Origin of the sequence: Ancylobacter vacuolatus (genome assembly GCF_030813595.1) — a bacterium.
Classification (GTDB): domain Bacteria; phylum Pseudomonadota; class Alphaproteobacteria; order Rhizobiales; family Xanthobacteraceae; genus Ancylobacter; species Ancylobacter vacuolatus.
On record NZ_JAUSUH010000001.1, the window covers coordinates 168,855 to 282,998 of the forward strand.

Genomic DNA, 114,144 nt, shown 5'->3' on the forward strand with positions numbered 1-114,144 from the left:
GTTCGCCGCGCCGTCGCCGACGCCAAGGATCTCGGCATCGAGGCGTTGACTCTCTACAGCTTTTCCAGCGAAAACTGGTCACGTCCGGAGCGTGAGATCGGCGAGCTGATGGGGCTGCTCAAGCGCTTCATTCGCTCCGACCTCAAGGATCTTCACGCCAAGAATGTGCGCCTGCGTATCATCGGCGAAGGTCATCCCACCGATGGCGAAGTTCAGGCGATGTTCGACGAGGCGCAGGCGCTCACCCGGGACAATACCGGGGTGCGGCTGACGGTGGCGTTCAATTATGGCTCGCGCGGCGAGATCGCCCGTGCGGCGCAGGCGCTCGCGCGGCAGGTAGCGGCAGGCGAGATTTGCGCTGAGGACATCACCACTGAGCGCTTTTCTGAGGCGCTCGACACGGCGGGGCTGCCGCCGCTCGATCTGATGATCCGCACCAGCGGCGAGCAGCGTCTGTCGAATTTCCTGCTTTGGCAGGCCGCCTATGCCGAGCTGGTGTTCCTGCCGGTCTTCTGGCCGGACTTCAATCGGAGCTGGCTGGAGCAAGCGCTTGGTGAGTACCGCCGGCGCGAGCGCCGCTTCGGCGGCGTCGACGCCGGGGAAAGCTGAGCCGTTGCGTATTGGAGAGGATTTCCTGCCGCGCCTGGGCTCGGCGCTGGTGCTCGGGCCGTTCGTCATACTGGTGGCGGTGGTCGGCGGCTGGGCGTTCAGTACCCTTCTTGCGCTTGCCGCCGTCATACTGCTTTGGGAATGGCTGCGAATGATCGGGGCCAAACCGCGCACGCCGCTGCTGGTCATTGGCAGCGCGGCGCTGGTGGCGGCGATTCTGCTGCTCGCCATCCGCCCGCCTCCGGCTGCTATCGGCATCGTGGTTTTGGGGGCAATTACCGCAGCCCTCGTGGCTCGCTCCAATCGGGAGCGGCGGACCTGGGCGCCGTTCGGGGTGATCTATGCCGGCGGGCTGGCGCTGCCCACCCTCATCCTGCGCGATGATGGTTCATTCGGGCTGGTGAGCCTGGTGTGGCTTCTGGCCGTGGTCTGGTCGACCGACATCGCCGCCTATTTCTGCGGCCGCCTCATTGGCGGTCCTAAGCTCTGGCCGCGCGTCAGCCCCAACAAGACCTGGGCCGGCTCGCTCGGCGGGGCGTTCTTCGGGATGCTGGCGGGCATGGCCACACTGTCTTTGGCCGGTGTCGAGACCGCCTTGCTGGCGGCGCCGGTGGCGCTGCTGGCCAGCTTTGCCAGTCAGGGCGGCGACCTGTTCGAATCGGCGATGAAGCGACGTTTCCAGGTGAAGGATTCCAGCCGCCTGATTCCCGGCCATGGCGGGCTGATGGACCGGCTCGACGGTTTTATCGCGGCGGCGGCGCTGGCGCTGCTGATCGGCTTGATACGGGCCCCCGACGCGCCGGCCCGCGGGTTTCTGCTGTGGTGATCCCCGCCGATGCCGCCCGGTCAGCCGCGCCGTGCGTGCATCGCCGAATTTCAGGTATCGCGCCGCATTTTGCTCACCTTCGCCTTAAACGCTGCTTATGGAACAAGAGGCGCGCCCGTCGGCGTGCGTGTCTGGGAAATCGCTGATGGAACTTCTTGCCTCGATGGGCGGCAATGCGAGCTGGCTGCTCGGCTATGTCGTGCCGTTCCTGTTCGTGCTGACGATCGTCGTGTTCTTCCACGAACTGGGCCATTTCTGGGTGGCGCGGCGGGCCGGGGTGAAGGTGGTGGCGTTCTCGATCGGCTTCGGCCCCGAGATCGTCGGCTTCAATGACCGGCATGGCACCCGCTGGAAGCTCTCGGCAATTCCCCTCGGCGGCTACGTCAAGTTCCTCGGCGACGAGAACGCGGCGAGCGCGCCCGACCGCGGCGCCATCGCCCATATGAGCGAGAGCGACCGCCGCGAGAGTTTCTTCCACAAATCTGTCGGCGCCCGGGCGGCGATCGTGGCGGCGGGGCCGATCGCCAATTTCATCCTGGCGATCGTCATCTTTGCCGGCTTGTTCATGACGGTGGGCCGGCAGGTGACGACCCCACAGGTCGACGCGGTGCAGGCCGGCAGCGCCGCCGAGCGCGCCGGCTTCCAGCCCAGCGACGTGATCCTCGCCATCAATGGCGATCCCATCGATTCGTTCGGCGACATGCAGCGCATCGTCAGCGCCAATGCCGGCGAGGCGCTCGCCATCGAGGTCGAGCGCGGCGGGCAGCGACTCACCCTTGAGGCCACCCCGGACCTGCGCGAAGTCACCGACACTTTCGGTAATGTCCATCGCATCGGTGTGCTCGGTATCTCCCGCGACACCGGGGGAGGGCAGGTCCGCACCGAGCGATTCGGCCCGATCGAGGCCGTGACCCAGGCGACGACCGAAGTGTGGTTCATCGTCGACCGTACGTTCAGCTATCTCGGCGGTGTTGTGACGGGGCGCGAGCGGGCCGACCAGCTGGGTGGGCCGATCCGGATCGCCCAGGTGTCCGGGCAGGTCGCGACCTTCGGAATCGCCGCTTTGCTGCAACTTGCCGCCGTTCTGTCGGTGTCGATCGGACTTCTTAACCTCTTTCCGGTACCGCTTCTGGATGGCGGACATCTGCTTTTCTATGGCATCGAGGCGCTGCGCGGCCGACCGCTCAGCGAACGGGCCCAGGAGGTGGGTTTCCGCATCGGTCTGGCGCTTGTCCTGATGCTGATGCTGTTTGCGACGTGGAACGATATTCTCAACATATCAAAATCTTGAGCTGGATTCAGGACGGCGTTGCCGAGGCGCCACGCCGTCCGGAAAAGGCACTGAAAGCGGCAGGTCCGGTTTGCAGGCTCTGGAAAAGTCTGTATCAAACGGAGTGCAGGGTGAGGAGTGTCGCCGGGTGTGCGCCTAGAGGTGTGCAGTCGGACGTCTCCCAGAACAACGGTAAGGTTGCGCACCAAATGGCTCGTTCCCGGTTCGTGAGTAGATTGGCCTCGGTTGTCGGCTTTGCCCTTCTGGTGGCGGTCGGCAGTGTGTCGGGTGCCGTCATGGCGCCTGGAGTGGCCATGGCTCAGTCGGCGAATTCAATTGTGGTCGAGGGGAATCAGCGCGTCGATGCCGATACCATCCGCTCCTATTTCCAGCCCGCTCCCGGCCAGTCGCTGACACCCGCCAAGATCGACGAGGCGCTCAAGTCGCTTTACGCCACGGGCCTTTTCTCCGACGTCACGATCAGCAACCGCGGTGGGCGGATGGTCGTTACTGTCGTCGAGAATCAGGTGATCAACCGCGTTGCCTTCGAGGGCAACAAGAAGGTCAAGGACGACCAGCTGGCGCTGGAGGTTCAGTCCAAGGCTCGCAGCCCGCTCTCCAAGACGACGGTGCAGGCCGACACGCAGCGCATCATCGACGTCTATCATCGCGCTGGTCGCTACGACGTGCGCGTCGAGCCGAAGATCATCGAGCGGGGCCAGGGTCGTGTCGATCTGGTGTTCGAGATCACCGAAGGCGACAAGCTGGGTGTGGCCGAGATCAAGTTTGTCGGCAACAAGGCCTATTCGGAATACAAGCTGAAGGAAGAGGTCACGACCACGGAGACCAACTGGCTCTCCTGGCTGAAGAACACCGACATTTATGACGTCGACCGCATCAATACCGACCAGGAACTGCTGCGCCGCTTTTACCTGAAGCATGGCTATGCCGATTTCCGCATCATCTCGGTGACGGCCGATCTCGACCGGGCGCGCGACGGCTTCATCCTGACCTATGTGATTGAGGAAGGCCCGCAGTATCGCATCGGCACGGTCGATGTGGTCAGTGGGATCAAGGATGTCTCGATCAACGATCTGCGTGGCGCCCTGCGCGTCGCGCCCGGCCAGGTCTACAATGCCGAGCTGGTGGAGAAGTCGGTCGAGAACGCCACGATCGAAGTCTCGAAGTCGGGCTATGCCTTCGCTCAGATCCGTCCGCGCGGCGACCGCAATGTCGAAGCGCGCACCATCTCGCTGGTCTTCGCTGTCGAGGAAGGCCCGCGCGTCTATGTCGAGCGCATCGAGATCCGCGGCAATGTCCGTACCCGCGACTGGGTTATCCGCCGCGAGTTCGATTTCGCCGAAGGTGATGCCTATAACCGCGTGATGGTGGACCGCGCCGAGCGTCGCCTGCGCAATCTCGGTTACTTCAAGGAAGTGAAGATCACCAACGAGCCGGGCACCGCGCCCGACCGCATCATCCTTGTGGTGACGGTTGAGGATCAGCCCACCGGTGAGTTCTCGGTCTCGGGCGGCTATTCGACCTCGGACGGCTTCATCGGCGAAGTGGCGATCTCGGAGAAGAACTTCCTCGGGCGCGGGCAGTATGTCCGCCTCGCCGGCCAGCTCGGCGAGAACGTGCAGGGCGCCGATTTCAGCTTCACCGAGCCCTATTTCCTCGATTATCGCATCGCCGCCGGCTTCGACCTGTTCTGGAAGACGACCAATGCCACCAGCTACAGCCAGTACGACACGGAGTCGGCAGGCGGCACACTGCGTATCGCCCTGCCGTTGACCGACGAGCTGACGCTGGGCCTGCGCTACATGCTGTCGCAGAAGGAAATCTCAGTCAGCATCACGGACGAGGTCTACAACAACATTTCGTGGGCCCTGCTCGAGATCAACAATGAGTCAATTGTTACCTCGGCGGTCGGCTACACCCTGTCCTACAACATGCTGGACGATAACCGTAACCCGTCCAACGGCTACCTGATCGAACTGAAGCAGGACTTCGCCGGTCTCGGCGGCGACACGACCTATGTCCGCACCACCTTCGACACCCGTTTCTACACCCCGATCGTCGGCGACTTCGTGCTGCTGCTGCGTGGCCAGGTCGGCAATGTGGCCGGGTGGGGTAATGAGGACCTGCGGATCACGGACAATTTCTTCAAGGGTCCTGACCTCGTTCGCGGCTTCGCGCCGAACGGCATCGGTCCGCGCGATCTGGCCTCGGGCGCCTATGGCCAGGACATGGATGCGCTCGGTGGCACGATGTACTGGGGTACCTCGGCGGAAGTTCAGTTTCCGCTCTCCTTCCTGCCCAAGGATTTCGGCCTGAAGGCGGCGGTGTTTGCCGATGCCGGATCGCTCTGGGACTATCAGGGCAACACCACCTTCCCGAACATTCCGAACTGGGACAAGAACTTGGTGGATTGCAGTGCGATTGCCGGCTCTTCGACAAAGGGCCTTCAGAATGTCTGCGTCGCCGACAGCGACAGCATCCGGTCCTCGGTCGGTGTCAGCTTGATCTGGCAGTCGCCCTTCGGTCCGCTGCGCTTCGACTATGCCTGGGCTCTGTCGAAGGAATGGTATGACGAGGTGCAGCAGTTCCGCTTCAGCGGCGGCACCCGCTTCTGATAAGCTCCACCCCATTATGCAGCACGGCGGTCCGGTCATCCGGGCCGCTTGTGCGTTTGGGTAACGGCACGGCAGTCGACAGGCGGCGATGAACGATCCCTTCTTCCATTTGGCGCCGGTGCCGCTGACGCTGGCCGAGATTGCCGCGCTTCTCGGTACGTCGGCGAGCGAGGCTGTCGCCGGCGCGCCGTCGGTGCGGATTTCCGGCGTGGCCTCGCTCGAGGAGGCCGGCCCCGCCGATCTCGCCTTCATGGACGGCGCCCGCCATGTGCCGGCGCTGCGCGACACCCGTGCCGGCGCGTGCCTCGTCACTGATCGCTTTGCCGAACATGTGCCGGAAGGCACGGTGGCGCTCTGCGTTGCCAAGCCGCACGCGGCCTTTGTCACGGTTGCCCGCCAGCTCCATGCGGCAAGCCTGCGCCCGGGTTCGATGTTCGGCCATGTCGGCATCGCCGCCGGGGCCGTGGTGCATCCGCAGGCGCGGATCGAAGCGGAGGTGACGGTTGACCCGGGCGTTGTGATTGGTGCCGGGGCTGAAATCGGCAGCGGAACTGTGGTCGCCGCCGGTGCGGTGATCGGGCCGGGCGTTCGCATCGGGCGTCATTGCTCGATCGGCGCCGGGGTAACTCTGCAGCACGCGCTGCTCGGCGACCGGGTCATCGTCCATCCGGGCGCGCGGATCGGGCAGGACGGTTTCGGCTATGTCGGCAGCGCCCGGGGCCACGCCAAGATTCCGCAGCTCGCCCGGGTGATCCTGCAGGACGATGTGGAGATCGGCGCCTCGACGACGATTGACCGCGGCGGGCTGCGCGACACGGTGATCGGCGAGGGCACCAAGATCGACAATCTGGTGCAGATCGCGCACAACGTGGTCATCGGTCGCCACTGCATCATCGTCTCGCAGACCGGCATCGCCGGCAGCGCGACGCTAGGGGATTTCGTGATGTTGGGCGGGCAGGTCGGGGTCATCGGACATGTCCGCGTCGGCGACGGCGCGCGTATCGCCGCCACCAGCAATGTGAAGGATGACGTGCCGCCCGGTGCCGAATGGGGCGGTTCGCCGGCGAAGCCGATGCGCGACTGGTTCCGCGAGGTGATGGCGCTGCAGCGGCTAGGGCGTGGCGAGGGAACAAGTTCTGGCCAGCGCGGCGTCGCCGGCGAACAACAGGGACAGTAGGGGATGGACGTGCAGGAGCAAGCCGCAGTTGAACCCACGGCGCTGGGTGCCGCCGATATTCAGCGTATCCTGGCGACGCTTCCCCACCGCTATCCATTCCTCATGGTCGACCGCATCGTCGGCATTGAAGGTGACAGGAAGGCGGTGGGGATCAAGAACGTCTCGGCCAATGAGCCGCATTTCCAGGGCCATTTCCCGGACAATCCGGTCATGCCCGGCGTACTCATCCTTGAGGGCATGGCGCAGACCGCCGGCACCATCTGCCTGCTGGACCGGCCTGAGGATGGTGCGCCCTCGCTGGTCTATTTCATGACCATCGACAAGGCCAAGTTCCGTAAGCCGGTGCTGCCGGGCGACGTGCTTGAGTATCACATGACCCAGATGACCAAGCGGCGGAACATGTGGTGGTTCCGTGGTGAGGCCAAGGTGGACGGGCAGATCGTCGCCGAGGCGGAAGTGGGCGCGATGATCGCCCGCGGGGAACGTAAATGAACGAAGCCGAGGCGAAGATCGACCCGCTGGCGCGTGTCGAGGCGGGTGCCGTTCTGGGCGCCGGCGTCGAGATCGGGCCGTTCTGCACCGTGGGGCCGCACGTGGTGCTGGGAGCCGGAGTCAAGCTGATCTCGCATGTCGCGATAGGCGGGCACACCACCATCGGCGAGGGTTCGACGATCTATCCCTTCGCCTCGCTCGGCTTCGCGCCGCAGTCACTCGGCTACAAGGGCGAGCCGACGCGGCTGGTGATCGGCCGCAACTGCACCGTCCGCGAGCATGCGACGATGAACACCGGCACCGCTGGCGGGCACCAGGAGACGGTTGTCGGCGACAATTGCCTGTTCATGGTGAACAGCCATGTGGCGCATGACTGCATCGTCGGCAACAATGTCATCTTCGCCAACAACGCGACGCTGGCCGGCCATGTGAGCGTGGGAAACAACGTCTTCCTCGGCGGCATGGCGGCGGTACATCAGTTCGTCCGCATCGGCGACAATGCGATTGTCGGCGGCCTGTGCGGGCTGCAGCACGATCTCATTCCGTTCGGCGCCATGATCTATGGCCGCAGCGGACTCGGTGGGCTGAACATTATCGGCATGAAGCGCCGTGGCCTCGGCCGGCCGCAGATCCACGCGCTGCGCGCGGCCTATCGCGAGCTGTTCTATTCCGGCGGCACGCTGGGCGAGCGCGCCGCGCGCGTGGCTGAGCGCTATGCCGACGACGCCAACGTCATGCATGTCGTCGATTTCGTACGCAATGGCGGCAAGCGCCGCCTGACCGTGCCCGAGGATACGGCCGACCATGTCGCCGAACCCGACGCCGCCTGAGGCGCCGTCCTCGACGGGGGATTCCACCGAAGGCCCACTGGCCATCATCTGCGGCGGTGGGGCCTTTCCCCTCGCTGTGGCCGAGGGCGCGCGGCGGGCCGGGCGGCAGGTTGTCCTGTTCCCGGTGCGTGGCTTTGCCGATGCTTCCTTCGAGGCTTGGCCGCATGCCTGGATCTCGCTCGGCCGCTTCGGTTTCCTCAAGAGCGAGCTGCGCCGCCGGGGCTGCCGTGACGTCGTCTTCATCGGCAATGTGCTGCGCCCGCGTATTCGCGATCTCCGGCTCGACTGGGCGACGCTGCGGCTGCTGCCGCGTGCCGTTGCCCTGCTGCGCGGCGGCGATGACTATCTGCTCACCGGCCTTGGCCGGCTGATGGAGGAATCGGGCTTCCGCCTCGTTGGCGCGCATGAGGCGGCGCCGGAAATCCTTATGCCCGCCGGACAGCTCGGCACTGTGGCGCCCGATGCCGCCGCGCGCGAGGATATCGCCCGCGGTCGCGCTGCGCTGGCGGTGATGGGCCCGCTCGACATCGGCCAGGGGCTGGTAGTGATGAACCGTCATGTCGTCGCGGTGGAGGCGGCCGAGGGTACCGATCTCATGCTCGCCCGTGTCGCCGAGCTGCGGGGCAATGGCCGCATCAAGATGCCGGCGCGTTGCGGGGTGCTGGTCAAGCGCCCGAAGGAGGGGCAGGATCTGCGAATTGATCTTCCCTCCTTCGGCGTCCGCACGGTGGAAGGGGCGGCCCGGGCCGGGTTGGCGGGCATCGCGCTGGAGGCCGGCGGCGTCATCGTCGCCGATAGCGCCGCGCTGATCCGGCTTGCCGACCGGGAGGGCCTGTTCATCCTCGGCGTCGAGCGCGAGGGGACGCAGGGGGCATGAGCGACCCGGCTCCGCTCGACATATTCATCGTCGCCGGCGAGGAATCGGGCGATGTGCTGGGTGCCGGGTTGATGGCGGAGCTGAAGGTGCTCCATGCCGGCGGGGTGCGCTTTCGCGGCGTCGGCGGCGCCCGCATGCAGGCGCAGGGGCTGGTGCCGCTCTTCCCCATGGAAGACATCACCGCGATGGGCTTTGCACAGGTGATCGGCGGCCTGCCGCGCATCCTGCGGCGCATGAGCGAGACGGCACAGGCGATCATCGCCCAGCTGCCGGATATAGTGGTGATGGTTGACGCGCCCGATTTCACCCATCGCGTCGCCCGCAAGGTGCGGGCGCGCCTGCCGAAGCTGCCGATCGTCAAATATGTCGCCCCCACCGTCTGGGTGTGGCGGCCGGGGCGCGCCAAGGCTATGGCGCCGGACTTCGACCGGGTGCTGGCGCTGCTACCCTTCGAGCCCGAGGCAATGCACACGCTGGGCGGGCCGCTGACCACCTATGTCGGCCACCCCTTGCTGGGTGAACTGGCCACGCTCCGGCCGTCTGCCGAAGAGGCGGCCCGGCGCGCGGCGGCGCCGCCGGTTCTGCTGGTGCTGCCCGGCAGCCGGCGGGCGGAACTGGCGCGCCTCGGGGCCACCTTTGGCGAGGTGCTGGCGCGGCTCACGGCCGAGGTGCCGGATGTCGAGCTGGTGCTGCCGACCCTGCCGGGCCGGCGGGCGCAGGTGGAAGAGATGGTCGGGTCCTGGCCGGTCAAGCCCCGCATTATTGTCGAGGATGAGGAGAAGCGGGCCGCCTTCCGGGTGGCGCGGGCGGCGCTCGCCGCTTCCGGCACGGTGACGCTGGAACTGGCGCTCGCCGGTGTCCCGACCGTGGCGGCCTATCGGGTGCCATGGCTGGAAGGGCGCATCGCGCCCTTCTTCATCCGGGTGAAGACGGCGATCCTGCCCAATCTCATCCTCGATGAGCCGGCCATGCCGGAATATCTGCAATGGCACATCGACCCTCCCGCGATGGCGGAGCAACTGGCGCGGCTGATCGCTGGAGGGGCGGAGCGGGAGGCACAGCTTTCCGCCTTCGCTCGGCTCGACGCGGTCATGGGCGAGGGCGGCGATCCGCCGAGCCGACGGGCGGCGCGGGCGGTGCTGGAGACGCTGGCACAGCGCCGCGCCGTGAACTGAGCCCGAGCGATCACTCGCAACAAAAAACCCCGCCTTCCAATTCGGAGGACGGGGTTTCGAGTTTCAGACCATCAGCATGCAGTCATCGCGGGCATCGCGATCACTTGCGGCGGGCGATCGGCACGTAGTCGCGCTGGGTGGCGCCGGTGTAGAGCTGGCGCGGACGACCGATGCGCTGGCTCGGATCCTCGATCATTTCCTTCCACTGGCCGATCCAGCCCACGGTGCGGGCGAGGGCGAACAGCACGGTGAACATGGAGGTGGGGAAGCCAAGGGCGCGCAGCGTGATGCCCGAATAGAAGTCGATATTCGGGTACAGCTTGCGCTCGACGAAATACTCGTCCTGCAGCGCGATGCGCTCCAGCTCGATGGCGATGTCGAGCAGCGGGTCGTCCTTAATGCCGAGCTCGCCCAGCACTTCGTGGCAGGTGCGCTGCATGATCTTGGCGCGCGGATCGTAGTTCTTGTAGACGCGATGGCCAAAGCCCATCAGGCGGAACGGGTCGTTCTTGTCCTTGGCGCGGTTGATGAATTCCGGAATGCGGTCCACCGAGCCGATCTCGCCGAGCATCTTCAGCGCGGCCTCGTTGGCGCCGCCGTGGGCGGGGCCCCACAGGCAGGCAATGCCGGCGGCGATACAGGCGAAGGGATTGGCACCCGACGAGCCGGCGAGGCGAACGGTCGAGGTCGAGGCATTCTGCTCGTGGTCGGCGTGCAGGATGAAGATGCGGTCAATGGCGCGCGAGAGGATCGGGTTGACCTTGTATTCCTCGCAGGGCACCGAGAAGCACATGCGCAGGAAGTTCGAGGCGTAGTCGAGATCGTTCTTCGGGTACACGAAGGGCTGGCCGATCGAGTATTTATAGGCCATCGCCGCCAGCGTCGGGATCTTCGCGATCATCCGGATCGAGGCGATCATGCGCTGCTGCGGATCGGAGATGTCGGTGCTGTCGTGGTAGAAGGCCGACAGCGCCCCAACGGAGGCCACCAGCACCGACATCGGGTGCGCGTCGCGACGGAAGCCGTGGAAGAAGCGGCTCATCTGCTCATGCACCATGGTGTGGCGCGTGACGCGGTAGTCGAAATCGGCCTTCTGGGCGGCGGTCGGCAGTTCCCCGTAGAGCAGTAGGTAGCAGGTTTCGAGGAAGTCGCTTTCGGCCAGCTGTTCGATCGGGTAGCCGCGATAGAGCAGGACGCCCTCGTCGCCGTCGATATAGGTGATCTGGCTTTCGCAGGAAGCGGTGGAGGTGAAGCCGGGATCGTAGGTGAACTTGCCAGTCTGGCTGTAGAGCTTGGCGATGTCGATGACATCCGGCCCTATCGTGCCGTTCAGGATAGGAAGCTCCCAGCTTTCATCGCCAATGGTGAGCGTGGCGGATTTTGGCGCGTTGCTTTGGCTGGCGTCCATGCGGGGTCTCCCTGAACCTTGAGAACCGGATCTGAAACGGATCGCGTCTTTTGCGGGGGCCGCGCCTGCCTTGCGGCAATGTGCAGCGGAGACAGGGGATGTCCCACGGCGGCCCATGGACAAAGTCGTAGCGGTTTCGATCCGCCCTCGCAAGCGCAGCGAAACCGCTCCCGCATTGCGGCCGAGCCCCGGGGGCGCGCGTTTTCGGGCGCCCCCCGATCGCGGCGGAAAGCGGCGTCAGGCTGACGTCGCGGCACCTGTCTGGTCGGCAATGCGGGCGAGCGATTCCTCCCGGCCGAGCACCGCGAGAACGTCGAAGATGCCGGGCGAGGTGGTCTTGCCGGTCACGGCCGCGCGCAGCGGCTGGGCCAGCATGCCCAGCTTCACGCCTTGCGCTTCCGCCACTGCACGTACTGCCGCCTCGGTCTCCGCCGCGTTCCATTCGCTCACGCAAGCGAGCTGTCCGGCAGCGGCCGCCAGCAGCCGGCGGGCGTCCTCGGTGAGCAGGGCATGCGCCTTTTCTTCCAGGGGAAGCGGGCGCATCCGCCAGATATAGGCTGAGCTTTCAATGAGTTCGAGCAGCGTCTTGGCGCGCTCCTTAAGCCCCGGCATGGCGGTGAGCAGCTGGGCGCGACGCTCTGGCGTCAGCGCGGCGGCGATCGTGCCGCCGTCGGGAATATGCGGAAGCAGCGCGTCGATGGCCTCGATCAGCTCGGCGTCGGGGGTCGAGCGGATATACAGGCCGTTGATGTTCTCCAGCTTGGCGAAGTCGAAGCGTGCCGCCGAGCGGCCGACCCGGTCGAGGTCGAACAGGCGGGTCATCTCCTCGGTCGAGAAGATTTCCTGATCGCCATGGCTCCAGCCGAGGCGCACGAGGTAGTTGCGCAGTGCGGCAGGCAGGTAGCCCATGGCGCGATAGGCATCGACGCCGAGCGCGCCGTGGCGCTTGGAGAGCTTGGCGCCGTCCGGCCCGTGGATCAGCGGGATGTGCGCCATCTTCGGCACCCCCCAGCCTAGCGCATGGTAGATCTGCGTCTGGCGCGCAGCATTGGTGAGGTGATCGTCGCCCCGGATGATGTGGGTGACGTTCATGTCGTGGTCGTCTACTACCACCGAGAGCATATAGGTCGGGGTACCATCGGAGCGCAGCAGGACGAGGTCGTCGAGGTCCTTGTTGGGAATCACCACCCGGCCCTGCACGAGGTCCTCGATGACGGTCTCGCCCTCGGTCGGCGCCTTCAGGCGGAACACCGGCTTGCGGTCGGCCGGCGCCTCCGCCGGGTCGCGGTCGCGCCAGCGCCCATCATAGCGCGGCGGGCGCCCTTCCTTGCGGGCGGTCTCGCGCATCTCCTCAAGCTCCGCCGCGCTGGCGTAGCAGGGATAGGCGCGGCCGGCCGCGATCATCTGCTCCACCGCCTGGCGGTGCCGTTCGGCCCGGGCGAACTGGTAGATCACATCGCCGGACCAGTCGATGCCGAGCCATTTCAGCCCGTCGATGATGGCGTCGATCGCCTCCGGGGTGGAGCGCTGGCGGTCGGTGTCCTCGATGCGGAGCAGCATCGTGCCGCCCTTGGCGCGGGCATAGAGCCAATTGAACAGCGCGGTGCGGGCGCCGCCAATGTGCAGGAAGCCGGTGGGCGAGGGGGCGAAGCGGGTAACGACGGTCTCGGACATATCTCTTCCGTCTGCGCCGGAGGGACGGCGGCGAAGCATGGCGGGCGCGGAGCGTGCGTGTACCATAGGTGTGCGACGCGGGAAAAGCGGGCCTTCCGTCAGGTGCGGTTCGCCTCGGCCGCCGAGTCTCGGTACCACGCAGAAGGGCAGGGCAGAAACACGCGCGCAAGGGGCATCGGGGGATGCATGTGCCGCCGCATCAGGGACCGAGAGACGCGCCGCGCCAGCGCGCGCGGGCGGCCGTGGTCGGCGAGGGGCAGGCGAGGCGGCACCCGACCCACTGGCGCCTGCCGGGCCTGTCTTTGGCGGGACTCTGGCAGGGCGTGGCGACGGCGCTGGAGCGCGAGCTCGACGACCGGCGCGGCTTCCTGTTCCTGCCGATCGGTTTTGCCGCCGGGGCCGCACTGTATTTCGCCGCGCCGCAGGAGCCGCTGCCCTATGCCGGCTTTGTGCCGGCCCTCGCTTTTGCCGGGCTTGCCGTGCTGGCGCGGGCGAGGCCTTTCGCCTTCCACCTTATGGCGCTTCTCGCCGTGCTCGCCGCCGGTTTCGCGGTGGCGGCGCTGCAGGTGCAGCTCATGGCGCATCCGGTGCTGGGCCGGACGCTGAATGCGGTCGAGGTGCGCGGCTATGTCGAGGCGGCGGAACTGCGGCCGCGCGGCAGCCGCATCACGCTTGCCGTCACCGGCATGGAGCGCGCCGGGGTGGAGATGCCGCAGCGGGTGCGCGTCACCCTCGCCGGCCGGCAGCCCCCGGCAGTGGGCAGCCATGTGACGCTGCGCGCTACGTTCGGGCCCCCGCCCGGGCCGTCCTACCCCGGCGGCTTCGATTTCGGGCGGGCGATCTGGCTGGATGGCATCGGGGCCACCGGCTATGCGCTCGGCCGGCCGCAGCTGAGCCCGGCCTCCACGCCGCCGCCGCCGGGGCTGGCGCTGACCACCTGGCTCGACGGCACGCGGCGCGCCATAGCGGCACGCATCCGCGCGGCGCTGCCGGGGGAGGAGGGGGGCGTTGCTATCGCCCTCGTCACCGGGCTGCGCGACGCGGTGCCGGAATCGATTGAGGAGAGCATGCGGATCTCCGGTCTCTCGCACGTGCTGTCGATCTCCGGCCTGCACATGGCGCTGGTGGCGAGCTCCGTGTTCTTCCTGGCGCGGGCGCTGCTGGCGCTGGTGCCGGACCTTGCGCTCTACCGGCCGATCAAGGCCTGGGCGGCGCTGCCCGCCATGCTGTCGGCCAGTTTCTACCTCCTGCTCTCCGGCGCCGAAGTGCCGACCCAGCGCGCCTATGTGATGACGTTGCTGGTGCTGGCCGGGATCGTGCTCGGCCGGCCGGCGCTGACCGTGCGGACGCTGGCTGTGGCGGCGCTGGTGCTGCTGGCACTATCGCCCCGGGCAGTGCTCGATCCCGGGGCACAGATGTCGTTCGCCGCCACGCTCGGGCTGATTGGGGCCTATGAGCGCTTCGCCTTCCTCATCACCCAGCCCTCGGCGAAGGCGGGGCGCTGGCTCGGGCTGCCGGGACGCTATATCGCGGCGCTGGTGCTGGCGTCGCTGGCGGCGGGCCTGACGACGGCGCCCTATGCCGCCTATCACTTCCAGCGCCTGGCGCCGCTGAGCCTGGTGGCCAATCTCGGCGCTATGCCGGTGGTGTCGTTCGTGGTCATGCCGGCGGGGCTCGCCGGCTCGATCCTGATGCCGTTTGGCTGGGACGACCCGGCCTGGCGACTGATGGGCTGGGGCCTCGCCCGCATGAGCGACATTTCCGACCTGGTCGCGGCGCTGCCCGGCGCCGATCGCGGCGTGCCGGCCATGCCCATGGCGAGCCTGGTGCTGTTCAGCCTCGGATTGATGGTGCTGTGCCTCGCCCGCACGAGGCTGGTCCTTCTCGCGCCGCTGCTGGCGCTCGCTGGCTTCGTCATGGCGGCGACGGCGCCGCGCCCCGACCTGCTGGTCGATGCCGAGGCGCGCACGGTGGCGGTGCGCGGCGGGGATGGCGCTCTCGCCTTCATGGGCGACCGCGATGCAGGGGTGGGCGGGCGCTTCGCGGTCGAGCAATGGCTGAGCGCGGATGGGCAGCGGCCGCGATTCGGCACGGGGGACCTCACCAAAGCTGCGGCCTGCGATCGGCTCGGCTGCACGCTTCCCCTGCCCGATGGGCGGCTCGTGGTGGTGTCGCGCGACCGGGATTCGCTGGAAGATGATTGCCGCCTGGCGGCAGTGCTGGTGACACCCTTCGCGCCGCCTCTCGACTGCGCGGCGACTGTGATCTATCGCGACGCCCGCACGGCTATCGGCGGGGTGGCCGGCACCCTGATGCCGGATGGCAGCCTTGCTCTCGCCAGCGCTCGCCCGGCTCAGGGAACGCGGCCCTGGGAACCGAAAGCCCCGCGCCCGCCACCTTCCGGAGCAGAGCGAGCCGGAGGTGCCCGCGCCTCGCCTGGGAGCAAAATCGCATCAAAGCCGGCCGCTGCGCCGGCGCCAACAACCTCCGGCCCCGCCGAGGCGACCGGCGCGCCACCCTTGTCCTCGCCCGAGACGGCGCCGCCTGCCGACGACGATCCTCAGTAGCGCCGGAAGAGCCCGACCAGCTTGCCTTGGATGCGGACCCGGTCCGGGCCGAAAATGCGCGTCTCATAGGCCGGGTTGGCGGCCTCAAGCGCCACCGAGGCGCCCTTGCGGCGCAGGCGCTTCAGCGTGGCTTCCTCGTCATCGATCAGCGCGACGACGATTTCGCCCGTGCTGGCGGCGTCGCATTTGCGGATGAGCGCCAGATCGCCATCGAGAATGCCGGCCTCGATCATCGAATCGCCGCGGACTTCCAGCGCGTAATGCTCGCCGCCCGACAGCATTTCCGGCGGCATGCCGATGGTGTGGTCGCGCGACTGGATGGCGGAAATCGGCGTGCCGGCGGCTATGCGGCCCATGACCGGGATCGATACGACGCGGCGGTCGCCATCATCGTCCGAGGAGGGGCGCACCTTGCCGAGATTGCCCTCGATGACATTGGGGGAGAAGCTGCGGACAGGCTTCGTGGGCTGCGCGTCCTCCGGCAGGCGGACCACTTCCAGCGCGCGCGCCCGGTTTGGCAGGCGGCGGATGAAACCGCGCTCTTCCAGTGCCGTGATCAGCCGGTGAATGCCCGACTTCGAGCGCAGGTCGAGCGCCTCCTTCATTTCCTCGAAAGAAGGCGGCACGCCGTCCTGCTGGAGGCGTTCATTGATGAACAGGAGCAGCTCATGCTGTTTGCGGGTGAGCATCAAGAGAACCCCGTCTGCCGGCCGATGCCGAAACGAAACAAATCACGAACAAAGACTAGCCGTTCTTATTGTGTTCCACAATGGGTAAAGGGAGCCTAAACGGCGGCTGGCCCGCCACAATCACGCTGGCAGTGGCGAATGGTGTGCGCCTGGAGCGGTGGGCGGGCGGCCAAGGCGGCGCAATTTGCCGCCGTTGCGGCAGGCCAGCCAGATCACAGAGCGCGGTCAAAGCGTCTGGGCGTATTGCTCATAGGCGTCGTGGACGATCGCGATATGGTGGCGCATGGCTGTGGCGGCGCCGTCGCGATCGCCGCGCAGGATGGCGGTGGTCACCCGGTCATGTTCGGCATGCGAGAGCGCCAGCCGCCCCAGCGCGCGGAACTGGGCTCGGCGGAAAGGCGAGAGCCGGCGTCGCGTGCCCAGCGTCAGCTCGATCAGATAGTCATTGTGGCTGCCGGCATAGATCGAGGTGTGGAATTGCTCATTGGCCTCGCGATAGGCCGCAAAGTCGCCCAGTCGCATCAGCTCGCCCATGCCGGCATGCAGACGCTCCAGCTGCTGGCGCTCCGGCGGCGTCATATTGAGCGCACTAATTCCGGCGCAGAGCGCTTCCAGCTCGGCCATCACCTCGAACATGTTCTGCAGCCGGGCGACGCTCGGGCGCGCCACCACGGCGCCGCGATGCGGGCGGGCATCCACCAGGCCCGAGGCGGCCAGCTCGCGCAGCGCCTCGCGCACGGGTGTGCGCGACACGCCGAAGCGGGCGGCGAGCGCGGTCTCGTCCAGTGCCGTGCCGGGCGGAAGCGTGCCGCGGGTGATCTCGTCGGCCAACTGCAGGCGCAGCTCCTCGGCCCGCGTCACGCGCAAAGGTCGCGCGCCATTGGTGCGGGTGCCGGTGGTTGGCCGATCAAGGGGCAGGCGGACGGGTAGCACCGACATGGGCAAACACACGACAGATAGGCGCGCCCGAATGCCGGGCAGCGGCTCGCATCTTTAGCCGTCGCAACGGGCTTCACCAAGAGCTCAGAGAGGATCGTCGATCACGCTGACATGGGCGGCGGCGACCTTCCAGCCCTCCGGCGTCCGCATCCAGGTCTGCATCTGCCGGCCGACGCGCCCCGCTGCGCGCCGAAACAGGGTGGAGGCTACTGCCATGTCGCGGCCATAGGTGGTGATGACCGTGCCTTCCAATGTGCGCTCCAGCCCGGCGGGCGCGCGCGCGGCGCGAAAGGCACGGATCGCCTCGATGCCATAGAGGTTCTCGCCGCCGCCATAGCGGATGGTGCGGGCATCGTCCCAGAACAGCGCGTCGAGTTCGGCGACATCATTGCCGACCAGCGCCCGCTCATAGCGCTCGAAGGCGGCGCGGACCTCGGCCACCACTTCGGGAAGATCGATGTCCATGCGCGGCCCCTGATTTGCTGGCGAAGGCCTGAGCACACAGGCGCGCGGTGGCGGCGTCAATCCTCCAGCCGCAGAATCTCGCACATCTCGCCAGCCTCGGCCGCCGGGGCGTGCGGGCGGCGGACGAGCAGAACGTCGGCGCGGGCGAGGTTGTGCAGCATGGAACTGTCCTGCACCTGCAGCGCCCGCACCAGCGGCACCCCCTCGGCATGGCCGACGATTTCCGCCCGCTGGAAATCCATACGCTGCTCGTTCGCCTTCACATCGACCGCGAGGCGGGCGAGCTCCAGTTCGGGACGGGCCGGCACTGCCAGTCCCTGCAGCGCCTTGATGAGCGGCACCAGGAACAGCAGCGCGCAGACATGCGCCGAAACGGGGTTACCGGGAAGCCCGAGAACCTGCGTGTGCGTCGCGGCGGAGCGGCCGAACATCAGCGGCTTGCCGGGACGCAGCGCGATCTTGTGGACCGCGAGCGCGACACCCTGGGCGGTTAGCGCGGGGGCGATCAGGTCATGGTCGCCGACCGAAGCGCCGCCCGTGGTCACCAGCACGTCGAAGCCGCCATCGAGCGCGGCGCGCACGCCCGCCTGCGTCGCCTCCATCGTGTCGGGCAGAATGCCGAGATCCGTCACCTCGGCCCCGGCGGCGAGGGCCAGCGCAGCGACCGAATAGAGATTGGAGACGATGACCTGATGCGGGCTTGCCCCCGCGCCCGGGCGCACCAGCTCGTCGCCGGTGGAGAGCAGGGCGACGCGCGGGCGGCTCACCACGCTTACCGTGTCGACATCGCCGGCCGCGACCAGCGCGAGGTCGCGGGCCCGAAGCCGGTGGCCCGGCGCCAGCAGCGTCTCGCCGGCGGCGAAGTCGCCACCCGCGCGGCGGATATGGCGGCCTTGGGTCGCCGCCTCGGTGAGAGTGATGGCGGTGCCGTCGCGGAGCGTGTCTTCCTGGATGATGATGGCGTCGGCGCCCTCCGGCAGCACGGCGCCGGTGAAGATCCGGACCGTGGTGCCGGGCTCGACGCGGCCGGCAAAGGGACGACCGGCGGCGGATTCGCCAATGAGTTCAAGGGTGGTGGGCACGCTCGATGCGTCCTGCGCCCGGACGGCGTAGCCATCCATGGCGGAAACGTCGGCGCCTGGCGTGGTGCGGCGGGCGATGACCGGTGCGGCCAGCACGCGGCCGGCGGCTTCCGCCAGTGCGACCGGTTCGGCACTGAGCGGGGCGGCGGTGGAGAGCAGGAGGGCCAGCGCCTCCTCGACCGGCATCAGCGCCATGGCTTTCTCCTCAGTCCGCCCGCCAATGCCCTGATCGGCCACCATTTTTTTCGAGCAGCCGCACGTTGCCGATCCGCATGCCGCGATCGACCGCCTTCGCCATGTCGTAAATGGTGAGGCAGGCGACGGTGACGGCTGTCAGGGCTTCCATCTCGACGCCAGTCTGGCCGCTGGTGCGGACAGTGGCGTGGACGATGAGGCCAGTGAGAGCAGGGTCGGGCGTGATGTCGACCGCGACTTTCGACAGCAGCAGCGCATGGCAGAGCGGGATCAGATCATGGGTGCGCTTGGCCGCCATGATGCCGGCGAGCCGGGCGGTGCCGATCACATCGCCCTTCTTGGCGTTGCCTGAGAGGATGAGATCGAGCGTCTCCGGCCGCATCGTCACCTCGCCTGCGGCCACCGCCACGCGATCGGTGATCGCCTTATCGGCCACATCCACCATGTTGGCGGCGCCGGCGGCGTCGAGATGGGTCAGGCGGGGTTCCTCGCTCATCGCTCAGCCGGCCGCGCGGGCGGGGACGGAAGGGGCGAGCAGGGCGCGCGTCGCTGCCGCCACGTCAGGCTGGCGCATCAGGCTCTCGCCGACGAGGATGCAGTTGATGTTGACCGGCGCGAGGCGGGCGATGTCTTCCGGCGTGAAGATGCCGCTCTCGCCGACGATGATGCGGTCCGATGGGATGCGCGGGGCGAGCCGCTCGGAGGTCTCCAGCGTCACCTCGAAAGTGCGCAGATTGCGATTGTTGATGCCGACGAGTTTCGCCGGCAGCTTCAAGGCGCGGTCGAGCTCGGCATCGTCATGCACCTCCACCAGCGCGTCCATGCCGAGGCCGTGGGCGGTCTCGACCAGATCCAGCGCCAGCGCGTCGTCGACGGAGGCCATGATGACGAGAATGCAGTCGGCGCTCCAGGCGCGCGCCTCGAACACCTGATAGGTGTCGTAAAGGAAATCCTTGCGCAGGGCCGGCAGCGAGCAGGCGGACCGGGCGGCGACGAGGAATTCCGGCGCGCCCTGGAAGGAGGGGCGGTCGGTGAGCACGGACAGGCACGCCGCGCCGCCGGCCTCATAGGCCCGCGCTAGCGAAGGCGGGTCGAAATCGGCGCGGATCAGTCCCTTGGAGGGGCTGGCCTTCTTGATCTCGGCGATCAGCGCGGTGGTGCCGGCGGCGATCTTCGTCTCGATCGCTTTGAGGAAGCCGCGCGCCGGCGGCTGCGCCTCGGCGCTCGCACGAACGCCGGCCAAAGGCCGCTCGCGCTTGGCGGTGGCGATCTCCTCGCGCTTATAGGCGCCGATCTTTTCCAGAATGTCGGCCATGCCGCGCTCCTATTCCGCCGCCGCAACCGCGGAGGCCGCGACCAGCCGGTCGAGCGCCGCCGCCGCATGGCCGCCCGTCAGGCTGGCGCGGGCCAGCTCCAGCCCGGCGCCGAGCTCGTCCACCTTGCCAGCCACCACAAGCGCGGCGGCGGCGTTGAGCAAGGCGACATCGGCATAGGCACTCGGCTCGCCATTGAGCACGGCGCGCAGCGCCAGCGCATTGGCGGCGCCGTCGCCGCCCTTCAGCGCTTCCGGCGTGGCGCGGGTGAGGCCAAACGTCTCCGGCGCGATCTCGAAGCTGCGAATGGTGCCGTCCTTCAGTTCGGCGACATGGGTCGGGCCTGTCGTGGTGATCTCGTCGAGACCGTCGGAACCGTGGACCACCCAGGCGCGGTTGGAACCGAGCGTGCGCAGCACCTCGGCGATGGGCTCGACCCAGCCGCGGGCAAACACGCCGACCATCTGCCGGGTGACGCCGGCCGGGTTCGACAACGGGCCGATGAGGTTGAAGATGGTGCGCGTGCCCATCTCCACCCGGGTCGGGCCGACGTGCTTCATCGCCGGGTGGTGGGCGGGGGCGAACATGAAGCCGATGCCGGCCTCGCTGATGCACCGGGAGATCGCGGCGGGCGACAGGTCGATGGTGACGCCCAGCGCCATCAGCACGTCGGCGGCGCCGGACTTGGAGGAGAGCGCGCGGTTGCCGTGCTTGGCCACCGGCACGCCCGCGCCGGCGACGATGAAGGCGGCGCAGGTGGAGATGTTGTAGGAGCCGGAGGCATCGCCCCCGGTGCCGACCACGTCCACCGCGTCGGCCGGCGCCTCCACCCGCAGCATCTTGGCGCGCATGGTGGAAACGGCGCCAGCGATCTCGTCGATCGCCTCGCCGCGCACCCTGAGCGCCATGAGGATGGCGCCGATCTGCGAGGGCGTCGCCTCGCCCGACATCATCACGTCGAAGGCGGCGGCGGCTTCCGCCCGCGTCAGCGTGGTGCCGGTCGCCAGCTTGCCGATGATGGGCTTGAGGTTGTCCATATGGCCCTGCGTCCCCGCCTGTTGTGCCGCGCTCACGCCGCCCGCGTCCGGCCGGGGCCGGCATTCCAGGCGCGCGCGAGATCGAGGAAGTTCTTGAGGATGGTCCGGCCGTGCTCGGAGGCGATGCTTTCCGGGTGGAACTGCACCCCGTGCACGGGCAGATGCTTGTGGGAGAGGCCCATGATCAGCCCATCCTCGGTCTGGGCGGTCACGGTCAGCGCGTCGGGCAGCGTGTCGCGCTTCACCACCAGCGAGTGGTAGCGGGTCGCGCGCAGCGTGCCGTTGATGCCGTGGAACACGCCCTCATTGCTGTGGCTGATGTCCGAGAGCTTGCCGTGGATGGGCTGCGGTGCGCGCACCACATCACCGCCGAACACCTGGCCGATGGCCTGGTGGCCGAGGCACACGCCGAAGACAGGCACGCCCTCCTTTGCCGCGCGCTCGATCAGCGCGCAGGAAATGCCGGCCTCGTTCGGGGTCGCCGGCCCGGGCGAGATGACGATGGCCTCGGGCTTGAGCGCCATGGCCTCGTCGACGGTGAGGGTGTCGTTGCGGCGCACATCCACCTCGGCGCCGAGGCCACCAATATAGTGGACCAGGTTCCAGGTGAAGCTGTCGTAATTGTCGATGAGCAGGATCATCGTGCGTCCATCCGCCGGCCTGATGCGGCTGTGAAAAGGTCTAGGGGGTGTTCCGGCGCGGGGTCAAGCCGCGCCGTCCGGCGATCGTCTCTATCGCCAGCCCCGCCATCGCCGGTGACGCACGCGCGCTGTCATCGCCTCACTGCCCCCGTCCGGCCCGGGCGGCGAAGCGCACGGCTTCCTCGCCGGCGCGGAACAGCGCCTTGGCCTTGTTGACGCATTCCTGCAATTCGCTCTCGGGCACGGAATCATAGACGATGCCGGCACCCGCCTGCACATACATCCGCCCGTCCTTCACCACCGCGGTGCGCAGCACGATGCAGGTATCCATCTCGCCATCGGCGCCGAAATAGCCGATGGCGCCGGCATAGATGCCGCGCTTGTCGCGCTCCAGTTCGTCGATGATCTCCATCGCCCGCACCTTCGGCGCCCCCGAGACGGTGCCGGCCGGGAAACCGGCGGCGAGGGCGTCGAGCGCGTCGCGGCGCGGGTCGAGCGTGCCCTCGACATTGGAGACGATGTGCATGACCTGGCTGTAGCGCTCGACGAAGAAGCTGTCGGTGACATGCACCGAGCCGATGGTGGCGACGCGGCCGACATCGTTGCGCCCGAGGTCCAGCAGCATCAGGTGCTCGGCGCGCTCCTTGGGATCGGCAAGAAGCTCCTCTTCCAGCGCCTTGTCCTCATGCGGGGTGGCGCCGCGCCGGCGGGTGCCGGCGATCGGGCGGATGGTGACGGTGTCGGCGCGCAGGCGCACCAGAATCTCCGGGCTGGAGCAGACCAGCGAGAAGCCGCCGAAGTTGAAATAGACCAGGAACGGCGCCGGGTTGATCCGGCGCAGCGCCCGGTAGAGCGAGAAGGGCGGCAGGTTGAAGGGCGCCTCGAAGCGCTGAGACAGCACCACCTGGAAGATGTCGCCGGCGCGGATGTACTCCTTGGCCCGCTCGACCATGTCGAGATAAGCCGCCGGCTCGGTGTTGGACTGCGGCTCCACCGCCTGGTGGAAGGCATCCTCGGAGGGCAGGTTGGGCAGCGCGCTGTCGAGCGCCGCGACCACCTTCTCCAGCCGCAGGCGCGCCGCCTCATAGGCCGCCGCCGCCGGTACGCCCGCGTCAGGGCGCACCGGGGTGACGACGGTGATCTCGTCACGCACGGCGTCGAACACCACCATGACCGTCGGCCGGATGAAGATGGCGTCGGGCACGCCGAACACGTCCGGCTTGGGCGCCGGCAGGCGCTCCATCTGCCGCACCATGTCGTAGCCGAGATAGCCGAACACGCCCGCCGCCATGGGCGGGGCGCCTTCCGACAGGTGGATGCGCGATTCCTCGACCAGCGCGCGCAGTGCCAGCAGCGGCGGCTGCGCGCAGGGCTCGAAGGCCTCGGCATCGGTGGCGGCGCGGCGGTTGATCTCGGCGCGGTCGCCATGGCAGCGCCAGATCACGTCCGGGTCGATGCCGATCATCGAGTAGCGCCCCCGCGTGGCGCCGCCCTCGACCGATTCGAGCACGAAGCTGTTGGGCCGCTCGCCGGCGATCTTGAGGAAGGCCGAGACCGGGGTTTCGAGGTCGGCGATCAGCGTGGTGGTGACGACCTGGGCTTCGCCGCGCTGATAAAGGGCGGCGAAGGCGTCCGCTTCGGGAGTGAGGCTCATGACCCGCGTTCCGCCTCAGTTCACCGCGTCGGTGCCGACGATCTGGTCGAGCGCGGCGCGGTTGATGCGGGCGCCGAGGCGCGTCTGCAGCTCGACGAGATATTCGGTCATCAGGTCGTTCTGAAGGCTCTGGCGCAGGTCGGAAACCAGCTTCTCGTCGGTGGCGGCGGTGGCGCTCGGTACGTTGGCGCGCAGCACCTGGAACAGCAGACGGCTCTCGCCGGCCTCCGCCATCGAGCTGCCGACGCCGCCCTCGGGGGTCTCGAACACGGCGGCCATGATGTCCTGCGGCACGCCATCGGCGGTGCGGCCGCGGCGCAGGCCGTTGGCGGCGCGCAGTTCGAGCCCGGCCTCGGTCACCGCCTGGTCGAAGGGCGTGCCGGCGGCGATCTTCGCCTTGATCTCCTCGACGCGCGCGTCGAGCGCCTGGGCGGCCTGGTCCTGCTTCCAGCGGTCGAGAACCTGGGCGCGGGCTTCCTCGAAGGAACGGTCGCGCGGCGGGGTGATCTCGTCGACCTGGTACCAGACATAGCCGCCATTCTGCGGCAGCTGGACGGGATCGTTCTCGCTGCCGACCTCGGCGGCGAAGGCGCCGCGCAGAACGTCCGAACGGGCCGGGAAGGAGGCGATCGCCGTTCCGTCCGGCGCCTGGCCCTGGATGCTGGTGTCGAAGCTCAGCAGCTTCACGCCGACCTTGCCAGCGATCTCGGCCAGCTGGGCACCGCCGGCGCGCTCGTCCTCGACCGTGTCATAGGTGGTCAGCATCGCCCGGCGGGCGGCGTTGACCTGCAGCGCGGCGCGAATCGCCGGCGCCACCTCCGCCAGCGGCTGGACGGCGCCCGGGGTGATGGCGCCGATATGCACGATGACGGGGCCGAAGCGGCCGGCGATCACGCCGCTGGTGCCTTCGGCCGGGAGGGAGAAGGCGGCATCGGCGACCTGGCGGTCGATAATGTCGGCGCGGGAAACGTCGCCGAGGTCGACATCCTTGGCGCTCAGCTTGCGCTCGGTGACGATGTCGGCGAAGGGCGTGCCGGCGGCAATGCGCGCGGCGGCGGCATTGGCTTCGTCCTGCGAGGGGAAGACCAGCTGCTGGACGACGCGCTTTTCCGGCGTGCCATAGGTGGAGAGGTTGGCGTTATAGGCGGCCTCGACTTCGGCGTCGGACACGGTTTCGCTCGATGCCAGCGCTTCCGGCGTCAGTACCAGCACGCCGATCTTGCGGAATTCCGGCGCCCGGAAGGCGACCTTGCGCGCGTCGAAGAACGTCTTCAGCTCCTCTTCGGAAGGATCGGCCGGGGCGGCGAGGGCGGCGGGGGACAGCATCGCGTAGTTGACCGAGCGCTCTTCGCCCTCGTAGCGGGCGAGGGCATCCTTGAGCACCTGCGGTACCTCGACGCCGCCGCCGAGCGACTGGATCAGCTGCTGGCGCAAGGCGAGCCCGCGTTCCGCCGCGACGAAACGGGCCTCGGTGAAGCCGTTGGAGCGCAGCAGCTGGTTGAAATAGGCCGGATCGAAGCTGCCGCTCGGGCCGTGAAAGGCCGGGTTGGCCTGCACCCGCTTGGCGATCTCTTCATCGGAGAGCGCGAGGCCGAGCGACTTCGCCTGGTCGTTCAGCGCCGCCTCGGCGAGCTGCTCGTTCAGAAGCTGGTCGGGAATGCCGAAGGCGCGCGCCTGGTCGGGCGTGATGCCGCGCTTGAGCTGCTGGCTGATCTGCTGGAGCCGCTCCTGATAGGCCTGGCGGAATTCCGGCACGGTGATCTCGCTGTCGCCTATGGTCGCCAGCGTCTGGCCGCCAAAGCCGCGAAACACGTCGGCGATGCCCCAGACCGCGAAGCTGAGGATGAGGAGACCCATCAGGATCTTGGCGACAATTCCGGTAGAGCTCTTGCGCAGCGACTCAAGCATTTCATTCTCGTCTGGCGTCGGGCGGGCAACGGCCCGGGGCGCGAAAGGCGCGCATAATAGGGAGGCCTCCCCGCCGCCGCAACGGCACTGATGCCACCTTCCCGCAACGAAAGCCGCTGCGCCGGCACAGACGGTCTGTTATGAGGCGAAGGCGCGGAGCTTTTACAGTGCAGGAGCTTGGAACGGTATGAAGATGCGTCGTCCGCTGGTTGCCGGCAATTGGAAGATGAACGGCCTGAGCGCCTCGCTCGTCGAGTTCGGTCGCATCGTCGACGGGTATGACGCGGCGCTGAAGGCCAAGGCCGATCTCCTGGTGTGCCCGCCGGCGACGCTGCTGGGCGCTTTCGCCGCCGCCCGTGGCGATGTCGGCGTCGGCGGACAAGACTGCCACGCCAAGCCCTTTGGCGCCCACACCGGCGATATCGCCGCCGAGATGCTGGCCGATGCCGGCGCGGGCGCTGTTATCGTCGGCCATTCCGAGCGCCGGCAGGACCATCGCGAGAGCAATGGCGAGGTGCGCGCCAAGGCCGAGGCGGCCCGCCGCGCCGGGCTCATTGCCATCGTCTGCGTCGGCGAGACGCGGGCCGAGCGCGAGGCGGGGCAGGCGCTGGACATCGTGCGCGGCCAGCTGGAGGGATCGATCCCCGACGGCGCGACGGCGGTCGATCTCGTGGTCGCCTATGAGCCGGTCTGGGCGATCGGCACCGGCCTGACGCCGACCATTGACGACATCGCCGAGATGCATTCCGCGCTCCGCTCGGCGCTCAAGGCGCGCTTCGGCGCGGAGGGCGACGGGTTCCGGCTGCTCTATGGCGGCTCGGTCAAGCCGGACAACGCCACCGAGATTCTCACCGTGGCCGATGTGGACGGCGCGCTGGTCGGCGGGGCGAGCCTCAAGGCCGAGTCTTTTCTCGCTATCGCGCGTGCCTATCTCTAGGCGCGGTGCGTCCTTCCGGTGCGCGGCGAGGGGTGTTCGGCCTCCGGCTTAGGCGCGGTGGCTGGAAACCCTGGCCGCAATCGTGTAGGAACGCGCCCAAAGATGGCGGCGCGCCGAGTCCGGGACAGGGCTCGTGCGCCGCTGCATGAGCATTTTGAAGGCGTCAGATGCAAACCGTACTCATCGTCATTCATCTTATGGTCGTGCTGGCCCTGATCGGCGTGGTGCTGATTCAGCGTTCCGAAGGGGGCGGCCTCGGCATTGGTGGCGGCGGCGGGGGAGGCGGCGGTGGCGGCTTCTTCAGCGCGCGCGGCACGGCCAATGTGCTGACCCGCGCCACGGCGATTCTCGCCGGCATGTTCTTCATCACCAGCCTGTCGCTCACCATTCTCGCCGGCTGGGGCCGCGGCCCGACCACCATCTTCAACGCGCCGACGGCGGTGCCGGGCGTGCCGTCGGCTCCCGCGCCGGGCAGCTCGGTGCTCGACCAGCTCAATGCCGCCCAGCCCGCGCCGCCGGCCGCTCCCGCCGTGCCGCAGGCTCCGCAGTCGCAGTGACATCGGCGCCGCGCCGGACCCTCCCGGCGCGGCTTTCGTTTTAGCCAGAGGCGAGTGCCCGTTCGGCAAGGCGGGCTCTCGTCGAATCGCGTTTTTGCCGGTAGAAACCAAATCCCATGGCGCGCTATATCTTCATCACCGGCGGCGTCGTGTCCTCGCTTGGCAAGGGCCTCGCCTCCGCCGCACTCGGTGCATTGCTGCAGGCCCGTGGGTACAAGACCCGGCTGCGCAAGCTCGACCCCTATCTGAACGTCGATCCGGGGACGATGAGCCCGTATCAGCATGGCGAGGTCTTCGTCACCGATGACGGCGCCGAGACCGATCTCGACCTCGGCCATTACGAGCGCTTCACCGGCCGTCCCGCGACCAAGCAGGACAACATCACCACCGGGCGCATCTATCAGGACATTCTCACCAAGGAGCGGCGCGGCGACTATCTCGGCGCCACCATCCAGGTGATCCCGCACGTCACCAACGCCATCAAGGATTTCGTGCTCTCCGGCAATGAGGGCTACGACTTCGTGCTGGTGGAGATCGGCGGCACGGTCGGCGACATCGAGGCGATGCCGTTCCTGGAGGCGATCCGCCAGATCGGCAATGATCTGCCGCGCAAGCACTGCATCTATATCCACCTCACATTGCTGCCGTTCATCCCTTCCGCCGGTGAGCTCAAGACCAAGCCGACCCAGCATTCGGTGAAGGAGCTGCGCTCCATCGGTATCGCGCCTGACATTCTGCTCTGCCGCACCGACCGCGAGATTCCGCGCGAGGAGCGCCGCAAGCTCGGTCTGTTCTGCAATGTGCGCGAGAGCGCCGTGATCGAGGCCCGCGACGCCGACAGCATCTATGCCGTGCCCTCCGCCTATCACGAGGCGGGGCTCGATACGGAAGTGCTGGCCGCCTTCGGCATCGAGCCGGCGCCCGAACCCGATCTGACGCGCTGGAAGCGTGTCGAGACCGGCATCCGCAACCCGGAAGGCTCCGTCACCATTGCCATCGTCGGCAAGTACACGGGCATGAAGGACGCCTACAAGTCGCTGATCGAGGCGCTGACCCATGGCGGGCTCGCCAATAATATGCGGGTCAATCTCGACTGGATCGAAAGCGAGATTTTCGAGCGTGAGGATCCCTCGCCCTTCCTCGAACATGTGCACGGCATTCTCGTGCCGGGTGGCTTCGGCCAGCGCGGTGCCGAGGGCAAGATCCGGGCGGCGCAGTTCGCCCGCGAGCGGCGCGTGCCCTATCTGGGCATCTGCTTCGGCATGCAGATGGCGGTGATCGAGGCGAGCCGCAATCTGGCCGGTGTCGGCAAGGCCAATTCGACCGAGTTCGGCCCCACCGACGAGCCTGTGGTCGGCCTGCTCACCGAATGGCTGCGCGGCAATGAGCTGGAGCGGCGCGGCCTCAGCGGCGATCTCGGCGGCACGATGCGGCTCGGCGCCTACCCGGCCGCGCTGGCCGAGGGCAGCCGGGTGGCCGAGATCTATGGCGGCACCCTGATTTCCGAGCGCCACCGCCACCGCTACGAGGTCAACATGGCCTATCGCGAGCGGCTGGAGGCCTGCGGCATGCTGTTCTCCGGCCTCTCGCCGGACGGGCTGCTGCCGGAAATCATCGAATATCCTGACCACCCTTGGTTCGTCGGCGTGCAGTTCCATCCGGAATTGAAGTCGCGCCCGTTCGAACCGCACCCGCTCTTCGCCTCCTTCATCGGCGCGGCGGCGGTGCAGAGCCGGCTGTTCTGACCGGGTCATTCCCGCCGGAAGCGGGTCGGGGCGAGGTTTGCCCCGACTGCGTTTCTCGCGCCGAATCAAAAGGTTGCGACAGAGTCTGGGCAGAGTGATTCACGGCGGGTCCGCGCGGCGTCGGTCGGTGTGCGCGCGGTCGCGGCAAGGTCAGTTGCGCGGTTTTACCCCCATCCGATAGTCGAGGCTGGATTCACCGGCGGCCGCCGTGCTCTCATGGCGGCGTGGGAACCGGGCCGGCGCATTGCGCGCTGGCCAAGCAGGGGAGAAGGTGCTGGTGGAGCGCGGTCTTGATCACGTCGTCCATGTCGTTCGCGACCTGGAGGCAGCCGGCGAACTCTACGACATGCTGGGCTTCACGGTCGGCACCCGCAACCGCCATCCCTGGGGCACCGACAACCGGATCGTCCAGATGCCCGGTTTCTTCGTCGAACTGCTTGAGATCGCCGAGCCGGACCGTATCCCGCCGGAGGGCGAGACGAGATTCTCCTTCGGCGCCTTCAATCGCGACTTTCTCGCCGATGTCGGGCCCGGCCTGTCCATGCTGGTGCTGGAGGGGCGCGATCCCGCCGGCGACAAGGCCGAGTTCGATGCGGCCGGATTTGGCGGCCTCGACCTGTTCGATTTCGAGCGCGAGGGCAAGCGGCTGGACGGGGTGGACGTCAAGGTCGCGTTTTCGCTGGCCTTCGCCCGTGACCCGGCCTCGCCGCATGCCGGCTTCTTCACCTGCCAGCAGCGCTATCCTGAGAATTTCTGGTCGCCGGACCTGCAGCGCCATATGAACGGTGCCAATGGCGTGGTCGGGGTGGTGTTCACCGCCGCCGACCCGGCCGCCCATACCGGCTTTCTCAGCGCCTTCGCCGGCAGCGAGGCGCGGCGGGCGGTGGATGGCTGGCACATCGTCAAGACCCCGCGCGGGGACATCGACGTGATGAGCGATGCGCTGTTCAGCCAGCGCTTCGGCGTGGCGGCGCCGGCCGGGCCGGGGCTGCGCCTTGCTGCCGTGCGCTTCGCGGTGGGAGACATGGAGCGGCTGCGCCGGCGCGTCTCCTCCTCGCGCATGTCGGCGGAGGATATCGAGGGCGTGGTGGTTGTCGGCCCGAAATCGGCGCTGGGGGCGACGCTGGTGTTTGAGGCCACGCGCTGAAGCTCCGCTAAGGGCAGCAACGAAGCGGGGAAGCCAAGCCAGGAATAAACGCCGAAAACAAAAGCCCCGGAATCACTTCCGGGGCTTTTTTCATGTCGCCTGTGAAGCGGCTGCCGGGCGAGGGCCTCAGCCGATCTTTTCCGGCACCGCCTGGGGCTGCGCGGTACGGCCCGGCAGCAGCGCCAAAGCGCGGCCACGCAGGGCGCGCCATGTCGAGAAGGCGTTCAGCGTCGAGCCTTCCAGCCAGCCGATGCCGGCCGCGGCCAGGAAGGGCAGGCTCTGGATCGCGAGGGCGAGGGCGAACAGGTCGACCTCCACCACCGCGTGCCAGTTGGTCAGCCGCAGCGCCACCGCCGAGAGCATCAGCCCGGCGCCGATGATCGCCTCAGGCAGGGCCGGGAAGGCACGGGCGGCATCGGCCAGCCAGGAGCCCTTGGCAGTGCGGGCGAAGGCGAGGTCCTTGTAGCGGAAGCTGTCATACACCGCCTTGGCGACGGTGAACTGCACCGCCATCGCCGCAAAGGCCGCGCCCAGCATGCGGACCGGCGTGGTCGCCACGCGCAGCCGATAAAGGGCGATGAAGTGCAAGAGATAGATGCCGAAGCAGAACACGATCGGGATGGTGAGGATGCGCTGCGGCACGGCGATGCCGAGGCCGAGCACGAAGGGCACCCAGAGCAGCGACAGGATCGCCACCAGCGCACCCACGCTCTCCGAGCCGAGCCAGCTGACCCAGCCGATGCTGAATTCGCGGCGCTGCGCTGTGGTCAGGCGGGTGCCGGCATTGGGAAGCATGCGGCGCCAGTGCTTCTTGATGATCTGCATGCCGCCATAGGCCCAGCGGTGGCGCTGCTTCTTGAAGGAGGCGAAATCGTCCGGCAGCAGGCCCCAGCCATAGCGGGTGCTGGTGTAATGGCTCTTCCAGCCGCGCTCGACGATGGCGAGGCCGAGATCGGTATCCTCGCAGATCGTGTCGCTCGACCAGTCGCCGGCCTCCACCATGGCGGCGCGGCGCATCAGGCACATCGTGCCGTGCACGACGATGGCGTCGTGCTCGTTGCGCTGGACCATGCCGATGTCGAAGAAGCCGGCATATTCGGTGTTCATCGCCTCGTGCAGCAGGCTGCGATCCGCGTCGCGGTGGTCCTGCGGCGCCTGGACGATACCCACCGTCGGGTCCTCGAAGGTGGGGACGAGGTCCATCAGCCAGTTGGAATCGACGACATAGTCGGCGTCGATGATGCCGATGATCTCGGCATCCGGCGCGGTCTGAAGCATGGCGGCGCGCAGGGCGCCGGCCTTGAAGCCCGCCACCTTTGGCAGGTTGATGAACTTGAAGCGGTCGCCGAGCGCGCGGCAATGGGCCTCGATCGGCTCCCAGAAGGCCGGGTCCGGCGTGTTGTTGATGATGACCAGGCACTCGAAGTTCGGCCAGTTGAGCCGGGCGACGCTGTCGAGCGTCTGCTTCAGCATCTCCGGCGGTTCCTTGTAGGCCGGGATGTGGATCGAGACCTTGGGCGTGCGGGAGGGAGTGGTCACATTGTCGCGGCGCAGCAGCCGGCGCGGGGTGCGGCCGAAGGCGATGGTGGCCAGTTCCTCGACGCGGTACAGCATCACCACGACGAGCGGCACCAGCAGCACGAGGCAGATCACCATGGTGACCATGTTGCCGCCGACGACGTAATGGGTCAGCCAGTGGTCGGTGACGGTGGCGATCCAGGCGCCGACGAGGTTGGCCGCGCCGACCATCACCAGCGCCTGCGTCAGGGTCAGGCGGGCGAAGCGGAACACCGGCAACGAGAAGGCGATGCCGAGCAGCAGGGCGATGGCGGCGGTCGCGGTATAGGTCGACGGGGTGATCGGGCCGGAAAGCGGGAACTTCGCCACGCGGTCGGCGTCGAGAATGCCCCAGTACTGGCCGACGCTACCCTCAAAGCTCTTCCACGGCGCGTCGAACGCCTCGATGAGGTTGTATTCGATGCCGAGCGCGTCGGCGCGGGCGGCGAAGGTGCGGATGATCTGCGCCTGGGTGAGCTCGCCGGGAACGGCGCTGTCGCGGTTATAGCCCTGGCTCGGCCAGCCGAATTCGGCGATGACGATGCGCTTGCCGGGATAGGTGGCGCGCAGCCGGTCATAGATGGCGATGGTGTGGTCGACCACCTGCTCGGGCGAGACGCCTTCCCAGTAGGGCAGCATATGGGCGGCGATATAGTCGACGGCAGAGACCAGCTCGGGATGGTCGAGCCAGACGTCCCAGGTCTCGCCGGTCGTTACCGGCACGTTGGTCTCGCGCTTCACCCGGCGAATGGTTTCGATCAGCTGCTCGGGCGTGCGCTCAGCGCGCAGGATCGACTCATTGCCGACCACGATGCCGACGACGTTGGAATTCTTGCGCGCCACGTCGATGGCGTTGGTGATTTCGCGCTCGTTACGCGCCTCGTCCTCGTCCAGCCAGGCGCCGACCGTGGTCTTCAGCCCCTTTTCGCCGGCGAGCCGGGCAACAAGGTCGAGATTGCCGGTCGAGGCATAGGTGCGGACGGCGCGCGTATAGGGCGCCACCGCCTCCACATCGGCACGGATCTGCGCCTCAGTGGTCGGCTCGCCCTTGTCAGGATTGGCGTCCCGGCCATAGGGCGCGAAGGACATGCTCTGGAATCGGTCGGGTGCGGCAGGAGCGGAAACCTCCTGACGCAAAGCCAACCAGGCAAAGACATGGACGCACGTCACAACCGCAACAGCTGCGGCGGCGACACGAATGGCGGGGCGCATGAGACAAACCCACGATAAGGGGAGGCTGACGGATGGATTATAATACAGTTTCAACGCACGTGCAGCACGATCTTTGCCGCACCGCGCCACAGCGCGCCACGTCCGTCGATAATGCCGCTATGCCGCAGAAAATGCGTCAGAACGAGAATGGTTCCGCACTATGGCGGCCCCATGACGCGCCGATGACGCGGGAGGGGCCGGGGTGCGGATTCATTGCGCGGGGGCGGCGGCCGGGGCGGGCGTCGCGGCGGCCGGCGAGGCGTCCGGGTTGACCCAGCAGGCGTGCACGCGCTCGGACAGCCGCTCCTGCGCCTTGCTGTCGATATTGCCCTGCCGGACCAGGCAGCGGAAGGCGATCTTCAGGTGCTCGGTCGGGCAGCCGAAGCGCTCATAGAGTTCGAGGTGACGGCGCGCGGTGTCGATATCGTCGCGCCAGAGCAGCATGGCGATGCGCCGACCGCTCCATACGCATTCCGGCAGGCCGGCATTGCCCGGCAGCTTGGCCGCCTCGGCATATTCCTCGACCGAACGGCGCAGCGCCTCTTCCTTGGCCTGTTCCTCCGGACTCTTCTGCTCGGCGGGCTTCTGTTCCTGCGTGGCGCTCTGGGCCCACGCGCCGCCAGGGGCGACGGTCATCATAATCATGCCGCCGAACAGGGCGGCGGCGAGGGGACGTACGGAGCACAACATGGGGGAAACGTCACACGCAAAAGAGGAAACACCGGGCCGGCCAGGACAGTAGGAGAAGCAATCGAATTTGTCAGCATGACGGCACGCCTCCGGGCGGCCTGTCGGCGCAAAATTCCGCCGCTTTGCACACGCCTCTTGCCGTGGCGGCAAAGCCCCGCTACCCGGCAGGGTGAAACGTTCGGACGGCCCCTCGCGACCGAGCCCCGGCAACCGACCCCTGGCGACCGACCCCTGGCGGAGATTCCTCGCATGCGACTGCCCCTCGCCCTCGCCGCCCTCGTCTGCGCGGCGATCGTCGCTGTCTGGGCCTGGCTCGGGCAGCCGGTGCCGGCGCCGTTCGCGCCGATGGCGGCCGGCGAGAAGCTGCCCTGCGTCTCCTATGCGCCGTTCCGGCCCGGCCAGAGCCCGTTCAGCGAGGATGTGGCGTTCTCGCCGGCGCAGATTGACGACGATCTCGCCCGGCTGGCCAAGATCACCCATTGCGTGCGGACCTATTCCTCGATCCAGGCCGGGCTTGCGGCCGTGCCGGAACTCGCCCGCAAGCATGGGCTCACCGTGCTTCAGGGCATCTGGATCGCCGCCGACCCGGTGCGCAACCGGGCGGAGATCGAGGGCGGCATCAAGGCGGCGCAGGAAAACCCCGACGTCGTCACGGCGGTGATCGTCGGCAATGAGGTGCTGCTGCGCGGCGAGCAGTCCGCCAACGACATTGCCGGCTTTCTGAAGGAGGTGAAGGCGAAGGTCCCGCCCAGCGTCGACGTCACCTATGCTGATGTGTGGGAGTTCTGGGAGCGCAACCGCTCGCTGGCGGATTCAGTGGATTTCGTCACCGTCCACATCCTGCCCTTCTGGGAGGACATGCCGGTGCCGGCCGAGGATTCGGTCGCTCATCTCGGCGAGATCCGCGAGCATGTCGGCGAGATCTTCGCCGGCAAGGAGATCCTTATCGGCGAAACCGGCTGGCCGAGCGAGGGGCGCATGCGCGAGGGCGCGCTGCCCTCACCCTCCAACCAGGCCAATGTGATCCAGGAACTGCTGGCCCTCGCCAAGGCCAAGAACTACCGGCTGAACGTCATCGAGGCCTTCGACCAGCCATGGAAGCGGGTGCTGGAGGGTACGGTAGGCGGGCATTGGGGTTTTCTTGACGCCTATACGCGCGAGTTCAAGTTCACCTGGGGCGCCCCGGTGTCGGATCATCCCTACTGGATGGCGCAGGCGGCGGTCGGCGTGCTCTTCGCCGGCGCCGTCTTTGCGATGGCGGGCTGGGCCGCAAGGCGCGCCGGCGGCCGCCTACTCGGCATGCGGGAATGGTCGGCGGTGGGCGGTATCGCCTTTTTCGCCGGGCTGATGATCGGCCGGCTGCTGGCGTCGGTGCCGGTGGAGAGCCTCGGCGTCGGCGGCTGGATACGCGGCGGCGCGCTGGTCGGGCTGGCGGTGCTGGTGCCGCTTGCCTGTGCGGTCGCGATCGGGCGGCGCACAAGGCTGGTGACGCTGACCTTGGCGCTCAACAGCGAGGCGACGCCGGGGGCGCCGTTCTTCGACCGATGCCTCGCTTTGCTGCTCGCCGCATCAATCGTGCTGGCGGCGCAGATCGGCTTCGGGCTGGTGTTCGATCCGCGCTACAAGGACTTCCAGTTCGCCGGGCTGACGCCGATCATCGCCGCCTTCGCCTTTTATGCGGTGGTGGCCAGCCCGGGGCGCTTCACCGAGGGGCGGCAGGCGGAGGTCATCGCCGCCGGCCTGTTCCTCGCGGCCGGGGTTTATGTGGCGCTGAACGAGACTTTGGCGAACTGGCAGGCGCTGTGGTCCGGCAGCCTGTTCGTGGTGCTGGCCTTCACCCTCTGGCGCCTCGCCACGGCCGGGCGAAGGATATGAGCAGCAGCCCGCCGGCCACGCCGGCAAGGCTGTTATTGTAGATTACCAGCCCCATGCAGGTGGCCATCAGCGCCAGGGTGAACATGACAAGCGAGGGCCGCACCAGCTGGAGGAGCGCGGCGACAAGTGCGACAATGCCGAACGCCGACTGGCTGAACAGCGCAATCACCAGCGCCCGCGTCTCGCAGGTCATGGTTTCCAGCGTCCGGCAGGCGAGGCCGACCGAGGACTGTTCCAGCAGCGCGTAGCGCACATAGATCGCCCAGCCGAGGGCGAAGGCGCCGAGCGCGATGATGACATTGGCGGCGCGGGCGCCGGGCAGGAAGCTGTGATGGGCCAAGGTGAAGGTCCTTCTCCGACGGTCCTTCATATCGACCGTCTTGCTCGGATAGGGCTGCATCGCACGCCGCGACGGGGCGATCAATCCGCCGGACGCGGGGAGGGGTCCCGCCGGCGGGTGGCGAGGATGACGCCGCCGAGGATCAGCACGAAGCCGACGCCATGATAGAGGTGCAGTTCCTCGCCCAGCAGCAGCACCGCCAGCAGCACGCCATAGACCGGCATGAGATAGAGGAAATTCGCCGTCACCGGAGCCCCGGCGGATTTGATCGCGAACTGGAACAGGCCGAAGGCCAGTACCGAGGGAACGACCGCCAGGAAGGCGATGGCCCCCCACGCTTCCAGCGTCGCTGGAGTGCTCGCGCCGGTCGTCGCCTCCCACAGCGCCATCGGGGCCAGCAGCAGCGTGCCGGCAATGGCATTGGCGGCAAACGCCGTCTGGCCGCCGAGCTGGGTCAGCGGCCCCTGCCGCAGCATCAGCGAATAGGCGGCCCAGGCGATCGCCGCGACTAATATGCCGAGATCGCCGCTGTTGAATTGGAGCCCGAGCAGCCGGCCCGGCTCGCCATGCACGGTGATCAGCGCGATGCCGGCAAAGCCCGCCAGCGACCCGAGGAGCTGGATCTTCGGCAGCCGTCGGCGTTTCAGCAGCGCGTCGAGCACCACAATCATCAGGGTGGAGGTGGTGTAGATCAGCGTCGCATTGGTGGCGGTGGTATGCCCCAGGGCGACATAGACATTGCCGCCGCACAGCACCATGCCGAGAAAGCCGAGCAGCAGGATGTGCGCCCATTCCCGGCGCAGCAGGTCGCGATGGCGCATCAGCGCGCCGGCGGTGAGCGGCAGCAGCACCGCCGCCGCCAGCAGCCAGCGCCAGAAGGCGAGCGACCAGGGCGGCACCAGGTCGACCACCGCCCGGCCGACGATCAGATTGGTCGAAAAGAACAGCGGCATCGCCAGCAGCGCCGCCAGCGCCCAGGGGTCGTGCAGGAGGCCGGGCGGGCCGGGCGGTGAATCGCGGCGGGCGTGGTTGCTGGCGTCTTGGCTGGCGTCTTGGCTGGCGTTTTGGCTGTGCTCCATGGCGCGGGGTGATACACGCTTCCCGGCCCGGCGTCGCCCAGCCGCTTGCGGGCGCCGGCCGCCCGGCCGCTCTTTTCGCCCCGCCCGCGGCAGGCTAGAACGCGCCTTCCCGGGGCGGGCCCCGGTCCGGTCCCTGCGTCCAGCTTCTGGAGTCCGCCGATGCGCCAGCTTCTCGTCATCGTCCTTGCCGCCGGAGAGGGGACGCGCATGCGCTCCGCCCTGCCGAAGGTGCTGCACGCGGTGGCCGGCCGGCCGATGGTCTCGCATGTGCTCGACGCGGCGCTCGCCGCCGGCGCGGCGCATGTCGCGGTCGTGATCGGCCCCGACCACGACAAGGTGGCCGCCGAGGTGCGCAAGGTGGCGCCGCAGGCCGAGGTGTTCGTGCAGGCCGAGCGGCGCGGCACCGCCCATGCGGTGCTGGCGGCGCGCGCGGCGCTGGAACGCGGCTTTGACGATGTCGTGGTGATGTATGGCGACACGCCGCTGGTGCGGCCGGAAACCCTCGCCGCGCTGCGGGCGCCGCTTGCCGAGGGCGCGGGCGTCGCCGTGCTCGGCTTCCGCCCGGAGGACCCCACCGGCTATGGCCGCCTTGTGACCGAGGGCGGCGAACTCCTCGCCATTCGCGAAGAGAAGGAGGCGAGCGTCGAGGAGCGCGCGATTCGCCTGTGCAATGCCGGGTTGATGGCGCTCGACGGGCGGGCGGCGCTCGATTTGCTGAACCGTGTCGACGACGCCAATGCCAAGAAGGAATTCTACCTCACCGACGTGGTGGCGATCGCCCGCGCGCTCGGCCGCACGGCGGGCGTGTGCGAGGTGGCGGTGGAGGATGTGGCCGGCGTCAACAGCCGCGCCCAGCTCGCCGAGGCCGAGGCCATTCTCCAGCGCCGCCTGCGCGCACAGGCGCTGGAAGCCGGGGTAACACTGGTGGCGCCAGAGACGGTGTTTCTCTCGGCGGATACGAGCTTCGGCCGCGATGTCATTGTGGAGCCGAATGTTTTCTTCGGGGCCGGGGTGCGGGTCGAGGACGGCGCCACCATCCGCGCCTTTAGCCATGTCGAGGGCGCCCATGTTGGGCCAGGGGCCATTGTCGGCCCCTTCGCTCGCCTGCGTCCGGGCGCCGAACTCGGGCAGGGGGTGCATGTCGGCAATTTCGTGGAGATCAAGGCCTCCGATCTCGCGCCGGGGGTGAAGGTGAACCACCTCTCCTATGTCGGCGATTCCAGCGTCGGGGCGAACACCAATATCGGCGCCGGCACCATCACCTGCAATTATGACGGCTTCCGCAAGCACCGCACCATCATCGGCGCCAATGCCTTTGTCGGCACGAACAGCCTGCTGGTGGCCCCGGTCAGCGTCGGCGATGGCGCCTATCTCGCTACCGGCTCGGTCATTACCGACGACGTGCCGGCGGACGCGCTCGCGATCGGCCGGGCGCGGCAGGTCAACAAGCCGGGGCTGGCCGCGCGGCTGCGGGCCCGGCTCTCGGCCGGGCTGGCGCCCAAGGCGTGATACCGCAATGCGATACGAAGCGACATCCGAATTGATTTCGACACTTCGGTGACGGGCGGTTAAACCCGGCGGCATAGCCTTGCAGATCGTCGCTTCTCGAAAGGGCCCGGCTCATGTGTGGAATCATCGGCATCGTCGGCACGGCACCTGTGGCCGAGCGGCTGGTCGACGCGCTGCGGCGGCTGGAATATCGCGGCTATGATTCCGCGGGCATCGCCGCGCTGGAGGGCGGGCACATTTCCCGCCGCCGCGCCGAGGGCAAGCTGCGCAATCTGGAAGAGGTGCTGGGCCAGTCGCCGCTGGCGGGCACGATCGGCATCGGCCATACGCGCTGGGCCACCCATGGCCGGCCGAGCGTCGCCAATGCCCACCCCCATGCAACGACCGAAGTCGCGGTGGTGCATAACGGCATCATCGAGAATTTCCGCCAGCTGCGCGACGAGTTGCTCGCGTCAGGCGCCAATTTCGAGAGCGAGACCGATACGGAAGTCGTCGCCCACCTCGTGACCCGCGAGCTGCGCGCCGGCCTCAGCCCGACCGACGCGGTGGCTGCCGCGCTGCCCCGCCTTGAGGGCGCGTTCGCGCTGGCCTTCCTGTTCGACGGCGACGAGGATTTGCTGATCGGCGCCCGCAAGGGCAGCCCGCTCGCCATCGGCTACGGCAAGGGCGAGATGTATCTCGGCTCCGACGCCATCGCGCTGGCGCCGTTTACCGACACCATCGCCTATCTCGACGATGGCGATTGGGCGGTGCTGCGCGCCAGTGGGATCGAAATCCGCGATTCCTACAATCATCGCGTCGAGCGCGCGGTGCAGAAGACCACTGCCACCGCGTTTCTGGTCGAGAAGGGCAATTTCCGTCACTTCATGGCCAAGGAGATGCACGAGCAGCCGGAAGTGGTGGCGCACACGCTGGCGCATTATCTCGACATGGCCAACGAGACGGTGCAGCTGCCCGACCTGCCTTTCGACTTCGCCAGTCTGGAGCGTGTCTCCATCGCCGCCTGCGGCACCGCCTATTATGCCGGGCTGATCGCCAAATACTGGTTCGAGCGCTATGCGCGCTTGTCGGTCGAAATCGACGTGGCGTCCGAGTTCCGCTACCGCGAGGCGCCGCTGCCGGCCAACGGCCTCGCCATCGTCATCTCGCAATCGGGCGAGACCGCCGACACCCTCGCCTCGCTGCGCTATGCCGGGCAGGAGAAGCAGCACCTGCTGGCGGTGGTGAACGTGCCGACCTCGACCATCGCCCGCGAGGCGCATGCGGTGCTGCCGACGCTGGCGGGGCCGGAAATCGGCGTCGCCTCGACCAAGGCCTTCACCTGCCAGCTGGCGACGCTCGCCGCACTGGCCGTGGCGGCGGGCCGCGCGCGCGGCGTGATCTCCGCTGAGGAAGAACGCAGGCTTGTCCACGCGCTGGTGGAAGTTCCGCGCCTGATGAACCGCGCGCTCGATCTTGGTCCCGAGATCGAGCACCTCGCCCGCGCCCTCGCCAAGACCAAGGATGTGCTCTATCTCGGCCGCGGCACCTCCTTCCCCCTGGCGATGGAAGGTGCGCTGAAGCTAAAGGAAATCTCCTACATCCACGCCGAGGGCTATGCTGCCGGCGAGCTGAAGCATGGGCCGATCGCGCTGATCGACGAGAACATGCCGGTCGTGGTGATCGCCCCGCACGACGCCGTGTTCGAGAAGACCATGTCGAACATGCAGGAAGTGGCCGCGCGCGGCGGGCGGATCATTCTCATCACCGACGAGACCGGCGCCAAGCACACGGCGCTGGAGACCGAGGCGACGCTGGTGCTGCCGGACATGAATCCGTTCATCACGCCCCTGGTCTACGCCATTCCGATCCAGCTGCTCGCCTATCACACGGCGGTGGTGATGGGCACCGATGTCGACCAGCCGCGCAACCTCGCCAAGTCGGTGACAGTGGAATAGTCGGTGACAGTGGAATAGTCGGTGACAGTGGAATAGTCGGTGACAGTGGAATAGTCGGTGACAGTGGAATAGCGGTGGCGATGGAGGAGGGGCGCGTTCAGCCGCGCCGTCAAACTGAGGTGTGCGCGCAGCGCGCCTGAAAGGATCGCCGTTGTCGGCAACGTCGTGATGCCTCATCTCCGGTCAGGTCTTAACCGATCCTGACACGCGCTCATCTGCGAGATTTGAGATCATCCGGCCAGGTGCAGCGGAAAGCCACCCTGGCGTTGACGAGGCCGCAGTGCTCCATGATGCTGCGCACGGCAAAATTTCCGTCTGGGTCGTGCTCAACGAGTTCACCCCGACCTCGGCGAATGAGCTCAAGGCATGACTCGGCCACGCACTTGGATGCCTGCTGCCGCCGATTGAGCTGACCTCGGTTGCAGCATTGCCGCGTACCGAGACCGGTGCGGTGGATCTTGCGGCGCTTGTTGAAAGTGCGGAGGCCCGCGAACCACGCCCCTTCGTCGCGCCGCACTCCGATCTCGAGGGGGCTGTCGCAGAACTGTGAGCGTCCGGTTGGACGCGATGAGCCCTTCAGGGATCTGGGCGACCATTCGCTACTGGCCATACGGATGCTCGCCGATCTGGAGCAGGGGCTCGCCGATCTGGTGACGCTGGGCTATGAGGGGGCACACAACCGGGTCGCGGTGCGACAGGCTGAGGGTCACCATGGTGTCGCTCAGGATGGCGGGTCACCGATCAATGCAGACACTCTCACTCCTGGATGGACCCGGCGGATCACCCGATTCCGCGGTCTCGGCCAGACCCATGTGACCCGGATGCTCGGTGCGAGGGGCCTCCGAGATTGCCTCGGGGCGGTTGGGATACTGAGCGGTCGCGAGAACGCTGGATTTGTGCATCCATGCGACGGTGCGTATGCACGCCGATGCTGCGCAGGCAGTTGACGCGATAGTGCAGGGGGCCCTAAAGCAAGCGGCTATCCGCGAAGGTTAGCAAACCTGTGAGCAGACACGGCCTCGCGCCGGTTTCGCTGGCGGCAAACCAAGCGCCTAAAAGGCTTGGAAGGGTGGCCGAGTGGTTTAAGGCAGCGGTCTTGAAAACCGCCGTGGGTGCAAGCCCACCGTGGGTTCGAATCCCACCCCTTCCGCCAGCCCCACCGATTGCACGCTACAGCCCGATTTTGCTGCCAATCGCCGCATGCACCGAGCGGCATCGCGAACCGCCGATTCTACGCCATAACCCGAAATTCGCAGCATATTACGCGTCGCGCGAGCGTGGCGCGAGCGTGGCGAAAGGCGGTCGCGCGGCTATTCGATACCGGAATGGCCAAGCAACGTCCCCTCGACATGCGTGCGGGTTTGGCCGCCGATCCAGACCTGGCCCGCGTCATCCCGGCCCACATGAACACGCCCCTTGCGGCCTAGACAGGTGCCCTGCGCGGCTATGTAGTCGGTATCCGACACGCGGGTCGCGAACAGCCATTGCGCCAGCGAGGCGTTGAGGCTGCCGGTAACCGGATCTTCCACTATCGTTCCAAGATGGTCGGTGAAGAAGGCGCGAACCTCGAAGGCGGCATCGCCGCCCGGAGCATGGGGACCAATCACGCCGATGTCGATCCGCCGCGGCCAGCTTCGTGCTGGCTTGAGCGACAGAAGCTTTTCGGCGGATGCCAGTCGGATGCCGAGCCATCCCGGACCGTTGTCGACCCAGGCGGCATCGACGATCTCATGGCCATCGATCCCGAGGAACTGCTGCGCTTCCATCCGCTCCTCGGGCGACGGCGCGCCGGAGCGGGAGAGAGGCGGCGCGGCGAAGGAGAGCCGGTCCTGATCGCGCCGGATTCTGACCAGACCCGCTCCGCATTCCTGAACAATGTCTGGTCCGCTTTTCGGTACGCCGCCGCTCTTCAGCCAGACGTGGCAGGTACCGAGTGTCGGATGACCGGCGAACGGCATCTCCCGATCCAGCGTGAATATCCTGACGCGATAGTCGGCGACCGGGTCTGTCGGCGGCAGCAGGAAGCTGGTCTCCGACAGGTTGAACCAGCGCGTGAGGCGCTGCATCTCCTCCGCTGCGAAAGTTTCCGCACCGACGATGACAGCAAGAGGATTACCGGAGATCACGTCCGAGCCGAAGACGTCGACCATGTGAACCGAAAGGCTCATGCGCTCACCGCCCGGACGCGAGCAGTTTCAGACCCGCCACGGCGAACAAGGCGCACAGGCCGCTCTCGATCCAACGCCGCAGTCGTCCGTAAAGGGCGATCATCGGCGCAGTCGAGAACAGCACCGCATAGCCGCCGAAGACGAAGACGCCCAGCAGGGCGCAGCCGCCGATGATCGTCGGCAGCACGCCGGAGGGCGTATCGTCCCGAAGCCCCAGCGACATGATCGCGATCCATGCGAGGACTGCCTTCGGATTGCCGATGTGCATGAGAATGCCCTGGCGATAGAGTTGGCGATAGCGAGGAAGAGGCGCGTTGGTCCGTGTCGTCACCACGTCGGACGTCTCACGCATGGCCGATCGTCCCGCGCGAAACGCCAGATAGAGCAGATAGACACCGCCCAGAATCTTGATGACGAAGAGCGCGTCCGCATAGGCCGCCAGCACTGCGGAAATGCCCGTTGCAGCGAGGATCGCCCAGAAGAGCGATCCCGTGATGACGCCGCCCGCCAGTGCGAGGGCGGGACCGCGTCCGTCGCGCATCGCCGTTGCCATTATCGCCATGTTGCTTGGCCCCGGACTGGCCGTCGCGAGGAGATAGGTGGAATAGACGAGCGCGATCTGGCTGGCGATCATCGAACCTTCTCCCGAAGCATCAGCCGCTCTTCACGTGGGTCAAGGTCGCCGCGATAGACGATGTGGACCTTATTTCCGTCGAGATCGCGCAGATAGGCGCCAAAATAGCCCTCGCCATAATGCGGGCGCGCGCCCGGTGCGCCCTCATCCGTGCCGCCGTTCGCCAGCCCCGAGGCCCATGACTCTTTCACTGCCTCGGTCGTGGGCGCGAGGAAAGCGGCCATGCTGCCGTTGCCGACCGTTGCCGGCAGCCCGTCGCGCGGGCCGTACACGTAAAAGCGCGGGAGTGGTGCGTCCCCAGACACCCAGCAGAGCGCCAGAGGGCCGTCATCTGGGGTGACGACACGTTGCCGCAATCCGAGCGGTGCGAGCAGCGCATCGTAAAAGCGGCCCGCTCGCTCAAGATCCCGGGTTCCGACCGTGACATGGCTGAACATGCGCCCTCCATGCGCACGCCGTGGCGGACGTACGCTTGTGAATTGACTTGATTGAGCTTGCTTCCCTATCAATTGTTACACTTATGCACTATATGAATAGTGTCATGTGACACTTTTGAGAAATTCGTCATGCGCCTGCAGTCCCCGTGGGCACCGCGCCTTGCGGACATCGAAGCCAGCACCGCTGACCGGCTGGTCTTGGCACTTGCGGACGACATCATCGAAGGGCGATTGAAAGGCGGCGACCGTCTGCCAGCCCATCGCGATCTCGCATGGAAACTCGGGATCGGTCTCGGCACCGTCACCAAAGCCTATGGCATCGTTGAGAGGCGCGGCCTGACGCGGAGCGTCAAGGGTCGAGGCACCTTTGTGACGATCCATCAGGCGCATGAAGGGCGGCAGATCGACCTGTCGTCCAACACGCCGCCGGCCATGCTCACCGAACGCCTCTTGGCGCGCACGCTGACCGTGATCGCCGGGAGGATCGACGCAGACCAGCTCAATCTCTATGCGCCGCCCACCGGGCATCTTGAACATCGCCGTCTCATGGCACGCTGGCTGGGAACACTGGGCGTACCGGCCGATCCATCATGTCTGGTCCTGACAGGAAATGCCCGTCAGGCTATCGCACTAGCGTTCGATCTTGCCTGCGATCGGCAAGGGGTCATCCTGACCGAGAGGATAACCTACCCCGGTGCGATTGCACTCGCCTGTCGCAGAGGTCACCGGATGCGCGGCGTTGAAATCGACGCGGAAGGCATGATCCCGGAAGCGCTCGCGATCGCCCTCGCTAGTGAGAAGGATGGCGGGAAAGCGGTCTATCTCACGCCGACGCTGCACAATCCCTCCACCGCGACAATGGGAACGGCACGACGACAGTCGATCGTCGATATCTGCCGCCGTGCCGGCGCCCGGATCGTCGAAGACGGCGTTTATGCCTTCGCCGCGTCGGGCCTGCCGCCGCTGGCAGCTTTGGCGCCGGATATCACGCTGCATATCAATGGATTGTCGAAGTCCCTCGGACCGGGGTTGCGGATCGGCGTCTTGGCGCTCCCGCCCGGCATGATGGATAAGGCAGAGGGCATCGTGCGGGACATGCCAATGCAGCCGGCACCCCTTTCCTGTGCGCTGGTGGAGGAGTGGCTGGCGAGTGGCGTCATAGCATCGGTTCAAAAGGATCTCGGCCATGAAGCCGCGCGCAGATCGCGTCTGGCCGCCTCGATTCTCGGCGCCGCCGGTCTCATCACCGATCCGGCAGCGTGCCACGCCTGGCTGCCTGCACCGCGCGATGACGCCGATGAGCTGGTCGTCGCGGCCGCCGCGATCGGCGTCAGGCTTACGCCCCCTGCATCGCTAATGGTGGAAAGCGAGGATCAGGCGACCGGCATCCGCCTTTGCCTCGGCGGGCCGTCGTTCGACGAATTGACGGACGCCCTGAGCGCGTTCGCAGGACTATTGAAGAATGCACAATATGTCGCCGTCGGTCGTCACCGCTTGCGATGATCCGCGCCAGCAAGGGAGCCTGATGGCGGCGGATCGGTATATCTGACTAGCCGAGGACGTCCGGCCTCTCTCGGGACTCGCCAATCACGACTGCCTCGCCTTCCCAGAGCCGCGGTCGTCGAGCGCGTTCATGCCAAAACACCTGAGCGCCTTGTGAAAAGGCGGCATTGGAGGGCTATAGGGTAGATATCGTGCTCATCATCGTTGGGCATGGCCCGCCAGGCCCGCCGCTTCTAAGCTATGGCGCGATATCCTGCGCGGTAGCTACGCAAACGCCGCATCGCCGATACATATCGCTCCGCTCCACGACCCTCGATATCCTCATGCCCGCGCTCAATCGCGCTTTCCATTGCGCTGAAGCAGCAGCACGATGATGCCGACGATTGCGGCTACCGCGCCGACGGGCGTTGTGGCCGCCAGCCCCAGACTTCCGATCACGCCACCGCCCAGGATCGAGCCAAGTGCGATGCCGGAATTGAACCCGGCGATGTTGAGGCCGGCGGCGGCGGCGAGCGCATGGGGGGCGTGCCGTTCCGCAATGCCGATCACGCGCGCCTGCATGGCGGGAACCGCCGCATAAGTCAGCGCGCCAAGTGCCGCGATCAGCACCGTCATGACAGGAATGGAGCCGGCTGCGGGCCACATTGCGCCGAGCACAAAAGCAAGCCCGATCAAGACGATCATCACCGCCTTGTCGGGTCCGAGCCGGTCGGTCATGCGCCCGCCCACGACATTGCCGATGGCTGCGGCAATGCCATAGACCAGCATCATCGCGGCGACGAGAGGCGCATCCATCCCCGTCACCTCGATCAGCAACGGCGAGATGTAGGAAAACAGGGCGAATGATCCCGTATAGGCCAATACTGTGATCAAGGCAGCGCCAAGAAGCCTGCGATCGAATAACGCGACCAGATTGTGGAAGGCGTCCTTTGCCACACCCTCGCCCATCGTGGCACGGGACGTAAGGATCATCAGAATCTTGAGCTTAGTAAGCATTGGGGCACTCCGGTTGTTGCCCGGAACATGCCTCACGCCAGTACGCGACAAAAATCATTCCTTGTGCTATCAGCCATAGAAATAGCTATGTCTCGACGCTCATGAACTACCTCATCTATTTGCGCACCTTCCTCGACACCTACCGCGCCGGCTCGCTCACCCGCGCGGCCGGGCGTCTCGGCATTACCCAGCCGGCAGCGTCCGCACACATTGCCTCGCTGGAGGAGATGCTGGGCAAGCCGCTCTTCATCCGGCAGGCGCGCGGGGTCGCCCCGACGGCCGCTGCCGACGATCTCGCCCGTTCGATCGCCTCCCAGCTCGACGGGATTGAGGCGACCATGGAGGCGGCCCGGGCGCGCTCCAGCCATTTGAGCGGCACCGTCCATCTGGTCGGCCCGGCGGAATATCTTTCCGCACGCATTGGCCCCGCCCTGGCCCCGCTCGTCGGGGAGGGTCTGCGGCTACGCATCCAGACCGGCAACCGCGAGCGTATCTATGCGGCGCTCGACGCGGGACATGCCGATCTCGCCGTTACCGCGTCGCCGCCGGACGGAAGCGTCCACGGCTTTGCCGGACTGGGTCAGGAACGCCTGATGCTCGTCGCTGCTCCGGCAATCGCAGAGCGGGCTAAAGCGCGCACCGTCACCGCCGAGTTCCTGTGCGGGCTTCCCTGCATCGCCTATGATGAGGCACTGCCGTTGTTGCATCCGTTCTTCGAGCATGTCTTTGGCAAGGTTCCCGACATGCAAGCCGTGGTGACGGCGCCCGACCTTCGTATCCTGATCGGCATGGCTCAGGCCGGAACGGGGTGGACGGTATTGCCGGACTATCTGTGCGCCGAAGCGCTGGCGAGCGGGCAACTCGTGGAACTGCCGACGACGCGGCCGGGGCCGGACAACACGCTCTATCTCGTCTGGAACAAGACGGCGCTGCGCCATCCTCGTGTCGTGTACGTCAGAGATTTTCTGCTGCGTGCGGTTTGAGCGCGTAAACGTGGATGAACGGCTGCCGCTTCCCATCATAGCCCTCGACAGCAGCAAAGGGCCGAGGGCCAGCACGCTGCGGCGGATGCTCTGTGGTTTCGAACGTAGCTCGCGCCGACAGCGGCACGCGCTCATGCCTCATATGCGACCCCGTAGGCCAGCTTTCTTCGCTCGATCCGCGCGAAACCGAGCTCGCCAAGGTGGATGCCAGCGATCAGCAATTGCTCGGCGGCCACGCAGTCCAAAAGCCTCGACCGCGTATCGGCGGCGAGATGCGCATCCTGATCGAACGCGATCGACACGTCGGGGCGCGGAACCTGGATCTGGGGGAAATGAACGATGTCGCCCCAGACGAGCAGGCTCTTGTTTCCTGAATCGAGCCGATAGCCGGTGTGTCCGGCGGTGTGGCCCGGCAGCGGCATCGCTGTGATGCCGGGCAGCACCTCGCCGCCCTCAAAAGTTCGCAGCCGGTCGCGATAGCCATCGAGCGCCTGACGCGCCACGAGGAAGTTGCCACGGGCGCGCTCGGGCGCGCGGCTCAGATTGCCGTCATCCTGCCAGAACGCGACTTCCCGATGGTGGGCGACAAGTTCGGCGTTCGGGAAGACGGCTGTTCCTGACGCGTCCATCAGCCCCCCGACATGATCGGGATGGGCATGCGTCAACAGGATCGCATCGATTTCGGAAGGGTGGATGCCCGCACGCAGAAGATTGGCTTTTAATCGGCCGCCCCACTGTTTGAATCCACCCGCTCCTGCGTCGATCAGGATCGTGCGACCGCCGCTGCGCACCAAATAGCAGTTGATATGGATCGAGGTATGATCCGTTATCCCCGCATTTTCCTGCATACGGGCGGCATCGGCCGGGTCGATATTCGCGAGGAAATCGAAACTGGCGTGGAGATAGCCATCGCTGACGGCGGTGATTGTTAAGTCACCGACCTGTTGGCTGGGCAATGCGAAACTAGACATTGGTTTTCTCCTGGCATCCGCTCAATTGCGCGCGTGAATGCTCGACGCTTCATAGCCAAAGCAACGGATGCGCGCGGCGAGACCGATATTGCGCCTTATGGCGTCGTCCAGTTCCCCCATGAACTGCGCCATGACTGGCGGCGTCCGAAAGGGCTCAAGGCGATATTGGATTTCTGCGAAGGCGGGGTGCCCCCGGCCATGCCGGACAGCAACATAGACAATATGCACGTTCGCCAATGCGGCCCGGAGAATGCCGGTACAAAGTTCCGTGCATTGCTCCGTGAGGTTTGCGAGTGCTTCGTCCGGCGGCATCCTGTCTGCGGAAATATAGATCGTGACATTCGGCATCGGTGCTACCGCGTCTTCCCGACCGCAGCGTCAACGTCATTCGTCAACTGCGCCGTCATCGGCGCATAGACATGGACGCCTTCAGATAGATGCTCGATGTCAGGCACATTGCCGCGCTCCACCTTGGCGAGCCAGCGGTGTTCCGGGAACTTCTCCATAGCGACCGCCTGCATCGCATAGGGGGTGAGGCCAAGCCGGATCAGGGGTTCGGGGCCCAATGCGCTCAACGCCAGATATTCGCCCTCACCAATGGCCGGCGCACGGTCGATGCCGCCATAGAGGTTCCGGTGCCAGTCGGTGATGTGCTGTTGCCAGCGTGCGAAATTGCCGCCGCCCTTCTGGCGGTATTCCTCACCCATCAGGATGTCGAGGCCGTCGATCGAATGAAGGGCGAGATAGACGGGGCAGCCGCGGCTCAACGCCTTGAAACGCTGCGAGGTGTGGAAGCCGGTCACCGAAATCAGGGCTGGCAGCTTGTCCAGGCTGTAAAAGTCGTTCCATTCCGCTTCGCTGACCGGGTCGGCAAAGCTGCATTCCACCGTGTAGATCATGACACCACCTTCGACCGGAAGCTTCTCCTCCCAGTCTTGTCTTTCGTTGATATTTTCTCATGATAGACTGCCAATCCACGTCTATATATCGACAACGGATCATGCTTCAGTGACCTAATATCAAGGTGGCGGCGGATCGAAGACTAAGCCATCCCTTCAGGAAGCGTCATGCGCCGTAAGATTCCCAGCAATTCCGCACTCATGGCGTTCGAGGCGTCGGCGCGTCATGGCAGCTTCGCGCGCGCGGCCGACGAACTGGCCCTGACCGAAGGGGCGATCAGCCGCCAGATCGGCCGGCTGGAAGTGTTCCTCGGCGTCACGCTGTTCGAGCGGATCGGTAATCGCGTCCGGCTTTTACCGAATGGAGAGCGTTATGCGGCTCAGGTCCGCGAGACGCTCGACCGGCTGGAGCGTGACAGCCAATATCTGATGGGGCAGCCGAGCGACGGCGCGAGCCTCGACATCGCAATCTTGCCGACGTTCGCCACGCGTTGGCTCATCCCGCGTCTGAAGCCGTTCCAGGAGCGGCATCCGCATATCACCCTGCATCTTGCGGAACGGATGGAGCCATTCGTTCTCACCGGCAGCGGGTTCGATGCTGCTATCCATTTTGAGCATCCTGCCTGGACGGGAATGCGGACGCACCGCTTGCTGCATGAGGTGCTGGTTCCGGTCTGCCATCCAGTGCTGATCAGGGGCCGAGACCCTGCCACAGCCCTCGATGCGCTGCCGCGGCTCCATCGCCGCCAGAACCCGGACGCCTGGCAGCGCTATGCCGAAGAGGCCGGGGTCGTGCTGACCAATCCTGCGATCGGTCCCCGCTATGATCTTCACTCCATGCAAATCGAAGCCGCGTTGGCTGGTCTCGGCGTTGCGCTCGTGCCGCGCCTCTATATCGAAAGCGAACTAGCGGAAGGTCGCTTGGTCGCGCCTTGGCCTGATGGGGAGTCGATTTCCAAGACCTTCTGCCTCATCCTGCCGGAGCCGATCCGGTTGAGTGAAGCTCCAATACAGGTGTTCGCGAACTGGCTGCTCGAGGAGGCGCGATCGTCAGATCCAACCCCTTGATGTCAGCCTGTGTCCTTGGCCCGCAGCTCAGTGTGACGAATCGTATCGTTGCAATGCTCTCTCGCGCCCCAGCCGAACCGGATCAGGAAGCCGAAGCCTAAGGATAATTCGGCCGTTCTGCCGTGACGGAATCCCGACCCCATAGGTGCTAACTTAAAGTCCCCGCCCGCTGCCAGAGCTGCCGGCCGGCGATATGAGAACCAAGTCACGCTCTGATGGTCGTGGACCAAGCGATCTAGTCCCGAGCACGTCGGTCCTACTTCGACCGATTGGCACTGGCAGGCCGCCACGCGCTTACTTGCCGTGCTGGCCGGCGCGCAGATCGGCATCGATTAGAGCCGAGAGGTCGGTGACCGGGATGCTCTGGCGATCGTTGAACGTGCCCGCCTTGTCCCAGGAGACTCCGCGACCGATCGCGAAGGCGGCGCGATACTTACGCATCATGTTCGTCGGATCGCTCGCCAGCTGTTCCATGAGGAAGGGCACGCTCCATACCGACCGCTTGAACGGGCGACCCAGCGCGGCCTCGAGCTTGTCCGCGACCTGGCCGTAGGTGACGGTGTCTCCGGCCAAGAACACAATCTCATTGCGGATGGTCGGCTCGAAAAACACGATCTCGGCCGTCAGCACGCCGATATCGTCGGGAGTGGTCAGCGTCACGGCGGTGTCGAGGCTGCCGAGCGCGTGGACTTCACTGTTCTCCAGATCGACGACGCCGAACTCCGGCTCGAAGAGATAGTTCATGAACATGCCGGTGGAGATGATGACCCACTCGGTCTTGTTCTGCGAACGCAACAGTTCGCGCACGTCGAGTTGCGCATCGAAAATATCCTGCGGACCGCCGCGGCCGATCGCTTCGAAATCGACACCGAACTGCCACGGGAAGTAGCGCGGGATGCCCGATTGCAGTGCCGCCTTGGCCAGCTTCATCGGCGTGTTGATGCCGGCCGCATAGCCCGCGCAGCCGATCACCGTGTCATAGCGCGAGAACACCGACGCCAATTCGTCGATCGAGCTATTTACCAGATCGCCGACGACGATCTCGATACCCGCCTCGCGAATTTCGGAGATGTCGCGCTGCTTGGCTGGCGCGTCGGATGCGACGGCGCTGGCGCGCAGCAGCACGCTGATCTTGGCTCCGTCGATGTCCTTCGCGCGACGCGCCAAGTTGCGCAGGACCGGCATCCCAAGCTCGCCGGCGCCCAATACGAGGATATTCCGTGACTTCACGGTGGAAACGGCATCGTTCATATTCCGACTCGCTCAATTTCGGTTGCCGCGTTCATCTGGCAACTCATCGACGAGCGCGAAAGAAGGGTACATGCGTGATACTGGGGTCAGATCGCTAAGCCGAGAAGACGTCCTCAAATATTCCCAGACCGTTTGCGACGGCCTTAGGGACGATGACGACGGTGTGCGGCGAGAGGTATTAGCGCATGCAGGCAGTCGCTGGTCTCTCGGTGTCATCCACACGCTTGGCGTATACGGGCCGTTGCGCCATGCGGAGATCGCCAAACGCATGCACGGCGTTACGCAGCGGATGCTCACACGCACCCTCCGACACTTAGAGCGAGATGGATTGGTGATCCGCCACGACTTTGAAGAGGTTGTCCCTCACGTCGAATATGCGCTGTCCGAGACAGGCCTGGAACTGCTGGTCCGAATGGTGCCTCTGTGGACGTGGATCGTCGAGAACGTGGATAGCTTTCGCGCGGCGCGAGCGACGTTCGACCAGAACCATTCGGCTGAGAAGCCATAACTATGGCGTCAAGCAGTAGCGCCCGCAGGGTACGGCCATCGCACCCGCCTCATCCGGAGCGGGTGGTTCGCAACTCACCAATCTCACTTTTAGCGATGCCCTCGATGACGTTGCCCAGCTTGGATAGAGGGGCCGCAGCTGGGATTGGGGCTATCAATCCCTTGCAGATAGAAAATAAAACACTCTGGAGAACTGGCCGGGCAATAGCGAAGCCGGAGCAGCTGGATTTCGTCGTTTTTACAATTGATTAGGTCGTCTGCAGTGACACCCCTTCCGCCATTTCAGTCCCGGTGAGCACTGCGTTTACGCCATCACGCGATACCGGCGTTTGAAGCAGCCGGGTCTTCGATCCCATGAACCGAACCTCGCCCTCGGCAACTTCGACGCGCTGGGCAAGCGCGCGGGGATGGTCGCGGCGGTGTCTGGCGGTCGTGATCGACCTCGTCTCCCGCCGCGTCGTCGGCTGGTCCATGCTGGCTCGGCAAACCACCAACGTCGTGCTTCAGGCGTTGCTGGCCGCCGTCCGGCGACGCAAACCGAAGGACCGTGTGCTGGTGCATTCGGGCCAGGGGAGCCAGTTCACCCGCATGGAGTGGGCTTCGTTCCTGAAACTCCACGATCTGCAGCCCTCGATGAGCCGTCGTGGCAACTGCCATGACAACGCCGTGGCCGAGAGCTTCTTCAACCTGCTCAAGCGCGAACGCATCCGCCGCAAGGCCGATCGCGCGAGCGACGAGGCACGCCGGGACGTGTTCGATTGCATCGAGATGTTCTACAACCCTACCCGGAAGCACGCACGGAACGGGATGCTGCCGCCCGTCCTAGCGTTGCGAAATCCCGCCGCGATGCTCTCAATGAGGCTATCAGCCACCTCTCCAAATGTCAGCTTGGTCGCCTGCGCCTTCCTCGCAGCCTCGGCGGCGCGGCGTTCGTCCCGAGGGTTCGTGCCAGCATCGATCAGCTTGCGGGCCTCAGACGCTTTCTGGCGAGCGTTGGTCAGTGAGATGTCGTGGGCGGGGCCAAAGCCAAGCTCAGACCGCTTTCCATCTGGCTTGAACATGAAGAGCCAGAACTTTGCCCCTGTCGGACTGACCTGCAGGTTCAGCCCGCCTCCATCGGAACGACGGCCGGGGGCGCTGATCGAAAGCACTGTTCGGGCGGACAGCTTGTTCGTCGCTTTCGCCATACCGAGGCGGTCTGCCACCGTCAGTCCCATTCAACGGCGCCTGTCATCGCCTTCGGCAGCCGGAGGCAACCCGCCGACACCTTGCTGCGGAGGGCCGTCAGCCGATGGTCGATGACGGTTTGGCCGACCAGCAGCGCCCTGACCGTCGCCCGCAAATCGACGTGGCATGCGGCCACAGCCTCGTCGACAAGCGCGTCGGTCACCTCGAAATCGTCTGCCGGCTCCATGGTGGCGAAAATCTCCATGGCATCCTCCCTTGGCCGATCTCCCTTGGCCGATCGCGCCATAGGCGCGGCAGTCGGGGCGGGCCATGACGGCATTCTGCGGACGCCATGTCCCTCATCGTCAGTTAAGGCGTGAGAGGCATTGATGCGGATGATATTGCTTTTGTTAGCGGGACTCGCATTCTAACAATTGCTGGGGACCGCTTTTCGTAGAGGTATTTTATGACGAACGTATTGTTTTTAGGTTATAATAAAGAAAAGACGAGACTAATAGAGCTGTTGAGCGAACGAGGCTTATCTGTGAGCTGGTTTGATCAGCCGGTTAGTGACATTTCTATGTACGACGCCGTCATCAGTTTTGGCTATAGATTCATATTGACGGCGGATGTTCTCGCGAAAGCCAGGCGACCTGTTTTAAATCTTCATATATCCTATCTTCCGTGGAACCGCGGCGCTCATCCGCTTTTTTGGGCGGCTTATGATGCCACGCCTGTCGGCGTTTCTATCCACGAGATCGATTCGGGCATTGATACTGGGCCAATATGCTTCCAGCGTGAAGTGCGGATCGATCCAGATGTCGAAACGTTTTCAAGTGGATATAGAAAGCTTATTAATGAAATCGAAGATTTATTTGAAGAAAATTTAGATGAGATAATCTGCGGGAGCTATACCCCTCTCCCTCAATCCGGCCCTGGAAGTTTCAAGCGTGTACGCGATCTCCCAGGTCAATTTTCGTGGAATGAGCTTATAGAGCCTGCAGTCAAGCGACTTAGGTGTCATCAAAATAAAATGGAGACTGCCAGAACGTGGGATGGCGCAGAAAAGACATGATTAAAATAATCGCATAAATGATAGACTAATATGAGAGTCGCGCTCTCTGTATATAATTGCCAATATGTCTGAAAATCACGGGTGAAGTATTGATCTGCGCTCGAGTTGATGGGTGCTTCTGCGCGCGGCGTAGCTCACGCGATCTAAAGTTCGCATCATTCGCCCCGGATTTGGCCGCCCTCTCACGAATCTTACTGGCGTATTTGGCGCGCGCGTGCGCCAGGACATCAGGCGGGGAACAGCGATCACGAGGGATGTGGTGGATATCAACCAAGGGCTTTGCCCCTCAGGTCGTTGGCCTTGTCGGCTCGGTGTGCGGCTTTCGCTGCGAACGGATCTGCTCACGTGGTTTTCTGCCGACGTATATAATAACTTCTAAGATCGGAAAGTGGCAGAGAGACATCCGCCACTTATCTAATTCGGCGATAAAGAAATTTATTCTATCGCAGTTGATATTTTAAATCACAGAGGGTTTGGATTGCTTATAGAATTGAGGATTGTTATTATTTTTCGAGAAGGAACCAATGTATGTCGTCCTGTGGGGCCAAATTATCTCGCTTATAGATAAATCCGTAGTCAATTAACTTCAAGCCATACGAATCAATCAAATCTCCAGCAAAATCCCTTTTGAAAAGCCTATTAGAATGTCCTCTATATGCAATTGTTACTGGAGAGGGGTTGTAATACTCGGCAACCAAAACGAATCGATTGGATCCATAAACTAAATTGTCGTAAACGAGCTTCAAATAATCGGGATCAATGTGAATTAAAACGCCAACAGTGAAAGTTAAATCAACGGAAGGATCGTTTATTTTATCCAGAATTGTACCATTAACGATCTTTCCGACGTTGAGTTCGGCGGCTTTATTAGCCGCGGCCTCGTTAATCTCGTATCCGCTCAATTCAAGCGCAGGGTTCAGTCGTTTAAGTGTCAACAGATTTAAGCCGATATTGCATCCCAGCTCCCTAGCTGACCGTACGTTATTTGCACATCGGAGCATCCGGGCCCACATTGCGACTTTAGAATAAAAAAGACTATCTGAATTATTGCGCGCGATGTATTGATCTCCAAAATCTCCGGCCCAAAAATTCTCATGCTCGGTTTTGAATTCCACGACAGAACCTTTCAATAATTGTGATTCTAATACGTATAAAGACAATGAAATTCTCTAGAGGTAACATAATCGCATGAAAATGCCCTCTTTCGGGAGTTGATCATTACAAAGGTTGTGTTCCTAATAGCATCATTTTGAAGCTCCGGCCATAAGGTGGGGGCCTTTTTGCCTTTGTCCGTTGTGCGGCCGCCTGGAGGAGGGGGCAACCGAAGCCATCGGCCGCTGCCGTAGCGGGCGCATGATCAAGGCCCTGGCGTTGCATGTTCATTACTGTCGGCTCGTCACATTTCTCTTCAAAGGGGGCGATGTCGCGGATGGCACGGCGGGATCGACGCCACGGAAGCAGATGCCTGCCGCCCGCGGCCGCAATGGCGATAAGGACCACGACAGAGATGCAATCCGTTGTCAGGTCTGGGAGGGGGGCGAGCCGCAATCCTCGCCGCGCCGTCGATCACATGAACGAGGGGGCGGGCGATAGAGTGACGGCAGATGCCCTCGAAGGATACTAGCGACGCTGTACAAGGCATAAGGCATAGGCAGGCTCAGACGTCCGGCAGGGTCGGCGGGCCGGCCCCTCGAAGCACGTCGCGCGCGCCTGCTAACCGGCTCGAAGCCCTCAATTTCCCCCGCCTGCGCACCCTCGCGGATCTGCGGAAGGACGCCTCCCAGGCGCTGGAAGGTGCGCTCCCCGTGCTGGTGCCGGCGAAGCTTCCGGCCCGCTCGGTGCGGGTGAACATCACGCTGGACGAGCGCCTGCTGTCTCCCATCAATGCCGCCGCACGGGCTGCCGGCGAAGACCGCTCCGCCTATCTCGCCGAAGCCGCGAAGGAGCGCATGGCACGCTAGGGAAAACGGTGCAGTCATGCCGCCCTCTCGACAACTTGAAGGCGAGCGGGCAGCGTCATGGCACGCGAGGAGAACTCAGGACCTTCATTCCTTTGAGTGTGGCTCGCCTCTTGCTGGGTAAGGCTCGTGCCGCGAGCGGGCGACATAGCCCGGCCCCCATTGCAGCTTGCCGCTCACCGTGCGCTTCGCCCAGCCGCCAATCGGTTGGCCACCCGCCCAGGCCACGAACTCGATTGCTATCGGGAGCTTCCCCTCGGCTCGTCTAGCGACCCAAGCGAAATGAAAGCTATTGCGCGAAACTCAACTTGGAGTCGTAATGTAAGCAGAAAAACAAGTCGGGGGTGGTCATGCGGTATCTGCGCGTTCTCGAAGTCTTTGTTATTGCGGCATTTGTTGTCGTCTTCAGTGCGGATGCCTTCGCCCAGCGATGCGATCCGGAAAGCGGCCGCCCGCTTCCGGCCCGGTGCCTTACGCCCGGCACGAGCCCAAGCGTCACTCCAGTATTGGTGGAACAGCAAACCGCGCGCCCCGAGGACGTCATTATCAATCTGGCGACGCCAGACCTGACCGAAGACGAGCTCAGCAACAATTACTACTTTGATCTGGCGATAGCCGGAGGCTGCGGCTCGCCCTTTTACCAAAGCGCGAGGCAGTTCCTGGATTCTCGGAACCCGTCTTTCTGGCAGCGCCTCACGAACCGAACCGGCATCACTTACGAGAGGGCCAGTTACGTTCTTACCGCCAAGTTCTCCAACGCCCGCTGGGCCGCCCTGCCGGCAAATACGCTCGCCGAAGCGCCGCTGGTGAGTTTCACCCGGAACGCGAACGGCTCGGTCGTCGACGTGCGATGCGAGTCCCTTCTTCTCACCGGGATCCCGATCACGACCGATCTGAGCGTGGCGTTCAAGCTCTACGTCTCGCGCGAGCCGGTGGTGTCTGATCGCGCGATTAGGGGACTGGCCTTCGTGACGAAGGTCGCGTCCTTCCTCGTCTCCACGGGCGTCTTTCACGCTTCGATGCAGGCCGATCTGGCGATCATTGACCAGAACCGGGAGCCGTTGGCGACGGCGGCAAACGAGTTCTTCCACACCTTCCAGGCAGTCGACGACTTCAAGGTTGAAAGAACGATTCTCAGCAGCCAGGCGGGCCTGCTGTCGGGCACGGGAACCAGGGTGATGGGCCTCAAAAAGACGCTTCGGACCCTGGCGTTCCTAGATACAGTCCGCTCGGGCAGGCTGGCGCGGCCGAACGAGAACATCGCCAATGCGATCAGGATTCGCACGGGGGTCGACATCGTGAATCTCGCGACGAGCATCCAGCCCGAATACGATAGGGACCTCGTCGAGGGGACTACGAGCACGGCTCGCCGTATTTGCCAGCGCATTCGCGACAAATTCGATTTCAACAATTCCGTCGACAACGTCGTTGCGATGTATGCGATCCTCAACGGAAAGAGGACGACCCTCAACGGTCAGGCGAAGTTCCACTGCCTCGACGCGACCGACATCGAAGATCTCAGCAGGATCGGCATCACCCGCCCCCCTTATGAGGGCGGGTTTGCCGGGGCGGCGGCCGTCACAGCCACCCAGGTCGCGGCGTCGCCGATGTGACGCTGCGGTTTGGCCGTGCTCGACACCGGGCATAGGCTGCAAGGTCACACGCATCGTTCCGCCTTCGCTGCCGCGATTGTCATCCGGCTCCATTCGTCCGGCGACCAGATGCCGCCGCCGCGCGACAAGGCCCCTCGACAGAGCGGTGGCTGATGCGCAGCCGCCGGGCAATCTCTCAGCGCGGCCGGCCGAGCGGGTGCCGCCGGCGCGCCACCGGCACCACCCGCCATGGGCGCGTGATGATGAAGAGCACTGGCCTGCGCGCGAGCTTCCCTCATGCTTCCCCACGCAAGGCATGATCTTGGTGCGCACCGTTGCCTTCGTGGCCTGCAGATGCGCGTCGAGATCGCTCTCGATCCTTGCGAGTTCGTTCGGCGTCGGCCGCCCGTCCGCCAGCGCATCGGAGATGCCGGCGAGCACATTTCTCGCGCGCCAGCCCGGCCAGGCGCTCTGCTCGCCACGGCGCCGGATGGGCGCGGCATGATCAACCTGCTGGCGGCCGATAGGCTGATGGATTCGCCGCGCACCTATGGCGCCTTCCTGCTGTGGCTGCTGCCGGTCGGCGGCATCACACCCCAGACAATGGCACCCCACTGCGCAGCCGGGGCAGATGGCTTTGGCTTGGGCCGCGCGCTCTGCATGCCCGGACAGTCCGTTGCTCAAGTGGCCGCGCAAGCCCGTTCCTTCCGCATCGCGTGAAAAGCGCACGAGTGACGAAGCTCAAGGGGCGAACCATAAGCAGACGGCTCATCCTAGCCTGCTGTAGCATCGTGGCCTCCGATCAGAGGATGGTCCGCTAACGGTCGTGCGGACCGAGCCGAAACGTCGAACACCTATGGTATTGAAATTGCGTGATTCAGCTGGCGTCGAGAGAGCCGGCGGGAGCCGCCGACGCCGGTCACTTTCGCTCTTGGGACGCGTGGTCGACCGGCAGGAACTGCCGACCGACCACGCGGGGCGCCAATCGTCAAAGAGCCGCTAGTTCAGTCACAAACTTGGTGCGCAGAAAGGCATCAAGTCCTTCAATGCCGCTCTCGGAGCCGTAGCCGGACTCGTTCACTCCCCCGAACGGCGTTTCCGGCGTCGACACCGCCATGTGGTTGACGCCGACGAGGCCAGCGTCAAGCGCCTCCTCGGTGCGCGCCGCCAGCGCCCCGGAGCGGGTGAACACGAAAGAGGCCAAGCCGTAGGGCAGGGCGTTCGCCCGCTCGATCACCTCGTCGAAACTGGAGAAGGAGGTGATCGGAGCAATGGGCCCGAAAGGCTCGTTCGACATGATTGCCGCATCCGCCGGGACGTTGGCGAGGACGGTCGGCGCGAAGAAATGCCCCTGATTGCCGATGCGTCGGCCGCCGAGCTTCAGCTCAGCGCCCTTGGCGACGGCATCGTTCACCAGTTCTTCCATCGCGGCGAGGCGGCGGCGGGCGATCATCGGCCCCATTTGCGTGCCGGCGTCGAGGCCGTTGCCCACCTTCAGTTCGGAGGCGAGTTTGACGAAGCGCTCGACGAAGGGATGGTAGAGCGATTCATGGACAAAGAAGCGCGTGGGCGAGGTGCAGACCTGGCCGGCATTGCGGAACTTGAACGCCACCAGCGTGCGTGCCGCGAGGTCGAGATCGGCGTCGCCATGGACGATGACCGGCGCATGGCCGCCCAGTTCCATGGTGCAGCGCTTGAGCGTATCGGCCGACAGCCGGGCGAGTTCCTTGCCCACGGCGGTGGAGCCGGTGAGCGTCACCGCCTTCGGGATGGGCGAGGCCAGCAGCACGCGGCTGACATGGGCCGGCGCGCCGAACACCACGTTCAGCACGCCCGCCGGCAGGCCGGCCTCCTGGAAGCAGCGGGCGATGGCGACCGCCGTGCCGGGGGTCTCTTCCGCCGGCTTGATGATGATCGAGCAGCCCGCGCCGAGCGCGCCGGCGATCTTGCGGATGACGTTGGATGACGGGAAGTTCCAGGCGGCGAAGGCGACCACGGGCCCCACCGGCTCCTTGAGCACCATCTGGCGGACATTGGCCATGCGGGCGGGCACGATGCGGCCATAGGCGCGCTTGCCCTCTTCCGCGTACCAGCGGGTGGCGTCGGCGGCGAACTGCACCTCCGGCACAGCTTCGGCGAGAGGCTTGCCGTTCTCCATGGTCAGCAGCCGCCCGATGCGCTCCTTGCGCGCCTCGATGAGGTCGGCCGCCTTCATCATCAGCGTGTAGCGGGCCTGCGCCGTCATCGCCTTCCAGAGCTTGAAGCCACGTTGGGAGGCCTCCAGAGCGCGGGCGAGGTCGGCATCGGACGCGTGGGGTACGGTGGCGAGCGCTTCGCCGGTGGCCGGGTTCTCCAGCGTTTCGCTCTTGCCGTCGGAGCCCTGGCACCAGACGCCGTCGATCAGCAGCTCGATGGTTTCGTCATATTTGGGAAGGTCGGTCATCGTCATCTCCAGGAGCCCGAGGAAGAAGCGGGCCGAATGTTGGCCTCAACGGCAAAGGAATCCGTCCGACAGGGGGTCGCCGTCGGCGAGCATGAAACGATGCTCACCGGTGACGTGGGCAAGGCCGATGATGTGCGGGTGGATGGCGTCCGGCCGCCCCTCGATCGCGCGTGCGGTCGCGGTGAAGTCGACGTCGAGGATATTGCGGGTGCGTATCGGCTGATCAAGGCCGATCTCGCCGCGCGCCACCAATTGGGCGAGCCGCGCCGAGGAGCCGGTGCCGCAGGGCGAGCGGTCGAACTTGTTCGATTCCAGCACCACTAGCTGGCGGCTGACCAAGCCCTGATCGTCCGCCGCTGTCTCGTAGAACAGGATGGAATCGACAGGTCGGTCGGTCCCCGGCACATGCCCTTGCACGATGTCGGCGTTCAGCGCCGCCTTCAGCGCCGCACCAATGGCCATGGCGTGGGAGACGCCGGCCGGCGCCAGCTCGACGCCGGCGGCGCGGGCGGCAACAAGGCCGTACCAATTGCCGCCCCACACCACATCAACGCTCACAGTCACCCCCAGGGCGGCGACCGGAACGTTGCAGGTGGCGACATAGGCCGGCACATTCTCGAAGGTGACGGCGGCCACCGCCCCGTGCTCGCGGCGCACATGCACGGTGATGATTCCGGCCGGCACTTCCAGCGTGAAGGAGCTTTGCGGCAGGTCGGAGGGACCGATGAGCCCCATCTGGTCCAGCGTCACCGCAAGGCCGATGGTCGCGTGGCCGCACATCTCCAAGTACTTATAGCTGCCGAGGAAGAAGGCACCGAAATCCGCCCGCGTGCTCTCGGTCATCACCACGCCCACCATCGCCGCGTGGCCGCGCGGTTCGTGCAGGAGAAAGGTGCGCAGCGCATCGAAGCGGGCACGAAAATCCTCGGCCCGCGCCGCGACCGTGTCACCGCGCAGAGGCGGCACGCCGCCGGTGACGACGCGGGTGGGATGGCCCGCCGTGTGGCTGTCTATGGTCGAGATCCAGCGGCGGATCGCCATGTCGTTCCCCTGTTCTAGCGGCCGGACTTGATGGCGTCGGCGATCTTCTCGCCGGCCATGATCGTCGTCAGCATGGTGTTGGCGCTGATCACCGCCGGCATGATCGAGGCGTCGACCACGCGCAGGCCGTCGACACCGATCACCCGCGCGGCGCTATCGACCACGGCGCGGCGGTCGTCCGGGCGGCCGATCCGGCAGGTGCCTGAAGCGTGCCAGCTGCCGCAGGCGTTCTCCTTGATCCAGTCCCGCAGCGCCTTGGGGTCGCCCATCATCTCGCGGGCCTTGAGGCCGGGGGTGATGACGTTCTCGATCATCAGCTTGCGCGATAGCGACCCCGTGCCCATGATTCCGGCCGCCATCAGCGTCATGAACCAGTTGGTGCGGCTGACGGCGCCGAGCTTGCGCACGCGCTCGGAGAAGGTGGCGGGGAAGATGTTCTCGATCACCCCGTTCATCGCTGGATCGTTCACGATGCCCCAGAGCCGGTGCATGCCGTCTTCGAGCCGCTTGAGGTCGCGCTCGTCGGAGAGCTGGCGGAAATTGACGAAGGGCGCGGTCGCGGCGTCGCGTCCCCGCAGCTTCACCTCGCCGGTCGAATAGGGCCGGTTCACGCAGACGAGGATGGAGGCGAGCCGCCGCCCCAGCGGGTGCCAGGCCGCGCGGTTGGAGGGCAGCACGAACATGTCGCCCGGTGTCGTGTCCGGCAGGCCGGAGCTGTAGCGATAGCCGATCTGGATATGGCGGCGCTGGCTTGCGGGCAGGCGGGCGGATTTCGGAAGATAGGCGGCGAAGGCGACCATCGGGTGGTCCTGCAGATTCTGGCCGACGCCGGGCCGGTCGGCGCGCACCGCAATGCCGTGCTCGCCCAGATGCGAAGCATCGCCAATGCCCGCGCGCATGAGGTGAGCGGGGGTCTGGAGCGCGCCGGTGGAGAGGATCACTTCCCGTGCCGTCAGCGTCAGGGGGCCGCCCGGCCCGATCACCGTGAGCCCGGTGACGCGGCGACCCTCGAACAGCAGTTCCTTCATCTCGGTGTCGGCGAGGATGGTCAGGTTCGGCCGCGCGCGCACCTCGCGGGTAAGATAGGCGCGCGCTGTCGAGACCCGTTCACCGTCGACATTATTGATGGTCATCGGGAAATAGCCGTCGTCGAAGACGCCATTGTGATCGCCGATATTGCGGATGCCCTGCTTGTCGAAGACGCCCGCGACGGTTTTCGCGAAAGGCGACCAGTCCTTCTCGGGAATGCGGCGCAGCGGCAGGGGGCCGTGGCTGCCATGCATCTGGCTGTTGCCGAAATCGAGATCGGTCTCCAGCTTGCGGAAATAGGGCAGCACATCGTCCCAGCCCCAGCCCTCGGCGCCGGCTTCCCGCCAGTGGTCATAATCCCATGGCACGCCGCGAAAGGCGAACTGGCCGTTGATGGAGGTGCCGCCGCCCATCACCCGCGCCTGCTCATAGCGGCGCCCCTCCGCCCCGGGCTTGGGATCGTTCAGATGGATGGTGAGGTTCTGCCAGTGATAGAGCCGGTTGAAATAGGCGACGATCGGATAAGCATCGAGCGTGTCGGCCGGCTCGGCGCCGGGGGGCGTGTCGGGCCCGGCCTCGACGAGCGCGACCTTCAGGTTCGAGGCTTCCGAAAGCCGGCTGGCCAGCACGGCACCCGCCGCGCCGCCGCCGACGACAATGTAGTCATATGCGTGTTCGGACATGTTCTCAGCCGTGATTGAGCCAGACGGTCTTGAAGCGCAGGAAGCCTTCAAGCCCCGCGCGCCCCATCTCCTTGCCGAAGCCGGAGCCGGCGAAACCGCCCTGCGGGGTTGCGAAATCGGGTTGGCGGCCATGGCCGTTGACCCAGACCGTGCCGGCGTTGAGGCGCGCGGGGAGGGCAAGCGCCTTGGTGGCGCTGGTGGTGTAGAGGCTGGCGGCGAGCGCGTAGCTGGGATGGTTGGCCATGGCCAGCGCCTCGTCCTCGTCGTCATAGGCGTAGACGGACAGCACCGGGCCGAAGAATTCCTCGCGGAAGCCGACCGACGTATCCGGCACGCCGGAGAGCACGGTCGGCTCCACATAGGCGCCGGCATTCATGGTGGCGCAGCGCCGGCCGCCGGTAAGGAGGGTGGCGCCATCGGCCACCGTTTCGGCCAACATGCGGTCGATGCGGGCCGCCTGCTTCTCGCTGATGATCGGTGGCAGGGTTGCGCGCGTGTCCCAGGTGGGACCCGCCACCCGCGCCTGCGCAATGCCGATGATCCGATCGGTCAGTTCGTCGAGCAGGTGGCGCGGTGCGATCAGTCGCGTGCCGGCGGTGCAGACCTGGCCGGCATTGGCCAGGAACCCACCGGCGATGGTGGCGGCGAGTGCGTCGAGATCATGCGCGTCGTCCATGACAAGCTGGGGCGTCTTGCCGCCCAGCTCCAGCGTCAGCGGCTTGGTGCCGGTCATCGCCGCATCCGCCATCACCCGCGCGCCGGTGGCCGACGAGCCGGTGAAGGTGATCTTGCCGGTGAGCGGGTGGCGCACCAGCGCTGAGCCGGTGGCGCCCGCACCCTGCACCACGTTGAACAGGCCAGCTGGCAGGCCGGCCTCGATGGCCAGTTCGGCAATCATCACCGCCGAGGAGGGGGTCAGCTCGGAGGGCTTCAGCACCACCGCATTGCCGGTCGCCAGCGCCGGCGCGGACTTCCAGATGGCGTTGATCGCCGGGAAGTTGAACGGCGCGATGGAGGCGATGACGCCATAGGGTTCGGGCTTGAGGAAAGTGGTGCCGCTGTTGGCCCCGGCGATCAGCGTTCCCTCGATCTTGTCCGCCCATTCGGCGAAGTAGCGCACGGCGCCCGCCGCGCGGACGAGGTCGCGGGTGATGACGTCGGCCACCGGCCGGGTCGTCGTTGCCGCTTCCAGCCGCCCGAGCTCGGTGCGCCGCGCGTCGATGAGGTCGGCCCACGCCTTCAGAACCCGCGCCCGTTCCAGCGGCGTGGCGGTGGACCAGCCGGACGCCGTGCGGACGTCGGCCGCGTTGCGCATCGCCTCATCCACCAGCGCCTCGTCCGCGGCCCGGAGGGTGCCGAGGGGCGCGCCGTCCGAAGGACGAACGAGCGCGATCTCCGCGCCATCGCCGGCGACGCGCCGCCCGCCGATCAGATGATCGGTAATCGCGGTGACGCTGTTCGGGTCGAAATCGTGGGACATGTGCCTCTCCTGCACCCGGTTCCTCAGACGCCCGTCAGGCGGAAGCCCTGCTGGAACGGGTCATGGGGATCGAGGAAGAAGTTGAAGCTGCCGGTGAGGTAGGCGGAGCCGGTGACGGTGCAGCCGATCGCGGGCAGGTCGCCGACGGTGGCTTCGCTGCGAATCTCGCCGGTGAACACCGTGTCGAGAATGCCGGCATGGCGGAACGTGTCACCCACCTTCAGCTCGCCCTTGCCGTGCAGCATCGCCATGCGCGACGCGGTGCCGGTGCCGCAGGGCGAGCGGTCGATCACGGTGGGCGGGCAGACGACGACGTTCTTGCCGTCGAAGCGCACGCCGTCGCCCTCGCCGATGATCTCGATCTGGTAGATCTCGTTTACATGGGCAAGTGTCGGGTGCTGGACCGGAATGTCCTTCAGCCCGGCGCGCAGTTCAGCGGCCGCGCTCACCAGCGCCCAGGCATTATCGGTGGTCAGGTCGAGGCCGAGGTCGGAGCCCTTGACGATGAGGTAGAAATCGCCGCCGAAGGCGATATCTGCGCGCACCTTGCCGAAGCTCTTGGTCTCCACCATCACGTCGCGCTGGTAGAGGAAGCTCAGCGGCATCTCCAGCGTGACGGAAACGGCGCGGCCGTTCTCCACCTTCACCCGTGCCGGAACGACGCCGGCCGGGGTGTCGAGCCGCACCAGCGTCTCGCCTTCCTGCGCGGTGATGTAGCCGGCCTCAACGGCGATGGTGGCGACCGCCATGGCGCAATGGCCGCACATGGGGGGATACGTGTCTGGCTCCAGGATGAGCATGCCGATATCGGCATCCGGCGAGCAGGCCTCGGTGAGCACGGCCGCTGGCATGTTGAACGAGCCGCGCGGCTCGAACAGCACCAGCTGGCGCAGCCAGTCGCGGCTCATAAGGTCGGCGCGCTTTTCCACCATGGTGGCGCCGCGGATAGGCCCGAAGCCTGACGTGATGAGGCGGAGAGGGCATCCGGCGGTGTGGGAATCGATGCCCTGGATGATGCGGGTCGAGCGCATGATGTCTGTGTCCGTTCAGGCGAGCGTGGAGATGGTGGCGGCGACGTCGGCGTCGGCGAGGATCCTCGCGACCGTGGCGAGCTGCGCGTCGGTGAAGGGCAGCAGCGGCTCGCGCGGAATGCCGACCGGCTGGCCGAGCGTGTTCATTGCCGCCTTGATGCCGGCATAGAAGCTGCCGGTCTTGAAGCAGCGATAAATGGCGAACAGCGCCGGCTCCAGCCGGTCGGCCGTGGCGGCGTCACCGGCGAGGCAGGCATCGTAATAACGGCGGACAAGGCGGCCGGAGAGCTGGTGCGCCATGGCGACAACACCGACCACGCCGAGCGGCAGCGAGGAGCGGATCATCGTCTCATAGCCGACGAAGACCGCCAGCTCGCCCTTCACCTTCTGGCACAGCTCGGCGACCTGCTGGATGTCGCCGGAGGAATCCTTGATGGCGACGACATTCGGGATGTCGGCGAGCCGTGCCACCAGATCGGGCGTGATGTTCACGCCGATGCGTACCGGGCTGTTGTAGAGCATGACCGGCAGGCCGGAGGCGGCGCAGATGCGGCGGTAGAAGTGCTCGGCCTCGCGCAGGTCAGGCTTGGAATAGATCGGCGGCAAAGCGAGGATGCCGTCGCAGCCGGTGGTCTCGGCAGCCTTGGTCAGTTCCAGCACCACATCGGTGTGGAGATCGGAGACGCCCGCGAGCACCGGCACGCGGCCGGCGGCGACCTTCACCGTCGCCTCGAACAGCTTCACGCGCTCGGCTACGCTCATGGCGTAGAACTCGCCGGTCGAGCCGCAGACGATGAGGCCATCCGCACCATTGGCGATGTTCGCCTCGGCAAGGGCTTCAAAGCGCGGGAAGTCGACGGGCCCCTCGGGTAGGAAGGGCGTTACGAGGACACTGTGGATACCCTGCCAGTTGGTTTTGGTCATGTCGGTCTCGGCTCTTGAACGGGTGTGTCGGGACAAAGCGGGGGCGTCGCGTGCAGCGGCGGCACGCAGAGAAGTCGGAAGGTGAGGGGAGCGCCCGTCGGCGCGTCAGGTTTGCAGCAGCGGACGCATCAATTCGGCGGTGGCGTGGAAGCGGTTCACGAAGGTGCGCACGCGCTCGTTGGTGGGGTGGAGCAGAACCTCCTGCGGGGTGCCCTGCGCGCAGATGGCGCCTTGATCCAGGAACACCACGCGCGTCGCCACTTCGAGCGCAAAGCCCAGCTCATGGGTGACGACCAGCATCGTCATCCCCTCGCGGGCGAGCGTGATCATGGTGTTGAGCACCTCGCCGACCAGTTCCGGGTCGAGCGCCGAGGTCGGCTCGTCGAACAGCATCAGCGAGGGGCGCATATTGAGGGCGCGGGCGATCGACACACGCTGCTTCTGCCCGCCCGAAAGCCGGCCGGGCATGCGGTCGGCGAAGTCCGACATGCCGACCTTGGCGAGAAGGTCGAGGGCGCGGGCGCGGTTTGTGGCGTCGTCCTCGCCCAGCACGGTGCGCGGGCCTTCCATCACATTGGCCAGAACGTTCATGTGCGGAAAGAGATTGAACTGCTGGAACACCATGCCGACGCGGCTGCGCATGGCCGCCACGTCGCGGCCGCTGATGCGGGCATTGTCGTGCCCGTCCGCCGCCCGGTCGAAGATCGGCGAACCGTCGATGGCGATCCGGCCGGAGCTGGGATTCTCCAGCAGGTTCACGCAGCGCAGCAGCGTCGTCTTGCCCGAACCGGACGAGCCGAGCAGCGCCACCACTTCGCCGGGATAGACGGTGAGGTCGATGCCCTTGAGAACCTCATGCGAGCCATACGACTTGCGCACCTGGCTCACCTCGACCAGCGGAGCGGCAGCGTTGGGGGGACGGGTCATGGTTCGCGCCCTCTCACTGGGAGTTCATCTCGAGCCGGCGCGCGAGATAGTTGGAGGGGATGAGGATGACGAGGAAGATGATGCCGACCACCGTGTAGACTTCCATCGGGCGGTAGGTGAACGACGACACGTAGCTCGCCTGGTAGAGCAGGTCCGGCACGGTGAGCACCGAGAGCAGCGTGGTGTTCTTCATCTGGATGATGGTCTGCCCCGCCAGCGGCGGGATCATCTGGCGGAAGGCCTGCGGCAGGATGATGCGGCGCATCGCCTGCCAGGAGCGCATGCCGAGCGCCTTGGCGGCGTCCGCCTGTCCATGGTCGAGCGACTGGATGCCGGCGCGCAGGATTTCGGCGTAATAGGCGCCGCCATAGAGGCTGAGGGCGAGAATGCCGGCCGCCTGCTTGCTGATGTTGATGCCGGCGAAGATCGGTAGCGCGTAATAGCTCCACAGCAGCCAGACCAGCAGTGGCACGTTGCGGAAGAACTCGACGAACAGCCGACCGACAACGCGCAGCGCCTTGATCGGCGACAGCTGCACCAGCGCGATCAGCAGCCCGATGATCAGGCCGAGAACGCAGGTGATGACCGTGTATTCGAGGGTGACGACCAGTCCCCAGGCGAACAGATGGGCGTTTTGGGTAATGACGGACCAGTCGAACACGGCGCGGCGACCTTGCGGTGGAGGGAAAGGCCGGTGCCGGCGGCGGGCGCCGGCACCGTAGGAGACGTCGACGAGGGGGGCGACGTCAGAAGTTGAATTCAGGCGGCAGCACGGAGAGGTCGATGCCGCGCGCCTCGAAGGCCTTGCGCAGCTTGCCCTGGGCGAGGCCGAGGGCGCGCTGCTGGTTCACCCAATTGGTGAGCCAGTTCTCGTAGCCCTCATTGCCTTCCTCGCGGCGCATGCCGATGGTCGCGGGGTTGAGCAGCATCGGGCTCGGCAGCACGATCTGGCCGCTGATCGCCTTGGACACGTCGATGGCGTCGAACACGGCGAGGATCATGGCGTCGGCGCGGTTCGCCTGCAGCTCCATGATGCCGAGCGGACGGTCTTCCACCACGATGATGTTGGCCTTAGGGGTGAGCGCCTCGGCGACGACCTGCATCGTGCCGCCCTTCTGCACGACGATGCGCACCGACGGGTCGTTCAGCTCGGCCCAGGTCTTCTTGGCGAAGCCCGGCTTGGTGACGATGGCCCAGGCATCGGTGAACAGCGGCACGCTGAGATAGTCCACCACGAGGCCGCGCTTCGGGTTCGGGTTGAGGCCGAAGGCGATGTCGATCTTGTTGGCCTGGAAGTCAGCCGCGAGGTTGCCCCAGGTGGTCTCGACCGGCACGACCTTGACGTTCAGCAGCGTGGCGATGTCGTTGGCCCAGTCGACGTAGAAGCCGCTCCACTGCCCGGTATTGCGGTCGCGGATATAGCCGGGTTCCTCGCCGATCATGACCGGCACGCGCAGCTCGCCGCTCTTGCGGATTCGGTCGAGCACGAGGTTCGGATCGGCGGCGAAGGCGGACTGGAAGGTCGAGAGCGCCAGAACGATGGCGGCCACGAACAGCAGGACGAAAGAGCGGAATGAGAGGCCGGCGGCCGGGGACGGCCGAATGGACGAGGCGGTGATCATCGTCGGTTCCCTAGTTCTCTGGTTTGGTTTGAGGCGTAGGCCTATCTCAGGAAGCCGCTGCCGAGGGGATCGCCCGCTTCCTGGATGAGCGTCGCCACGGCCTTGAGATGCGCGCGTCCCGTGATCCGGGTCGTGACCGCCACGGCGCCGCCGGCGCCATGGGTTGTCGTGATGAGTTCGCCGGAGAGGTGCCCGCCGAACAGGCTGACCGCATCCAGCCGCGCGCCCGGCGTGGCCGCCCCCTGGGCGCCACGCAGCGCCAAGAGGCAGGCGAGGCCGGCGACGCCCGGGGAGCGGTCGAATTTCTGGCGATCAATCGCGAGGAACTGACGCACCGCGCCGTCCTCGCCCGCGCCATGGAACAGCACCGCGTCGATTGCCGGCTGCGCACCGCGCCGGCGCGGCAGCGCTTCATTAAGGTGGTGACGCAGTTCGTCGCCGACGGCGAGCAGATGGTCGATGTCGCTCACATCGAGCCGCAGACCGGCCGCGTCGGCATCGACCAGGGCATAGCAGTCACCGCACATGGCGATGGAAACAGCCAGATCATAGCCGGCCACGCCGGCCTTACGCCCCGCCTCCGAGACGATGGCCGGCGGCATTTCGAGCGCGATAGCGTCAGCGTCGCCCTCGACCCCGACATGCACGGTGAGGATGCCGTTCGGCACCTCGATGGTGAAGCGCGGATGGCGTGAAAGACGGCCAAGGGCCTTCAGCGCCGCCGTGTAGCCCATGATCGCGTGGCCGCACAGGCCGGGATAGCCATAGGACGAGATGAAGAAGGCGCCGAAATCGGCGGCGCTGGACGCCACAGGCACCAGGCCGAAGGCGCCGGAATGGCCGCGGGGCTCATGCAGGAGCATGGGGCGCAGGCTGTCATAGCGCTCGGCAAACTGGCGGGACTTGCCGGCCACACTGTCCGCGTCGAGGCCTTCCAGCGGCTCGATGAGAATATGGGTGGGGTGGCCCTCGGTGTGGGTCTCGATGACGCGGTAGGTACGCGCGCCTTGCGGCAGTTCGAGGCTGAGCGCTCCCTCGCCGATGCCGCCGCCAAGCCCGGCGCCGAGCCCGAGCCGCCGGTCGGTCTTCTCGAAGCTCATGGTCGAGAGGCGGTCGCTGTCGGTGTTGATCCACAGCACCTTGGCCGGCACGTTGCCGGTGTTGCGCCAGCGATGGGCGATGCGACTGTTGAAGTAGGCGCCGTCGCCGGGGTTAAGCACTTCCGCGTCGCGGTCGGCGAGGGCGAGTTCGAGCGAGCCCTCCAGCACATAGATCAGCTCCTCGCCCTCATGCGCATAGAAGCCATCGCTCTCGCGTTCGGGATCGATCGTCCAAACCTCGGCGTCCATAAGGCGCTGCGATACGGTGAGCTGTTCGATGGTGACGCCGGGCCCGAAGGAGCCGACGATGCGCCCTTGCCCATGCCGCACCACCGGGAAGTCACGCCCCTTGGTGCCGCCCAGCAGTTCCGCGAGTGTGCGACCAAAGACTTCAGCGATGGCATTGAGCCGTGCCGGCGAAAGAAAGGCCACGCCGCGCTCGAACATGCTCAGATGCGAGGAGGCGATGTCCGTGCGCTCGGACAGCTCGCGCAGCGACATTTCGGCCTCCTGGCGCAGGCTGCGGACGCGCGCACCAAGATGATTGAAGGCGGCAACCGGCGCCGTCTCGCTCTCCGGCGCGGCACTGGCCTCCTCCTCGCTTTCGAGGAAGCGGCGGATGCCGGAAAGGCTCTGCCCCTCGACGCGGCGCATCCGGTCGATGCGGCGGATGCGTTCGATATCCGCTTCTCCGTAGGAACGGTGGCCGCCGGAGGACTTGTTGGGCGTGAGAAGGCCCTGGTTCTCCCAGGAGCGAATGGTCGAGACGGCGACACCGGTCACTTTCGCGACGTGACCGATCGAAAACGGGAAGCGGGCGGCGGCCGTCTGGGTCATCTTCGATCTACATACCGACTATAGATATTGCGAACATGCGCAGACGGTATGTCGATTTATTGAACGAGTCAATCGGACGAGCAGCGGTCCAGGCGTTACTCACACGCCGGTCGCATGCGCGAAATGAAGGTCGAAGCCCAACGCGTGCCGAGGAGCACCGACGCAGCTGTGCGGACATCGGCCGCACTGTGCCTGGGATCGGCATCGTGCGCGTCGAGGCTGACAGGACGCGACGATCAAGCTCCCTTGATCGCCCGGTATCTCGGTATACTCTGGTACAGAGCTGGGCGGGGAGCGCGGGGCCTTGTTGCAGCCCATGCCGGTGCCTGTCATGCGTGTCCAGCCAGATGAGGCCTGCGAGATCTGCGTGAGGCGGCGGGCAGAATCGGAAGAGAGTGAAGCTGTGGATCGGATTTCATGACGCGCCGACCCCGACAATCGATGGCTTCACTCCGCGCCGCCCTGCTTGCCTCCGCTGCTCTTCTAACTGCTGCGCCGGCCTTTGGTCAGTCCATCAATGGCGCCACCAACCCGACGGGGCCGGGCGGCAACGGCCTGCCCTATATCGAAGTTCCCCCAGGCGGTGGCGGCGGCGGCGGCGGGGGTGGAACGACGGGCGGCATCGGCGCGGCGGGCAATTCACCGCAATGGTTCACGGACAATGGCGATGGGGGCACGCCGGGTGTCCCCGATTTCGGCCCGGTCCTTCTGGATGGCGGGGATGGCGGGGACGGCCATTTCGGCGGTTCGGGCGGTGGCGGTGGCGGCGGCGCGCACGCCTATTTCGGGACCGGCGCGCCGGACGCTGTCGTGGTCGGCGGTGCCGGCGGTGATGGCGGCGAAGGCGGCGAGTTCAACTCGGATTTTGAGGGCGTCGCCGGCGGCGGCGGCGGGCCCGGTGCGGGTGGCTATGGCGCGGTCATCGAGCTTCAGGGCAGTCCGACACCCATCGTGCTCCAATATGATGTGATCGGTGGCGATGGCGGCGATGGCGGCAGCGGCGCCTCCTTCACCTATGATGGCGGCGAGATTCCGGTTCTGCTGCAGGGCGGTGCCGGCAATGGCGGCAATGCCGGCGTCGGCGTCTATCTCTACGGCTCCGGCGGCACGGTGGAGATTCAGAGCTCCGTCAACGGGGGTGATGGCGGCATAGGCGGCCATGGATTGTTCCCGACCTTCGGTGGCATTGGCGGCGACGGCCTCGTCATGGCGGGCAGTTCCACCAATGTGATCATCGACGCGGGGCAAGTGATCACCGGCGGCGACGGCGGCATCTCTCTCTCGGGGACCAGCGGAGTTGGCGGCTACGGCATCCTGATCTCGGGCGGCAACAACGTTCTCACCCTGTTCGGCACGGCATCGGGCGGCATTCAGGGAGGCAATCCCGCCGGCCAGTCGGCGGGCATCGCGATCACCGGCGATGGAAACACGCTGGTCCTCACCCAGAGCTATGCGGCCAATGGCGGTGTCTCCGTTTCCGGCGACTTCAACATCCTCGCCCTCGGCGGCAATGCCGGCGACACGGGCGGCGTGTTCGATGCTGGCAGTATCGGCACCACCTTTTCCGGTTTTTCTCAGTATGAGGTGATCGACGACACGAGCTGGACGCTGACCGGCGAGACGAGCTTCTCGGGGAACTGGGCTATCGAGGACGGGAACCTGTCGATCGCCGACCCCCTGTCTCTCGGTGTCGGTGACACTCTGTTCATCAGTAATTCCGGTCAGCTCACAACAACCGCGTCGATGGCGATTACCCTGCCGATTGACCTGTACGGCGGCAGCGGGCCGGGCGCGACGTTCGACGTCGAGGCCGGGACCGTGCTGATTCTTGCGGGGGAGGTTCAGGGCCCCGGCAATCTGATCGTCACCGGCGGCGGGATGCTCGCCCTCGGCACCAACAACGCGTACACGGGCACCACCACGGTTCAGCAGGGCACGCTTTCTGTCGGTGGCGCCTTCCCGTTGGGTGAGATGCCGGGCACGCTGAGCCTTGCCGATGGCACCACGCTCGAATTCGCCTTCGAGGGGGATGGGCCGGCAACAAATCTCACCGGGGCTGTCACCCTCGCGGGCAATGTGACCATTTTCTCCCCTGATGGAGTGACCGGGAACATCAGCGGCAATATCAGCGATGGCAGCAGCAGCGGTGGCCTCACCCTTTCCGGGGCGGGTGCGGTGCTGTTGAGCGGCGCCAACAGCTTCACCGGCCCGGTGACGGTCGCCGCCGGCACGCTGATCGCCGGTTCCGCCACAGCGCTTGGCTCAAACGGGACGGTGACGGTGCAGGAGGGCGCGACTCTCCAGCTCAACACCTCCATCTCGACCGGAAGCCTCGCCGGCGCGGGCGCCGTGGCTATCGGCACCAATACGCTCACCGTCGGCGCCAACAACGCCTCGTCCAGCTTCTCGGGGAACTTTTCCGGGACCGGCGGCCTCACCAAGACCGGCTCGGGCACCTTCACCCTGCAAGGTGTCGATGCCGATGTGAGCGCGCTGACCATCGCCGGCGGCACGCTGGTGCTCGATTCCCAGTCGGTTCTCGGTTCCGGCACCGTCGTCGCCTTCTCCGGCGGTGTGTCCTCCACTTTGCAGATCAATTCGAGCCAGACCATTGCCGGCCTCACCGGCGATGGCAGCCTGTCGATCGGCAGCTCGGTGCTCGCGGTCGACACGGTGGACGACTTCACCTTCTCGGGCGCGCTCACCGGCGCCGGCGGCAGCCTGGTGAAGGCCGGCGCGGGGACCCTGACGCTCTCGGGAACCAACACCTATACCGGGCCGACCCTCATCAACACGGGCACCTTGGCTCTTGCCGGGGGCTCGGCTCTCGACGATCTCAACGCCGTCACGCTGAGCAGCAACGGAACCCTGACGCTGGCGGACAGCGAAGTCATCGGCTCGCTCGCCGGCAGCGGAGCGGTCGCGCTCGGCGCGAACACGCTGACGCTGGGCGGCAATGGCACGAGCACAAGCTTCTCGGGCCAGATCAGCGGCGGCAGCCTCGTCAAGCAGGGCGCGGGCACGAGCGTGTTCACCGGCGCCTACACCCTCTCCAGGCTGACGATCGCGGATGGCACCGTGCAGATCGGCGATGGCGTTTCCGCCACGACGTTCCAGGCCGCGCCCATCGTCAATAATGGCACGCTGGTGCTGACGCCGGCGCAGGAACTGGTGCTGTCGGAGGTGATTTCCGGCACCGGCGGGGTGACGGTCAACGCCGGCAACGCGCCGGTGACGTTCACCGCCAGCAACACCTATACCGGCGGCACCATCATCACGGCCGGCACGCTCAACCTCGGCAGCGGCGCGGCGGCTGGTTCGGTGCTGGGTGATATCGTCAATAACGGCACGCTCGCCTTCAATTCCAGTTCCGCGCAGAGCTTCGCCGGGGTGATTTCGGGCTCGGGCGGGGTGAGCGTCACCGGCGGCGGCACGACCTCGCTGACCGGCGACAACAACTATTCCGGCGGCACGTCGATCAGCAATGGCTCGACGGTGTCGATCAGCAGCGACGGCAATCTCGGCGCGGGGGATGGCGGCATCAGTCTCGCCAATGGCACGCTGGCCATCACCGGCTCCTTCAGCAGCGTTCGCGAAATCGCGCTCACCGGCGTCGGTGGCGTCGCTGTCGCGTCCGGCCAGACGCTGAACCTGATGAGCACGATCAGTGAGAGTTCGACCTCGCAGCTGAGCAAGTCCGGCGACGGCGTGCTCATTCTGGGCGGCTCCAACACCTATACCGGCGGCACGCTTGTGTCCGCCGGCGCGCTGGCCGTGTCGACCGACAGCAGTCTCGGCGCGGCCATTGGCGGATTGACCCTTGATGGCGGCACGCTGGAGGCCGGTGGCAGCTTCACCTCCTCGCGCGGGGTGACACTGGGCGCCAGCAACGGCACCTTCGATGTTGTTTCCGGCAACGTGCTGACGCTGAACGGCGCTATTGGCGGCAGCGGCAACCTGACGAAAAGCGGCGACGGCGAACTGGCTCTTTCCGGGGCGAGCAGCTTTACCGGCAGCACATCGGTGACGAGCGGCACGCTGGCGCTTTACGGCGCCACGCTGGCCACCTCCTCGGTCAGCGTCGCGGATAGCGGCACGCTGCGGGGCTTCGGCACCATGGCCGGCACGGTCTCCGTGCTGGCCGGCGGGACGCTTTCCGGCGGCGTGACGGGCCAGCCCAACCCGCAGCACATCGCCCTCGTCACCGGTTCGCTCACCATCGCCAACGCGGCTGATATCGCGCTGGCGCTGGGCGAGGGCGGCAACACGGGCGTGGCCGAAGTCGCGGGTGATCTCGCGCTCAACGGCACGCTGAGCGTGACCGGCGAGGCCGTGCACGGCGCCGGCATCTACCGCGTCTTCACCTATACCGGTTCGAACACCGGGACGTTCTCGTCCGTGGATCTCTCCGGCCTCGCCGATTCAGGCTCCTATACCGGCACCATCGAGACCGGCAATCCCGGGCATGTGAACCTGCTGCTACGCGATGCCAGCCCGCTGCAGATCTGGACCACCGACGACGGGACCAGCTTCGGCGGCTCGGGCACCTGGTCGTCCTCCGGCGACAATTGGTACCTCGCCTCCAGCGGCGACACGATCCCGTGGGGCGGGCAGACCGGCGTCTTCACCGGCACCGCCGGCACCGTCACTATTCGCGGCGAGCAGACCTTCCAGAAGCTGGAATTCGTCACCGACGGCTTCGTTCTGGAGGCCGACAGCAGCGAGGCGAATTCCGGCCTGCATGTTGAGGGCGGCGGCGTGCTGTGGGTGGAAGGGCATGAGATCACCGCGACGATCAGCGCGCCGATCACCGGCACCGGCGGCATCGAGAAGATCGGCACCGGCACCCTGATCCTCTCCGGCAGCAACAGCTATACCGGCGGCACCAAGGTTTCCGAGGGGTTCCTCAGCGTCTCCAGCGCGGCGTCTCTGGGCAATGCGGACAATGTTCTCACCCTTTCCGGCGGCGGGCTGGAAGCCACCGGCTCCTTCACCCTCGCCAGCGCCGTCATGCTCGACGGCTTTGGCAGCCTGAAGACGGCGTCCGGCGAAACGCTCGGCCTCGCCGGAACCCTTTCCGGCACCGGCAGCCTGCGCAAGGAAGGGCTCGGCACGCTCGTGCTGAGCGGCAGCAACACCTATGGCGGCGCGACGGTGATCGCCGAGGGCACGCTGGTGGCCCTAGGCGGCGCGGCGCTTCCAGACGCCTCCGCCGTGCGGATCGAGGCGGCGGGCACGCTTCAGCTGGAGGCGAACGAAGGCATCGGCTCGCTCGCCGGCAGCGGCGCGGCAGACCTGCAGAGCTACACGCTGCAGGTGGGTTACGACGGCAGCGATTCCACATTCTCCGGCAGCATCACCGGGAGCGGCGGGCTGGAGAAGCTGGGCGCAGGAACCCTCTTCCTCACCGGCACCAACAGCTATTCCGGCGGCACCACCCTTGCCGCCGGCGGGCTCGTCGTCGGCAATGGCGGCACGTCGGGCAGCATCGCGGGCAATGTCACCAATAATGGCAGCCTGTCCTTCTATCGCTCCGATGTGCTCACTTTCGCCGGCGACATCAGCGGCACGGGAGGCGTGGCGCAGGTCGGCAGCGGGACGCTGGTCCTCTCCGGCACCAATGGCTACGCGGGCGGCACGCTGGTCTCGGTCGGCACGCTTGAAGTCAGCGCCGATGCCAATCTCGGGCAGGTGTCCGGTCCGCTGGTGATCGAGAAGGGCACGCTCGCCACAACGGCGAGCTTCACCACCTCCCGCGCCGTGGGTCTGGTAGGGGGCGGCACGCTCCAGGTCGCCACCGGGACGACGCTGCAGCTGACCTCCTCGGTGAGCGGCGGGGGCGGCCTGACGAAGCGGGGCGACGGCACGCTGATCCTTGCCGCCGATAACAGCTATGACGGCACGACGACGATCCACGCCGGGGTTCTCCAGCTCGGCAATGGCGGCAGCACGGGCTCGATCCGTGGCGCGATCGTCAATGACGCGACCCTCGCCTTCAACCGCAGCGACGATTTCGGCTTCAGCAATCACGTTTCCGGGCAGGGGACGGTGGTGCAGGCGGGCACCGGCGCGCTGGTGGTGACCGGCGATATCGACACCATCGGTGGGCTGCGGATCGACCAGGGCACGGTTCAGATCGGCAATGGCGGCACGACAGGCCGGGTTTCCGGGCCTATCGTCGACAATGGCACGCTGGTCTTCGCCCGCTCCGATGAAACGCGGTTCGACAACGTCATCTCGGGCAGCGGCAGCGTGGTGCAAGTCGGCCCCGGCGATCTGCTGCTGACCGGAACCAACAGCTACGGCGGGGGAACCGGCATCGGCGCCGGCAGCACCCTTCGCGTCACCGCCGATTCCGCCCTCGGGGCATTGAGCGGCGGGATCACGCTCGCCGGCGGCACGCTTGCCGTCGACCAGGGCTTTGCCAGCGCGCGCACGGTGGCGCTTGTCAGCGGCGGCACGATCCGCGTTGCCGATGCGGCGGTGTTCACCCTGTCCGGCACCATTGGCGGGACGGGGGACTTCACCAAGAGCGGCCTCGGCACGCTCGTGCTGACGGGCAGCAACAGCTATGCCGGCAATACGTTGGTGGAAGCCGGCACGCTGCAGGTCGGCGACGGCGGAACCTCGGGGACGATCTCCGGCAATGTCGCGAATGCGGGCACGCTCGCCTTCAGCCGCTCCGACAACATCGTCTACGCCGGCGCCATTTCGGGCGCGGGCGCGCTGGTGCAGGCCGGAACGGGCGCGCTGGTGCTGACCGGCATGAATAGCTTCACCGGCGGCACGCAGATCGTCGACGGCACGCTGGTGCTTGGCAATGGTGGAACCTCCGGCTCGATCACCGGCAATGTGGCCAATGATGGGACATTGACCTTCAACCGCTCCGACGCGGTGACCTTCGCCGGTGTCATCTCCGGCAGCGGCACGGTGGCGCAGCTCGGTGCCGGCACTCTCACCCTGACCGGCGCCAACACCTATGCCGGCGGCACGGTCGTCGGCTCGAGCTCTACCCTGCAGGTCGGTTCCGACGGCAATCTCGGCGCAGCGGTCGGCTCCCTCACCCTCGCGGGCGGCGTTCTGGCGCCCACAGCCTCCTTCGCCAGCGCGCGTGCGGTGACGCTCACCGGCAGCGGCGGGTTCAGTGTCGGCACCGGCGTCACGCTGACGCTCACCGGCACCGTGGGCGGCGATGGCCGGCTGCTTCTCGCCGGCGGCGGCACGCTGGAACTCGGTGGCATCAACACCTATGCGGGCGGCACATCCGTGTCGGGCGCCACGCTGGCGGTACATGCCGATGAGAGCCTGGGCAAGGCAGGCACCGCACTGTCGCTGGACGGCGCGGCGCTGAAGGTGCTGCACAGCTTCAGTACCGGGCGCGACGTTGCCCTCAGCGCGGCCGGCGCGGTCATCGAGGTGACGGGCGACCGCTTCCTCGCAGTGACCGGCAAGGTGACGGGCACGGGCGTGCTGACCAAGACGGGTGAGGGACGGCTCACCTTGACCGGCGCCAATGCCTATGGCGGCCTCATCATTCATGCCGGCACCGTCGCCGGCACCGCCGCCTCCATTCGCGGCGATGTGCTCGACAATGGCGCGCTGGTCTTCGACCAGTCCTCCACCGACACCTTCGCCGATGATATCGGCGGCACCGGCAGCCTCACCGTCAAGGGGGCGGGGACGCTCATCCTTACCGGGACCGCCTTCCACACCGGCGGCACGACCATTGATGGCAGCACGCTGCAGATCGGCGGTGGTGGCACGGCCGGCTGGGTCAGCGGCCCGATCGTCAACAGCGGCACGCTCATCTACGATCTGGCGGGGCGCTACACCTTCCCGGTCGACCTCAGTGGCACCGGCCAGGTGATCCTGGAGGGAGGCGGCACGGTCGATTTCGTCGGCTCGACCTATGCGGGCCTCATCCAGACGAACGATGCGCATGTCATTCTCAAGCGTGACACTGAGACAGGCGCCAATTTCAGCATCGGGGCAGGGGGCGTGCTCAGCGGCGCCGGCAGCATCGGTTTGCTGGATGTCCTTGACGGGGGAACCGTCTCGCCTGGCTATTCGCCGGGCACGCTTGCGGTCAACGGCAAGATGACCCTCTCCAGCGGTTCGACCTATCGGGCGGACATTACCGCGGGCAACGGCAACGACCTGATCGCCGTTAACGGCCAGGTCGGCATTGACGCCGGCACCACGCTCGACGTGCATGCCGAGCGTGGCTCCTACGCAAACTACACGAGCTACACCGTCCTCACCGCCACCGAGGGTGTTCACGGGGTGTTCGGCACGGTGACGACCAATTTCGCCTTCCTGGACATCCTGCCGGACTATGAAGACAACGCGGTCGTCCTGAACATCGTGCGCAAGGACATTCCCTTCTGGCGGGAGGCGCACACCGTCAACCAGTTCTCGACGGCGAACGGCATCGAGTCGCTCGGGGCCGGCAACGACGTTTATGATGCCGTCGCCTCGCAGTTGAAATCGGAGGCCTTCTACGCCTTCGACGCCTTGTCCGGCGAGATCTACGCGACAACGGCATCGGTCATCCAGCAGCAGTCCGTGTTCACGCGCGCGGCCGTCATCGACCGGCTGCGGCAGGCCTCGGTCGGGACCGAAGGGGTGCCTCTCGCCTATGCGGCAAACGGGCCGCAGACGGCCGGTTTCGGCGCCGATGTCGCGGCCGTCATGTGGATGCAGGGATTTGGCGCTGAAGGCGACATCGCCTCCAATGGCAATGCGGCGGCGGTCTCGGACACGATCGGCGGCTTTGTCGGTGGTTTCGACGCGGCGTTCACCGAGGATTGGCGGCTCGGCGCCTATGGCGGCTACAGCCGCTCCTGGTTCGACGTTGGCGACCGCGTCTCGTCCGGCTCGATGGACAATTACGAACTCGGTCTCTACAGCGCCACGCAGCAGGGGCCGCTCGCCCTGCGGCTGGGCGCGGGCTATGCGTGGCACGACATGTCGATGTCGCGCACCGTCGCCTTTGCCGGCTATGACGGCGCGAACAGCAGCGACGCGACCGCGCGTTCTGCGCAGGCCTTTGGCGAGCTCAGCTATGGGCTGTCGGTCGGGCCGGTCGATCTGGAACCCTTTGCCGGCCTCGCCTATCTGCACCTGGATGGCTGGAACACCGTCGAGACCGGTTCGACCTCGGCGCTGGCGGTGAACGCCGGCGCCATGGATACGTTCTACTCCACGCTGGGCCTGCGCGGCGGCCGCGACATTGAGGTGAACGGCATTGCCTTCACCACCAGCTTCACTCTCGGCTGGCAGCATGCCTTTGGCGATACCGTTCCGGCTGCGGTGATGACGTTCGCCAGCGGCTCCGCGCCCTTCACCATCGACGGCGCGCCGATCGCCACCGACACCTTCGTCTTCGGCGGCGGGCTGTCCTATGAGCTCAATCCAAACACGCGGCTCGGGGTGAAATATGATGGCCAGCTGGCCTCAAGCGCCCAGCAGAATGTCGTCTCCGGTCAATTGCAGATCCGGTTCTGACCGCCACCCGGCCGTTGGCTGAGGAGCCAGTGAGGCGCGTGTGGGTCACGTTCGTCCGCGTGCCCACCAAACCGTTCGGCAGGAGCAAGGGCTTCTCGGGGAAGAATAAGACGAAACCTCATCCCATCAGCATCACCATGAAGATGCCGCCGATTGTGAGAAGCGTATTGGAGACCGCGTAAGGCACGGTATAGCCCAGCGCGGGCACCTGGCTGCGCGCCTTGTCGGCGATCAATCCCAGCGCCGGCGTCGAAATGCTCGCTCCCGCACAGCATCCCAGCACCAACGCGTCGTCGAAGCGAAAAACGTACTTGCCGATAAGCAGGGCCAGCAAGACCGGAACGGTGGTGGCGACCATGCCCAGCAGGAACAGGCTCAGCCCAACCTCGCGGACGCCTTCAACGAAACTTGGGCCGGACGAGATGCCGATCACGGCAATGAAGGCGTTCAGCCCAACCACCTTGATGAACCAGAGCACGCCCGCGGGCACGTTGCCGAAGGTTGGGTGAGTGGAGCGCTGCCAGCCGGCGACGATTCCGGCGATGAGGACGCCACCAGCGATGGACAGGGTGATCGGCACCCCGCCAACCGTCACCATCGGCAATCCGATCAGGGCGCCGATGGCGATCGTCAGGAACATCGCCGTGATGTCGGTCTCGGTGATCGAGAAATCGGCGCGGCCGATGATATTCGTCGCCGCGCGGATGTGCTGCGAGCGTCCGACGACTGTCAGTATATCGCCGCGGTGAATCTCGGTCTGTGGGAGAATGGGAATCTCCGCTCCCGAGGAGCCCCGACGAATACGGGTGAGGAAGATGCCATGGGTCGACTTCATACGGGCCAGATCGGCCAGCGTCCTGCCGTCGCATGCGCGCTTGGTCACGACGATGTCGACGCCTTCGGTGGGGATGGCGAGAAGTTCGGCGTCTTCGACCTCCTCCGCCCCGGTCCTGAACAAGGATCGCAGCGTGCCGCGCACGCCGGCGATGCTGACGATGTCCCCCGCTTCGAGCCGGGTGTCCTCGCTGGGGGTGATCATCTGCTCGCCACGGCGGATGCGGTCGACGAAGAGACGGACGTTGGGCGTGCTCGCTTCGACCTCGCCGACAGTGCGCCCGACCTGGGGGGCATCGGCCGTCAGGCGATAGGTCCGCACGATGAAATGATGCCATGACGAACCGGCGCCGCGCGGCAGTTCGCCCATCCTGGCCTCGTAGGCGCGACAGGCGGAAGGAAGGTTAATGCGCAGCAGCCGCGGCCCGATCTGGGAAATGATCACGATCGGCCCGATCGTGCCGTAGATGTAGGTCATGGCGAAGGCGGTTGAGAGCGCGCCGATCATCGAACGCGTCTCCTCGGGCGAGAGGCCGAGCCCGCGAATGGCATTGGTGGACAGCCCCAACGCAGAAGAGACGGTCGCCGCGCCGGCGAACAGACCTGCCCCATAGCCGACATCGTAGCCAGCAAACCGTGCCACGCCATAAGCGGTGCTCAGCATCATCACGCACACCAGCACCGCGAACAGGGCCTGCGATGCGCCGTCTCGCTTCAGAGCGCGCACGAACTGAGGGCCCACGCCGTAGCCGATGGCGAACAGGAACAGCAGAAAGAACACGCTTCCGACGGTCTGGGAGATCTCGATGTCGAGTTGGCCGATGAGCAGCCCGACCAGCAATGTCGTCGTCACCGTTCCAAGGGTGAACCCGCGATAGCCGAGGTTGCCGAGGGGGTAGCCCAGCGCAATCGTCAGGAACAGCGCAATCTCAGGCTGCTCGCGCAGGGTTGTCGAAATCCAGTTCCACATCGGCCGTTCGCTCCTGTCGGACCAAATGAGGGCCGCCGATGAGGACGGCCGGAAGCCGAAGGCGATCTCACCCGAGAGGCAGAGCTGCAGCGTCGTGATGCTCCTTGTCCGCCGATCGCTTCGCCACCTCGCTCAAGACCGCCCGAAAGGCGCCCACCGCCGAGTCAGATGAAACAGCATTGCTTTCAACGACGTAGGCGAGTTTCCCAAGAGTCGGAAGGCCCGCCTCTTCGGGTATCTCCGCGAGTGTTGTCTTTCGGAAGCTCTTGCCGATCGCCATGACGCCGAGACCAGCGCGAGCGGCCGCGAGCACGCCAAGCAGGTTGCTGCATTCGGCCGCGTCGACCCACGGGCGGTCGCTCGCGAGAAGCGCCTTCTCCGCGAGGCCGCGCGTGAGGCTCGGCTTCAGATAGGAAACCAGCGGCACCGGGTCGGACGACCCTAATTGCAGCGAGGTATGCCCGATCCAGACCAATTGCTCGTGCCAGAGCGTCGCTTCGCCCGGCTCGCTCGCCAGATCGCTGTGGCTCTTGCCCAGAATGACGTCGACTTCATGCGAGCGCAGCACATCGTGCAGATGCTCGTTGCGGCCGGTAACAAACCTCAAGCCAAAATCCGGGAATTGTGCCCGGAAGATGCCGAGAACTTCCGGCAGGCGGGTTCTCGCGAACTCGTCCTCTATGCCGACCTTCAGGACGCCTTTCAGACCCGGTCGGGCAAAGCGGAGGCGTGCCTCGTGAGATATGGCAAGGATCGAACGGGCATAGATCAACATGGCCTCGCCGTCCGGGGTGAGGCTCACCATACGGGTGGTGCGGCGGACGAGGGTCCGGTTGAGACGCTTTTCGAGGCGGGCGATCCGCTGGCTGACGGTGGACTGTGAAGCGCCGAGTTCGACCGCCGCGAGACTGAAACTGCGCTTCGTCGCCACGGCGTCAAATGTCCGCAACTCATCGGTGTCGATGAGATTGCCTTGCTGTCGCATGATCCAAGCCTATGCCGTCACTGAGTCTCCAGGCTTTATGCCTCAGCGACCGTGCCGGTGGCCAGCATTGCCGGCGCAATTCCGGCATTTATCGCGGAGGCGGATAACTGACGGTGGCCGGAGGCCGATAGTAATAATCTCCGATTTCATCGCCGACCGATATGCCTTTGCGGCAATGCAGTAATGGGAAGCGATAACTTCAGGGTGCGTTTTGTTTAAGTCGCAACCATGTACTTTTGGAATGGGTTAAATGAACTTACCCACGGTATGTGTGGGTGTGAACGACAGATTGAGTGGTAAAATAATCCATATCGTGTGCGTTGCAGCAAATCACTGGGGCCGGTTGCTTATCCAGCTTCGCGATAAATCATCATCGCGCTCCAATTAAGGCTGGTACAGGTGTCCGGGTTGCTGGTATCAAACCGCATGATCCGCAGATCTGGGTCGGCCGTACCATCGCGGCATGGCCGGGGGCCGCGTTCGTCGAGGAATTCGCTCATGCACTTTACGCCACGGGAAATCGACAAGCTTCTGATCTATACGCTCGCCCAGGTTGCGCAGAGGCGCAAGGATCAAGGGTTGAAGCTCAACCATCCGGAGACCGTGTCGCTTATCTCTGTCGCTGCGCTCGATGGCGCGCGCGCTGGCAAGACCGTTGAAGAGGTCATGGAACTGGCCGGCAAGGCGATCACCCGCGACGACGTCATGGAGGGCGTGGCGGAGATGATCCCCTATGTGCAGGTCGAGGCCGTCTTCACCGATGGAAGCCGCCTCGTCACCGTCCATGATCCCATCAAGTAGCTGCGGCCGAGGGGCGTCATCATGAGCAAAGACCAGAACAAGGCTCCGGTCGGCGGGCTCGTCCTCGGTAAGGGCGACATCGAGATCAACGCCGGCTATCCAACCACCACGCTGAAGGTTCGCAACACCGGCGACCGGCCGATCCAGGTGGGGTCTCACTTCCATTTCTTCGAGGTCAATGCCTCGCTCGAATTCGACCGGGAGCAGGCATTCGGCAAGCGATTGAACATTCCCGCCACGACGGCGCTGCGCTTCGAGCCGGGCGACGAGAAGGAGATCGTGCTTGTGCCCTATCAGGGCAAGCAGCGCGTGCTGGGCTTCAATGGCCTCGTCAATGGCTGGGTCGGCGACGAAAACTACGACGATTACCGGCCGCGCCTGACCGACGCTCTCGAGCGGGCCAAGCGCTACGGGTTCAAGAGCAAGTCGTAATGAGCCGCAACATGCAGGCAGTGGAGCTCTGAGATGGCGAAGATCTCGAGGCAGCAATATTCGGACCTTTACGGCCCTACGGTGGGCGACAAGATCCGCCTTGGTGACACCGACCTCTATATCGAGATCGAGAAGGACCTGCGCGTCTATGGCGAGGAAGCCGTCTATGGCGGCGGCAAGACGCTGCGCGACGGCATGGGCTATGACAATGAGCTGACCAGCGCGGCCGGGGCCCCCGATCTCGTCATCACCAATGTGACCATCGTCGATGCCATCCAAGGTATCATCAAGGCCGATGTCGGCATCAAGAACGGGCTCATCTGCGCAATAGGAAAGGCCGGCAACCCGTCCACCATGTCGGGTGTCACCCCCGGGCTAGCGCTCGGGCCGGGCACGGATGCTATTTCCGGCGAGCACCTGATCCTGACTGCGGGCGGCATTGACGCTCACGTCCACTTCATCTCGCCGCAGCAGGCGCAAGCGGCGCTCAGCAACGGTGTCACGACCCTGTTCGGCGGCGGCATTGGCCCCTCCGACGGCACCAACGGCACCACGATCACGCCCGGCACGTGGAACATCGAGATGATGCTCCGTTCCTTCGACGGGTGGCCGATCAACGCTGGTGTGCTCGGCAAGGGCAACGGGTCGGCGCCCTTGCCGCTCGAGGAGCAGATCCTCGCCGGCGCGATGGGGCTCAAGATCCACGAGGACTGGGGCAGCACGCCGGCGGCGATCCGAAACGCTCTCACCGTCGCTGACAATTACGACATTCAGGTCTGCATCCACACTGACACGCTGAACGAAGCCGGCTTCGTCGAGAACACGATCGCCGCCTTCGAGGGGCGCACGATCCACACCTACCATACCGAGGGCGCCGGCGGCGGCCACGCTCCGGATATCATACGGGTGGCCGGGCTCTCGAACGTCATTCCGAGTTCGACGAACCCGACCTTGCCCTATGGGATCAATTCCCAGGCCGAATTGTTCGACATGACGATGATCTGTCACAATCTCAGCCCGAAGATCCCGACCGACGTCGCTTTCGCCGAGAGCCGCGTGCGTGCCGAAACGATCGCGGCCGAGAACGTGCTGCACGATCTCGGGGCGATCTCGATCCTCTCCAGCGACAGCCAGGCGATGGGCCGGGTCGGCGAGAACTGGACTCGTACCATCCAGACCGCCGACCTGTTGAAGCAGCGGGTGGGCGCCTATAAGGGCGATGCTTCGGGCAATGACAATGAGCGTGTCCTGCGCTTTGTCGCCAAGGTCACGATCAACCCCGCCATCGCGCAGGGGGTCGCCCATGTGGTCGGCTCGATCGAAATCGGCAAGATGGCCGACCTCGTGCTCTGGGAGCCGGCCTTCTTCGGCGCCAAGCCAAAGATGGTCATCAAGGGCGGCATGATCTCCTGGGCGCTGATGGGTGATCCGAATGCCTCGTTGCCGACGCCCCAGCCGGTGATCTATCGGCCGATGTTTGGCGCGATGGGCTCGGCTTTGGCTAAGACCCGCGTGACCTTCACGTCGCATGCCGGCTATGAGGCCGGCATCGTCGATCGCTATGAGCTGAAGTCGCAGGTCGTGCCGGTCTACGGCACGCGCACGATCACCAAGAGCTCGATGGTGCGCAATGCCGCCATGCCGGTGATCGAGGTCAATCCCGAGACCTTCGCCGTAACGGTGGATGGCACGCACGCCACGATCGAGCCGGCGACGCGCGTCCCCTTGAGCCAGCTCTATTTCTTCAGCTGAGCCTGGCTGCAGCCGGCGGAGGGGGAAGGCCCGTCCGCGTCAACGCGATGGCATGTGGCGATGGACGCAATCGGTATCCTGTGGGCTGGGCTTGGGGGGCAGCGTCGGTTCGCCGGGCCGCCCGCGGTCATGCCTCGCTGCCTCCCGGCCATGCCATTGGCCCTCGTCGGGAGCATCGCCGACCGGACGAGGGCCCGCCGCGGGTCGCCGGCCGTGGCCTCCCGTTTCCTCTCTTCTCATCCGTCGGACCATCGACGGCGGCGCAGCTGGCCCGACCCGGGGGCGGGCCGCACCGGCGTCGCGTCCGAAGGCCGTCCCGTTTGGAGGCACATATGATTCTGGTTGAGAACACCATCGGCAATCTTGGCGAGCCGGCATGGCAGGAGCGGGCGCGCCACTCCCGGGTGGACCTGCTCGTGCTCGAGCAGTGGGAAGCGCCGAAGAGCCGCCTGCGCAAGGCGACGGATGGTGGCGTGGAGCTCGCCATCTCGCTGCCGCGCTCCGCACATCTGCATGACGGCGACGTTCTGCATTACGACGAGGCGGCGAAGGTCATCATTGCCGCCCGGATCGCGCTCAAGGATGTCCTGGTCATCGAGCTGGAGGGCATCGAGGAACTGTCGCCGAACGAGATACTGCGCACGTGCTTCGAGTTGGGCCATGGCCTCGGCAACCAGCACTGGCCGGCGGTGATCAAGGGTTCCACCGTCTACGTGCCGCTTTCCGTCGACCAGAAGGTGATGGCCTCGGTCATGCGCACCCATGCCTTCCAACACGTGAGGACGCATTTCGCGCCCGGCGAGGAAATCGCCGCCAAGCTGGACGCCCGCGAGGTTCGCCTGCTGTTTGCCGGAGCCGACGCGACGCCGCACCATCATCACGCCGCTCCGGCCGGCGATCATGCTCACGCTCATTCGCATGATCATGCCGAAGGTCACGCGCATTCCCATGACCACCCAGAGTCGCCGGTGACATGATGGCGAATGGGGGCTTTGGAACGCGAGGCGGTGCCTCCGGCATGGTGCATCTCGCGCGCCTGCTGCAGTTCTCGGATTCGACTCTGCCGATCGGCTCCTTCGCCTTCTCGAACGGGCTCGAATCGGCGTTGCAGACCGGTGTCGTCTCCGATCCCGAAAGCCTGCTCAACTATGTCGACCTCGTCTTGCGCCAGACGGCGCGGATGGACGGCGTCGCGCTGCTGCACGCTCACCGCGCGGCGCTGGCGGGCGACTATGGTGCGATCCTCGTTGCCGACAGCGAACTCTATTGCCGCCGTGTCGGCGAGGAGCAGCAATTGATGCTGACCCGCGTCGGCAAGAAATTCGCCGAGCTGGTGCTGAAGATCATGCCGTCGCCCACGCTGGAGCGCTGGCTCGGCGACATCAAGGCGGATGCGACGCCGGGTTGCCTGCCGATCGGCCAGGCGATCGCGCTCGCCCATATGGGGGTCGACGAGTCGGAGGCCTTCGTCATGCATCAATACGCCATCGCCTCGATGATCCTGAGCGCGGCGCTGCGGCTGATGCGGATCGACCATCTCGATACCCAGCGCATCCTGTTCACGGCGCAGGGGCGTGTCGAGGGCGACTATGCGGCCGTGCGCGACCTCTCGCTCGACGAAATGGCGTCGTTCGCGCCCGTCTTCGACGTCCTCGTCGCGCATCACACGACCACCCATGTCCGCCTGTTCATGAACTGAACGCGGCACGGAAAAGAAGGCGGCCCATGAAAAAGATCACGCGTATCGGCATCGGCGGACCGGTCGGCTCCGGCAAAACCGCCGTCATCGAAACCATCACCCCGCGGCTCATCGACCTCGGCATCAAGCCGCTGATTATCACCAACGACGTGGTGACGACGGAGGACGCCAAGCAGGTCCGCCGTACGCTGAACGGCATCCTGGTGGAGGAGAAGATCGTCGGGGTCGAGACCGGCGCCTGCCCGCACACCGCAGTGCGCGAAGACCCGTCGATGAACATCGCCGCCGTCGAGGAGCTGGAGGAGAAGTATCCTGACAGCGACGTGATCCTGATCGAGTCCGGGGGCGACAACCTCACCCTGACCTTCAGCCCGGCGCTGGCCGATTTCTATATCTACGTGATCGACGTCGCGGCGGGCGACAAAATCCCGCGGAAGAACGGCGCCGGCGTCTGCCAGTCGGACATTCTCGTCATCAACAAGAAGGACCTCGCCCCCTATGTCGGGGCCAGCCTTGAGGTGATGGACCGCGATTCAAAGCTGATGCGCGGCAAGAAGCCGTTCATCTTCACCAACTGCAAGACGGGCGAGGGGGTCGACGAACTGATCCGCCTTATCCTCGACATGGCCCTGTTCGATGTGAAGCTTGCTGCTCCCGCGGCGGCGGGTGCCTGACGAGATGGCACTCCACGAACAACTCGGTCGGCTCGATGCCGCGCGGGAATTGCGCGACTTCAGGACCGAGCCGGCGCAGATGCGCGCCGCTGGCCCCGGAAAGATAGGAGAGCTGCGCCTCGGCTTCTCGCTGCGCAATGGGCGCTCGATTCTGCATGATCTCTACCGCGTGGCGCCGCTGCTGGTGCAGCGGGCGCTCTATTGGGACGAGGCGATGCCGGAATTGCCGATCTGCTCGATCATCTCGGTCGGTGGCGGCATCCTGCAGGGCGACCGGTACAAGATCGACATCCGCGTCGGCGAGGGGGCCTGCGCCCATGTCACGTCGCAGAGCGCGAACCGCGTGCACCAGATGGATGCGAACTACGCCTCCCAGCACCAGACCGTGACGCTGGAGAGTGGTTCGTACCTCGAATACCTGCCGGACGTTACCATTGCCTATCGCGACTCGCGTTTCATCAACCAGACCGACATCGTCATCGCGGAAGACGCGACGCTACTCTATGGCGAAATGATTCTGGCGGGGCGCAAGCACCACCATGCCGGCGAGCGGTTCGGGCTCGACCTCCTGTCGGTGGCGGTGTCCGTGTGCCGCCCCGACGGGCGCAAGATCTTCGCCGAAAAGGTCCTGATCGAGAAAGGCGACCCCACCGTCGACTTTCCGGGCGTGATGCGCGGCTACGATGCCTTCGCCAATATCCTATGCCTGACCCCGCCAGCGGTCGCTGCCCGCATCAAGGAGCGGTTCGAAACCAGTTTCGCGCTCGATAGCCCGCGAGCGATTTCGGGGGTCAGCCGCCTTCCCAATGACGCGGGCCTGATGCTGCGCGCGGTGGGCGTCGAGAGCTATGACGTGCGCGGCGAACTGCGCCGGTTCTGGCGCATCGTTCGCGAAGAGGCGCGCGGGCGGACCCTTCCGCAGGAATTTCTTTGGCGCTGACCGAAAGATCTAAGCCATGACCAGGCCGAAAAGCAGCTTCGCAGGCGAACTCCTCAAGGGAGCCAGCCAGGTTTTCTTCATGGAGAATTCGCTGACGGGGATACTCTTCTTTGTGGCGATCGCTTTTGCGTCCTACGCCTCCGGTGTGTGGGCGACCACGATCGGCGCGGCGATCGGTGTCGTGGTCGCGACGCTGACGGCGCGGCTGCTGGATTGCGACGAGAAGTCGGTCGCCTCGGGCCTTTTCGGTTTCAACGGCATCCTCGTCGGCGCGGCGCTGCCGACCTTTATCGCCGCGTCGCCGCAGCTTTGGGCCTATGTCGTGGTGGGTGCCGCGACCAGCACGGTGGTCACCGCCGCCTTCGGCGCCACCCTCACCGGCAAGTGGGGCATTCCCGGCTCGACCGGGCCCTTCGTGCTGACAGGCTGGCTGATGGTCGCCGGCGCCTATTCCTTCGGCGGCCTACACGTAACCGGCGATGCGCCGAAGCTTGCCACGGACTATGTGCAGGGACTGGCGCCCATTCCTCAGCCGATCGAGCTGGTGCAGATATTCTTCCGCAATATCGGCCAAGTCTATCTGCTCGGCAGCGAGATTTCCGGCGCGATCATACTGTTGGGCATCTTCATCGCCTCGGTCCCGGCGGGCCTTGCCGCGGCTGCCGGCTCGTTGGTTGCGATGGTGGTGTCTATCGTCATGGGCGCGGATCCCACCCTCGTCAGCCAAGGGCTCTATGGCTTCAGCCCCGTACTCACCGCCTTGGCCGTAGGCGTCGTCTTTCTGAAAACCTCGCCGAAAGTGGTGATTTATGCACTGCTCGCCACCGTAACCACAGTCTTCGTCCAGGGAGCGCTCGATGTGATCGTCGCGCCCGCCGGCGTCCCCTCGTTCACGGCACCCTATGTGCTGACGATGTATCTCTTCATCGCCCCGAAGAAGCTCATGGCGCCGCACCCGCACCGGCCGGTGGCGGGCCACATCGTCGGGCATGAGCACAGGCAGACGGGCGCGCGCACGGAGCAGCCGCGCGATCAACCGGGACCGAGCCGGGTTTGAGCCAACCTGACGTCGACGGTTCAGCGGAGCGCGGTTCGGATGGAAGGTCCGGACGCACCTCCAGGAAAGGGGAAATGGAATGCAAGCAATCAACGCAGGCGATACCGCCTTCATTCTCCTGTGCACCGCGCTGGTGTGCATGATGACCCCGGCACTAGCGCTGTTCTATGGCGGCCTTGTGCGGCAGCGGGACATGTTGTCGATCATGATCCAGAACTTCATCTGCATGGGGGTGGTTGGGCTGATCTGGGTGTTCGGGGGCTTCAGCCTCGCCTTCGGACCGGATATTGGCGGCGTCATCGGCAGCATCGTGCCCTATTTCGGCATGTACCATGTCGGCATAGAGCCGAATCCCGAATACGCGCCCAACGTGCCCTTCATCATGGTGTTTGCCTACCAGATGATGTTTGCCATCATCACCCCGGCGCTGATGACCGGCGCTTTTGTCGGTCGTTTCCGCTTTGGCGCCTATCTATGCTTCATCGCCCTCTGGACCATCGTCGTCTACCTGCCGGCCGCGCACTGGATCTGGGGCGGCGGGTTCCTGGCCAAGCTTGGTGTGGTGGACTTCGCGGGCGGTATCGTCATCCATACGGCGGCGGGCTTCTCGGCGTTGGCGACGGCGAAATATCTCGGCAAGCGCAAACTGCCGGCGGGCGTTTCTGAATCCGAGCCCGCCAGCCTGCCGCTGGTTGCGCTCGGCGCCGGCCTTCTCTGGTTCGGCTGGTTCGGCTTCAATGCCGGCGGTGCCTATGCGGCAGATGCGCTCGCCGCCTACGCCTTCACCAACACTATGCTTGCCGGCTCCATCGCCATGCTGGTGTGGATGTTCTGGGAGTGGCGGGAGCGAGGGCGCGCCTCGTTCTCGGGCATCCTCGTCGGCGCGGTGACCGGCCTTGCGACGATCACCCCGGCCGCCGGCTATGTGGAGCCGATGGCGGCGCTGCTGATCGGCGCGGTCGGGGCGACCTGCTGCTACTTCGCCAAATATGTGCAGCAATGGCTGAAGGTGGACGACACACTTGAGGTTTGGCGCGCGCACGGCGTCGGCGGCATGACCGGCGCGATCCTGATCGGCGTTACCGCGAGTTCCCACATCAATTCGGTGACGGCGGGGATCGGCCAGCTCGGCGTGCAACTGCTCGCCGTGGTGATCGTCGCAACCTACGCCTCGGCTGTGACGTTCATCCTGCTGAAGGTGCTGGACGTCTTCGGCGTGCTCCGCGTGTCGGACGACATCCAGATGAAGGGGCTCGACGAGACCCTGTATGGCGAGGACGCCTACAACCTTTGGAACATGGATCGCACATTGCCGAAGTAACCATCTGGTCGGAAGTGGCGATCCGGGTCGGCTCGCCACTTCCATCGGTCACCGGCGCATGGCTGCCACCGGGCTCTGGAGAGCCTGTCCAGCACGGGGGGCGGTCATGCCGGATAGGCGGAGCGAGCCCGCGCGGCCTTCAGCCCGGTGACCGTCGCGTTAAGCGTGATGTCCTTGGCCACGTCGATCATCGCGATGAAGGCCCCGTGGGCATTGAGCCACGAACCACGCGCCTTGCCCTGCCACCGGGTCGTGTGCTCAGCGTCCAGTCGCGCCCAAACGATGGCGCTCGCCACACGGATGCCAAACGGCGCCGCCGCAGACGGGCCCACGCTGGGGCCGCCAGCGCTCTAGCGCGTTTCCCGAGCCGGCTTTATGACCACCGTGGCCGACATACCGGCGGCGAGGCGGACATTCGGCGGCACCGCCTCCAGCTTGATCCGCACCGGAAGGCGCTGAGCCAGGCGGATCCAGCTGAACTGCGGATCGACGCGCGCCAGCAGGCCCGCCGCATCATCAGGATTGGCGATCGCGCGGGCGAGCCCCTCGACCACACCGTCCAGCACCACGCTGCCGGCCATCAGCTCCACCTGCGCCGGCGCGCCCTCTTTGATCTGCGGGACTTTGGTCTCCTGAAAGTAGCCATAGACATAGAACGAATCCGAATCGACCAGCGCCATCACGCCCTGTCCGGCGGTGGCGTAGTCGCCCGCGACGGCGGTGAGATTGGTCACATAGCCGCTCACCGCTGCATGCACGCGGCTGCGGCGCATGTTGATTTCGGCGATGGTGAGCTCGGCCTGTGCGACGTGAAACGCCGCTTCGGCTTCCGCCGCCGTCGTCTGCATGCGCTCCCCGGTCTCGGCGGAGAAGCCGGGGCTGTCTTCGCGCTGCAAGGTGAGAAAGCGCCTGGCGTTCTCCTGTGCGAGGCTCAGCGCCGCCGCCTTCATCGTGACGTTGGCCTTGGCGAGGTTCAGCGCAGCATGAAACCGCTCGGGGTCGATCTCGAAAAGCAGATCGCCTTTTTCGACCGCCTGGTTGTCGCGCACATGGATGGTGCTGATCAGCCCCGACACGTCAGGAGCGACCTGCAGGACATCGGCGAGCACCCGCGCATCACGTGTCCAGGGCGACAGGAGGTAGTAGTTCCAGAACTGCCACCCGGCGAAGGAGGCAAGGGCGACGAAGGCGGTCGTCACTGCCGCCCGGATCAGCTTGCCCGCGTTCATGCCGGACCTCCTGTTAGCTGCGGCAGCCCGACGCTCAACCCGACCAGCACGATCACATAGAGCGCGGCGTCGAACAGAGGACGATGCCAGACGACATCATAGAAACCGCACCACTGCGCCAGCCGGCTCAGGGCGAGGAAGGGAATGAACGCCGCCAACGCCCAGAACAGGACCGGCGGCAGGTAGAAGCCGAAGAAATCGAACGTATGAAACAGCGGATTCCAGGTCATAGAAGGCGTCCGTCGAGGCTGGCAAAATCGCGGAAGGCGTGATCGCGCATGAGGCGATCCTCGAGAAAACGCAGGCAGGTCGCAGCCTCCACCACAAGGCCAGCGGCGCGGGAGCCCGGCCGGCAATCGTCGGCCTCCAGTGCCAACCACATCCCTGCCAAGGCGTCTCGCGCCGCGTCGGGCGGCACGGTTCCCGAGGGTGCGGCTTCCGAGGGTGCCGAGGACGGCCATGCCGCGAAGAGCGCGGCCAGACGCTGGAGGCCGCCCTCGATCGCCCGGCGCGCGGGTTCAGGCAGTGACGGGTCGGTTGCCACCTGCCTCAGCCGGCCGAGCTCGCGGGCGCTCGAAGCGCAGGCGAGCAGTCCGCGCAGCAGGCGGTCATGCCCGGCCCGCGCCAGCGAAAGCTGCGGCAGCAGCGCACCGAGAAGATGGGTGATTTCGCGGGCGACCTGCGAGGGCGCCCGCTCGCCATTTGCGGCTTGCGGAAGCAGGACGCACAGCGTGTGGCGCACAGCCCTGCGGCGGGGGCCCCGGGCGGTCGCCGGCACGAGGCGCGCCACCATCAGGCAGACAAACATGCCGAACACCAGACCGAAGCAGAAATTGGCGAAGGTCAGCGGATCCGGCGTGAAGACATTCCCCGTCGCGGCGGCGGCGACATAGAAAATGGTGAACGTTCCCGCCGACCGGGCGTAGCCCGGCGTGCCGATCAACAGGCCGGCCGGCAGCAGCACAAGAAAGAGGAAGGCCGCCAGCGTCTGGAAGCCTTCAAGCCAGGGGTAGATGAAGGCGATGGTGAAATAGGCGCAGAAGCAGGCGGCGACCACGGCCCGCAGATAGGGCCAGCCGAGCCGGGCTGGATCATCGGTGTTCACGCACTGATAGTTCATGAGGGCGAGCCCGGTGATGCCGGCAATGCCCTGATCCCATTGCGTCGCATGCCAGAAAGCGCAGAAGATCATCAGCGCCAGCGCGGCGCGTGTTCCCTGCAGCAGGGCTGTCGGGTGAGAGGACGCTGCCGCGGCGTGGCGCGGCGTGGACCGCTGGCGGCTGTGCCGGAAGACGGCCTGTTGGGCGAGAAGGAGCAGCGACAGGTCGCGCAGCATCCCGGTCGCCTGCCGGCAGACCAGGATGGCGTCAGCTCGGGCGCCGAGCGGGAGGCCATCGCTCATCCCTTGAATGCTTCGGGCGAGCCCGGCCAACTGTCGGCGAACGCCCGTGAGATCAGCGCGCACGCGCGCGGGATCGCCCGGCATGGCGGGGTCGGCGCCGATGCGGCCCAACGCCAGGATCGTCGGCTCAAGCGCGGCGGTCAGCGGTTCAGGCAGAGCCGTGCCCCCCTCCTGCAGGGCGGCGAGGCGCAGATGGAGCCCCCGCGCGGCGGCAAGCACAGCGAGGAACTCCCGCGTGACCTCGTCCATCGCGGCAGCGTCCGCCCGCATCTCCGGGGCCTCGAACCGCGTGTAGGAACGCAGTGCGTCAAATTTGACCAGCTGGGGAAGGATCGTCCTACGCTCGTCGATCAAGGCCTGTCCGCCAGTCGCGGCCCGCAGGGACAAAGCGCAATGATCGGCAAGTGCGCGGAAGGTGCTGGCCATAAGCCCCCGCAGCTGCGTGCCGGCGTGATCGGGCAGCACCAGCGCGCCGGCCAGAGTGGCGCAGGCGATGCCGATGCTGATCTCGCTCACCCGATCCACGGCGACGAGCCAGGCGCCGCCGGGGTTCGCCGCACCCTGAAAAGTGACCAGCAGCCCGGTAAAGCCCGCCAGCATGAAGCCATAGGCGGTGAAGTTGCTCGCCCGCGCGGCGCCGTAATAACAGGCGAACACCCAGACCATCGCGCTCCCGACCAGAAGCAGCGGATCCTGGGAGAACAGCTTGACGGCTGTCAGCGCGTAGGCCGACGCGGCAATCGTGCCGAGAAACCGGAATGACCCCTTGGCCAGCGCTGCGCCTGTCGAAGACTGGGTCAGCAGGTAGACCGTGAGTATGGCCCATTGCGGTTCCTGAAGTTCCAGCCAGTAAGCAATAGCCAGCGCCGCGATGGCGGCGGCAGCGAGGCGGGAGGCGAAGACAATGTTGCGCCAGGACAAGTTGAATAGAATGTCGGACTGCCTTACGGTAATAAGCTCTTCGATCAATAGATCCTAGCCACCTATGCGGCGGATTATCAGCATTTTCTCGACCAAGAGTACTGACGAGTGTTAATAGATCAATCTATTGATCCGAAACTGTTGAAATTCACCCAACCTGCTCGGAAGCGTAACAGATTCTAGGGCAAAATTCAACTTGACTTGTCGATCTGCGGGGTAATCAAAATGTGGCCTCTCGCTCGTCAACGGCCACGGTATGCAGGCAACGCGACGCAGAGGCGTGGTCGAAAGCTCAGCCATTTTTATGGGCGCCATTGGCCTTGTTGTGGGTATGGGTAACGGTCAGGCTCGTGCGTACAATTCGCACCCCCGTGTCAGTCCAGCTCGTCGAATGAAAGCGCGTGAGGGGCGCTGAGTCGTTCCGCCGCAGGCGAAGCGCTCCCGTTGAGGTTCATCTTTGGTGTTCAGCTGGGGTCCACGGCCGCTTTGTGTCAGTGATTATCTAACGAAATCAATGACATGCGGGAGCATAGAAAGCCTGGCGCGCCCTAGGGGAGTCGAACCCCTCTCTCCACCGTGAAAGGGTGGCGTCCTAACCGATAGACGAAGGGCGCGCAGGCCGGGGCCTTATAGGGTGACGCGCGGCGGCGCGCAAGATGGCCCGATGGGCGTCATCCACAGGCATGGCGCCCAAGCGCCCGAAATGCCTTCGCCCAACGCGAATGCGCGTGCCGGGGAGCCGGCGACGGGGAGGGCGGCGGCGCGAAGCCTCGTGCCGCTGGCGACGCGGCGCCAGCAGGCAAGGCCAAGAAACCTTCGCCTAGCGGGCAGAGGCCGGGTCGGACCAAGTCGCGCCGCCTCGCGCCGCCCGCGGGGCCGGCAAGGCGTGCCGGCCCCGGGCTCAAGGCCGCGTCACCACTTGCCGGTATTGGCCATCGACGCCCAGGGCTCCAGCGGCGGCAGCGCGTCGCCCTTCTGCAGCAGCTCGATCGAGATGTTGTCGGGCGAGCGGACAAAGGCCATGCGGCCGTCGCGCGGCGGGCGGTTGATGGTCACGCCGCCATCCTGCAGCTTCTGGCAAGCGGCATAGATGTCGTCGACCTCGAAGGCGAGATGGCCGAAATTACGCCCCTCGCCATAGGGTTCCGGGTCCCAATTATAGGTCAGCTCCACTTCGGCGACGCCTTGCTGGCCGGGAGCGGCGAGGAAGATCAGCGTGAAGCGCCCTTGCGGCGATTCCTTGCGCCGCACCTCGGTGAGCCCCAGCTTGTTGCAGTAGAAATCCAGCGAGGCGTCGATATCGGTGACGCGCACCATGGTGTGAAGGTACTTCATGAGTCCTCTCAAAGGCTGCCGCCGGGGTGTCCGCGGATCGGGTGAGCGCAACATATGATGAGTGGCGATGACATCAAGGCGGCGGCCGCCGAGCTTGCCGCCGTACTGGCCGACATGCGGGCCGGGGTTGCCTTCACCGGCGCGGGAATCTCCACCGAATGCGGCATTCCCGATTTCCGCTCGCCCGGCGGGCTGTGGTCCCGTAACCGGCCGATCGACTACCAGGATTTCCTCGCCAGCCGGGAGATGCGGGCCGAGGCCTGGCGGCGGCGCTTCGCTCTGGAGCCCGCGCTTGGCGGAGCAAAGCCTGGGCGTGGACACCGGGCGTTGTCGACGCTCGCGGGTGAGGGCCGTCTGCGGGGCATCATCACCCAGAACATTGACGGCCTGCACCAGGCCTCGGGCGTCGCCGAGGGGCAACTGGTCGAGCTGCATGGCAACAGCACCTACGCCACCTGCCTCGACTGCGGCACCCGCTATGAACTGGACTGGGTCCGCGCCCGTTTCGAAGCCGGGCAGGGGCGGGCGCCGGACTGCGCGGCCTGCGCGGGCCCGGTCAAGAGTGCGACCATTTCCTTTGGCCAACCGATGCCGGCGGCGGCGATGGCGCGGGCCGCGGCACTTAGCGGCGCCTGCGATGTCTTCCTCGTTCTCGGTTCCTCGCTGGTGGTATGGCCGGCGGCCGGCTTTCCCGTGCAGGCCAAGCGCGCCGGCGCCACCCTCGTCATCCTCAATCGCGAACCGACCGAGCTCGACGATCTGGCCGACCTCGTCATCCATGCCGATATTGGCGATGTGTTCGAGGCGGCAATGGCCCGGTGACGGGACGGGAATCGCGTGGCGAATCAATTTGGGTGTTTTCGTGACCGCAGCGGGTGCTATGCTTCGGCCTCGGAATCATGGTTTTCGCCAGCTGGGGCGAAAAAGGTTTTCCTGGAGGTAGGCAGCCGATGGTGTCGGACGGGTCTCTGCCACGCACGGGAACGGGCTCTCGCGACGAGCTGGATCAGGACGCCGAGGGCCGCGAGCGCCAGGATGGCAACGTCCTCCAGATCGCCGGCAGCATCAAATGGTTCGACCTGTCCAAGGGCTACGGCTTCGTCGTCCCCGATGATGGCAGCGGCGACGTGATGCTGCATGTCACCTGCCTGCGGCGCGGCGGCTTCACGACGGCACAGGAAGGCGCTCGGGTCGTGTGCGAGGTGGTGGCGCGCGAGCGCGGCTTCCAGGCGCTGCGCGTGCTCTCCATGGACGAGACCACCGCCGTGCATCACTCGCAGCTGCCGCAGGCGCGCACCCATGTGACCGTCCAGCCGGTCGGCGGCTTCGAGCGGGCCTGGGTGAAGTGGTTCAACCGGCTGCGCGGCTTCGGCTTCCTCTCGCGCGGCGAGGGCACCGAGGACATTTTCGTCCATATGGAGACGCTGCGTCGCCACGGCCTGGCGGAGCTGCGGCCGGGGCAGATCGTGCTGGTGCGCTTCGGGCCGGGACCGAAAGGCCTTATGGCTGCCGAAGTGCGGCCCGATGGTGCTGCAACTCCCTCGTCTCACTAGGGAAGGCGCCCGGCGGCGTCGCGCTTGTCCCGGCAGCAAGAATTTCGACAGCAAGAATCCCTAGAGCATGAGTTTAGCCAGCATGACATTCAATCGCACGGTATCCGCCTTCGTCGCGGCGGGCCGGCAGCCGCGCGGTATCCGGCAGGGATGCCGATACGGCCTCGGGCTGGCCCTTGCGGCCCTGCTGTTAGCGAGCCAGCTTCTGGTCGCGAGCCTTGTGCCGGCCGGGGCCAATGTCGAGCAGCTCACTATCCTTACCAAGGCGGGCCCGCTCGGGGTCGAGATCGAGATGGCGGTCACGCCCGCCCAGCGCTCCAAGGGCCTGATGTACCGGACCGAACTCGCGCCCAATTCCGGCATGCTGTTCGATTTCGGCGTTGATCAGCCGATCTCCATGTGGATGAAGAACACCTATATCCCGCTCGACATGCTGTTCATTCGCTCCGACGGGCGCATTGCCAGCATCGCCACCGACACGGTGCCGTTGTCCACGGCGACGATCTCGTCCGGCGTGCCGGTCAAGGCGGTGCTGGAATTGCCCGCCGGCACGGTGCGCGCCAAGGGCATCGCCGTCGGCGACCGAATCGAGCACCGCCTGTTCGGCGGCGGCTAGAGCGCGATCCGATCAAATCGAAGCAATCCGATCGGTAAATCGCCCACTAACTCCAAGAGTGAGAACGCATTAGCCGGTTCGCTTCCGATACGAGCTGATCGGCGCGTGCTCCAGACGGAACGGGGAGGGTGCTCATCCGTTGGTGCAGACCGCACCAACAGGAGGCGCCCATGGCCATCATCAAGAAACTCGCGGACGCAGGTGAGCTTCGCACATTCGCGGTCATATTGGAGACCGGCGAGGAAGCGATGGCGGCGTTGCAGGACTTCGCACGCGTCGAGGGATTAACCGGCGCCCATCTGTCCGCCATCGGCGCCTTCAGTCACGGCGTCATCAGCTATTTCGACTGGGAGGCGAAGGCGTATCGGGACATTCCGGTCGACGAGCAGGTGGAAGTGGCCTCGCTCGCGGGCGATGTGGCGCTGAACCCGGACGGCACGCCGGCGGTGCATGTGCATGTGGTGCTTGGCCGGCGAGACGGCAGCGCCCTGGCCGGCCATCTCTCCAAGGGCTTTGTCCGCCCCACGCTGGAAATCATCGTCACCGAGACGCCGGCCCATCTGCGCAAACAGATCGACCCGCAAAGCGGGCTGGCGCTGATTCGCCACTAAGGGTCGGGATCAAGGCTGGTCGGGGCAGCAGGATTCGAACCTGCGACCTGAAGTACCCAAAACTTCCGCGCTACCGGGCTGCGCTATGCCCCGACACCTTGAACGCCCGCATGAACGGGCAACGTCTTCGCGCCCGCTTGGGCCGGGCCGCTGTCAGATGGCACAGAAGCATCCCGGTCGGCAAGATGCGGCGGGCGGAAGGCCCGCGCCACAGGGGACGCCGGCCCACCGCTCCAGGCTGGATCGACTATCGCGCGGAGGCGACCTTGCGCTTGGCGGCTGCGCTCGGCTTGGCAGCTACAGGCTTGGCGGCGGCCGCTGCGCGCTCGGAGGCTTCCTTCGCCAGCCGCGCCGCCCGAAGCTGGGCGGTCTTGACCTCCCGCCGGGCGACTTCCTGGTGAATCGTCTCCATGGCGGCGCGCGAGATCGCCTCGGCCTTGGTTTCCAGCCGGCTCAGCGCCGGCTTGGAGACGGGAAGGGCGGTGGCGGGCAAGTTATGGCTCATGGGTCGATTCCTTTTGATGTCGTCAGGCACGGTCTCAAGGCGCGTGAGGTCGCAGCGCGAGATTAGTCGGCCGAAGGCGCCTGCGGCGCCGCCGGGCGGGCGAAGGCCGGGCGGGTTGAAGGCTTCTTCTTCGGGGCGGCGATCAGCCCCTCACGAACCGCCTGCTTGCGCGCCACCTTGCGCGCGCGACGAACGGCTTCGCCTGCTTCGCGGTTGCGACGCTCGGAGGGTTTCTCATAGGCGCGGCGCGCCCGCATCTCCCGGAAAATGCCTTCGCGCTGCATCTTCCGCTTCAGAACCTTCAACGCCTGGTCAACATTGTTATCGCGTACGAGAACCTGCAAATCCTGTCCAATCCTATGGTCGAGTCGAATGGTAAAAATCGCCATCGCGAACGACGACGTTGTTCTTATATAGGACGAGAGACAGAAAAAGTCAGGGGGCTCTACGCCCCGACATGCGCGAGCGCGCTCCCTCTGAGCGCCAGAATGGGCCGCGATCCGGCCTCGGATGCTCTCGCTGCGGCGCCGAATTGCCTTCGCGCATCCGCGAATGCTGCCACGTAACCCCTGGGGTGCCGGCGCCCCGGGCGAAGACGCTGCGAGGTCGCGCGGCCGCCGGGAGCGGCGGATGGGGAAGCGGGCGCAGGGCCATTGCCAGAACGTAGCGACCGCCTTAATCAGGGCGGGCGAAGCGCCTGGCCCGCTTGGACGCTGGCGCACGGCGCGGCGGGAGCGGCGAGGCAAGGGAGCGAGGGGAAATGGTCGCACGTATCTACAAGCCGACCCGGACCGCCATGCAGTCCGGCAACGCACGAACCAAGCTGTGGGTGCTCGACTACGAGCCCGAGCAGCCGCGCCTTGTCGAGCCGCTGATGGGCTATACCAGCTCCGGCGACATGAAGAGCCAGCTGCGCCTGCGCTTCGACACCAAGGAAGAGGCCGTGGCCTATGCCGAGCGGCATGGCATCGCCTACCAGCTGCAGGAGCCGCAGGAAGCGGCCCGGCGCCGCATGGCCTATTCCGACAATTTCAGCTTCCGCCGCATCGGCCAGTGGACCCACTGACCGCCCTGCCGGCGGGCACAGGCGGGCCGCGTAGCTCAGCTGGATAGAGCAGCCGCCTTCTAAGCGGCAGGTCGCTGGTTCGAGCCCAGCCGCGGTCGCCATCCCTTGCTGCTAGCAGGCCGGGTCGGCATGCTTGCGCGGCAAGGGCGGGCGAGGCTAAGCCTGCTTCGCCTGTTCCGCGAGTTTCCCATGCCCCCCCTTCTTCGCCTCTACCTCGCCGGGCCCGACGTGTTCCGGCCGGATGCCTCAGCCCAAGGCGCGCGGCTTGCTGCCATCTGTGCCCGCGCGGGCGCGCAGGGTCTGTTTCCCCTGCATGAAGAGGGCGTCGATATCCGCAGGGCCTGCATCGACATGATCGACGCGGCCGACGCGCTGGTGGCCAACATCACCCCGTTTCGCGGCGTCCATATGGACCCCGGCACCGCGTTCGAGATCGGCTATGCCGAGGCGCGCGGCAAGCCGGTGTTCCTGTGGTCGGCCGACCGCCGCCCGCTCATCGAACGCAACCCACCCGTGGCCGATGGCCGGGACGGGGAGGGCCATCTGGTGGAGGACTGGGGCAAGCCGGAGAACCTGATGATCGTGCCCGATGGGCGCACGGTCTGGTCGTCGCCCGAGGAGGCGGTGGCCGAGGCGGTGTCGGCGCTGGGCTTCACGGCAAAGAACCGCGAGCTGCAGCGCCGCACGCGGCGATCGGTGGTGATCGCAGTCGCCGTGAGCCTGGCCGCCGCGCTGCTGGCGGGCAGCCTCGCGGACTGGTTGGTCGGCTGGTAGCCGAGGGCGGGCGCCACGCATTCGCCGGCCGACATCTTTGGCTTATGCATCCGCTCCAAGATGTGGACGGAACCTTTTTCTGCATTGCGCCGTTGTCTGTCCGAACGGATCGGAGCTCATGCTCTGATCCAGAAGCAAAAGCTTTCAGACGACGGAGATGACATCATGCGCAAGTTCATTCTTGCCTCTGCTACTCTGGGCATCCTCACTGCCGGCGGCGTCGGCGCCGCTTTCGCCGACCAGCCTGCCTATCGCGGCCAGGTCTATGAGGGGCGCAACGCCTATATGGGCGAGCGCTATTATGGCGGCCCGGACTATGCCCCGCAGTATCGTACCGCGCCGCTCGGCCCGGCCTATGGCTATGAGCCGTCCTATGCCGACCCGTGGGTCATGCGCGGCGATCAGGCGATCATCAACCAGGAGCGTGCGAACAAGCGCAGCGAGCGCTGATTTCGCAACCGAATTCCTGATCGGAGCGGGCGAGCCTTGGGCTCGCCCGTTTTCGTTTGTATAGGCTCCGGCTTGACGGGCGACCCCGCGCCTTTCTTGAATGGCGGTGCGGCGACGCGCCGCCTTCGTTCGGAGACCACCATGACCAAGCACGCCGGCACACTTCCCGATCTGCTCTCGCACGAGGAAAGGCTGGACCGGCTTGGCGCCGTCGCCGTGCATGTCGGGCTGGGCCTGCGGCCGGGGCAGGAACTGGTGATGACCGCCTCGCTCGACGCGCTGCCGCTGGTGCGTCGAATCACCGAACACGCCTACAAGGCCGGTGCCAGCCTCGTCACCACGCTGTTCAGCGACGAGGAAGCGGCGCTGATGCGCTTCCGCAACGCGCCCGACGACAGCTTCGATGCCGCCAGCGGCTGGCTCTATGAGGGCATGGCCAAGGCCTTCGCCTCAGGCGCGGCGCGGCTCGCCATTTCCGGCGAGAACCCGTCCCTGCTCGCCAATGAGAACCCCGACAAGGTGTCGCGCGCCAACCGCGCGCGGTCCAAGGCCTATATGCCAGCGCTGTCGCACATCGCCAATTTCGACATCAACTGGACCATCGTGTCCTATGCCTCGCCGGCCTGGGCGAAAGCGATGTTTCCCGATGATCCGGAGGACATCGCCGTCGCCAAGCTCTGGCACGCCATCTTCGCCGCCTCGCGGGTCGATGCCGCCGATCCGGTGGCGGCATGGGCAGCCCATAACGGCGAACTGCAGGCGCGCACCGCTCGCCTCAACGCCAGCCGCTACGCGGCGCTGCGCTTCCGCGGGCCCGGCACCGACCTCACCGTCGGTCTGGCCGACGAGCATGAATGGGCGGGCGGCGCCTCGCAGGCCAAGAACGGCATCACCTGCAATGCCAACATCCCCACCGAGGAAGTCTTCACTACGCCGCACCGCGCCCGCGTCGATGGCTACGTCGCCAGCACCAAGCCGCTCGCCTATCAGGGCACGCTGATCCAGGACATCGCGGTGCGCTTCGAGGGCGGCCGCATCGTCGAGGCGCAGGCGCGAACGGGGGCCGACGTGCTGAACAAGGTGCTGGACACCGATGAAGGCGCCCGCCGGCTCGGCGAGGTGGCGCTGGTGCCGCATTCCTCGCCGATTTCGAAGAGCGGCCTGCTATTCTACAACACTCTGTACGACGAGAACGCCGCCAGCCACATCGCGCTCGGCCAGTCCTACTCCAAGTGCTTCGTCAACGGCGCCTCGCTCTCGCCGGATGAGTTGGCCGCGCGCGGCGCCAATACGAGCCTCATCCATATCGACTGGATGATCGGTTCCGGCGAGGTCGATGTCGACGGCATCAGCGCCTCCGGCAGCGCCGAGCCGGTGATGCGCAAGGGCGAATGGACGTGAGAATGGCGTTTTGGGGCGGGGCGGCTTCCTGATGTCGCCGATCTATGGTGAAGTTCCCCGGCCTTGCGATCGGCCGAATCCGGTCGCCGGACGGGGGACATGGTGATGTGTCGTTGGCGCGCCTGGTGGAAAGGGCTTCCCGCCCTTGCCGTGCTGGTGGCGCTTGCCGTCACCTTTGCGCGCGCGCCGGTGGAGCAGGACCTGGCCGAGCGGGCGGAGACGCTGCTCTCGGTCATCGGCGAATCCTGGGCCCATGCCCGCTTCGAGGGCCGCAATGCCCTGCTTGAAGGCGAGGCGCTGTCGGAGGAAGCGCGAATCAAGGTGCGCTACGAGCTGGCGCGCCTGTCGGGCGTGCGGGTGGTCGAGGACCTCACGACCCTGCTGCCGGAACGCCGACCCTTCACCTTCGCCGCCATCCGCGACGGCAGCAAGCTGCACCTGGAAGGCTATGTGCCTTCCTCCTATGCGCGGCGCCGCATCGCCGAGGCGGCGGCCGCCATGGCGCCGGGGATCGTGGTGACGGGCGAGAAGGAACTGGTGCGGGCGCGCGGCGTGCCGGCCGGCGATTTCATCGGTGTCGTCACCTTCGGCATCCAGCAACTGGCCAAGATGCCGGCGGGCCGCATCACCATTTCCGACGATGCCTTCTCGATCGAGGGCCGGGCGCCGGATTTTGCCAGCTATGATGCGCTGGAAGTCACCGTCCGCAGCGAGCTGCCCGGCGATTTCGATCTGGCGCGCTTTGCCGTGCTGCCGCCGATCGTGTCGCCCTTCATCTGGTCGGCGGCGCGCGAGAAGGATGGCGACGTCACCCTCTCCGGCTATATCCCGCTCGGCGACGCCCGGCGCGCCCTGCTCGACATGGTGCGCGGCGCCGTGCCGGGAGCGGCGATCTCCGACCGGCTGCGGCTGGCCGATGGCGCCCCGCCGACCGAGGGCTGGCTCAAGGCGGTTGCCTTCGCTCTCGGCCAGCTGGGCCGGCTACCGAACGGCACGGTGACGCTGTCGGGCACCACCATCGCCATCGACGGCACCGCCCCGGATTTCGCCGCCTATGACGCCCTCGCCGGGGCGCGGCGCAATGTACCCGAGGGCTATACGCTGACCCGGTTCGCGGTCGAGCCGCCGCGCGTCGACCCCTTTGTGTGGGGCGTGCAGCGCACCGCCAACGGGCTGCGGCTGACCGGCTATGCGCCCTCGGAAGAGGCCAAACGGCTGGTTCTCGACGCGGTGCGCGGCGATTTTCCCGGCGTGCCGGTGAGCGACGAGATGCGGATCGCGATGGGCGGGCCGGCCGGCGAGGCCTGGGTTTCGGCCACCAGCTTCGGCGTCGACCAGCTGTCGCGTCTGCGCCAGGGGGCGGTGCGTGGCACGGGCACGACGCTCTCGATCTCCGGCGAGGCGCTTGATGCGGCGGCCTTCATGACCGTTCGCGCCGCGCTGGAACAATCGCCGCCGCGTGGCTTCACCCTGCGCAGCGATGTGCGCCCCCCGGTCGTTTCGCCCTATGTCTTCAGCCTGCGCAAGGATGGCGACGGCCTGACGCTGTCGGGCTTCTTTCCCTCACCCTCCGAGCATGAACGCCTGGTTGAGGCCGCCAAGACCCAGTTCTTCGGCGCCCGGCTGAACGACGTCTCGGCCATCGCGCAAGGCGCGCCACAGGGCTTCACCGCCGCCGTCATGACGGCGATGCGCCAGCTGTCGCGGCTGGAAAGCGGCGAGGTGCGCTTCGACGACGTTCAGCTCAAAGTCACCGGGACGGTTCTCTATCCCGAGGCCGTCACCTCGGTGCGGGCCAATCTGGCGGCCGGATTGCCCTCCGGCTTTACGCTCGACGTGGAGCTCAATGTCGCACCGGCCCCAGTTCCCGTCGATGCTACGGCCTGCCAGAGCGTCATCAATCACCTGCTGGAGAGGGGCACCATCACCTTCGCCGCCACGGACGCAACCATCGAGACCTCCAGCTTCGGCCTGCTCGACCGTATAGCCGCCGCGGCGTCGAGCTGCCCGGACGCGCTGATCGAGATTTCCATCCGGCAGCCGGACACGGAGGCGGCGGTGGCAGCGGCACGGGCGCAATCGCTGGTGCAGTATCTCGCCGCCGCCGGCATCGCTCCCGACCGGCTGATCACCGGCGAGCAACCCTCGCTCGCGGTGCAGACCCCCGCCGATCCGAGCGTCCCCGCCGCCGCCGGCGTGCAGCTGATCGTGAGGTGAGGCATGTTATTCTTGGCGCTTGAACTCTGGCCCTATCTGGCCGCCGCCCTCGCCATTGGCCTTGCCACGGGTTGGTGGAGCGGCTGTGCGCCGGCGCGGGCCCGAACGCCGGCCCCCGACACGAGGAAGGGCGCGTGATGATCCCTTTCGCCATCGACGTGACGCTGCTTCTGGTGGGGACGTACCTCATTGGCTGTGTCGGCGGCTGCTGGCTCCGCCGCATGTTGGGCGGCCGCCGGCCGGGCTGAGGCGGATGAGGGGGCGGCGGCAGCGCCGTCCCACAGCGGTCAGAGCCGTGAGCCGCGCAGATCCGCCTCGATCTGCAGCGAATCGCGCGAGCCAAAGCGCGATTTGTAAACCTGCGCGTTCTCCATCACCCGCTGCACATAGTTGCGCGTCTCGGAGAACGGGATGCGCTCCACCCAATCGATGGGATCGACCGAGGGGTCGCGCGGGTCGCCATAGGCGGCGATCCACTTCGCCACATTGCCGCGGCCGGCATTATAGGCGGCGAAGGTCAGCACATAATTGTTCTGGTAGTTGTCGAGCAGGCTGCGCAGCTCCGCCGCGCCGAACTGCACGTTCACCGCCGGAACGGCGAGGCGCTTCGGGTCCAGCGTCGTCCCGGTGCGCCGGGCGATGGTGGCACCGGTGGCGGGCATCACCTGCATCAGGCCCGTCGCCCCGGCGCTGGAGCGGGCGGCGGGGTTGAACATGCTCTCCTGCCGCGCGATGGCATAGACCAGCGAGCGGTCGACATCCTCGGTGATCGGCCGATAGTCGGGAATGCCGATGGTGGGATAAGCCTCCGCCTCCAGCGGAATGCCGCGATTGAGCGCGACCTTGCCGATCATCGTCATCGCCCGCGCATCGCCCTGCTGCTTGGCGAGTTCCGCCAGCAGGCCGAGCTGCGCCGCATCGGGCAGCCGCTCGGCGAGGTCATAGCCGAGTGCGATGGAGAGGTTCGACTTGTCGAGCTTCTCCAGCAGCTTGAAGATCATCACCCCTTCGTCGCGGTTGAAGGCGTTGCGCTGGGTGGCATTGGCGGCCGGCGCGGCCTGGATCTTCACCCGCGAATTGCCCAGCTTGGCGGCCGAGAGCTGGCCGTAATAGGCCGTGCCGTATTGGGCCGCCGTCGCATATTGCGAGCGGGCATTGGCGGTGGAGCCCAGCGCCTCATAGGCGCGGCCCTGCCAATAATAGCCGCGCGACACGGTGGCGGGATGGCTCTGGCGCTCCGGCACCTTGGCGAAATGCGCCAGCGCCGCCTTGGGCTCGTTGAGGTAGCGCAGCGCTAGCCAGCCGGCCATGAAATGGTGGTCGGCCCGCATGTGCTCGTCTTCCGGCTCGGCCGCCTCGCGCGCCACCTTATAGGCGGTGCGGGCGTCGCCCTTGTCGAGCAGGCCGCGCGCCACCAGCCGGCGCTCCACCCACCATTCGTCCGGGTCGACCAGCAGGCCCGCATCCTTCGGCGCGCTGGAAAGCGTGCGCGCGGCGGCGGCGTGGTCGCCCTGCCGGCGCTGCATCTTGGCCAGCGTGTAGATATAGGCCGGGTCCGAGCGCAGCGAGCCCGGCACCGCCGCCAGCAGCTTGGCGACATCGCCCTTGCCGGTGGACAGCGCGATGCGCGCCCGCGCCAGCGCCACGACGTCATTGCCGGCGCGCTCGGCCGCCCGCAGGCCGCGTTCGCTGTCTTCGGCGTAGAGCAGCTTGTCGGCGCGGTATTTGTGGTCGGTGCGGGTCAGCAGCCCACCAAACTCGACCATCACGGTCGATTCGGTATCCGAGCCGAGCGCGTCCTCCTGCCAGGCGTTGCGCAGCCAGGCCGCACCCGCCTTCTGGTCGCCGGCGGCGAACAGCGCCCGCGCCAGCGCGATCTTGCCTTCGCCGGAATAGGGCGCCTGCTCGGCGAAGAAGTTGAGGATCGTCTGCGGATCCTTGTTCTCGACAAAGAGCAGATATTCGAGCCGGCGCCGCAGCACGATCGGCGTGGGAAGGGTCGGGTGCGCTTCAAGAATGGCGACGGCGCGGTCATAGCCGACATCGCGCGCGGTGACTCGCAGCGCCAGCCAGCGCACCAGCGCCTGAGCGCCGGGGTCCCGCATCTGGTCGGCGATCGCCAGCGCCTGGGCGCTCTGGCCCTTGTCGATAAGGTCGGTCGCGGTCTTGAGGTCGCCGCTGGCCCCGGCAAGCGACGAGCTCGCTGCCAACGCCAGGCCGGCGACCGCCGAGGCCGCCGTCACCTTGGGGGAGGGCTTGAGTGTCGGCTTGGCGGCAGGAGTCGGTGCCGGCTTCTTCGCGACCGTCTTCGGCTTTTCCTTGGAGCTGGCGGCTTTGGCGGCCGGCTTTGCCGTCGGCTTGGGCGCGGGGGTCGGCGTCGCGGCCTGCGCGAATGAGAGCGGCAGCGCAGGGATGAAGCCAGCCGAGCCGAGCAGCAGCGCGGCCGCAACGGGAAGCACCGCGCCGGCGCGGCGACGTGAGCCGTTTTCGGAACGCCGCCGCAGCGGATGTTCGTTCACGCACTCGCTCATGGCGGCTCGCTCTCCTGACAAACTCGTGGCGCCCGAAACGATCTGCCTCGCGGCCGGCTCGGGCAGCTTCAGTTGTCGCGCGATCTTATTGACGAAATGCTAACCACAACCCCAGCGCAGCCGCATCGCTTCCGTTCAGCCGCTCCGCCTGCACGATGTAGCCGCATAACCCGGCGAAACGGCGGCAGCGTGCCGCACCTAGCTGCGCTTTGCCAGTCTTTGCCGCAGTAAGCGCCAACAATGCCCTTCCTTCGGCCGCGCCGACGCGATATCTGATGCGCCCTCGCTGCACCATGCTTGGCCATGTTGCGCGACAAGGACACAAAGCTTCAGGAGCGCGCCATGTCCCACCCGCTGCCCTTACGTGGATCCTTCACGGCGCTTGTCACGCCGTTCCGCGATGGCGCGCTGGACGAGAAAGCGTTCCGGGACCTGGTCGACTGGCAGATCGCGGAAGGGATCCACGGCTTGGTCCCGGTCGGCACGACAGGCGAGAGCCCGACCGTTTCCCATGACGAGCACAAGGCCGTGGTGGAATGGACGGTGGCGCAGGCCGCCGGTCGCGTGCCTGTCATCGCCGGCGCCGGTTCCAACAACACGATCGAGGCGATCGACCTCGCCCGCCACGCCGAGAAGGCGGGGGCGGACGCGGTGCTTGTGGTCACGCCCTACTACAACAAGCCCGGCCCTGAGGGCCTGTACCAGCACTACAAGGCCATCAACGACGCGATCGGCATTCCGATCTACATCTACAATATCCCCGGCCGGTCGGTGATCGACATGTCGGTGGAGACGATGGCCCGCCTCTATGAGCTGCCCAACATTGCCGGCGTGAAGGACGCGACCGCCAATCTCGTGCGCGTCAGCCAGCAGCGCCAGGCGATGGGCCCGGGCTTCAATCAGCTCTCCGGCGAGGACGCCACCGCTTTGGCCTTCATGGCCCATGGCGGCGACGGCTGCATCTCGGTCGCCTCGAATGTGGCGCCCAAGCTCTGCGCCCAACTGATCGAGGCCTGCATCGCCGGCGATTACGTCAGGGCGCTGGAGCTGCAGGACCGGTTGTTCCCGCTGTTCCAGGCGCTGTTCGTTGAAACCAACCCGAGCCCCACCAAATATGCGCTGAGCCTGCTCGGCAAGATTGTCGATGAGGCCCGCCTTCCCATGGTGCCCGTCACCGAAAAGACCAAGGAAACCGTCCGCGCGGCGATGCGCCACGCCGGGATCCTCAACTGACGCAGGCCGGGGCATCCGCTCCGGTTCGGAGCAAAGTGATGGCCGAGAAAAAGACACAAGAACGCAAGGTCGTTGCCGACAACCGGCGGGCGCGGTTCGATTTCGAGATCGGCGAGGTCTTCGAGGCCGGCATTGCGCTGTCCGGCACCGAGGTGAAGAGCCTGCGCAGCGGGCGCGCCACCGTGGCCGAGAGCTATGTCTCGGCCAAGACCGGCGAGGCTATCATCTACAACACCTTCATCCCGGAATATCTTCAGGCCAACCGCTTCAACCACGAGCCGCGCCGCCCGCGCAAACTGCTGCTGCACAAGCGGCAGATCGCCAAGATCTGGCAGGCGGTGGAGCGCGAGGGCATGACGGTGGTGCCGCTGCGGATCTATTTCAACGAGCAGGGCCGCGCCAAGGTGGAGATCGCCATCGCCCGCGGCCGCAAGGCGCATGACAAGCGCGAGGCGCTCAAGGCCAAGGACTGGGCGCGCGACAAGCAGAGGCTGATGCGCGACCGGGGGTGAGGGCGCTCGCTTTGGGGCCGAAGGCCCGGTCGTGGAGCCGATCCTACCCTCCAACCGTCATGGCCGGGCTTGGCCCGGCCATCCATGTCCTGATCCAGCGCGAGCCGTCAGTCGTGGATCGCCGGGTCAGGCCCGGGCTTCGACCCACCGCTCCATCAGTTTGAAAAATTACTCTCAATAGGTCGCCCGTCCGCCGGAGATGTCGAAGACAGCGCCGGTGGAGAAGGCGCAGTCTGCGGAGGACAACCAGCCGATCAGCGCTGCGGCCTCCTCCACGGCGAGGAATCGGTTCATCGGGATCTTCGACAGCATGAAGTCGATGTGCTCCTGCTTCATCTGGCTGAAGATCTCGGTCTTCGCCGCGGCCGGCGTGATGGCGTTCACCAGCACGTTCGAGGTCGCCAGTTCCTTCGCCAGCGACTTGGTCAGCCCGATCAGCCCCGCCTTCGACGCGGAATAGTGCGAGGCGTTCGGGTTGCCTTCCTTGCCGGCGATCGATGCCACGTTGACGATTCGGCCCCAGCCGTTGTTCAGCAGTTCCGGCACCACTGCCTTGCAGGTGAGGAACGGCCCGACCAGGTTGACGTCCAACACCCGGCGCCACGTCTCGCTGTCGAGTTCCCAGAGCTTGCCATTGCCGCCGGTGATGCCGGCATTATTGACAAGGATGTCAATCTTGCCATGGGCGGCGACGACGGCGGCGGTCGCGGCGTGTACCGAAGCTTCATCGGTCAGTTCCACCACATGGGTGGTGACCGTGCCGAGGCCGGCGAGCGTGCCGGCCGCCTCAGTGAGGCGGGCCGCGTCAATGTCCCAAAGTGCCACGCGGGCACCGGAGGCGAGCATGCGCTGGGCGGCGGCATAGCCGATGCCGCGTGCGCCGCCGGTGAGGATGGCCACGCGGCCGCTGAGGTCGAGAACGTTCATGATCTGGCTTCCCTTCAGGCCGCGTCGACGGTGGTCTGCTGCTGCTCGCCGAGGCCGGAGACGGCCAGGCGCATGGTCTGGCCGGCCCGGAGATAGACCGGCGGCTTCTGCCCCAGGCCCACGCCCGGCGGTGTGCCAGTCGTGATGATGTCGCCCGGCTGCAGGCTCATGAACTGGCTGATATAGGCGACGATGGTCGGTACGCTGAAGATCATCGTGCGGGTCGAGCCGTTCTGGTAGCGCTTGCCGTCGACCTCCAGCCACATGTCGAGCACATGCGGGTCGGGAATCTCGTCCGTGGTCACCAGCCAGGGGCCGATCGGGCCGAAGGTGTCGCAGCCCTTGCCCTTGTCCCACTGGCCGCCGCGCTCCAGCTGGAAGCTGCGCTCGGAAACGTCGTTGACCACGCAATAGCCAGCGACATGGGCATAGGCATCCTCCACCGAGACGTACTTGGCCGGCGTGCCGATGACGATGCCGAGTTCGACCTCCCAGTCGGTCTTGGTCGAGCCGCGGGGGATCTCGACGGCGTCATAGGGGCCGACGATGCAGTTCGGCGGCTTCATGAACAGCACTGGCTCATCAGGAATGGCCATGCCGGATTCGGCGGCGTGGTCGGTGTAGTTGAGGCCGATGCAGACGAACTTGCCGACCGCACCGACACAGGCACCGATGCGCGGCGCCCCGGCGACGGCGGGCAGCACGGCGGGATCGACGGCGCGGATGCGCGCAAGATTTTCAGGCAGCAGCGCCGTCCCGGCAATGTCGGGCACGATCGACGACAGATCGCGCAAAGTGCCGCGGGCGTCCAGAAGGGCGGGGCGTTCGTGCCCCATGGCGCCGTAACGGACCAGTTTCATCGTGATGTTCCTTATTGGCGATGTTGCGGCTGGAGCATTTTCCGCGAAAGTGGACAGGCGTTCGCAACGAGAAAGTGATCCAACTTATTGATTTCATAACGCTTTCGTGTCCATCAGGTGATTTCGGCTGATGGACAAGGGCTCTAGCGCGGCGCGAAAAGCACCGAAGCGTCGAGCGTGTAGCGGGCCACGGCTTCAGGGTTCAGCGCGACGCCGAGGCCCGGCTTGTCGGGGATGCGGAGATAGCCGTCACCGTCGATCTGGAACGGCTCGGCAACGATGCCATCGAGATAGGGGCTGCCGCCGATGAACTCGACGAGATCGCTGTTCGGTATGGCGCTGGCGAGCTGCAAATCGGCGGCGAGGCCGAGCGCGGTGTTCCAGCCATGGCCGACATATTTCACACCGAAATCGTCCGCCATCCAGGCGATGCGGCGCTGTTCGCTGATACCACCGACCTTGGTCACATCAGGCTGCACGATGTCGAGCGCGCCACGTGCCAGCCAGGGCAGGAAAGCCTGCCGGCGGGTGAGCACCTCGCCGCCAGCGATGGGGATCGGGGCGGCGCGGCGCAGTTCGCAGAAATCCTCGATGGCATCGGGACGCAGCGCCTCCTCGAACCAGCCGACATCATAATTCTCCAGCATGTGCGCGGTACGCATCGCCCATTTCAGACCCTGCGGCCAATGCGCGTCGCTGGCGCCGGCATCAACGAAGAGCTGGGCGTCAGGCCCCGCCGCTTCGCGGGCGGCGCGCACAATGGCCTCGTCGAGCCGGGCGCTGTCTCGGCGGCCGAAAGGCCCCCAGCCGATCTTGAACGCCTGGAAACCACGGTCGCGGTGGGCGCTAATGACCTCGCGCATCAGGTCGGGCTCTTCCATCAGCAGCGAGCAATAGGGTTTTACCCGCGTGCGGTAGGTGCCCCCGAGCAGCCGGCCGACCGGCTGGCCCAGCGCCTGGCCGAGAATGTCCCATAGCGCGATGTCGATGCCGGAAATGGCGTGGGTGAGGCTGCCACCCCGCCCCATCCAGAAAGTGTTCTGGTGGAGCTTTTCCGAAACGCGCTCGGGCTCCAGCGCGTTTTCGCCCCGCCACAGTGGTTCCAGCACCTGTACCGCCGCCTGTACCAGCCGTCCGTCGGTGAACACGCTGCCGAGCCCTGTAATGCCCTCCTCTGTGTGCACGGCGATCAGCGAATGCACCGAGTCTTCCGGCTTGATCTCAGCAGACCAGCCGCCCTTGGGGCTCTCGCCAAACAAAGGCGCGACTTCGACCGAGCGGATGGTGACTTTTGCGAGGGGGGCAGGCTGCAGCACTATTGACTCCTCGAACACTCAGGAACGGCCGGCGGTGGTCCAGCCGCGCTGCGACCAGCGCTCCAGGCGCCTGACGAACAATGCGGCGGGGTAGCCGACGGCGAAGTAGAGCGTGGCGGTGACGGTGTAGACCGTGAAGTACTGGTAGTTGCGCGCCGCGATGATCTGGCCGGAGAACATCAGTTCCTGCACCGTGACAACGGAGGCCAGAGCGGTGTCCTTGAACAGCGCGATCAGATAGTTGCCGAGCGAAGGCACCACGATGCGGAAGGCCTGCGGAAACACCACCTTGATGAAAATGACGCCTGGCCGGATGCCGAGACTGCGCGCCGCCTCATACTGGCTCTTCGGCACCGCCTGGATGCCGGAGCGATACACCTCGCTCATAAAAGCGGAGTAGTTGACGGTCAGGCCGATAATGGCGGCGGTGACCGGCTCGAGCCGAATGCCGGCACTTGGCAGCACATAGTAGATGTAGATCAGCTGCAGGATCAGCGGCGTGGCGCGGATGAACTCGACGAAGAAGTCGGCCGGCCAGCGTATCCATCGCGTGTTCGACATGCGGGCCAGAGCCAGCGGTATGGCGAGGAAGCCGGCGAGCAGGATGACGACCACGGTAAGGAAGACCGTCACGCCGAGGCCCTGGAGGAATACAGAGTAATATTCGCGGACAACGGAGATATCGAGCAGGTTCATTGGCCGGTGCGCCGATTTTGTATGCCGATGGGCAAGCCTATCCTGCCGGACGATCTAGCGCGCAGGGCAGACTGCCTGCGATTTTTGACGCTCATTCCGGAGCACGCAGCACGGCGTGCCCCGGGACCCGATCGTGTGATGGTCAGAGCGGGAAGAAGAATAGATTCCGGTTGGTGAGGCCGTAGGTCTTTAGGATCGATGACGCCTGGCCGTTGCCGCGCACTTCCGCGAGGCCCTGGGTGAAGGCGGCACGTAGCGAGCAGTCTTCCTTGCGCACGGCATAGCGAGCATAGCCATAGCCATATTTGAAGATCAATTCGTCCGGGATCTTCACATTGGCGACGATCTCGATCGGGCTCGACGTGTTGGCCTTCATGAATTCGATGATCTTGACGTCGTCATCGAGGATGGCATCGACGCGGCCGGTTGTAATGGCGGAAAACTCTTCGGCATCGGTCTGGAATGCGGTGACGTTGACGCCGATCTTGCGCAGATACTCATCGGCTGCAGAGCCCGCGATGGCGCCGACCTTCTTGCCCTTCAGCGTATCGAACGACGTGACACCGGCCGGGTTGCCCTTGGCGGTGACGATGGCGGGGCCGTACCACCAGGCTGGGCCGGTGAACGAAACCGCCTTCAGTC

The 114,144-nt window shown here is 66.0% G+C and carries 99 protein-coding genes, 4 tRNA genes and 1 pseudogene (2 of these 104 running past the window's edge); 49 read left to right on the plus strand and 55 right to left on the minus strand.

Annotated elements, in window-relative coordinates; all coding sequences use genetic code 11:
* The 9 genes from J2S76_RS00810 to lpxB all read left to right on the plus strand — a co-directional run.
* Positions 1-609, plus strand: partial view of an isoprenyl transferase gene (locus tag J2S76_RS00810; RefSeq protein ID WP_307057693.1) — the 3' portion only. 138 nt of this gene lie to the left of the window's left edge; the window shows 609 of its 747 coding nt (coding positions 139-747); the start codon falls outside the window, past its left edge; it ends in the stop codon at positions 607-609.
* Positions 610-613: 4 nt separating this feature from the next.
* Complete coding sequence (locus J2S76_RS00815) at positions 614-1,435, plus strand: phosphatidate cytidylyltransferase (protein WP_307056615.1); 822 nt, start codon at positions 614-616, stop codon at positions 1,433-1,435.
* Positions 1,436-1,580: 145 nt separating this feature from the next.
* A complete protein-coding gene (gene rseP / locus J2S76_RS00820; RefSeq protein WP_307056618.1) occupies positions 1,581-2,726 on the plus strand; it encodes an RIP metalloprotease RseP in 1,146 nt (381 codons plus the stop codon).
* A gap of 188 nt (positions 2,727-2,914) precedes the next feature.
* Positions 2,915-5,341 carry an outer membrane protein assembly factor BamA gene (gene bamA, locus J2S76_RS00825; protein WP_307056620.1) on the plus strand — a complete coding sequence of 809 codons (2,427 nt, stop codon included), beginning with the start codon at positions 2,915-2,917 and terminating at the stop codon, positions 5,339-5,341.
* Positions 5,342-5,429: 88 nt separating this feature from the next.
* Positions 5,430-6,518 (plus strand): UDP-3-O-(3-hydroxymyristoyl)glucosamine N-acyltransferase, encoded by a 1,089-nt coding sequence (gene lpxD / locus J2S76_RS00830; RefSeq protein ID WP_307056622.1) that lies wholly within the window; start codon positions 5,430-5,432, stop codon positions 6,516-6,518.
* A 3-nt stretch (positions 6,519-6,521) separates the two neighbouring features.
* On the plus strand, positions 6,522-7,010 hold the full coding sequence (gene fabZ / locus J2S76_RS00835; protein ID WP_307056624.1) for a 3-hydroxyacyl-ACP dehydratase FabZ: 489 nt from the start codon (positions 6,522-6,524) through the stop codon (positions 7,008-7,010).
* A complete protein-coding gene (gene lpxA, locus J2S76_RS00840) occupies positions 7,007-7,840 on the plus strand; it encodes an acyl-ACP--UDP-N-acetylglucosamine O-acyltransferase (RefSeq protein ID WP_307056627.1) in 834 nt (277 codons plus the stop codon). Before fabZ ends, lpxA begins: the two co-directional genes overlap by 4 nt.
* Positions 7,815-8,717 (plus strand): LpxI family protein, encoded by a 903-nt coding sequence (locus J2S76_RS00845; protein ID WP_307056628.1) that lies wholly within the window; start codon positions 7,815-7,817, stop codon positions 8,715-8,717. Before lpxA ends, J2S76_RS00845 begins: the two co-directional genes overlap by 26 nt.
* A complete protein-coding gene (gene lpxB, locus J2S76_RS00850) occupies positions 8,714-9,892 on the plus strand; it encodes a lipid-A-disaccharide synthase (RefSeq protein ID WP_307056631.1) in 1,179 nt (392 codons plus the stop codon). The genes J2S76_RS00845 and lpxB overlap by 4 nt, the downstream gene beginning before the upstream one ends.
* Positions 9,893-9,992: 100 nt before the next feature.
* Here the strand turns inward: lpxB and gltA are convergent, their stop codons facing one another.
* Together gltA and gltX are read right to left on the minus strand one after the other, a co-directional pair.
* The gene (gene gltA / locus J2S76_RS00855; RefSeq protein ID WP_307056633.1) at positions 9,993-11,300 is read right to left on the minus strand and encodes a citrate synthase; all 1,308 of its coding nucleotides are present in this window, start codon (positions 11,298-11,300) and stop codon (positions 9,993-9,995) included.
* Between the two features lie 237 nt (positions 11,301-11,537).
* Entirely contained in the window at positions 11,538-12,974 is a 1,437-nt protein-coding gene (gene gltX / locus J2S76_RS00860; RefSeq protein ID WP_307056635.1) for a glutamate--tRNA ligase, read from the minus strand.
* Between the two features lie 182 nt (positions 12,975-13,156).
* Here gltX and J2S76_RS00865 point away from each other — a divergent pair, with 182 nt between their 5' ends.
* Positions 13,157-15,541 (plus strand): ComEC/Rec2 family competence protein, encoded by a 2,385-nt coding sequence (locus tag J2S76_RS00865; RefSeq protein WP_307056637.1) that lies wholly within the window; start codon positions 13,157-13,159, stop codon positions 15,539-15,541.
* Here the strand turns inward: J2S76_RS00865 and lexA are convergent.
* The 10 genes from lexA to J2S76_RS00915 form a co-directional block, all read right to left on the minus strand.
* Positions 15,535-16,230 (minus strand): transcriptional repressor LexA, encoded by a 696-nt coding sequence (gene lexA / locus J2S76_RS00870; protein WP_307056639.1) that lies wholly within the window; start codon positions 16,228-16,230, stop codon positions 15,535-15,537. The genes J2S76_RS00865 and lexA overlap by 7 nt on opposite strands.
* A 225-nt stretch (positions 16,231-16,455) precedes the next feature.
* Positions 16,456-17,169, minus strand: a complete 714-nt coding sequence (locus J2S76_RS00875; RefSeq protein WP_307056641.1) for a GntR family transcriptional regulator — start codon at positions 17,167-17,169, stop codon at positions 16,456-16,458.
* A gap of 84 nt (positions 17,170-17,253) precedes the next feature.
* A complete protein-coding gene (hpxZ, locus tag J2S76_RS00880; protein ID WP_307056643.1) occupies positions 17,254-17,634 on the minus strand; it encodes an oxalurate catabolism protein HpxZ in 381 nt (126 codons plus the stop codon).
* A gap of 56 nt (positions 17,635-17,690) precedes the next feature.
* Complete coding sequence (locus tag J2S76_RS00885) at positions 17,691-18,911, minus strand: molybdopterin molybdotransferase MoeA (protein ID WP_307056645.1); 1,221 nt, start codon at positions 18,909-18,911, stop codon at positions 17,691-17,693.
* Positions 18,912-18,921: 10 nt separating this feature from the next.
* Positions 18,922-19,407: a cyclic pyranopterin monophosphate synthase MoaC gene (gene moaC, locus J2S76_RS00890; protein ID WP_307056648.1), complete on the minus strand. Its 486-nt coding sequence runs from the start codon at positions 19,405-19,407 to the stop codon at positions 18,922-18,924.
* Positions 19,408-19,410: 3 nt separating this feature from the next.
* Complete coding sequence (gene trpC / locus J2S76_RS00895) at positions 19,411-20,226, minus strand: indole-3-glycerol phosphate synthase TrpC (protein WP_307056650.1); 816 nt, start codon at positions 20,224-20,226, stop codon at positions 19,411-19,413.
* A 9-nt stretch (positions 20,227-20,235) separates the two neighbouring features.
* Positions 20,236-21,261, minus strand: a complete 1,026-nt coding sequence (gene trpD, locus J2S76_RS00900; RefSeq protein ID WP_307057695.1) for an anthranilate phosphoribosyltransferase — start codon at positions 21,259-21,261, stop codon at positions 20,236-20,238.
* A 32-nt stretch (positions 21,262-21,293) separates the two neighbouring features.
* The gene (locus tag J2S76_RS00905; RefSeq protein WP_018391174.1) at positions 21,294-21,902 is read right to left on the minus strand and encodes an anthranilate synthase component II; all 609 of its coding nucleotides are present in this window, start codon (positions 21,900-21,902) and stop codon (positions 21,294-21,296) included.
* A 139-nt stretch (positions 21,903-22,041) separates the two neighbouring features.
* Positions 22,042-23,556 (minus strand): anthranilate synthase component I, encoded by a 1,515-nt coding sequence (gene trpE / locus J2S76_RS00910; RefSeq protein ID WP_307056655.1) that lies wholly within the window; start codon positions 23,554-23,556, stop codon positions 22,042-22,044.
* Between the two features lie 15 nt (positions 23,557-23,571).
* A complete protein-coding gene (locus tag J2S76_RS00915; protein ID WP_307056657.1) occupies positions 23,572-25,464 on the minus strand; it encodes a peptidylprolyl isomerase in 1,893 nt (630 codons plus the stop codon).
* A 187-nt stretch (positions 25,465-25,651) separates the two neighbouring features.
* On the opposite strand from J2S76_RS00915, the gene tpiA reads away from it, so the two are divergent.
* From tpiA to J2S76_RS00935, 4 genes are all read left to right on the plus strand, one after another.
* The gene (gene tpiA / locus J2S76_RS00920; RefSeq protein ID WP_307056659.1) at positions 25,652-26,401 is read left to right on the plus strand and encodes a triose-phosphate isomerase; all 750 of its coding nucleotides are present in this window, start codon (positions 25,652-25,654) and stop codon (positions 26,399-26,401) included.
* Between the two features lie 167 nt (positions 26,402-26,568).
* Complete coding sequence (secG, locus tag J2S76_RS00925) at positions 26,569-26,958, plus strand: preprotein translocase subunit SecG (protein ID WP_307056661.1); 390 nt, start codon at positions 26,569-26,571, stop codon at positions 26,956-26,958.
* Between the two features lie 116 nt (positions 26,959-27,074).
* Complete coding sequence (gene pyrG / locus J2S76_RS00930; protein WP_307056663.1) at positions 27,075-28,703, plus strand: CTP synthase; 1,629 nt, start codon at positions 27,075-27,077, stop codon at positions 28,701-28,703.
* Between the two features lie 271 nt (positions 28,704-28,974).
* On the plus strand, positions 28,975-29,850 hold the full coding sequence (locus J2S76_RS00935; protein WP_307057697.1) for a VOC family protein: 876 nt from the start codon (positions 28,975-28,977) through the stop codon (positions 29,848-29,850).
* Between the two features lie 126 nt (positions 29,851-29,976).
* Here the strand turns inward: J2S76_RS00935 and J2S76_RS00940 are convergent, their stop codons facing one another.
* Positions 29,977-32,496, minus strand: a complete 2,520-nt coding sequence (locus tag J2S76_RS00940) for a glycosyltransferase (RefSeq protein WP_307056665.1) — start codon at positions 32,494-32,496, stop codon at positions 29,977-29,979.
* A 333-nt stretch (positions 32,497-32,829) separates the two neighbouring features.
* Positions 32,830-33,309 (minus strand): hypothetical protein, encoded by a 480-nt coding sequence (locus tag J2S76_RS00945; RefSeq protein WP_307056667.1) that lies wholly within the window; start codon positions 33,307-33,309, stop codon positions 32,830-32,832.
* A 249-nt stretch (positions 33,310-33,558) separates the two neighbouring features.
* Between J2S76_RS00945 and J2S76_RS00950 the strand changes: the two genes are divergently transcribed.
* Positions 33,559-35,184, plus strand: a complete 1,626-nt coding sequence (locus J2S76_RS00950; RefSeq protein ID WP_307056669.1) for a glycoside hydrolase family 17 protein — start codon at positions 33,559-33,561, stop codon at positions 35,182-35,184.
* Here J2S76_RS00950 and J2S76_RS00955 read toward each other — a convergent pair.
* Positions 35,144-35,524 (minus strand): hypothetical protein, encoded by a 381-nt coding sequence (locus J2S76_RS00955; protein ID WP_307056671.1) that lies wholly within the window; start codon positions 35,522-35,524, stop codon positions 35,144-35,146. The genes J2S76_RS00950 and J2S76_RS00955 overlap by 41 nt on opposite strands.
* An 80-nt stretch (positions 35,525-35,604) precedes the next feature.
* Positions 35,605-36,603: a DMT family transporter gene (locus J2S76_RS00960; RefSeq protein WP_307056673.1), complete on the minus strand. Its 999-nt coding sequence runs from the start codon at positions 36,601-36,603 to the stop codon at positions 35,605-35,607.
* Positions 36,604-36,762: 159 nt separating this feature from the next.
* On the opposite strand from J2S76_RS00960, the gene glmU reads away from it, so the two are divergent.
* Complete coding sequence (glmU, locus tag J2S76_RS00965) at positions 36,763-38,112, plus strand: bifunctional UDP-N-acetylglucosamine diphosphorylase/glucosamine-1-phosphate N-acetyltransferase GlmU (protein ID WP_307056675.1); 1,350 nt, start codon at positions 36,763-36,765, stop codon at positions 38,110-38,112.
* 113 nt (positions 38,113-38,225) lie between these two features.
* Positions 38,226-40,049, plus strand: coding sequence for a glutamine--fructose-6-phosphate transaminase (isomerizing) (gene glmS, locus J2S76_RS00970; RefSeq protein ID WP_307056677.1), 1,824 nt, complete (start codon positions 38,226-38,228; stop codon positions 40,047-40,049).
* On the opposite strand, the gene J2S76_RS00975 is transcribed toward glmS, so the two are convergent.
* Entirely contained in the window at positions 39,977-40,210 is a 234-nt protein-coding gene (locus J2S76_RS00975) for a hypothetical protein (RefSeq protein ID WP_307056679.1), read from the minus strand. The genes glmS and J2S76_RS00975 overlap by 73 nt on opposite strands.
* A 902-nt stretch (positions 40,211-41,112) precedes the next feature.
* On the opposite strand from J2S76_RS00975, the gene J2S76_RS00980 reads away from it, so the two are divergent.
* Positions 41,113-41,202, plus strand: a tRNA-Ser gene (locus tag J2S76_RS00980).
* Between the two features lie 157 nt (positions 41,203-41,359).
* Here the strand turns inward: J2S76_RS00980 and J2S76_RS00985 are convergent.
* Genes J2S76_RS00985 through J2S76_RS00995 form a run of 3 tightly spaced genes read right to left on the minus strand, consistent with a single transcriptional unit; the run spans position 41,360 to position 43,288 of the window.
* On the minus strand, positions 41,360-42,217 hold the full coding sequence (locus tag J2S76_RS00985; protein ID WP_307056680.1) for a PhzF family phenazine biosynthesis protein: 858 nt from the start codon (positions 42,215-42,217) through the stop codon (positions 41,360-41,362).
* Between the two features lie 4 nt (positions 42,218-42,221).
* On the minus strand, positions 42,222-42,851 hold the full coding sequence (locus tag J2S76_RS00990) for a LysE family translocator (RefSeq protein WP_307056682.1): 630 nt from the start codon (positions 42,849-42,851) through the stop codon (positions 42,222-42,224).
* On the minus strand, positions 42,848-43,288 hold the full coding sequence (locus J2S76_RS00995) for a VOC family protein (protein ID WP_307056683.1): 441 nt from the start codon (positions 43,286-43,288) through the stop codon (positions 42,848-42,850). Before J2S76_RS00995 ends, J2S76_RS00990 begins: the two co-directional genes overlap by 4 nt.
* A gap of 129 nt (positions 43,289-43,417) precedes the next feature.
* Here J2S76_RS00995 and J2S76_RS01000 point away from each other — a divergent pair, with 129 nt between their 5' ends.
* Complete coding sequence (locus J2S76_RS01000) at positions 43,418-44,791, plus strand: aminotransferase-like domain-containing protein (RefSeq protein WP_307056685.1); 1,374 nt, start codon at positions 43,418-43,420, stop codon at positions 44,789-44,791.
* Positions 44,792-45,124: 333 nt separating this feature from the next.
* Here the strand turns inward: J2S76_RS01000 and J2S76_RS01005 are convergent, their stop codons facing one another.
* Positions 45,125-45,787, minus strand: coding sequence for an MFS transporter (locus tag J2S76_RS01005; protein ID WP_307056688.1), 663 nt, complete (start codon positions 45,785-45,787; stop codon positions 45,125-45,127).
* A 101-nt stretch (positions 45,788-45,888) separates the two neighbouring features.
* On the opposite strand from J2S76_RS01005, the gene J2S76_RS01010 reads away from it, so the two are divergent.
* Entirely contained in the window at positions 45,889-46,770 is an 882-nt protein-coding gene (locus tag J2S76_RS01010) for a LysR family transcriptional regulator (RefSeq protein WP_307056690.1), read from the plus strand.
* 131 nt (positions 46,771-46,901) lie between these two features.
* Here J2S76_RS01010 and J2S76_RS01015 read toward each other — a convergent pair whose 3' ends face one another.
* Genes J2S76_RS01015 through J2S76_RS01025 form a run of 3 tightly spaced genes read right to left on the minus strand, consistent with a single transcriptional unit; the run spans position 46,902 to position 48,640 of the window.
* Complete coding sequence (locus tag J2S76_RS01015; RefSeq protein WP_307056692.1) at positions 46,902-47,741, minus strand: MBL fold metallo-hydrolase; 840 nt, start codon at positions 47,739-47,741, stop codon at positions 46,902-46,904.
* A 21-nt stretch (positions 47,742-47,762) separates the two neighbouring features.
* Entirely contained in the window at positions 47,763-48,089 is a 327-nt protein-coding gene (locus tag J2S76_RS01020; protein WP_307056694.1) for a hypothetical protein, read from the minus strand.
* A gap of 5 nt (positions 48,090-48,094) precedes the next feature.
* Entirely contained in the window at positions 48,095-48,640 is a 546-nt protein-coding gene (locus J2S76_RS01025; protein WP_307056697.1) for a sugar ABC transporter, read from the minus strand.
* Between the two features lie 168 nt (positions 48,641-48,808).
* Between J2S76_RS01025 and J2S76_RS01030 the strand changes: the two genes are divergently transcribed.
* The gene (locus J2S76_RS01030) at positions 48,809-49,708 is read left to right on the plus strand and encodes a LysR substrate-binding domain-containing protein (RefSeq protein WP_307056699.1); all 900 of its coding nucleotides are present in this window, start codon (positions 48,809-48,811) and stop codon (positions 49,706-49,708) included.
* 294 nt (positions 49,709-50,002) lie between these two features.
* On the opposite strand, the gene J2S76_RS01035 is transcribed toward J2S76_RS01030, so the two are convergent.
* Positions 50,003-50,959 carry an aromatic alcohol reductase gene (locus J2S76_RS01035; RefSeq protein ID WP_307056700.1) on the minus strand — a complete coding sequence of 319 codons (957 nt, stop codon included), beginning with the start codon at positions 50,957-50,959 and terminating at the stop codon, positions 50,003-50,005.
* A 70-nt stretch (positions 50,960-51,029) separates the two neighbouring features.
* Here J2S76_RS01035 and J2S76_RS01040 point away from each other — a divergent pair, with 70 nt between their 5' ends.
* Together J2S76_RS01040 and J2S76_RS01045 are read left to right on the plus strand one after the other, a co-directional pair.
* On the plus strand, positions 51,030-51,467 hold the full coding sequence (locus J2S76_RS01040; protein WP_307056702.1) for a winged helix-turn-helix transcriptional regulator: 438 nt from the start codon (positions 51,030-51,032) through the stop codon (positions 51,465-51,467).
* A 422-nt stretch (positions 51,468-51,889) separates the two neighbouring features.
* Positions 51,890-52,288, plus strand: a pseudogene (locus J2S76_RS01045) (DDE-type integrase/transposase/recombinase); the annotation flags it as partial.
* On the opposite strand, the gene J2S76_RS01050 reads toward J2S76_RS01045, so the two are convergent.
* Both J2S76_RS01050 and J2S76_RS01055 read right to left on the minus strand, forming a co-directional pair.
* The gene (locus tag J2S76_RS01050) at positions 52,240-52,683 is read right to left on the minus strand and encodes an Arm DNA-binding domain-containing protein (RefSeq protein WP_307056704.1); all 444 of its coding nucleotides are present in this window, start codon (positions 52,681-52,683) and stop codon (positions 52,240-52,242) included. The pseudogene J2S76_RS01045 and the gene J2S76_RS01050 overlap by 49 nt on opposite strands.
* The gene (locus tag J2S76_RS01055) at positions 52,674-52,898 is read right to left on the minus strand and encodes a hypothetical protein (protein ID WP_307056706.1); all 225 of its coding nucleotides are present in this window, start codon (positions 52,896-52,898) and stop codon (positions 52,674-52,676) included. The genes J2S76_RS01050 and J2S76_RS01055 overlap by 10 nt, the downstream gene beginning before the upstream one ends.
* 201 nt (positions 52,899-53,099) lie before the next feature.
* Between J2S76_RS01055 and J2S76_RS01060 the strand changes: the two genes are divergently transcribed.
* The gene (locus J2S76_RS01060) at positions 53,100-53,708 is read left to right on the plus strand and encodes a formyltransferase family protein (protein ID WP_307056708.1); all 609 of its coding nucleotides are present in this window, start codon (positions 53,100-53,102) and stop codon (positions 53,706-53,708) included.
* Between the two features lie 503 nt (positions 53,709-54,211).
* Here the strand turns inward: J2S76_RS01060 and J2S76_RS01065 are convergent.
* Entirely contained in the window at positions 54,212-54,823 is a 612-nt protein-coding gene (locus tag J2S76_RS01065) for a pseudaminic acid biosynthesis-associated methylase (RefSeq protein WP_307056710.1), read from the minus strand.
* A gap of 690 nt (positions 54,824-55,513) precedes the next feature.
* Here J2S76_RS01065 and J2S76_RS01070 point away from each other — a divergent pair.
* The 3 genes from J2S76_RS01070 (at position 55,514) to J2S76_RS01080 (ending at position 57,978) form a co-directional block, all read left to right on the plus strand.
* Positions 55,514-55,669: a type II toxin-antitoxin system HicB family antitoxin gene (locus J2S76_RS01070; protein WP_307056712.1), complete on the plus strand. Its 156-nt coding sequence runs from the start codon at positions 55,514-55,516 to the stop codon at positions 55,667-55,669.
* Positions 55,670-56,016: 347 nt separating this feature from the next.
* Positions 56,017-57,279, plus strand: a complete 1,263-nt coding sequence (locus J2S76_RS01075) for a hypothetical protein (RefSeq protein ID WP_307056714.1) — start codon at positions 56,017-56,019, stop codon at positions 57,277-57,279.
* A gap of 333 nt (positions 57,280-57,612) precedes the next feature.
* Positions 57,613-57,978, plus strand: coding sequence for a helicase HerA-like domain-containing protein (locus J2S76_RS01080; protein ID WP_307056716.1), 366 nt, complete (start codon positions 57,613-57,615; stop codon positions 57,976-57,978).
* Positions 57,979-58,246: 268 nt separating this feature from the next.
* Here J2S76_RS01080 and J2S76_RS01085 read toward each other — a convergent pair whose 3' ends face one another.
* From J2S76_RS01085 to J2S76_RS01130, 10 genes are all read right to left on the minus strand, one after another.
* Entirely contained in the window at positions 58,247-59,701 is a 1,455-nt protein-coding gene (locus J2S76_RS01085) for an NAD-dependent succinate-semialdehyde dehydrogenase (RefSeq protein WP_307056718.1), read from the minus strand.
* Between the two features lie 45 nt (positions 59,702-59,746).
* Positions 59,747-60,742: a proline racemase family protein gene (locus J2S76_RS01090; RefSeq protein WP_307056720.1), complete on the minus strand. Its 996-nt coding sequence runs from the start codon at positions 60,740-60,742 to the stop codon at positions 59,747-59,749.
* A 14-nt stretch (positions 60,743-60,756) separates the two neighbouring features.
* Positions 60,757-62,454, minus strand: a complete 1,698-nt coding sequence (locus tag J2S76_RS01095) for a GMC family oxidoreductase (protein ID WP_307056721.1) — start codon at positions 62,452-62,454, stop codon at positions 60,757-60,759.
* 4 nt (positions 62,455-62,458) lie between these two features.
* Positions 62,459-63,934, minus strand: coding sequence for an aldehyde dehydrogenase family protein (locus J2S76_RS01100; protein WP_307056723.1), 1,476 nt, complete (start codon positions 63,932-63,934; stop codon positions 62,459-62,461).
* Positions 63,935-63,957: 23 nt separating this feature from the next.
* Positions 63,958-64,965 carry a proline racemase family protein gene (locus J2S76_RS01105; RefSeq protein WP_307056725.1) on the minus strand — a complete coding sequence of 336 codons (1,008 nt, stop codon included), beginning with the start codon at positions 64,963-64,965 and terminating at the stop codon, positions 63,958-63,960.
* A gap of 15 nt (positions 64,966-64,980) precedes the next feature.
* Positions 64,981-65,889, minus strand: coding sequence for a 4-hydroxy-tetrahydrodipicolinate synthase (dapA, locus tag J2S76_RS01110; protein WP_307056727.1), 909 nt, complete (start codon positions 65,887-65,889; stop codon positions 64,981-64,983).
* 105 nt (positions 65,890-65,994) lie between these two features.
* Entirely contained in the window at positions 65,995-66,816 is an 822-nt protein-coding gene (locus J2S76_RS01115; protein WP_307056728.1) for an amino acid ABC transporter ATP-binding protein, read from the minus strand.
* Between the two features lie 13 nt (positions 66,817-66,829).
* A complete protein-coding gene (locus tag J2S76_RS01120; protein WP_018390852.1) occupies positions 66,830-67,477 on the minus strand; it encodes an amino acid ABC transporter permease in 648 nt (215 codons plus the stop codon).
* Positions 67,478-67,562: 85 nt separating this feature from the next.
* Positions 67,563-68,438 carry a transporter substrate-binding domain-containing protein gene (locus tag J2S76_RS01125; RefSeq protein ID WP_307056731.1) on the minus strand — a complete coding sequence of 292 codons (876 nt, stop codon included), beginning with the start codon at positions 68,436-68,438 and terminating at the stop codon, positions 67,563-67,565.
* Between the two features lie 41 nt (positions 68,439-68,479).
* Positions 68,480-70,375 (minus strand): proline racemase family protein, encoded by a 1,896-nt coding sequence (locus tag J2S76_RS01130; RefSeq protein WP_307056733.1) that lies wholly within the window; start codon positions 70,373-70,375, stop codon positions 68,480-68,482.
* 441 nt (positions 70,376-70,816) lie between these two features.
* Here J2S76_RS01130 and J2S76_RS01135 point away from each other — a divergent pair, with 441 nt between their 5' ends.
* Positions 70,817-79,882, plus strand: coding sequence for an autotransporter-associated beta strand repeat-containing protein (locus J2S76_RS01135; protein ID WP_307056735.1), 9,066 nt, complete (start codon positions 70,817-70,819; stop codon positions 79,880-79,882).
* 118 nt (positions 79,883-80,000) lie between these two features.
* Here the strand turns inward: J2S76_RS01135 and aspT are convergent, their stop codons facing one another.
* The gene (gene aspT, locus J2S76_RS01140; protein ID WP_307056737.1) at positions 80,001-81,686 is read right to left on the minus strand and encodes an aspartate-alanine antiporter; all 1,686 of its coding nucleotides are present in this window, start codon (positions 81,684-81,686) and stop codon (positions 80,001-80,003) included.
* A 67-nt stretch (positions 81,687-81,753) separates the two neighbouring features.
* Positions 81,754-82,671 (minus strand): LysR family transcriptional regulator, encoded by a 918-nt coding sequence (locus J2S76_RS01145; protein WP_307056738.1) that lies wholly within the window; start codon positions 82,669-82,671, stop codon positions 81,754-81,756.
* A gap of 498 nt (positions 82,672-83,169) precedes the next feature.
* On the opposite strand from J2S76_RS01145, the gene J2S76_RS01150 reads away from it, so the two are divergent.
* The 9 genes from J2S76_RS01150 to J2S76_RS01190 all read left to right on the plus strand — a co-directional run bounded on the left by J2S76_RS01150 (position 83,170) and on the right by J2S76_RS01190 (position 91,347).
* The gene (locus tag J2S76_RS01150) at positions 83,170-83,472 is read left to right on the plus strand and encodes an urease subunit gamma (protein ID WP_307056741.1); all 303 of its coding nucleotides are present in this window, start codon (positions 83,170-83,172) and stop codon (positions 83,470-83,472) included.
* Between the two features lie 21 nt (positions 83,473-83,493).
* The gene (locus J2S76_RS01155) at positions 83,494-83,904 is read left to right on the plus strand and encodes an urease subunit beta (protein WP_307056743.1); all 411 of its coding nucleotides are present in this window, start codon (positions 83,494-83,496) and stop codon (positions 83,902-83,904) included.
* Between the two features lie 33 nt (positions 83,905-83,937).
* Positions 83,938-85,656, plus strand: a complete 1,719-nt coding sequence (locus J2S76_RS01160; RefSeq protein WP_307056746.1) for an urease subunit alpha — start codon at positions 83,938-83,940, stop codon at positions 85,654-85,656.
* Positions 85,657-85,988: 332 nt separating this feature from the next.
* Positions 85,989-86,633: an urease accessory protein UreE gene (locus J2S76_RS01165; RefSeq protein WP_307056748.1), complete on the plus strand. Its 645-nt coding sequence runs from the start codon at positions 85,989-85,991 to the stop codon at positions 86,631-86,633.
* 41 nt (positions 86,634-86,674) lie between these two features.
* Positions 86,675-87,355, plus strand: coding sequence for an urease accessory protein UreF (locus tag J2S76_RS01170; RefSeq protein WP_307057699.1), 681 nt, complete (start codon positions 86,675-86,677; stop codon positions 87,353-87,355).
* A 26-nt stretch (positions 87,356-87,381) separates the two neighbouring features.
* A complete protein-coding gene (gene ureG, locus J2S76_RS01175; protein WP_307056750.1) occupies positions 87,382-88,029 on the plus strand; it encodes an urease accessory protein UreG in 648 nt (215 codons plus the stop codon).
* 4 nt (positions 88,030-88,033) lie between these two features.
* Positions 88,034-88,969 carry an urease accessory protein UreD gene (locus J2S76_RS01180; protein WP_307056751.1) on the plus strand — a complete coding sequence of 312 codons (936 nt, stop codon included), beginning with the start codon at positions 88,034-88,036 and terminating at the stop codon, positions 88,967-88,969.
* A 16-nt stretch (positions 88,970-88,985) separates the two neighbouring features.
* Positions 88,986-90,026 (plus strand): urea transporter, encoded by a 1,041-nt coding sequence (yut, locus tag J2S76_RS01185; protein WP_307056753.1) that lies wholly within the window; start codon positions 88,986-88,988, stop codon positions 90,024-90,026.
* A 79-nt stretch (positions 90,027-90,105) separates the two neighbouring features.
* Positions 90,106-91,347: an ammonium transporter gene (locus J2S76_RS01190; RefSeq protein ID WP_307056755.1), complete on the plus strand. Its 1,242-nt coding sequence runs from the start codon at positions 90,106-90,108 to the stop codon at positions 91,345-91,347.
* 104 nt (positions 91,348-91,451) lie between these two features.
* Here J2S76_RS01190 and J2S76_RS01195 read toward each other — a convergent pair whose 3' ends face one another.
* The 6 genes from J2S76_RS01195 to J2S76_RS01220 form a co-directional block, all read right to left on the minus strand.
* Entirely contained in the window at positions 91,452-91,643 is a 192-nt protein-coding gene (locus tag J2S76_RS01195; RefSeq protein ID WP_307056757.1) for a hypothetical protein, read from the minus strand.
* A gap of 54 nt (positions 91,644-91,697) precedes the next feature.
* Positions 91,698-92,576, minus strand: a complete 879-nt coding sequence (locus J2S76_RS01200; RefSeq protein WP_307056758.1) for an efflux RND transporter periplasmic adaptor subunit — start codon at positions 92,574-92,576, stop codon at positions 91,698-91,700.
* Positions 92,573-92,806: a DUF1656 domain-containing protein gene (locus tag J2S76_RS01205; protein WP_307056760.1), complete on the minus strand. Its 234-nt coding sequence runs from the start codon at positions 92,804-92,806 to the stop codon at positions 92,573-92,575. The genes J2S76_RS01200 and J2S76_RS01205 overlap by 4 nt, the downstream gene beginning before the upstream one ends.
* A complete protein-coding gene (locus tag J2S76_RS01210) occupies positions 92,803-94,899 on the minus strand; it encodes an FUSC family protein (protein ID WP_307056761.1) in 2,097 nt (698 codons plus the stop codon). Before J2S76_RS01210 ends, J2S76_RS01205 begins: the two co-directional genes overlap by 4 nt.
* Positions 94,900-95,438: 539 nt before the next feature.
* Positions 95,439-95,513: transfer RNA gene (locus J2S76_RS01215), tRNA-Glu, on the minus strand.
* Positions 95,514-95,811: 298 nt separating this feature from the next.
* Positions 95,812-96,234 carry a VOC family protein gene (locus tag J2S76_RS01220; protein ID WP_018390864.1) on the minus strand — a complete coding sequence of 141 codons (423 nt, stop codon included), beginning with the start codon at positions 96,232-96,234 and terminating at the stop codon, positions 95,812-95,814.
* A 54-nt stretch (positions 96,235-96,288) separates the two neighbouring features.
* On the opposite strand from J2S76_RS01220, the gene J2S76_RS01225 reads away from it, so the two are divergent.
* The 4 genes from J2S76_RS01225 to J2S76_RS01240 all read left to right on the plus strand — a co-directional run bounded on the left by J2S76_RS01225 (position 96,289) and on the right by J2S76_RS01240 (position 99,014).
* Positions 96,289-97,056, plus strand: coding sequence for an SIR2 family NAD-dependent protein deacylase (locus tag J2S76_RS01225; protein ID WP_307056764.1), 768 nt, complete (start codon positions 96,289-96,291; stop codon positions 97,054-97,056).
* A gap of 128 nt (positions 97,057-97,184) precedes the next feature.
* Positions 97,185-97,787 (plus strand): cold-shock protein, encoded by a 603-nt coding sequence (locus J2S76_RS01230; protein ID WP_307056766.1) that lies wholly within the window; start codon positions 97,185-97,187, stop codon positions 97,785-97,787.
* 82 nt (positions 97,788-97,869) lie between these two features.
* Positions 97,870-98,403, plus strand: coding sequence for a DUF192 domain-containing protein (locus J2S76_RS01235; RefSeq protein WP_307056768.1), 534 nt, complete (start codon positions 97,870-97,872; stop codon positions 98,401-98,403).
* A 170-nt stretch (positions 98,404-98,573) separates the two neighbouring features.
* Positions 98,574-99,014 carry a PPC domain-containing DNA-binding protein gene (locus J2S76_RS01240; protein ID WP_307056770.1) on the plus strand — a complete coding sequence of 147 codons (441 nt, stop codon included), beginning with the start codon at positions 98,574-98,576 and terminating at the stop codon, positions 99,012-99,014.
* 16 nt (positions 99,015-99,030) lie between these two features.
* On the opposite strand, the gene J2S76_RS01245 is transcribed toward J2S76_RS01240, so the two are convergent.
* The 3 genes from J2S76_RS01245 to rpsU all read right to left on the minus strand — a co-directional run bounded on the left by J2S76_RS01245 (position 99,031) and on the right by rpsU (position 99,863).
* Positions 99,031-99,107, minus strand: a tRNA-Pro gene (locus J2S76_RS01245).
* Positions 99,108-99,261: 154 nt separating this feature from the next.
* Positions 99,262-99,519: a hypothetical protein gene (locus J2S76_RS01250; RefSeq protein WP_307056771.1), complete on the minus strand. Its 258-nt coding sequence runs from the start codon at positions 99,517-99,519 to the stop codon at positions 99,262-99,264.
* Between the two features lie 62 nt (positions 99,520-99,581).
* Positions 99,582-99,863: a 30S ribosomal protein S21 gene (gene rpsU / locus J2S76_RS01255; protein ID WP_307057701.1), complete on the minus strand. Its 282-nt coding sequence runs from the start codon at positions 99,861-99,863 to the stop codon at positions 99,582-99,584.
* A 416-nt stretch (positions 99,864-100,279) separates the two neighbouring features.
* Between rpsU and J2S76_RS01260 the strand changes: the two genes are divergently transcribed.
* From J2S76_RS01260 to J2S76_RS01285, 6 genes are all read left to right on the plus strand, one after another.
* The gene (locus J2S76_RS01260; protein ID WP_018390943.1) at positions 100,280-100,585 is read left to right on the plus strand and encodes an ETC complex I subunit; all 306 of its coding nucleotides are present in this window, start codon (positions 100,280-100,282) and stop codon (positions 100,583-100,585) included.
* Between the two features lie 24 nt (positions 100,586-100,609).
* Positions 100,610-100,686 (plus strand) — tRNA-Arg (locus tag J2S76_RS01265).
* An 88-nt stretch (positions 100,687-100,774) separates the two neighbouring features.
* Positions 100,775-101,359: a nucleoside 2-deoxyribosyltransferase gene (locus J2S76_RS01270; RefSeq protein ID WP_307056774.1), complete on the plus strand. Its 585-nt coding sequence runs from the start codon at positions 100,775-100,777 to the stop codon at positions 101,357-101,359.
* A 165-nt stretch (positions 101,360-101,524) separates the two neighbouring features.
* A complete protein-coding gene (locus tag J2S76_RS01275; RefSeq protein WP_307056776.1) occupies positions 101,525-101,809 on the plus strand; it encodes a hypothetical protein in 285 nt (94 codons plus the stop codon).
* A 141-nt stretch (positions 101,810-101,950) separates the two neighbouring features.
* A complete protein-coding gene (locus J2S76_RS01280; protein ID WP_307056778.1) occupies positions 101,951-103,210 on the plus strand; it encodes an aminopeptidase in 1,260 nt (419 codons plus the stop codon).
* A 99-nt stretch (positions 103,211-103,309) separates the two neighbouring features.
* Positions 103,310-105,427, plus strand: coding sequence for a flagellar motor protein MotB (locus tag J2S76_RS01285; protein WP_307056780.1), 2,118 nt, complete (start codon positions 103,310-103,312; stop codon positions 105,425-105,427).
* A 287-nt stretch (positions 105,428-105,714) separates the two neighbouring features.
* Here the strand turns inward: J2S76_RS01285 and J2S76_RS01290 are convergent, their stop codons facing one another.
* Complete coding sequence (locus J2S76_RS01290; RefSeq protein ID WP_307056781.1) at positions 105,715-107,958, minus strand: lytic transglycosylase domain-containing protein; 2,244 nt, start codon at positions 107,956-107,958, stop codon at positions 105,715-105,717.
* 342 nt (positions 107,959-108,300) lie between these two features.
* Here J2S76_RS01290 and dapA (J2S76_RS01295) point away from each other — a divergent pair, with 342 nt between their 5' ends.
* A complete protein-coding gene (gene dapA, locus J2S76_RS01295; protein WP_307056783.1) occupies positions 108,301-109,191 on the plus strand; it encodes a 4-hydroxy-tetrahydrodipicolinate synthase in 891 nt (296 codons plus the stop codon).
* 38 nt (positions 109,192-109,229) lie between these two features.
* Positions 109,230-109,703: an SsrA-binding protein SmpB gene (smpB, locus tag J2S76_RS01300; protein ID WP_018390952.1), complete on the plus strand. Its 474-nt coding sequence runs from the start codon at positions 109,230-109,232 to the stop codon at positions 109,701-109,703.
* 174 nt (positions 109,704-109,877) lie between these two features.
* On the opposite strand, the gene J2S76_RS01305 is transcribed toward smpB, so the two are convergent.
* The 5 genes from J2S76_RS01305 to J2S76_RS01325 form a co-directional block, all read right to left on the minus strand.
* Positions 109,878-110,630 carry an SDR family NAD(P)-dependent oxidoreductase gene (locus J2S76_RS01305; RefSeq protein WP_307056786.1) on the minus strand — a complete coding sequence of 251 codons (753 nt, stop codon included), beginning with the start codon at positions 110,628-110,630 and terminating at the stop codon, positions 109,878-109,880.
* 14 nt (positions 110,631-110,644) lie between these two features.
* Entirely contained in the window at positions 110,645-111,490 is an 846-nt protein-coding gene (locus tag J2S76_RS01310) for a fumarylacetoacetate hydrolase family protein (protein WP_307056788.1), read from the minus strand.
* A 143-nt stretch (positions 111,491-111,633) separates the two neighbouring features.
* Positions 111,634-112,806, minus strand: coding sequence for a mandelate racemase/muconate lactonizing enzyme family protein (locus J2S76_RS01315; RefSeq protein WP_307056790.1), 1,173 nt, complete (start codon positions 112,804-112,806; stop codon positions 111,634-111,636).
* Between the two features lie 18 nt (positions 112,807-112,824).
* Positions 112,825-113,502 (minus strand): amino acid ABC transporter permease, encoded by a 678-nt coding sequence (locus J2S76_RS01320; RefSeq protein ID WP_307056792.1) that lies wholly within the window; start codon positions 113,500-113,502, stop codon positions 112,825-112,827.
* Positions 113,503-113,644: 142 nt separating this feature from the next.
* Positions 113,645-114,144: the 3' portion of a substrate-binding periplasmic protein gene (locus tag J2S76_RS01325; protein ID WP_307056796.1), read on the minus strand. It continues 352 nt past the right edge of the window; only the last 500 of its 852 coding nucleotides appear in the window; the start codon falls outside the window, past its right edge; its stop codon occupies positions 113,645-113,647.

What these genes read in the sequence shown, in the direction of transcription:
- rseP (WP_307056618.1), top strand. Translation starts at nt 1,581, where the DNA reads ATGGAACTTCTTGCCTCGATGGGCGGCAATGCGAGCTGGCTGCTCGGC.
- bamA (WP_307056620.1), top strand. Translation starts at nt 2,915, where the DNA reads ATGGCTCGTTCCCGGTTCGTGAGTAGATTGGCCTCGGTTGTCGGCTTT.
- lpxD (WP_307056622.1), top strand. Translation starts at nt 5,430, where the DNA reads ATGAACGATCCCTTCTTCCATTTGGCGCCGGTGCCGCTGACGCTGGCC.
- fabZ (WP_307056624.1), top strand. Translation starts at nt 6,522, where the DNA reads ATGGACGTGCAGGAGCAAGCCGCAGTTGAACCCACGGCGCTGGGTGCC.
- lpxA (WP_307056627.1), top strand. Translation starts at nt 7,007, where the DNA reads ATGAACGAAGCCGAGGCGAAGATCGACCCGCTGGCGCGTGTCGAGGCG.
- J2S76_RS00845 (WP_307056628.1), top strand. Translation starts at nt 7,815, where the DNA reads ATGTCGCCGAACCCGACGCCGCCTGAGGCGCCGTCCTCGACGGGGGAT.
- lpxB (WP_307056631.1), top strand. Translation starts at nt 8,714, where the DNA reads ATGAGCGACCCGGCTCCGCTCGACATATTCATCGTCGCCGGCGAGGAA.
- gltA (WP_307056633.1), bottom strand. Translation starts at nt 11,300, where the DNA reads ATGGACGCCAGCCAAAGCAACGCGCCAAAATCCGCCACGCTCACCATT.
- gltX (WP_307056635.1), bottom strand. Translation starts at nt 12,974, where the DNA reads ATGTCCGAGACCGTCGTTACCCGCTTCGCCCCCTCGCCCACCGGCTTC.
- J2S76_RS00865 (WP_307056637.1), top strand. Translation starts at nt 13,157, where the DNA reads ATGCATGTGCCGCCGCATCAGGGACCGAGAGACGCGCCGCGCCAGCGC.
- lexA (WP_307056639.1), bottom strand. Translation starts at nt 16,230, where the DNA reads ATGCTCACCCGCAAACAGCATGAGCTGCTCCTGTTCATCAATGAACGC.
- J2S76_RS00875 (WP_307056641.1), bottom strand. Translation starts at nt 17,169, where the DNA reads ATGTCGGTGCTACCCGTCCGCCTGCCCCTTGATCGGCCAACCACCGGC.
- hpxZ (WP_307056643.1), bottom strand. Translation starts at nt 17,634, where the DNA reads ATGGACATCGATCTTCCCGAAGTGGTGGCCGAGGTCCGCGCCGCCTTC.
- J2S76_RS00885 (WP_307056645.1), bottom strand. Translation starts at nt 18,911, where the DNA reads ATGGCGCTGATGCCGGTCGAGGAGGCGCTGGCCCTCCTGCTCTCCACC.
- moaC (WP_307056648.1), bottom strand. Translation starts at nt 19,407, where the DNA reads ATGAGCGAGGAACCCCGCCTGACCCATCTCGACGCCGCCGGCGCCGCC.
- trpC (WP_307056650.1), bottom strand. Translation starts at nt 20,226, where the DNA reads ATGGCCGACATTCTGGAAAAGATCGGCGCCTATAAGCGCGAGGAGATC.
- trpD (WP_307057695.1), bottom strand. Translation starts at nt 21,261, where the DNA reads ATGGACAACCTCAAGCCCATCATCGGCAAGCTGGCGACCGGCACCACG.
- J2S76_RS00905 (WP_018391174.1), bottom strand. Translation starts at nt 21,902, where the DNA reads ATGATCCTGCTCATCGACAATTACGACAGCTTCACCTGGAACCTGGTC.
- trpE (WP_307056655.1), bottom strand. Translation starts at nt 23,556, where the DNA reads ATGAGCCTCACTCCCGAAGCGGACGCCTTCGCCGCCCTTTATCAGCGC.
- J2S76_RS00915 (WP_307056657.1), bottom strand. Translation starts at nt 25,464, where the DNA reads ATGCTTGAGTCGCTGCGCAAGAGCTCTACCGGAATTGTCGCCAAGATC.
- tpiA (WP_307056659.1), top strand. Translation starts at nt 25,652, where the DNA reads ATGAAGATGCGTCGTCCGCTGGTTGCCGGCAATTGGAAGATGAACGGC.
- secG (WP_307056661.1), top strand. Translation starts at nt 26,569, where the DNA reads ATGCAAACCGTACTCATCGTCATTCATCTTATGGTCGTGCTGGCCCTG.
- pyrG (WP_307056663.1), top strand. Translation starts at nt 27,075, where the DNA reads ATGGCGCGCTATATCTTCATCACCGGCGGCGTCGTGTCCTCGCTTGGC.
- J2S76_RS00940 (WP_307056665.1), bottom strand. Translation starts at nt 32,496, where the DNA reads ATGTCCTTCGCGCCCTATGGCCGGGACGCCAATCCTGACAAGGGCGAG.
- J2S76_RS00945 (WP_307056667.1), bottom strand. Translation starts at nt 33,309, where the DNA reads ATGTTGTGCTCCGTACGTCCCCTCGCCGCCGCCCTGTTCGGCGGCATG.
- J2S76_RS00950 (WP_307056669.1), top strand. Translation starts at nt 33,559, where the DNA reads ATGCGACTGCCCCTCGCCCTCGCCGCCCTCGTCTGCGCGGCGATCGTC.
- J2S76_RS00960 (WP_307056673.1), bottom strand. Translation starts at nt 36,603, where the DNA reads ATGGAGCACAGCCAAAACGCCAGCCAAGACGCCAGCCAAGACGCCAGC.
- glmU (WP_307056675.1), top strand. Translation starts at nt 36,763, where the DNA reads ATGCGCCAGCTTCTCGTCATCGTCCTTGCCGCCGGAGAGGGGACGCGC.
- glmS (WP_307056677.1), top strand. Translation starts at nt 38,226, where the DNA reads ATGTGTGGAATCATCGGCATCGTCGGCACGGCACCTGTGGCCGAGCGG.
- J2S76_RS00985 (WP_307056680.1), bottom strand. Translation starts at nt 42,217, where the DNA reads ATGAGCCTTTCGGTTCACATGGTCGACGTCTTCGGCTCGGACGTGATC.
- J2S76_RS00990 (WP_307056682.1), bottom strand. Translation starts at nt 42,851, where the DNA reads ATGATCGCCAGCCAGATCGCGCTCGTCTATTCCACCTATCTCCTCGCG.
- J2S76_RS00995 (WP_307056683.1), bottom strand. Translation starts at nt 43,288, where the DNA reads ATGTTCAGCCATGTCACGGTCGGAACCCGGGATCTTGAGCGAGCGGGC.
- J2S76_RS01000 (WP_307056685.1), top strand. Translation starts at nt 43,418, where the DNA reads ATGCGCCTGCAGTCCCCGTGGGCACCGCGCCTTGCGGACATCGAAGCC.
- J2S76_RS01005 (WP_307056688.1), bottom strand. Translation starts at nt 45,787, where the DNA reads ATGCTTACTAAGCTCAAGATTCTGATGATCCTTACGTCCCGTGCCACG.
- J2S76_RS01010 (WP_307056690.1), top strand. Translation starts at nt 45,889, where the DNA reads ATGAACTACCTCATCTATTTGCGCACCTTCCTCGACACCTACCGCGCC.
- J2S76_RS01015 (WP_307056692.1), bottom strand. Translation starts at nt 47,741, where the DNA reads ATGTCTAGTTTCGCATTGCCCAGCCAACAGGTCGGTGACTTAACAATC.
- J2S76_RS01020 (WP_307056694.1), bottom strand. Translation starts at nt 48,089, where the DNA reads ATGCCGAATGTCACGATCTATATTTCCGCAGACAGGATGCCGCCGGAC.
- J2S76_RS01025 (WP_307056697.1), bottom strand. Translation starts at nt 48,640, where the DNA reads ATGATCTACACGGTGGAATGCAGCTTTGCCGACCCGGTCAGCGAAGCG.
- J2S76_RS01030 (WP_307056699.1), top strand. Translation starts at nt 48,809, where the DNA reads ATGCGCCGTAAGATTCCCAGCAATTCCGCACTCATGGCGTTCGAGGCG.
- J2S76_RS01035 (WP_307056700.1), bottom strand. Translation starts at nt 50,959, where the DNA reads ATGAACGATGCCGTTTCCACCGTGAAGTCACGGAATATCCTCGTATTG.
- J2S76_RS01040 (WP_307056702.1), top strand. Translation starts at nt 51,030, where the DNA reads ATGCGTGATACTGGGGTCAGATCGCTAAGCCGAGAAGACGTCCTCAAA.
- J2S76_RS01050 (WP_307056704.1), bottom strand. Translation starts at nt 52,683, where the DNA reads ATGGGACTGACGGTGGCAGACCGCCTCGGTATGGCGAAAGCGACGAAC.
- J2S76_RS01055 (WP_307056706.1), bottom strand. Translation starts at nt 52,898, where the DNA reads ATGGAGATTTTCGCCACCATGGAGCCGGCAGACGATTTCGAGGTGACC.
- J2S76_RS01060 (WP_307056708.1), top strand. Translation starts at nt 53,100, where the DNA reads ATGACGAACGTATTGTTTTTAGGTTATAATAAAGAAAAGACGAGACTA.
- J2S76_RS01075 (WP_307056714.1), top strand. Translation starts at nt 56,017, where the DNA reads ATGCGGTATCTGCGCGTTCTCGAAGTCTTTGTTATTGCGGCATTTGTT.
- J2S76_RS01080 (WP_307056716.1), top strand. Translation starts at nt 57,613, where the DNA reads ATGCGCGTCGAGATCGCTCTCGATCCTTGCGAGTTCGTTCGGCGTCGG.
- J2S76_RS01085 (WP_307056718.1), bottom strand. Translation starts at nt 59,701, where the DNA reads ATGACCGACCTTCCCAAATATGACGAAACCATCGAGCTGCTGATCGAC.
- J2S76_RS01090 (WP_307056720.1), bottom strand. Translation starts at nt 60,742, where the DNA reads ATGGCGATCCGCCGCTGGATCTCGACCATAGACAGCCACACGGCGGGC.
- J2S76_RS01095 (WP_307056721.1), bottom strand. Translation starts at nt 62,454, where the DNA reads ATGTCCGAACACGCATATGACTACATTGTCGTCGGCGGCGGCGCGGCG.
- J2S76_RS01100 (WP_307056723.1), bottom strand. Translation starts at nt 63,934, where the DNA reads ATGTCCCACGATTTCGACCCGAACAGCGTCACCGCGATTACCGATCAT.
- J2S76_RS01105 (WP_307056725.1), bottom strand. Translation starts at nt 64,965, where the DNA reads ATGCGCTCGACCCGCATCATCCAGGGCATCGATTCCCACACCGCCGGA.
- dapA (WP_307056727.1), bottom strand. Translation starts at nt 65,889, where the DNA reads ATGACCAAAACCAACTGGCAGGGTATCCACAGTGTCCTCGTAACGCCC.
- J2S76_RS01115 (WP_307056728.1), bottom strand. Translation starts at nt 66,816, where the DNA reads ATGACCCGTCCCCCCAACGCTGCCGCTCCGCTGGTCGAGGTGAGCCAG.
- J2S76_RS01125 (WP_307056731.1), bottom strand. Translation starts at nt 68,438, where the DNA reads ATGATCACCGCCTCGTCCATTCGGCCGTCCCCGGCCGCCGGCCTCTCA.
- J2S76_RS01130 (WP_307056733.1), bottom strand. Translation starts at nt 70,375, where the DNA reads ATGACCCAGACGGCCGCCGCCCGCTTCCCGTTTTCGATCGGTCACGTC.
- J2S76_RS01135 (WP_307056735.1), top strand. Translation starts at nt 70,817, where the DNA reads ATGGCTTCACTCCGCGCCGCCCTGCTTGCCTCCGCTGCTCTTCTAACT.
- aspT (WP_307056737.1), bottom strand. Translation starts at nt 81,686, where the DNA reads ATGTGGAACTGGATTTCGACAACCCTGCGCGAGCAGCCTGAGATTGCG.
- J2S76_RS01145 (WP_307056738.1), bottom strand. Translation starts at nt 82,671, where the DNA reads ATGCGACAGCAAGGCAATCTCATCGACACCGATGAGTTGCGGACATTT.
- J2S76_RS01150 (WP_307056741.1), top strand. Translation starts at nt 83,170, where the DNA reads ATGCACTTTACGCCACGGGAAATCGACAAGCTTCTGATCTATACGCTC.
- J2S76_RS01155 (WP_307056743.1), top strand. Translation starts at nt 83,494, where the DNA reads ATGAGCAAAGACCAGAACAAGGCTCCGGTCGGCGGGCTCGTCCTCGGT.
- J2S76_RS01160 (WP_307056746.1), top strand. Translation starts at nt 83,938, where the DNA reads ATGGCGAAGATCTCGAGGCAGCAATATTCGGACCTTTACGGCCCTACG.
- J2S76_RS01165 (WP_307056748.1), top strand. Translation starts at nt 85,989, where the DNA reads ATGATTCTGGTTGAGAACACCATCGGCAATCTTGGCGAGCCGGCATGG.
- J2S76_RS01170 (WP_307057699.1), top strand. Translation starts at nt 86,675, where the DNA reads ATGGTGCATCTCGCGCGCCTGCTGCAGTTCTCGGATTCGACTCTGCCG.
- ureG (WP_307056750.1), top strand. Translation starts at nt 87,382, where the DNA reads ATGAAAAAGATCACGCGTATCGGCATCGGCGGACCGGTCGGCTCCGGC.
- J2S76_RS01180 (WP_307056751.1), top strand. Translation starts at nt 88,034, where the DNA reads ATGGCACTCCACGAACAACTCGGTCGGCTCGATGCCGCGCGGGAATTG.
- yut (WP_307056753.1), top strand. Translation starts at nt 88,986, where the DNA reads ATGACCAGGCCGAAAAGCAGCTTCGCAGGCGAACTCCTCAAGGGAGCC.
- J2S76_RS01190 (WP_307056755.1), top strand. Translation starts at nt 90,106, where the DNA reads ATGCAAGCAATCAACGCAGGCGATACCGCCTTCATTCTCCTGTGCACC.
- J2S76_RS01200 (WP_307056758.1), bottom strand. Translation starts at nt 92,576, where the DNA reads ATGAACGCGGGCAAGCTGATCCGGGCGGCAGTGACGACCGCCTTCGTC.
- J2S76_RS01205 (WP_307056760.1), bottom strand. Translation starts at nt 92,806, where the DNA reads ATGACCTGGAATCCGCTGTTTCATACGTTCGATTTCTTCGGCTTCTAC.
- J2S76_RS01220 (WP_018390864.1), bottom strand. Translation starts at nt 96,234, where the DNA reads ATGAAGTACCTTCACACCATGGTGCGCGTCACCGATATCGACGCCTCG.
- J2S76_RS01225 (WP_307056764.1), top strand. Translation starts at nt 96,289, where the DNA reads ATGATGAGTGGCGATGACATCAAGGCGGCGGCCGCCGAGCTTGCCGCC.
- J2S76_RS01230 (WP_307056766.1), top strand. Translation starts at nt 97,185, where the DNA reads ATGGTGTCGGACGGGTCTCTGCCACGCACGGGAACGGGCTCTCGCGAC.
- J2S76_RS01235 (WP_307056768.1), top strand. Translation starts at nt 97,870, where the DNA reads ATGACATTCAATCGCACGGTATCCGCCTTCGTCGCGGCGGGCCGGCAG.
- J2S76_RS01240 (WP_307056770.1), top strand. Translation starts at nt 98,574, where the DNA reads ATGGCCATCATCAAGAAACTCGCGGACGCAGGTGAGCTTCGCACATTC.
- J2S76_RS01250 (WP_307056771.1), bottom strand. Translation starts at nt 99,519, where the DNA reads ATGAGCCATAACTTGCCCGCCACCGCCCTTCCCGTCTCCAAGCCGGCG.
- J2S76_RS01260 (WP_018390943.1), top strand. Translation starts at nt 100,280, where the DNA reads ATGGTCGCACGTATCTACAAGCCGACCCGGACCGCCATGCAGTCCGGC.
- J2S76_RS01270 (WP_307056774.1), top strand. Translation starts at nt 100,775, where the DNA reads ATGCCCCCCCTTCTTCGCCTCTACCTCGCCGGGCCCGACGTGTTCCGG.
- J2S76_RS01275 (WP_307056776.1), top strand. Translation starts at nt 101,525, where the DNA reads ATGCGCAAGTTCATTCTTGCCTCTGCTACTCTGGGCATCCTCACTGCC.
- J2S76_RS01280 (WP_307056778.1), top strand. Translation starts at nt 101,951, where the DNA reads ATGACCAAGCACGCCGGCACACTTCCCGATCTGCTCTCGCACGAGGAA.
- J2S76_RS01285 (WP_307056780.1), top strand. Translation starts at nt 103,310, where the DNA reads ATGGTGATGTGTCGTTGGCGCGCCTGGTGGAAAGGGCTTCCCGCCCTT.
- J2S76_RS01290 (WP_307056781.1), bottom strand. Translation starts at nt 107,958, where the DNA reads ATGAGCGAGTGCGTGAACGAACATCCGCTGCGGCGGCGTTCCGAAAAC.
- dapA (WP_307056783.1), top strand. Translation starts at nt 108,301, where the DNA reads ATGTCCCACCCGCTGCCCTTACGTGGATCCTTCACGGCGCTTGTCACG.
- smpB (WP_018390952.1), top strand. Translation starts at nt 109,230, where the DNA reads ATGGCCGAGAAAAAGACACAAGAACGCAAGGTCGTTGCCGACAACCGG.
- J2S76_RS01305 (WP_307056786.1), bottom strand. Translation starts at nt 110,630, where the DNA reads ATGAACGTTCTCGACCTCAGCGGCCGCGTGGCCATCCTCACCGGCGGC.
- J2S76_RS01310 (WP_307056788.1), bottom strand. Translation starts at nt 111,490, where the DNA reads ATGAAACTGGTCCGTTACGGCGCCATGGGGCACGAACGCCCCGCCCTT.
- J2S76_RS01320 (WP_307056792.1), bottom strand. Translation starts at nt 113,502, where the DNA reads ATGAACCTGCTCGATATCTCCGTTGTCCGCGAATATTACTCTGTATTC.